The organism is Brevibacterium sp. ZH18, assembly GCF_022748595.1.
Taxonomy (GTDB): Bacteria; Actinomycetota; Actinomycetes; order Actinomycetales; family Brevibacteriaceae; genus Brevibacterium.
Genome location: NZ_JALDSX010000013.1, coordinates 1 through 85,274, shown reverse-complemented (window position 1 = coordinate 85,274; position 85,274 = coordinate 1). Strand labels below are relative to the sequence as shown.

65 protein-coding genes and 1 riboswitch are annotated in these 85,274 nt (G+C 63.8%); of the genes, 44 read left to right on the top strand and 21 right to left on the bottom strand.

All coding sequences use genetic code 11. From position 1 onward, the window contains the following. Positions 1–45: 45 nt before the first annotated feature. Together MPN20_RS07365 and MPN20_RS07360 are read right to left on the bottom strand one after the other, a co-directional pair. Positions 46–1,194 (bottom strand): acyl-CoA dehydrogenase family protein, encoded by a 1,149-nt coding sequence (locus tag MPN20_RS07365; protein ID WP_242780853.1) that lies wholly within the window; start codon positions 1,192–1,194, stop codon positions 46–48. Between the two features lie 109 nt (positions 1,195–1,303). Beyond that, positions 1,304–2,497 (bottom strand): acyl-CoA dehydrogenase family protein, encoded by a 1,194-nt coding sequence (locus MPN20_RS07360; protein WP_242780852.1) that lies wholly within the window; start codon positions 2,495–2,497, stop codon positions 1,304–1,306. 717 nt (positions 2,498–3,214) lie between these two features. Here MPN20_RS07360 and MPN20_RS07355 point away from each other — a divergent pair. From MPN20_RS07355 to MPN20_RS07315, 9 genes are all read left to right on the top strand, one after another. Further along, positions 3,215–5,830 (top strand): LuxR family transcriptional regulator, encoded by a 2,616-nt coding sequence (locus MPN20_RS07355; RefSeq protein WP_242780851.1) that lies wholly within the window; start codon positions 3,215–3,217, stop codon positions 5,828–5,830. Then, positions 5,827–8,484: a LuxR C-terminal-related transcriptional regulator gene (locus tag MPN20_RS07350; protein ID WP_242780850.1), complete on the top strand. Its 2,658-nt coding sequence runs from the start codon at positions 5,827–5,829 to the stop codon at positions 8,482–8,484. Before MPN20_RS07355 ends, MPN20_RS07350 begins: the two co-directional genes overlap by 4 nt. Before the next feature lie 285 nt (positions 8,485–8,769). Next, complete coding sequence (locus MPN20_RS07345) at positions 8,770–9,852, top strand: ATP-grasp domain-containing protein (protein WP_242780849.1); 1,083 nt, start codon at positions 8,770–8,772, stop codon at positions 9,850–9,852. A gap of 71 nt (positions 9,853–9,923) precedes the next feature. Beyond that, on the top strand, positions 9,924–11,168 hold the full coding sequence (locus MPN20_RS07340; protein ID WP_242780848.1) for a hypothetical protein: 1,245 nt from the start codon (positions 9,924–9,926) through the stop codon (positions 11,166–11,168). A 241-nt stretch (positions 11,169–11,409) separates the two neighbouring features. Beyond that, on the top strand, positions 11,410–14,094 hold the full coding sequence (locus MPN20_RS07335) for a helix-turn-helix transcriptional regulator (protein WP_242780847.1): 2,685 nt from the start codon (positions 11,410–11,412) through the stop codon (positions 14,092–14,094). A 213-nt stretch (positions 14,095–14,307) separates the two neighbouring features. Beyond that, the gene (locus tag MPN20_RS07330; protein ID WP_242780846.1) at positions 14,308–15,405 is read left to right on the top strand and encodes a sugar transferase; all 1,098 of its coding nucleotides are present in this window, start codon (positions 14,308–14,310) and stop codon (positions 15,403–15,405) included. Positions 15,406–15,437: 32 nt separating this feature from the next. Next, entirely contained in the window at positions 15,438–16,025 is a 588-nt protein-coding gene (locus tag MPN20_RS07325; RefSeq protein ID WP_242780845.1) for a low molecular weight phosphatase family protein, read from the top strand. Positions 16,026–16,227: 202 nt separating this feature from the next. Next, complete coding sequence (locus MPN20_RS07320; protein WP_242780844.1) at positions 16,228–17,817, top strand: polysaccharide biosynthesis tyrosine autokinase; 1,590 nt, start codon at positions 16,228–16,230, stop codon at positions 17,815–17,817. Continuing rightward, positions 17,814–18,455, top strand: a complete 642-nt coding sequence (locus MPN20_RS07315) for a hypothetical protein (protein ID WP_242780843.1) — start codon at positions 17,814–17,816, stop codon at positions 18,453–18,455. The genes MPN20_RS07320 and MPN20_RS07315 overlap by 4 nt, the downstream gene beginning before the upstream one ends. A 49-nt stretch (positions 18,456–18,504) precedes the next feature. Here MPN20_RS07315 and MPN20_RS07310 read toward each other — a convergent pair whose 3' ends face one another. After that, positions 18,505–19,752: a hypothetical protein gene (locus tag MPN20_RS07310; protein ID WP_242780842.1), complete on the bottom strand. Its 1,248-nt coding sequence runs from the start codon at positions 19,750–19,752 to the stop codon at positions 18,505–18,507. Positions 19,753–20,042: 290 nt separating this feature from the next. Here MPN20_RS07310 and MPN20_RS07305 point away from each other — a divergent pair, with 290 nt between their 5' ends. Together MPN20_RS07305 and MPN20_RS07300 are read left to right on the top strand one after the other, a co-directional pair. Then, the gene (locus MPN20_RS07305) at positions 20,043–21,503 is read left to right on the top strand and encodes a polysaccharide biosynthesis tyrosine autokinase (protein WP_242780841.1); all 1,461 of its coding nucleotides are present in this window, start codon (positions 20,043–20,045) and stop codon (positions 21,501–21,503) included. After that, positions 21,500–22,594, top strand: coding sequence for an EpsG family protein (locus MPN20_RS07300; protein ID WP_242780840.1), 1,095 nt, complete (start codon positions 21,500–21,502; stop codon positions 22,592–22,594). The genes MPN20_RS07305 and MPN20_RS07300 overlap by 4 nt, the downstream gene beginning before the upstream one ends. Before the next feature lie 13 nt (positions 22,595–22,607). Here MPN20_RS07300 and MPN20_RS07295 read toward each other — a convergent pair whose 3' ends face one another. Continuing rightward, positions 22,608–23,654 carry a glycosyltransferase family A protein gene (locus tag MPN20_RS07295; RefSeq protein WP_242780839.1) on the bottom strand — a complete coding sequence of 349 codons (1,047 nt, stop codon included), beginning with the start codon at positions 23,652–23,654 and terminating at the stop codon, positions 22,608–22,610. Continuing rightward, positions 23,644–24,714 (bottom strand): glycosyltransferase, encoded by a 1,071-nt coding sequence (locus tag MPN20_RS07290; RefSeq protein ID WP_242780838.1) that lies wholly within the window; start codon positions 24,712–24,714, stop codon positions 23,644–23,646. Before MPN20_RS07290 ends, MPN20_RS07295 begins: the two co-directional genes overlap by 11 nt. Positions 24,715–25,035: 321 nt before the next feature. On the opposite strand from MPN20_RS07290, the gene MPN20_RS07285 reads away from it, so the two are divergent. The 4 genes from MPN20_RS07285 to MPN20_RS07270 are packed head-to-tail and all read left to right on the top strand — an operon-like array spanning position 25,036 to position 31,320. Continuing rightward, complete coding sequence (locus MPN20_RS07285) at positions 25,036–26,943, top strand: SDR family NAD(P)-dependent oxidoreductase (protein ID WP_242780837.1); 1,908 nt, start codon at positions 25,036–25,038, stop codon at positions 26,941–26,943. After that, positions 26,940–28,073: an aminotransferase class I/II-fold pyridoxal phosphate-dependent enzyme gene (locus MPN20_RS07280; RefSeq protein ID WP_242780836.1), complete on the top strand. Its 1,134-nt coding sequence runs from the start codon at positions 26,940–26,942 to the stop codon at positions 28,071–28,073. The genes MPN20_RS07285 and MPN20_RS07280 overlap by 4 nt, the downstream gene beginning before the upstream one ends. Continuing rightward, on the top strand, positions 28,070–29,059 hold the full coding sequence (locus MPN20_RS07275; RefSeq protein ID WP_242780835.1) for an LCP family protein: 990 nt from the start codon (positions 28,070–28,072) through the stop codon (positions 29,057–29,059). The genes MPN20_RS07280 and MPN20_RS07275 overlap by 4 nt, the downstream gene beginning before the upstream one ends. Next, positions 29,056–31,320: a helix-turn-helix transcriptional regulator gene (locus tag MPN20_RS07270; RefSeq protein ID WP_242780834.1), complete on the top strand. Its 2,265-nt coding sequence runs from the start codon at positions 29,056–29,058 to the stop codon at positions 31,318–31,320. The genes MPN20_RS07275 and MPN20_RS07270 overlap by 4 nt, the downstream gene beginning before the upstream one ends. A 151-nt stretch (positions 31,321–31,471) precedes the next feature. Here MPN20_RS07270 and MPN20_RS07265 read toward each other — a convergent pair whose 3' ends face one another. Both MPN20_RS07265 and MPN20_RS07260 read right to left on the bottom strand, forming a co-directional pair. Further along, the gene (locus MPN20_RS07265; RefSeq protein ID WP_242780833.1) at positions 31,472–33,226 is read right to left on the bottom strand and encodes an FAD/NAD(P)-binding protein; all 1,755 of its coding nucleotides are present in this window, start codon (positions 33,224–33,226) and stop codon (positions 31,472–31,474) included. Between the two features lie 125 nt (positions 33,227–33,351). Next, positions 33,352–34,674: an MFS transporter gene (locus MPN20_RS07260; RefSeq protein WP_242780832.1), complete on the bottom strand. Its 1,323-nt coding sequence runs from the start codon at positions 34,672–34,674 to the stop codon at positions 33,352–33,354. A gap of 275 nt (positions 34,675–34,949) precedes the next feature. On the opposite strand from MPN20_RS07260, the gene fbaA reads away from it, so the two are divergent. Then, entirely contained in the window at positions 34,950–35,972 is a 1,023-nt protein-coding gene (fbaA, locus tag MPN20_RS07255) for a class II fructose-bisphosphate aldolase (protein ID WP_242780831.1), read from the top strand. 97 nt (positions 35,973–36,069) lie between these two features. Here the strand turns inward: fbaA and MPN20_RS07250 are convergent, their stop codons facing one another. Continuing rightward, a complete protein-coding gene (locus tag MPN20_RS07250) occupies positions 36,070–37,608 on the bottom strand; it encodes an alanine/glycine:cation symporter family protein (RefSeq protein WP_242780856.1) in 1,539 nt (512 codons plus the stop codon). A gap of 359 nt (positions 37,609–37,967) precedes the next feature. Between MPN20_RS07250 and MPN20_RS07245 the strand changes: the two genes are divergently transcribed. From MPN20_RS07245 to MPN20_RS07230, 4 genes are all read left to right on the top strand, one after another. Beyond that, positions 37,968–39,599: an ABC transporter substrate-binding protein gene (locus MPN20_RS07245; RefSeq protein WP_242780830.1), complete on the top strand. Its 1,632-nt coding sequence runs from the start codon at positions 37,968–37,970 to the stop codon at positions 39,597–39,599. Positions 39,600–39,910: 311 nt separating this feature from the next. Further along, positions 39,911–41,002 (top strand): ABC transporter permease, encoded by a 1,092-nt coding sequence (locus MPN20_RS07240; RefSeq protein WP_242780829.1) that lies wholly within the window; start codon positions 39,911–39,913, stop codon positions 41,000–41,002. After that, complete coding sequence (locus MPN20_RS07235; RefSeq protein ID WP_242780828.1) at positions 41,002–42,105, top strand: ABC transporter permease; 1,104 nt, start codon at positions 41,002–41,004, stop codon at positions 42,103–42,105. Before MPN20_RS07240 ends, MPN20_RS07235 begins: the two co-directional genes overlap by 1 nt. After that, positions 42,105–43,898, top strand: a complete 1,794-nt coding sequence (locus tag MPN20_RS07230; protein ID WP_242780827.1) for an ABC transporter ATP-binding protein — start codon at positions 42,105–42,107, stop codon at positions 43,896–43,898. The genes MPN20_RS07235 and MPN20_RS07230 overlap by 1 nt, the downstream gene beginning before the upstream one ends. 237 nt (positions 43,899–44,135) lie before the next feature. On the opposite strand, the gene MPN20_RS07225 is transcribed toward MPN20_RS07230, so the two are convergent. After that, a complete protein-coding gene (locus MPN20_RS07225; protein ID WP_242780826.1) occupies positions 44,136–44,798 on the bottom strand; it encodes a TetR/AcrR family transcriptional regulator in 663 nt (220 codons plus the stop codon). 244 nt (positions 44,799–45,042) lie between these two features. On the opposite strand from MPN20_RS07225, the gene MPN20_RS07220 reads away from it, so the two are divergent. Together MPN20_RS07220 and MPN20_RS07215 are read left to right on the top strand one after the other, a co-directional pair. Then, a complete protein-coding gene (locus tag MPN20_RS07220; RefSeq protein ID WP_242780825.1) occupies positions 45,043–45,624 on the top strand; it encodes an NAD(P)H-dependent oxidoreductase in 582 nt (193 codons plus the stop codon). Between the two features lie 174 nt (positions 45,625–45,798). Next, positions 45,799–46,560, top strand: a complete 762-nt coding sequence (locus tag MPN20_RS07215; RefSeq protein ID WP_242780824.1) for an SDR family NAD(P)-dependent oxidoreductase — start codon at positions 45,799–45,801, stop codon at positions 46,558–46,560. 165 nt (positions 46,561–46,725) lie between these two features. Here MPN20_RS07215 and MPN20_RS07210 read toward each other — a convergent pair whose 3' ends face one another. Further along, on the bottom strand, positions 46,726–47,403 hold the full coding sequence (locus MPN20_RS07210; protein ID WP_242780823.1) for a response regulator transcription factor: 678 nt from the start codon (positions 47,401–47,403) through the stop codon (positions 46,726–46,728). Next, positions 47,400–48,791 (bottom strand): histidine kinase, encoded by a 1,392-nt coding sequence (locus tag MPN20_RS07205; RefSeq protein ID WP_242780822.1) that lies wholly within the window; start codon positions 48,789–48,791, stop codon positions 47,400–47,402. The genes MPN20_RS07210 and MPN20_RS07205 overlap by 4 nt, the downstream gene beginning before the upstream one ends. A gap of 16 nt (positions 48,792–48,807) precedes the next feature. On the opposite strand from MPN20_RS07205, the gene MPN20_RS07200 reads away from it, so the two are divergent. Further along, positions 48,808–48,990 (top strand): hypothetical protein, encoded by a 183-nt coding sequence (locus MPN20_RS07200; RefSeq protein WP_242780821.1) that lies wholly within the window; start codon positions 48,808–48,810, stop codon positions 48,988–48,990. 24 nt (positions 48,991–49,014) lie between these two features. Here the strand turns inward: MPN20_RS07200 and MPN20_RS07195 are convergent, their stop codons facing one another. From MPN20_RS07195 to MPN20_RS07185, 3 genes are all read right to left on the bottom strand, one after another. Further along, complete coding sequence (locus MPN20_RS07195) at positions 49,015–49,785, bottom strand: hypothetical protein (protein WP_242780820.1); 771 nt, start codon at positions 49,783–49,785, stop codon at positions 49,015–49,017. A gap of 91 nt (positions 49,786–49,876) precedes the next feature. Continuing rightward, the gene (locus MPN20_RS07190) at positions 49,877–52,021 is read right to left on the bottom strand and encodes a sensor histidine kinase (RefSeq protein ID WP_242780819.1); all 2,145 of its coding nucleotides are present in this window, start codon (positions 52,019–52,021) and stop codon (positions 49,877–49,879) included. Next, positions 52,018–52,923, bottom strand: coding sequence for a hypothetical protein (locus MPN20_RS07185; protein ID WP_242780818.1), 906 nt, complete (start codon positions 52,921–52,923; stop codon positions 52,018–52,020). Before MPN20_RS07185 ends, MPN20_RS07190 begins: the two co-directional genes overlap by 4 nt. Positions 52,924–53,091: 168 nt before the next feature. Here MPN20_RS07185 and MPN20_RS07180 point away from each other — a divergent pair, with 168 nt between their 5' ends. Continuing rightward, positions 53,092–53,811, top strand: a complete 720-nt coding sequence (locus MPN20_RS07180) for a response regulator transcription factor (protein ID WP_278189723.1) — start codon at positions 53,092–53,094, stop codon at positions 53,809–53,811. On the opposite strand, the gene MPN20_RS07175 is transcribed toward MPN20_RS07180, so the two are convergent. Then, on the bottom strand, positions 53,785–54,825 hold the full coding sequence (locus MPN20_RS07175; protein WP_242780817.1) for a nitronate monooxygenase: 1,041 nt from the start codon (positions 54,823–54,825) through the stop codon (positions 53,785–53,787). The two genes, MPN20_RS07180 and MPN20_RS07175, sit on opposite strands and share 27 nt — an antisense overlap. A 254-nt stretch (positions 54,826–55,079) precedes the next feature. On the opposite strand from MPN20_RS07175, the gene MPN20_RS07170 reads away from it, so the two are divergent. The 7 genes from MPN20_RS07170 (at position 55,080) to MPN20_RS07140 (ending at position 63,068) form a co-directional block, all read left to right on the top strand. Continuing rightward, positions 55,080–56,666: an acyltransferase gene (locus MPN20_RS07170; RefSeq protein ID WP_242780816.1), complete on the top strand. Its 1,587-nt coding sequence runs from the start codon at positions 55,080–55,082 to the stop codon at positions 56,664–56,666. Between the two features lie 141 nt (positions 56,667–56,807). Then, positions 56,808–58,064 (top strand): aminotransferase class I/II-fold pyridoxal phosphate-dependent enzyme, encoded by a 1,257-nt coding sequence (locus tag MPN20_RS07165; protein WP_242780815.1) that lies wholly within the window; start codon positions 56,808–56,810, stop codon positions 58,062–58,064. A gap of 112 nt (positions 58,065–58,176) precedes the next feature. Then, a complete protein-coding gene (locus tag MPN20_RS07160) occupies positions 58,177–59,946 on the top strand; it encodes a sensor histidine kinase (RefSeq protein ID WP_242780814.1) in 1,770 nt (589 codons plus the stop codon). Next, the gene (locus MPN20_RS07155) at positions 59,934–60,578 is read left to right on the top strand and encodes a response regulator transcription factor (RefSeq protein WP_242780813.1); all 645 of its coding nucleotides are present in this window, start codon (positions 59,934–59,936) and stop codon (positions 60,576–60,578) included. Before MPN20_RS07160 ends, MPN20_RS07155 begins: the two co-directional genes overlap by 13 nt. 1 nt (position 60,579) lies before the next feature. Continuing rightward, positions 60,580–61,563: a DUF4097 domain-containing protein gene (locus tag MPN20_RS07150; protein WP_242780812.1), complete on the top strand. Its 984-nt coding sequence runs from the start codon at positions 60,580–60,582 to the stop codon at positions 61,561–61,563. A gap of 89 nt (positions 61,564–61,652) precedes the next feature. After that, positions 61,653–62,468, top strand: coding sequence for an SDR family oxidoreductase (locus MPN20_RS07145; protein ID WP_242780811.1), 816 nt, complete (start codon positions 61,653–61,655; stop codon positions 62,466–62,468). A gap of 60 nt (positions 62,469–62,528) precedes the next feature. After that, positions 62,529–63,068 (top strand): YetF domain-containing protein, encoded by a 540-nt coding sequence (locus tag MPN20_RS07140; RefSeq protein WP_242780810.1) that lies wholly within the window; start codon positions 62,529–62,531, stop codon positions 63,066–63,068. Between the two features lie 3 nt (positions 63,069–63,071). Here the strand turns inward: MPN20_RS07140 and MPN20_RS07135 are convergent, their stop codons facing one another. Next, positions 63,072–64,016, bottom strand: coding sequence for an amidohydrolase family protein (locus MPN20_RS07135; RefSeq protein WP_242780809.1), 945 nt, complete (start codon positions 64,014–64,016; stop codon positions 63,072–63,074). 66 nt (positions 64,017–64,082) lie between these two features. Here MPN20_RS07135 and MPN20_RS07130 point away from each other — a divergent pair, with 66 nt between their 5' ends. From MPN20_RS07130 to MPN20_RS07120, 3 genes are all read left to right on the top strand, one after another. Next, positions 64,083–64,883, top strand: a complete 801-nt coding sequence (locus MPN20_RS07130; RefSeq protein ID WP_242780808.1) for a DUF402 domain-containing protein — start codon at positions 64,083–64,085, stop codon at positions 64,881–64,883. A 93-nt stretch (positions 64,884–64,976) separates the two neighbouring features. After that, positions 64,977–65,999 carry an NADP-dependent oxidoreductase gene (locus tag MPN20_RS07125; protein ID WP_242780807.1) on the top strand — a complete coding sequence of 341 codons (1,023 nt, stop codon included), beginning with the start codon at positions 64,977–64,979 and terminating at the stop codon, positions 65,997–65,999. A gap of 107 nt (positions 66,000–66,106) precedes the next feature. Further along, positions 66,107–66,424, top strand: coding sequence for a substrate-binding domain-containing protein (locus MPN20_RS07120; RefSeq protein WP_347566806.1), 318 nt, complete (start codon positions 66,107–66,109; stop codon positions 66,422–66,424). Positions 66,425–66,495: 71 nt separating this feature from the next. Here the strand turns inward: MPN20_RS07120 and MPN20_RS07115 are convergent, their stop codons facing one another. After that, on the bottom strand, positions 66,496–67,497 hold the full coding sequence (locus MPN20_RS07115; protein WP_242780806.1) for an asparaginase domain-containing protein: 1,002 nt from the start codon (positions 67,495–67,497) through the stop codon (positions 66,496–66,498). Positions 67,498–67,546: 49 nt separating this feature from the next. On the opposite strand from MPN20_RS07115, the gene MPN20_RS07110 reads away from it, so the two are divergent. The 7 genes from MPN20_RS07110 to poxB all read left to right on the top strand — a co-directional run bounded on the left by MPN20_RS07110 (position 67,547) and on the right by poxB (position 78,080). After that, positions 67,547–67,957: an MmcQ/YjbR family DNA-binding protein gene (locus MPN20_RS07110; protein WP_242780805.1), complete on the top strand. Its 411-nt coding sequence runs from the start codon at positions 67,547–67,549 to the stop codon at positions 67,955–67,957. Positions 67,958–68,002: 45 nt separating this feature from the next. After that, positions 68,003–69,466 (top strand): DUF3375 domain-containing protein, encoded by a 1,464-nt coding sequence (locus tag MPN20_RS07105; protein WP_242780804.1) that lies wholly within the window; start codon positions 68,003–68,005, stop codon positions 69,464–69,466. After that, the gene (locus tag MPN20_RS07100) at positions 69,463–70,209 is read left to right on the top strand and encodes a DUF4194 domain-containing protein (RefSeq protein WP_242780803.1); all 747 of its coding nucleotides are present in this window, start codon (positions 69,463–69,465) and stop codon (positions 70,207–70,209) included. The genes MPN20_RS07105 and MPN20_RS07100 overlap by 4 nt, the downstream gene beginning before the upstream one ends. Continuing rightward, entirely contained in the window at positions 70,206–73,670 is a 3,465-nt protein-coding gene (locus MPN20_RS07095; protein ID WP_242780802.1) for an ATP-binding protein, read from the top strand. The genes MPN20_RS07100 and MPN20_RS07095 overlap by 4 nt, the downstream gene beginning before the upstream one ends. Before the next feature lie 72 nt (positions 73,671–73,742). Next, positions 73,743–75,047 carry a Wadjet anti-phage system protein JetD domain-containing protein gene (locus tag MPN20_RS07090; RefSeq protein WP_242780801.1) on the top strand — a complete coding sequence of 435 codons (1,305 nt, stop codon included), beginning with the start codon at positions 73,743–73,745 and terminating at the stop codon, positions 75,045–75,047. Next, positions 75,044–76,207: an MFS transporter gene (locus MPN20_RS07085; protein ID WP_242780800.1), complete on the top strand. Its 1,164-nt coding sequence runs from the start codon at positions 75,044–75,046 to the stop codon at positions 76,205–76,207. Before MPN20_RS07090 ends, MPN20_RS07085 begins: the two co-directional genes overlap by 4 nt. Before the next feature lie 157 nt (positions 76,208–76,364). After that, positions 76,365–78,080 carry a ubiquinone-dependent pyruvate dehydrogenase gene (poxB, locus tag MPN20_RS07080; RefSeq protein ID WP_242780799.1) on the top strand — a complete coding sequence of 572 codons (1,716 nt, stop codon included), beginning with the start codon at positions 76,365–76,367 and terminating at the stop codon, positions 78,078–78,080. 74 nt (positions 78,081–78,154) lie between these two features. Here the strand turns inward: poxB and ribH are convergent, their stop codons facing one another. The 4 genes from ribH to ribD all read right to left on the bottom strand — a co-directional run bounded on the left by ribH (position 78,155) and on the right by ribD (position 82,106). Beyond that, positions 78,155–78,625, bottom strand: a complete 471-nt coding sequence (gene ribH, locus MPN20_RS07075; protein ID WP_242780798.1) for a 6,7-dimethyl-8-ribityllumazine synthase — start codon at positions 78,623–78,625, stop codon at positions 78,155–78,157. Between the two features lie 146 nt (positions 78,626–78,771). Further along, positions 78,772–80,184, bottom strand: a complete 1,413-nt coding sequence (ribA, locus tag MPN20_RS07070) for a GTP cyclohydrolase II (protein WP_242780797.1) — start codon at positions 80,182–80,184, stop codon at positions 78,772–78,774. Next, entirely contained in the window at positions 80,177–80,953 is a 777-nt protein-coding gene (locus MPN20_RS07065) for a riboflavin synthase (protein WP_242780796.1), read from the bottom strand. Before MPN20_RS07065 ends, ribA begins: the two co-directional genes overlap by 8 nt. A gap of 106 nt (positions 80,954–81,059) precedes the next feature. Then, complete coding sequence (gene ribD / locus MPN20_RS07060) at positions 81,060–82,106, bottom strand: bifunctional diaminohydroxyphosphoribosylaminopyrimidine deaminase/5-amino-6-(5-phosphoribosylamino)uracil reductase RibD (RefSeq protein ID WP_242780795.1); 1,047 nt, start codon at positions 82,104–82,106, stop codon at positions 81,060–81,062. A gap of 112 nt (positions 82,107–82,218) precedes the next feature. After that, positions 82,219–82,347, bottom strand: a riboswitch (FMN riboswitch). 134 nt (positions 82,348–82,481) lie between these two features. Here ribD and MPN20_RS07055 point away from each other — a divergent pair. The 3 genes from MPN20_RS07055 to MPN20_RS07045 all read left to right on the top strand — a co-directional run bounded on the left by MPN20_RS07055 (position 82,482) and on the right by MPN20_RS07045 (position 85,223). Beyond that, positions 82,482–82,958, top strand: coding sequence for a MarR family transcriptional regulator (locus tag MPN20_RS07055; RefSeq protein ID WP_242780794.1), 477 nt, complete (start codon positions 82,482–82,484; stop codon positions 82,956–82,958). Between the two features lie 104 nt (positions 82,959–83,062). Further along, positions 83,063–84,373, top strand: coding sequence for an MFS transporter (locus tag MPN20_RS07050; RefSeq protein WP_242780793.1), 1,311 nt, complete (start codon positions 83,063–83,065; stop codon positions 84,371–84,373). Positions 84,374–84,662: 289 nt separating this feature from the next. Then, entirely contained in the window at positions 84,663–85,223 is a 561-nt protein-coding gene (locus tag MPN20_RS07045) for a DUF805 domain-containing protein (RefSeq protein WP_242780792.1), read from the top strand. Positions 85,224–85,274 lie beyond the last annotated feature (51 nt).

The window sequence follows — 85,274 nt, the reverse complement described above, 5'->3', positions numbered from 1 at the left end:
TCGGCGCTTGGGTGAGCGAAGCAGTGCTTCGTCAGCCGGCTTTCCTCAGCTGAGGTCGGCGGCGTGCGGTTCGATGAGGCCGCCGATCTCGCCGAGCTCGGCAGTCAGCGAATCGACATCGTCGAACGTGCGTGAGATGACCGTCAGGCGCTTCGCGTAGTGCCCGATCGGGTACTCCATCGTCATGCCGATGCCGCCGTGCATCTGGATCGACTCCTGGCTGATGTTGCGTGCCGTCTGGTCGATGATGATCTTCGCGGCGATGACATCGCGGTGGCGGTCCTTCTCGGAGCCGACCTCCTCGGAGGTGACCGCAAGGCGCGAGTACAGCGCCATGCTGCGGGCGTACTCGAGTTCGGCGTAGAGATCGGCAGCCCGGTGCTGCAGGGCCTGATTCGTGCCGATCGGAGCACCGAACTGCTCGCGGGTCTTCAAGTACTCGGCTGTCATCGTCAGCGAGGCTTCCATCGCGCCCACGGCCTCGGCCATGATCGCGGCGTTGGCGGTGTCGAGCACCTCGGCGACGACGGCGTGCGCGTCGGCAGAGTCGAGTCGCTGAGCGGCTGCGCCCTCGAAGCGGACGCTGGCGCTGCCCAGGCCGTCAGCCTGACGGTGGGCGGCGCGGCTGACGCCGTCGGCGTCGGCGGCGACGAGGAACAGGCCCAGGCTGCCGTTCTCGGTGGCCGTGACGATGAAGTGATCGGCGACGTCGCCGCCGAGCACGCTGTTCTTCTCACCGGTCAGGGTCACCGTTCCGTCAGCACCCGCCGAGGCGGTGGTGGACGGGGCGTCGACCGCGTAGCGCAGTCCGGGCTCGAGTGCGGCAAATGCGAGGAAGGTCCTGCCTTCGCAGACTGCAGGCAGGATCTCCTGCTTCTGCTCCTCATTGCCGGCCGCGAGGACCGCATTCGCGCCGAGCACGGCGGTGGCGAGGAACGGTTCGAGCACGAGTGCCCGACCGAAGGCCTCAAGGACCACAGCCACCTCGGCGAAGGTCATTTCCGCTCCGCCGTAGGATTCGGGCACGGCCAGACCGAGCAGGCCCATCTCTGCGAACTGGTTCCACTGGTCGCGGGAGATGCCCTCATCGCTGTGGAGGATCGCTTCGCGCGTCGCGGTGTCGTATTCGGTGCGGAGGTATTTGGTCAGCGTGGAGGCGAGCTCCTGCTGAATGTCGTTGAGTTCCAGATCCATTTCGTCCTCTTCCTAAGTGTCCTGAAGTTCGTGCGAACTCATCGTCGCGACCGGGCGAATGCGTCGTCGTTGCGACTGCCCGTCGTGGGAGGTGAGTTCAGCTGTCGCCTCAGAGACCAAGCAGTGCCTTGGAGATGATGCCCCGCTGCACCTCGGACGAACCGCCGTAAATGGTGACCTTGCGGGTATTGAAGTATGCAGGCAGAGCGTCGACGGCTCCGAGTGGGAGGTCGGAGAGTCCTTCGCCCTGGACGCGGTCCGTGACGAAGTCGAGACCCTGCGGTCCGAGAACGTCGACGAGGAGTTCGCTGATGTCCTCCTGCAGCTGTGAGCCCTTGAGCTTGAGCACAGAAGAGCGTGGGTCCGGCTTGTCCGATCCGGCTGCCTGCGTCGAGAGGATCCGCAGCTGCGTCATCTCGAGTGCGGTGAGCTCAGCTTCGATGCGAGTCAGGCGAGCGGAGAACAGCGGATCGTCGAGCAGCGTGCCCCGTGCGGTCTTCGTGACCGCGGCGTAGGCCTTGGCGCGAGCCACGTTGACCTTCGAACCGCCGATGCGGGCGATGCCGGTGCGCTCGTTGCCGAGGAGGAACTTCGCATAGGTCCAGCCCTTGTTCTCTTCGCCGACGAGATTCTCGACAGGGACCTCGACGTTGTCGAAGAACACTTCGTTGACCTCGTGTCCGCCGTCGATGAGCTGGATCGGGCGGACGGTGACCCCGGGCGTCTTCATGTCGATGAGCAGGAAGGAGATGCCCGCCTGCTTCTTCACGTTCGGATCGGTCCGGACGAGGTTGAACATCCAATCGCCGTACTGGCCCAGAGTCGTCCACGTCTTCTGGCCGTTGACGATGTATTTGTCGCCCTCGCGGACTGCAGTGGTCTTCAGCGAGGCGAGGTCCGAGCCGGCGTTGGGTTCGGAGAAGCCCTGGGACCACCAGATGTCGATGTTCGCTGTGGCTGGAAGGAAACGCTCTTTGATCTCCTGACTGCCGAAGGTCGCGATGACCGGGCCGACCATCGAAGTGTTGAAGGGCAGAGGCTGCGGGACGCAGGCCAGCTGCATCTCTTCGAGCCAGATGTGACGCTGGACCGGAGTCCAGTCCTGGCCGCCCCATTCGACGGGCCAGTTGGGAACGGCATAGCCGTTCTTGTTGAGGATCTGCTGCGAGGTGACCATGTCCTCTTTGCTCAGCTCCTGGCCTGTGGCGACCTTGAAGCGGAGCTCCTCAGGGATCTCGTTGCGGTAGAAGTGGCGCATCTGGTGCGCGAACTCGCGCTCCTCAGCGCTCAGAAGGGTGTCCATGAGAACTCCTTATTGATCGTTCGGTAACTTAACTCCATAGTACGGTTCGGTGTTCACGGTCACAAGTAGTCGCGGGCAAGTGTCGGCAGGGACAGTCGGTCATGGGGTTAGGGCGATGCTGCAATGTCGATGCGCATTGGGGTTTTGATCGCCCGAGAAGAAGGCCGACATTCGATCGGATCCGGCGGAAGGCGTGCCTGGGAGGGGATCCGCGGAAGGTGTGCCTAGGAGGGGATCCGCGCGCCTGGAATGTGAAAAGCCTGAAGTATTACCGTTTTGTGACAATCGGTCACCAGGAATGTTACAAATCCTTAACATTGCCCTGCTGGGCCTGTGTCCTGCCGTGAATCGGATCTAATATCAGAACAGTACCCCTCCATCAATCGGCAGCGATTGGATAAGCAAAAACAACAGATATTGTCGCATAATCGAGCGATTCCTCCACTGCGCGCTCGATATGCTCATTTTGAGAGAAGTGAACGGGATGGATATCGTGTCCCAAAGTTGTCGCGCATTCACAGGCGAATTGTGTGAGTCTCTCCTCGAGGTCGGTGGCCGTTTGCGCCATCGGGAGTTTCGTCCCCGGGTGCGGAACAGTCGAATTGCCTCTGGACCTGCATCTGCGGCTGTGGTGGGGGAATTCGCGCGCCGCTGCGGATCCGCTCCGGTCCGGTCGGCTGGTCGGGGAACGAAGTCCGAGCAAGCGGGCACGCCGCAGTGAAATCGGAAACAGCTCCGCTTCAGTCCGCACGAGCCGCGCAGGGCGGCAATCAGACAAAGATCACAGAGATCGCCCGAAGCCTCGCGGATCCTGACGTCTGCGGTGTGCTTGTCATCGGTGCGTCCGGCATGGGAAAGACCACGGTCATCAACGGTGTCGCCGCGACCGTCGATCCCGACGTGCCCGTCTTCCGCTTCCGCGGCTCAAGCCTGATCGCTTCCCGGAAACTGGGCATCTTCGAGGTTCTGCTTTCCAGCGAAGCCGAGCAGACCTCTGAGATCGCGTCGGGTGGTGCGGCACTGTCCATCATCAGTCGCATTTTCGATCGCGGGCACACTCCGGTTGTGGTCATCGACAATGCAGATCGAGTCGATGAACAGTCTCTGTCGATCGTCTCTCAGCTGACTGCCGCTGGACGGATCAAACTGGTGGCCGCGGCCGAAACGATCAGGCCTCCGGTCGATCTGCTGGCGGCGCTGTGGACCGCCGGCAGAGTCGTGCGCACGGATCTTGAGGGGATGGACGAGGCAGCCATCGCCGCCATCGCCCGGGAAACGGGGCACAAGCTCGACGATAGGACGATTGCCGCCTATAGGAAGAAGTCGCAGGGCAACCCCCGGATGCTGAGGAATCTCATCGTCGGCAGGACAGCGAGCGCCGGTTCCCGGCGCGGAGCCGACCATCGTGCACTGTGGAATGTGGTGCCGGTTCAGAAGAGGATCCTTGAACTGATCGCCATGGCCGGGGCACTGCCGTACGAAGCATTGCAGACCATGTGTGAGCCGGAGCTTCTCGACAATCTGGAAGAACGCGGAATCATCAGCATCACCAGAGGCAGGCACGCCGAGGTGTCGGTGGTCGAACCTGCGGTCGCTCAGAGCCTGCGTGACGGCGTTCGGCCATCGCAGAGTCTGCAGCTGCTCAGGGACATCACTCCGATTCTGGAGACGATTCCCCTTGTGGGGGCTGCGCTGTTCGGGCGGGTGAGATGGACGCAGGACTGGGGAGTCCCAGTTGACTCAGACAAGGTTCTCGGTGCCGCGATGTGGGCGAATGAGCGGGGAGACTTCGTCGCCGCGATCGACCTGCTGCGTAGCTCGAACTCTGAGGACCCCGAGATCCACCTCGAATTGGCGCGGGCGGAACGCGGCAGAGGAGACACGGTCGAGGCAGAGCTGATCGTCGATGGTCTGGTCTCCTCACCCCGGGCGGGGGAGGAGAGCGACCGATATCTCTCCCGCTTGGCGTGCCTCGAACTGAGATTGACCGACCCGCGCGAGCCGCACACTCTGCGCACCGAGTGGGTTCGCGACCGATTGCAGAACGTCGTCGACACAGGCCGCTTGGATGTCACCCGGGCTCAGTTCGACGTGCGCGGAGGGCGTTTGGAAGAGGGACGGAAGTTGTCTGAGAAGGTCTTCCGCAATCGCGACTGTCTGCCCCGTCACCGACAGCGTGCCTGCTCGCTTCTGGGAAAAATCGAAATCATGTACGGCCGCATCGAGCGGGGACTCGAGTACCTGACTCAGGCCGAGATGATGTTCGACCTGCCGGATACGACCAGCTTCGAAGTGGAGGACTCTGCGCCGCAGATCTTCATCGGCCGCTATCTGGCCGGAGACTGGGAACGTGCTCGCACGACATTGCAGCGACTGACTCCCCTGCGCGCTGATTCGGCCATTGCCGCAGCTCTCGTCGATTTGTGGACCGGGCACATCGCACGAGCGCAGCAGACTCTCGTCACGGTCAAGTCGAACGGTCCCGAGCGTGGCGACGACCATGCTCTCATGCAGGCAGCCCTCCACCTGGCCGAAGGGCTGCAGCAGATGCGAGAGACGTCGACTCGGCGTCCTGCGACAGCGGTGCCCGAGGATCGGGTTGCCCGAGCTCGCAAGGGCGAACGGACAGGGCGCAGTTCGGCCGATGGTGACTTGGAGTCGATTCGTGGTGTTCCGCGCGCCGATTACGACTGGTGCTCGGAATATCTTGCTGATCTGCTCGAACTCGAGGCCCAGGCGCTGGGCGGCCCTGCAGGGATCGCCGACCAGATGCACCGCCTCGGTGCCGAGGCTGCGGGGCGGGGAGCCCATACTCTGGCCGCCTATGCCTGGATGGAGGCGAGCCGACACGGCAGTTCAGCGGCGCAGTTGGACCTGCGCAGCGCTGCAGAGAACATCGATGGCGATCTCGGGCGTCTGGCATCAGCGGTTGCCGAAGCCTGCCTCGGCGATGACTATGCGGCGGTGATCGCCGCCGCAGATGAAGCACTGAGCTTCGGCGCTGTCGTGATGTGCGCTGATCTGGCACGCTCAGCGCGTTCCAGGGCTGTGCAGAACCGGGATTCGGCTGCCGTCAGACAAGCGCGAATGCTGCTGGACTCGAGTCTGCGCGCGATCACTTTCGATGCCGGTGGTGCGGATCTGTGGGGGATGCTCTCCGCGATTGAGAAGCAGCTGGTGGCCGGTGTGGCCGAGGGCGCAAGCAACTCCGAGCTCGGAGCTCGGCTGCATCTTTCGGTGCGGACAGTGGAGTGGCACCTCGGCCGTCTCTATCGACGTCTGCACGTCAGCGACCGTCACGAACTCAATCAGATCGCACGGAGTCTGGCATGACTCGGCAACGGCCATTTGGACCCCCACCGCTCTTCGGCCGTGCGGACCAGCTTCGGATCATTGAGGAATCGCTGACTGATTCGTCCATGGTCGGCATCCTCATTGAGGGAGATGTCGGCATGGGGAAGACGCGATTGGCGAAGGAGGTGCATGGGCGCCGAGGCGGGAAGGAGCACTGGCTGCGTGCCGACCGGGTGCTCAGCCAGATTCCATTCGGCGTCTTCGGGATGATCGTCGACCTCGACGAACCGGGTGGCCTGCAGAGGCGAGTCATATCGGCGATGACCGGGGATGCCAAGGTGCCGACTGTATTCGTCGACGATGCGCACTTCCTCGACGAATACAGTCTCCGCATGCTCACTCAGCTCGCTGCCGCCAGCACGATCAGATTGGTGGCGACGACCCGCCACTCCGCCGGTGATGAAGTCTGGCCGTTCGCCGACCTGGTCGACGAGCAGGTGCTTGCGCAGATGATGCTCGAGCCGCTCGCCCCAGAGGATCTGCGGACTGCGGTGGAGCGCAGTTTCGGAGGGATCGCCGCACAGGGAGCCATCGACATCATCGATTTCCATTCGGGACGCAATCCAGGCAAGCTGCTGGAGCTCCTCGAATACTGCCGAAGGAAGAATCGCCTGCTGTCACGGAAGGGCGTCCTGGTGCTCGACGGACTCGACATCGATTTCGACGTCCGGGCACGGGACTTCGCACGCGTCGACCTCGACCAGTATTCGACGGAGGAGAAGGAAGCTCTTGAGCTGGTCGTCATGGCCGGTGAGATCGACATCGATCTGATGATGTCGATCGGACTCGGGCCAGCAGCCGACCACCTCGTCGACGTGGGTGAGCTGCGCATCCTGGGAGATACCGCTCGGGTCTACGTCGCACGTGAACACCATGCGTCGGAGACGCTGCGATACAGCGCCCCGATCGGGCGCAGCCGGAAGTGGTACGGCATAGTCCGCGACTATCCGGACCATCCCGGTCCGCGGTCTCGGATGCTCAGGACGGAATGGGCACTGGGATGTGGAGTTGCCGTAGACGAACGGCAGGTCATCGATGCTGCGATGACCGCAATCGACTCAGCTGACTGGCATCGAGCTCTGCGAATCATGTCCGATGTTCCGACTGATCGGCTGAGCGCGCCGGAGCTGTACGAATTGGCGTGCCTCTATTGCAATGTCGGACAGGTGGCGCTGGGTCTCGATCTGCTTGCTCACTGTCTGCACAAGGCACGCTGCCGGGGGCTCGTCGTCACCGCAGCAGTGCTCTGGGCCAACCGGCAGATCACACGCCGGTCAGTGGCACTCGAAGCCGCCGACTTCACGGCGGCCCTCGACAGGCTGACCGCACCCGAGCGCGACTGCTGCATCGATGAGAACTGTCACCTGAACGGAAAGGGCGTCGATCAGAAGGCGGCGAAGAGATGTCCTGCTGAAGCTCTCGACGACGCGACAGCGAGAACTCTGCTGGAGACGGTCGAATCCGTTGTCAGCACTCACGGTCAGCAGGACAGGGAGCGGCTGCGCCAACAGGCTCTCGATGTTGCTCTGCCGGGTGTGTACCGGATGGCGGCGGCACTCCTCTGCGGGGCCCTCGAACTGGAGCAGGGGCAGGTCGGGCACGCGGATGAGATTCTCTCCCTGGTGAGACGCGAACTCTCCACTCTGGGGATGGGGACCATGGTCATCAGGATGCTCGAAGCTCGGGTGCTGATGGAGCACGGCGACTTGACGGCCGCTCGGCGGTCACTGCAGCTGCCGCAGTCGAGCGATATCGCCCATATCGCTTCTCAAAGTGGGACCAGCGACATGATGGAGGCAGAGATCGCTTTGCTCGAGGGCAACCTGGACGCGGCCCTACGCTCGGCTCGAGCCGGTGTCGAGGCTCTCGATCACTGGAAGCAGTTCTCCCTACTCGGCTCGGCGCTGGGTGTGGCGCAGTACGTGGCCACGCTCAGCGGTGAGACGGACATGGCAGAGGACTTCGACGCCAGGTTCGACGATGTCGTGCTCTCCGGCTCGCACATCGAACCTAGACGGGCACTGGTGTTCACCCTCATCTCCCGGTGGCTGCGGACCTCCGATCCGGAATCCGAGAGGCAGCTGCGGCAGATGCTTGACGATGCGGATCGGAACCAGGCATACGGTCTGAGCGCACAGATCCGCTATCTGCTGTTTCGCCACCTCGGGGAAGTCGATGTTGACGAGATGCGTCGCATCGCCGCATTGGGTGAGGGGCCGGCATTCCGAATTCTCGGAGCAGTGGGGGAGGCGCTGTGGGCAAAGGACGCAGAGGCGCTGCTGAGGATCGCTGATGCCGAACGCTCGTCCGCCCCGGATGTCGCTGCCAGATGTGTGCAGATGGCCAAGGACCGACTTCACCACCGCGGCAGCGTACCCTTCTCGCCCGGATCATACGACCAGACCGTCGAGCTGACGGAACGGGAGCGAGAGATCTGCGGTCTTCTGGTCAAAGGAATGTCGAATGCGGAGATAGCTGACGTGCTCGGAGCGGCGGTGAGGACAGTGGAAGGGCATGCTTACCGGTTGTATCGAAAGCTCGGAGTCACCCGTCGTCATCAGGTCGCCGAGGCTCTGGCGCGGCTGAATATCGAAGCTGTCGGTGCCGCGAAGCAGGAGTCCGAGAACCTCTAGTCTCACACCGTCTATGAGTTCGGGCGGATGCGGGCGGAGCAGGACCGATCGAAGCGGTTCGCAAACTGTTTTCGGGAAACCGCAAAGATATCGGATCCCACTCATGGGGCGGGTGTAGTGAAACTACTATGAGGGGCATCGGGATGAAATTCAGTGACTTCTGAAATCGAACTGAATACGTCATTCCGAGTGGATATTCGTGTCATTGCGGCAGCTGTGCATTTCGGTGCGGGGTAATTGTCCGATAATCCCGGGGTAACGGGACGCCGAATTTAGGAGGGCGACATGAGCGCTGAATCTGTGACGATTGTGATCGGCTCCGCGGGCCGACGTCTCTATCTCATTGATTGGTTTCGTGCCGCATTCGACACGCTCGGTCTCAACGGGCGAATCATCGTCGCTGAGAACGACCCCTCGAGTGCTGCTGCGTCCTATGGTGATGAGACCCGACTGCTGCCGAGATACACCGACCCAGGCTACGGCGAAGAGATACTCAGCCTGGTTGACGACGTCGAGCCGAGGCTCTTCCTCTCAGCGAACGACTATGAGTTGATGCAACTCCATGTGAACACCGGAATCGCGGATTCGCTGCGTGACCGCGGGGTCTTCGTTCCCGGGGTGTCTGCCGCATGGCAGGTCGGCTGTGCCGACAAACTCCGGATGGCGCAGATGCTCGAAGCTGTTGCCGTTCCGACGCCGAAGACGGTGAGGGGGAGCGATCTGGGCAGCCTTCTCGCAGATGTGGGAGAGAGCGACGAATTCGTGGTGAAGCACCGCTTCGGCAGTCGTTCCTCCGGATTGGCGGTGGCGACCCGGAGCACGGTCGACGAGGCTGTGGCGAATTCTGCGAGAAGTGTTCCATGGCGTGCTGATCGTACAGATCCTCGGGACGACGTCGTCGTCCAGCCGAAGATGCCGGGCAGCGAATACGGCGTGGACATCGTCTCGAGCCTGTTGGACCCCGGCCCGCTCACGGGGGTGTTCGCGCGCCGCAAGCTGCGGATGCGCGCCGGTGAGACGGACAAGGCCGTCACAGTCGACCCCGGACCGTTCCGAGAAGCCTCGGGAACGATCGCCCGTGCCGCCGGGCTGTCTGGGCTCATCGATGTCGACATGTTCCTCGATGATCAGGGCCGGGCCTCGGTGATCGATATCAATCCTCGATTCGGCGGCGGGTATCCATTCGTGCATCTGGCAGGAGCTGACGTTCCGCTTTACTACATGGGCCAGATCTTCGGAATCCCGGTGGACGAGGGGTGGAATCGATACGAGTCGGGCGTCATCTCGGCGAAGTATCAGGAAACTCGCGTGACAGCTCGCGGGTCCCGGGAGGGCAACGACTCTTCCACCTCAGTTGAACACACATAGGCGGTGGGCGAGCGCGGTGGCACAGCAGTGTCGTCGACTGCAGCGTCCGAACTCGCACTGGAAAGGCAGTAATGAACTCCATAGAACATCCTCGGATCACTGGTCCGCCGACACCGGCCTTCGTCATCGATGAATCGGCGCTCAACCTTCTGGTCAATCGATTCCAGAATGCCTTGGCGAAACATTGGCCTCATTCCGTCATGTCGTATTCCGTGAAGACAAACCCACTGCCTTGGCTGCTGACCTATATGAAACGACAGGGAGTCTGGGCCGAAGTCGTCTCGGACTCTGAATACAGGCTGGTGCGGGCACTCGGCTTCGCGCCGGAGCAGATCGTGTACAACGGTCCAGTCAAGAGCCGTGCAGTCCTTCGGGCCGCACTGCGCAACGGTTCACTGACCAACCTCGACTCCAAACGAGAGATCAGGTGGGCTGCGGAGCTGGCCCAGGAGGACTCTAGTCTGGATGTGCGTGTCGGGCTCAGAGTCAATTGGGACCTCGAAGCACTGTGCCCGGGCGAAAGCACCGTGATCGGTGCCGATAGTCGGTTCGGCTTCGACTTCGACAATGGCGATCTCGAGGCAGCGATCGTGGAACTGTCTGCTGCAGGTGCGACTGTCGTCGGCCTTCACATGCATCGGAATTCCCAGACGAAGAGTCTGCAGGTGTATCGAGCGGCCGCCGGAGTCGCCGCCAAGATCATCGCGAAGCTCGATCTCGACCTGGACTGGATCGATATCGGCGGCGGCTTCTTCGGGAGTCTCAATGACACGACGGGGTTCGACGACTACATCTCCTGCATTCATGCCGAACTCGCTGCGGTCGTCGACGTCGGTCGCACTCAGCTGGTCATCGAACCAGGGGGCTCGGTGATCGCCAATCCGGTGGAATTTCATGCGCAAGTGCTCGATACCAAGGACATCGGGCGACAGCGCTTCGTCATCACCGATACCAGCAGGACCGACATCGATCCTCTCTTCCGAAAGAAGGCCGTCTACGACATCGACACCGAGGCGGCTCTGGGAACGAGTCATCCTGAGCAGGTGATCGCCGGCTTCACCTGTATGGAGGACGACCGGCTGATGGTGTTGAAGGACTCGCCGAAGCTCGTCGAGGGGGACCGGATCGTCTTCAGACGAGTGGGGGCGTACACCATGTCGTACGGCTCGTCGTTCATCGAGTTTCCGCCTGCCGTCTATGTCCTCCATGAGAATCAGCTGACGCTTGTGCGTCGCGCGGGTGACGTCGAGGATTACCTTCAGGGCAATCTGTGGGCAGACGGGCAACTGCCGCCGACAGCCGCTTCGCCCGCATAGTCTGCGGCAGCGAAATCGCGTCCTCTGACGCTGGTGAGAGCGTGATGACGTCAGCTGAATTCGACTGAGTAGCGGAACCAGTGCTGTCTTCGTCGTGACTGAGTACTGACTGGAATATGTCCGGGCATGACCACCTGTCTGAGTGCTCTCGGTGACGGAATCATGAGGGCATGGACAACAACAGGCCGCTGCGCACGCAGCTGAGGAACGACGATGATTCAGGCGCTGGGCGGAACTCATCATGCAGGCACTGATTCGTCGCGCCGAGCTTGATCAGCTGTGCAACCTTCTCGATCGTCACAGTGCGGCTGCGGTCATCAGCCCACCGGGTCTGGGTGGTGATGAGATCCTCAAGGCGTTGGAAGCCGAGTCGACCGTGCCGGTCATCCGAGTTCCCAACGGCCAGACGGAATTTGCGCGGACCTATACGGGCTTGGAGATCGTTCTCGCCTCGCTGCGCTCCCTCGAACTCGGGAACTTCGAATCGACGGAGCTGGAGAGCCGGCTGAAATCGGAGAAGTCCGACGACCCGGACTCGGTTCGCGTGATTGCGGACGAGGTCACGAGGCTGATCGGCAGCATGGAATCGGAACAGGGAGTTCTGGTCATCGTCCCGGGAGCCGATGCGATGGACCAGCCCTCGCAGTTCGTCCTCGGTCACATGCTGCGACGCATGGCGGGAAGTAGTCTGAAGATCGCGGTCTCGACCGGTGCGCTGTCCCCGACGAGTCTGCTGGCCGGTGTTCCGTGCGTGGAGCTGCGACACCTGAGCGACAGCCGGATGCTCGAGCTGGCGGACGAGCTGACTTCTGGACGGGTAGCCGCGGGGGTCGCCGCTGTGGCAGTGCGGACCGCCTCGGGGCGACCGTCGGCTCTGCGTCAGCTGCTCGAACGCCTGCCTACTAACCAGATGGAAGGATCGCAGGCGCTGGACCTGCCGTTGCGTTTGGGGCCGAATGCTGACGGGATGGTCTCGGTCGCGAAGAACGACCTCGGCGATGAGGCCGAAGTGCTGCTGGGCCTCATGTCATTGGCGCCGCTGTCCCCACGGCCCGCCGTTCTCGGAGCGTCTCGGGAAGCACAGGAATGGTTCTCGGAGCTTGAAGCCCGGGGCACCGTCGAGAAGGACGGTGTGTACTGCCGCTTCTCGGAGGAGTTGGCTCGGGTCTGCACACATCGGACGCTGAGTGTTGACGAGCGCTTGGCCGGTCACTCGCTTCTCGCGCAGCGGTGCGAGGAGAGCTACCCCGAACTCAACCGTTGGCATCGGTCCTTCATCGATGCCACGGAGGAGACTCCGCGTCAGCTTCTCGCCGATGCCTGCGCACTGGTTTCGGAAGGACTGGACTGGGCCGGAATCGAGTTCGCGGAACGAGCTCTCGCACTCAGCATGGAGCTCGGACCGATCTCCACGCTTCTGAATGATCTCGCCGCGCGTCTGATCGACCTCGGGCAGATCGACTTCGCACTGCGCTACCTCGCCTATGCTGCTCGAAGCGCGGACGTGAGAGTCCTCGTCCGAGCTCGTACGCTGCGTGTGTGGGCCGAATTCCTTGTCCAGCAGTCCGTCCCCCTGCGTCTGCGCAATCAGTGGAGCCGCAGCGAAGTGACCACGGCGCCCGCCGAGGTGGCCCATCTGCAATTGGTCATCGCCCTGTGCCATGCGCTGAGGAGGGAAACGGCCGAGGCGCACGAACTGTTGGACAACGCGAGCAGTCTGCGCGCTCACTTCGACGATCGATCCACGCGGCTGTACCGCTCTCTGGACGTTCTGCTCGAATGCGGGCGAGGTCATGACGAGCGTGCGGTAGAGGACTTCAGGGCGCTCGATGCGGCCGAAGACTCAGATCCGGTCTGCCTGCTCCTGCTCTCAATAGGGCTGATGGCAGCTGAGAACTACGACTCGGCTCTCGCGACGCTGGACTGCCTGGACACATGTGGGGCGCGGGAGACCATCTGGGACACACAGGCCAGGTACGTGCGCGCCGAGATCGCGATTCGCCGGGGCGATATCGGCCTGGCCATCGCGCTCATCGATAAATTCGCGTCCTCGGCCGTATCCGGTGGACTGATCCGCCGAGATCGTCAGCTGCTGCTGCAGTGCTGGAGCCTCCTTGCCCAGGGACGGGCCAGTGATGCGGAGACTGTCGAAGCAGCGCTGACGGCGCACGCCGTAGCATCCCAGAACCTCAGTCTTGTGGCCGAACTCAATGCGATCCAGGGGAACTATCTGCTGCGTATGGGTCTTCCCGCCGAGGCGGTGCGCCACCTGCATCGTTGCGAAGAGTTGGCCTCGGGTGAGCTCAACCCCAATGTCATTCGCTTCGAGCCGGATCTCATCGAGGCTCTGATCGCGACAGGGCGGCGAGAGCACGCAGGAATGCTGGTCCGGGTGTTCCACGGCAGAGTCGAGAGAGCGCCGTCTCGCTGGGCGGAACTGGCGCTCGAGCGGTCTCGTATCCTCCTGCTTCCCGATGGTGCGGGGATCGAAGCCATGGGCAGGCTGCTCGGTTCGTGGCGTCCGGGTGACTCTCAGTTCGACAAGGGTGTAACCCTGCTGGTGATGGCCCGACGGCTGGCAGATTCTGGTGCCCATGCAGGGGCCGCCGAGCGGGCCCGTCTGGCGGTGGGGATATTCCGTGAAGTCGGTTCCGACCACCTGGCAGACGCCGCCCGGCCAGAACATGCAGAGACTCATGTGGAGCCGGTGTGCAACGGCCTGCTTGACCGATTGAGCGCGGACGAACGAGCGGTCGTCGATCTGGTGCGCGAAGGGCTGAAGAATCGGGAGATCGCACTGCGGATATTCGTCTCGCTGCGCACTGTGGAACTCCGGCTGACCTCTGTGTACCGCAAGTTGGACGTCACCTCGCGAACTGGGCTCATCGCTCGGTTGGCGAATGGTTCCGGACTCCCCGTGGCCTGAACACGAAGGAGGCCGCAGAAACTCAACGGTCTCCCGCAAGCCTGCAGCAGGACGAGAGGCAGCAGCGCCGTGCATGCCTAGCCTGAGAACCAGAAGAGAGTGAGGAGCGCGTCACCATGTTGACTGACGAAACGAGCTTCAGCAGTGAACCATGCAGCCAGGGTCCCGGCACTGTCGCGATCAGAACCGTCCTACTTGACCGGGAGCAGTGAGATGACCGGATACCACGTCGTCAAAAGGGTGCTTGATTTTCTCAGCGCTCTGGTTGCACTGGTCGTCCTCTCGCCGGTCCTCATCGTCATCTGCATCCTGATCCTTCTCTTTCTCGGTGCGCCGATCTTCTTCCACCAGGAGAGAGTGACGAAAGGCGAACGGATCTTCCGGCTGTGGAAATTTCGCAGTATGCGCAACGTCGATCCTGAGCGGGGATTCGTCTCCGATGGCCAGAGGATGACTCGTTTCGGCCGACTGCTGCGGTCGAGCAGCTTGGACGAACTGCCAAGCCTGTGGAACGTGCTGCGCGGCGACATGAGCCTGATCGGTCCGCGGCCACTGCCCATCCGCTATCTGCCCCACTACTTGGACGAGCAGCGCCGTCGGCATGAGGTGCGCGGAGGGCTGAGTGGAATGGCGCAGGTCAACGGACGTAACCGCGTGCGTTGGGATGACAGATTCGATCTTGACGTCGAATATGTGGATGCAGTGAGCTTCGGTCTCGACCTGCGCATACTCATTAGCACAATTGCGATTGTGCTCCGCGCTGATGGAATCAGCCAGGAAGGCGAAGTGACAGCTGACAATTTCGGCGGCACATTGAAATCGGAACTGCTGGTGTTCGACCAGAGGTCCCGGACCGAGACCATCACTACATGGGCGGTGAGCAGCACTGCCGGACACGAGATCGGATGCTGCGAGATATCAGTCTTGAGCGCCGAATCGCTCCTGCTCCGATTCGACGACTGCTCAGCAGCCGCACCGGACATCGAAGTCCGACGAGAGGTCGTGAGACTGCTGACGAATCGGTCACGGGCGACCGAGGCCGACTTCGCTGTGTGTGCGCTGCGCGCTGACAGCGCGGATCGTTCAGTACTGACAGAGGTCGGATTCCAGGAGATCGCGGACCCAGAGGAACAGCTGAAATTCGGACATACACCGGAGGTCGACTCCATCCTCGCGGTCTGCAGGCTGTGGCCGGACGAGGCCGTCAACGCTGCCTGGCCCCGTCTCATCCCACGTGACCACGCGCCGGCCGAGGTGCGCCGGAGCATTCCGGCGGTATCCGGGTTCCCGAGGGCGGATGCAGGCAGATGACGAGAGCGGCAGTGAATGGGGACTGGGCGGTGATGCCCACAGACTTTCGGATACTCGTCGTCGGCAGGGACAATGTCTGCCGTTCTCCTCTGGCGAAAAGGATGCTCCAGCACGATCTCGACACCGAAGCTCCAGGTGAGTTCACTGTGTGCAGTGCCGGAACTCAGGCCGCCTCTGGGCGTCCGGCCGCAGTGGAGGTGCTGCGACTGGCGTCGCGCCGGGGACTTCGCCTGCATGGATTCGTCGCCAGTCAGCTTGATGAGGCGATGATCTCTGAAGCCGATCTCATCCTGGTCATGGACAGGGAGCTCAGACGCGAGGTCGTGGGTGTGAGTCCGAGGGCACTTCGGAACACGTTCACCCTGCGCGAGTTCGCCCGTATCCTTCCCACCGTGCGGCCCGAGGCGCGGGCGACGCGGACCGGGAGGTGGCAGTCGCTTGTCGCCCTTGCCCCCCGTTATCGAACTCCTCCGGAGGGAGACGGGAGCGGTGATGACGTCGTCGACCCGCGAAATCGGTCGGCACGGGCGTATGAACGGATGAGTACACAGATAGTCTCCGCCATTGAGACGATTCGCGCATGGGACGTGCAGGGATGCACTCCCGCCAGCAGTCGCTGAGGGCGGGGTTCTGTCCGAATAGTCCCGGATGAGCCTGGAGCGGCAGCAGCCTCCGCAGGGTCATTGTGGGACCAGCATCCGCAGGGTCATTGCGGGACGCCGCAAGCTCCGGAATGAGACTGACCGCCCTGATTCCGCCGACAGTACAGTTGGAGCCAAACATCACCGCCGCTGTTCGCACTTCAACCTGATTGGACCTGAGATGAGCATCATCGACTTCATGCGGATAGTGCGGAAGAACGCCGCACTGCTGATCGTGATGGTATTGGCAGGTGGTATCGGCGGTGTGGGTGTGTTCATGATGCTCCCTGACGAGTACACCTCGCAGACCGAGCTGTTCGTGTCCACGGTCGAGGCCTCGAATCCGGATCAGAAGCAGATCGCGTCGGCCTTCGTCCAGGAACGGCTGAGGACCTATGTTGATCTGGCCGACTCCCGACTCGTGCTTGAGCCGGTCATTCGGGATTTGGGACTGAAGCTCAGTCCCGAGAAGCTGGCTGAGTTTGTGTCAGCCTCGTCCGACCATGGAACCGTGCTGCTCACAATCAGCGGGACTTCCACAACGCCAGGCGGTGCAGCTCGACTGTCCGAGGCAGTGGCGAACAACCTCACCACAACGATCACCGATCTCGAATCCCGTCATGGCAAGGCGCAGTCGGGCATTCGTCTGGCTGTAGCCAACGACGCGAGCGTTCCGACGGCGACCAGTGGACCTGTCAGGTGGGTCTGCGCTGCGATCGGCGCCTTGCTGGGAGCGGCGCTGGGCATTGCAATTGCGCTGTTCCGATCTGCGGTGGACTCCAAGGTCCGAGATATCGCCGATGTTCGTGAAGTCACCTCGGCGCCGATTCTTGCCTCGGTGCCAGTGAGGAGCGAGTCCGAGACCCGGCCTGAGGTGACGGCGACCAATCAAGACTCCCCATATGCGGAGGCGATTCGGCGCATGCGGACCAACTTGCGATTCGCTCGAGTCGAGGACTCGAACAATGTCATTGTGGTCACGTCATCGGTTCCTGCCGAGGGAAAGACCTCGACAAGTGTGCAGCTTGCAATTTCGTTGGCGCAGTCAGGGCAGAGAGTGGCCTTGGTCGATGTCGACCTGCGCCAGCCTGCTGTGGCGGACAAACTCGGACTGGAGAACTCCGCGGGGCTGACGACAGCCTTAGTAGGTGCCGCGGACGTCCATGATCTGCTGCAGCCGTGGGGACAGGACGAACTCTATGTGCTGACGGCAGGTGAGAGAGTCTCCAACCCTGTGGAGCTCATCGATTCGAGGTCGATGTCTGCACTCATGACGGTTCTTCGCAATGACTTCGACACAGTCATTCTCGACTGTCCGCCGGTGCTGCCGGTCGCGGACGGACTGCTGTTGGCGAAGACAGCTGGACGGATCATCCACGTCATCGCTGTGAATGAGATCTCGCACAATGAGTTGGAAGAAGCTCTGAAAGACCTGTCCGTAGTCGATACTCCGATCAGTCTCGTCATCAACAAAGTCCCATTGGGACATGCGGACCTGACCGGATATTCGAAGACGTATGCGCCAGCAACGTCAGCGGCCGCCTTGTCTCCTGAACCCGGTCGCGGAGCGACGCTGAGCGGGGAGCACACAGTCCTCGACGAACACGCGGAGCCGGCTGGCTGGCTGGTGGGAGAGCTCAGTGCCGAGAACTCGACACGCTCACCGCGGGTCTGGCCGGGAGCTCGCACTCGGGCGGTCTCGCCGCGAGTTCGAGGATCGGCCGATGCAGCCACGAGGTCCGGGGCCAGAGGACGGGCCGCCGACAAGTGACGACCAAGGGTGAGCCGCCGTCTGAATCGTTCATCCGGTCCGCCGGGGACGGACGAGGCGATGAATACAGAATTCTCGTGGTCTGCACCGGAAACCTCTTCCGTTCACCGCTTGCCGCCGGTCTGCTGCAGCAGGGGTTCGACGAAGTCGCTCCTGGACGATTCATCCTCGACAGTGCGGGTACAGCGGGAGTGAGCGGAGCAGGTGCGACGAACGATGTGCGGTCCCTGGCGAGGGATTGGGGAATCGACCTCAGTGAGTTTCGCGCCAAACGACTGCAGAGCTCCGACATCGTCAACGCGGATCTGGTGATCGGCATGGAGCGGTGGCATCGGAGCCAGGTGGTGACGCTCGACCCGCGTGCGCTCAGACGAACCTTCACCCTGCGCGAATTCGCACGGATCATTCATCCACTTTCGCCGACCGGCGAATCTTCCTCCCGGCAGCGCTGGGAGAACCTGGTCTCACTGGCACAGCGTTCCCGCATGCCGCCTTCCGACGGGCCGGAGTTCGACGATGTGGTCGATCCGCATGAAGATTGGGATGCAATCAGCCAGTTGATGATCGACCAGATGCTCCCGAGCGTCTACGAGATGGTCGACTGGGAGTACCAGCACGGACCCCTCGAACGAGCCTGATGCCGCGTTCCGGACCATCCGGAGGTGGGGCTGGGCCGACGCGCCCTCGTTAGGACGCAGACGCGACAGTCGGTGCGCTGCGGCGAGGTCGAGAACAGGTGAACTCACCTACCAGGCGTGTCAGTGACCCGATGAATACCGCAAGACATCCTGCTTCCACAGCAGCCATTCCGGCCATGCCTGCGATTCCGCCGCCTGCGAGGACTGCAATGATCGCGGTGCCGCCGACGAAGAAGGTCGCCCAATAGCGGTTGAGGACAAGCAGATTCGCGGAAGCCAGATAGGTCGGGAGGGTGCAGAGGGCTGCGAGGGAGAGGTAGAGCACTGATTGCCGGGAGAGGACGAAATCCGCACCGTAGACGGCGGACAGCAGCCATGGCCCGATGAATAGTGCGAGGACGACGAAGGGAATGAGACTGGTCAAGGCGATCAGGCACATCCGCTTCACCCTGCGCCGCAGCACCAACGGGCCTTCGGTCTCGCGGACAGTGCGAAAAGCCGGCAGGACGACGGTTTCGATGGATGCGCCGACCAGATTGGCGAAGACGACAAGGTACGCGGCCGAAGCGTAGAGCCCGACGTCGCCGGGTGATCCGAACCAGGCCACCACAGCCAGCGGAACATAGGACAGCAGGGAATAGACGCCCTGCATCAGGGACATCGGGATCCCCGCGGAGACGAGTGTTCGGACCTCGGAGCGCACCGACGTCCGTGAGGCAATGTCGGCATTGGTCTCTGGCGGTTCGGCGGAGGCGACCCAGATCGTGACCATGGTGCCGGTGGAAGACACGACGGCCGCGGACCACAGTGCGGTGATGATCGATCCGGTCATGAGCATCACCACGGTGACCGTGATTGCGCTGACGGTGGCCATGCCGATGAGGATGAGACCGAAGGCGAAGAGACGCTCGGTCTTCTGCAGCCGCGCATAGAACAGGTCGCCGACAGAATCACTGACCTTGATCAGCAGCAGTGGCAATGCAAGTGCAGTGTGGATCTGGGCAGGTCCGAAGATGACCAGCCCGATGATGATGACGACGGACAGGCCGACCGTGGCCAGGCGACATCCGAGATAGATGCGCCAGCGAACTGTCCTCTGCAACGTGACGAAGAGGTTGCGCAGTCCCAGCTGCGAGGCGATGAAGACAGGTGTCATCATCGCAATCAGCGTGGAGTAGTGGCCGACAGCGACTGGTCCACTCTGCTGGGCGAACAGCCACACCAAATACCACTGGGCGCCGGCAACCGCGATATTGCCCAAAGTGACCAGGGCGAAAGCGGATCGAGAATTGTGCAACGGCGTTTTCCTCCTCGATGATGAGCTCGGCCCCGGACGATCAGGACCAGTTTCCAGTATGGTCCTCGGCAGCTGCCGGACAGCTGGCTTCCGAGTCGGATTGCGGCTGTTCTTCGGACATGTGCGGCATTCCGTGCATCCCACGCGGGTAACCGTAGTCAGTGCCAGCTGGGGATCCTTCCTGAGGCGAGTCTCACTAGTCTGAGAAGGTGAGTACGAGTCCTGGACATCGAGCCGAACTTCGATGTTGTCTTACGCTGGTTCGCCGGCCCGACTGAAGCTGATGTCTGATGAAAATCCAGCAATTTCTGTACCTTCTCCGCCGCCACATAGTGCTGCTCATCGTCACAATGGTGGCCGGTGGGCTGGCAGGCTTCGGGGCCTCGGTTCTGTTCCCGCCATCGTATACAGCACGTACCGAGCTGTTCGTGTCGGTGCCCACCTCGGGTGATCCCTACGAAATGCGGATGGCATCGGACTTCATCAAGGAGCGCATTCAGACCTACGTGGGCATGGTCGGAAGCGAATCCGTGCTCGAGCCTGTGGTCTCCGAACTTGAACTCGACACCACCGCAGAAGATCTCGCCGGGCAGGTCGAAGCCTTCAGTGACCCGGAGACGGTGCTCATCACGGTCCAGGCTCGGGCCGCGGACGCCGATGGTGCGGCGCGGCTTTCGACTGCTGTTGCCCGCAGTCTCACGGAGAGGATCGGACGGCTCGAGAACCCGGGGAAGACCGACTCGGCGGCGATCGACCTGATCGAAGCGAACGCGGCGGTGGCGCCGACGAAGTCGGACGGCCTGCCTCAAGTGGGCTTCGTGCTCATCGGAGCGCTGCTCGGACTGGCAGTCGGCACCGCCATCGCGGTTGTGCGGGGGATGTTCGACAGTGTTGTACGGACAAAGGACGATCTGGCGGCCATCACCTCGGCGCCGTTGATGGCGGCAGTGCCCGAGGACCGCAGCATCGTCCACGAGTCCACCAGGGACGGTCCCGCAATCGCGGGTGTCCGTGGTGAGTCGATTCTTCGGCTGCGGACGAATCTCCGCTTTGCCCACGTCGACGACGACAGCTCCGTCCTACTTGTGACTTCGGCGCAGCAGGGGGAGGGCAAGACCACGCTCAGCGTCGACCTGGCGATCGCCAGCGCTCGTGCGGGTCAGCGCGTGGTCCTCGTCGACGCCGATCTGCGGAGACCGAATGTCTCCTCGCGACTGGGGCTGGAGAATGCTGTCGGTCTCACGACAGCCTTGGTCGGCGGTCTCGACCTCAGCGATCTGCTGCAGTCCTGGGGCGAGCACGATCTCAGCGTGCTTGCTGCCGGAGAGATTCCACCCAATCCCACTGAGCTGCTCGAGACCCGCGCGATGGCTGAATTGGTGTCCGAGCTCGCAGGCAGGTTCGATCTCGTCATTCTCGATGGTCCTCCGCTGCTGCCCGTGGCAGACAGCCTCGTTCTCTCACGACTGGCCAGCAGGACCATTCTTGTTGCCGGCGCCGGGCGGGTGAAGGCCCGCGCCGTCGCGGAATCCGTCCGTGCCCTGGACGAGCTGGGTGCACCGATAGGTCTGGTTCTCAACAGGTCCGAACTGTCCTCGGCAGAGGTCGACCGGAACCGGACGTACGGAATCGACTCCGCGCAGCCGGGGGTCCATTTGATCTCAGCCGATGTCGCCTCCGGAACGGCGACGGGTCTTCCGACAGGCCCGATGCCACTGATCCGCGACGACGGCGACACTGCTCGATCATGATCGCCATCTGGTTCGGGCTGACGACTGTCTGGGTTCTCATGCTCGTGCTGAGCTGGAGGGTCCCACAGCTGCGTCATTGGAGCAATGCTCTGCTTCCGCTGATCTCTCTGGTCCTGATCAACACCATTGTTGCGGCTCTGGGGAACTACGACGTCTCCGACAAGGCGATCTACTCGACGGAGTTCCAGATCCTCAGCTTCGCGCCCACCGACGAAGTCTTCTACACCTACGACAGCGAAGGCCGAGAACCCGCTTTCCTCGTGCTCGGATGGCTCATCGGTCTCTTCACCCATGACCCGAAGGTCTACTTCTTCGTCGTTGCACTGCTGGGTTCGATCATGCTCGCCCTTGCCCTGCTCTGGCTGCTGCGGTCGACATGGCAGGTGACCGTCGTCTACTACGTCACCTTCTGCTTCGGGTTCTTCACCGGGTATTCGAGCTACCTGCTGAGACAGGGACTCTCGTTGCTGTTCATCCTGCTCGCTGTAGTCTCGATCTGCCGGCAGACTCGACTGTGGCAGACACTCGTGTGGCTGGCTATTGCGACTCTCTTCCACTGGTCGGCAATACCTGCAGCGCTGCTGCTCCTCGGCGTCCGCTTCCTGCCGAAAGCCTCCACTCCCTTCCTCATCGGCGTGTGGGGGGTGTTCTCTCTGCTGTTCCTCACAGGACTCAACGCGACCCTGCTGTCCCCGTTCGCCGCTGGCTCAGAAGAGCTCGAAACCTACACCGACCCTGAGAATGCCGACCTGTACACGGGCGGAACGAACAGATTGGACTTCTGGATACTCGGCCTCTGCGTCTTGGTGATGGGCTATGTCGTGCTGCGGACGATCGATGCGCTTCCAGAGTGGTACCGGCAGCTGTTCCACGCCTTCATCATTCTCAATACGTACTATCTGGGACTGGGATTCGTCTATTACAGCGACAGAGTGGCCGCCTATTCCTGGTCGATAGTGCCCTTGATCGTGACCATCCCGGTGCTCTGTCTGAAAGGGTGGCGACAGGGTCTGGGGAGTGTAGCGCTCATGGTCGCCTTCCTCGGGTGGAGTCAGTACATCGGTGCGATGGACAAACTGCTGAACACCTGAGGCCCACGCCGGTTCAGCTCTTCGTCGACCTTCGATTCGCCGCGGCGAGAAGTCCGGTGAGGAAGAACAGGGTACGGTAGCCGATCAGATTGTAGATGGCACCGAACACCCACGGAACGGTTCTCAGGCCACGGAGGTCCACGTGTGCAGCCGAGCTCCGATACCGTTCGGCAGCGGCCAATTTCTCCCGCATGGGCAGTGGGCAGTCTCGATGATGGAGGTCTCTGGTCGAGGACACCGCATTCTTGGCGCGGATGTATCCGGCCGCGCCAAGCAGGCCGGACGAGTCTAGGTCGGAAGCGAGCTGTTGGAGTGAGTCATTGACGAGCATCAGCTCATCATGTTTGCCGGAAATGAAACGTTTGGTCACTGAACCGGAATTGTCGCGCCGGTAGTAGTAGCCCAGCAGGGAGAGATGGCAGCCTGTTGCGGCGGCTCGAACGAAGTCGAGATTGAAGAGCAGGTCCTCGCCGAGGTGGATCCCGACCGGGAATCGCGCGCCTGAACGGGCCACGGCTGCGGAACTGTAGGCCTTGTTCCACACAGTGTTGAACGATTCGTCTATGATGCTCGGCCCCAGATAGGCGGAGTCGAGGACTGGTCGAGGACCGGTGCGTCGGATCTGCTCGGCCTCACACCTGTGCCGGGCGAGGAGCGCGGCGTCGCGGGCATCGGCGATGGAGGTGGGGTCGCTGCCGGTCTCGAAGGTGACCACGTCGACGGCGGACCCGGTGCACCCTGCGACGGCTTCGAGAAGGCAGGAGCTGAGCAGCTCGTCGTCGGCGTCGACGAACATGATCCATTCGCCGCGTGCCTCGGCGAGCGCGGCATTGCGTGCTGCTGAAGCGCCTTCATGGTTGGTCAGCAGGCGAATGATCCGCGGATCTCGAGAGCTGAAGTCAGCGAGGATCGACGGCGTGCCATCGGTGGAACCGTCATCGACGACGATGAGTTCGAGGTTCTCATGGCATTGGGCGAGTACTGACCGCAGACAGCCCGGCAAGTACTTCTCGCCGTTGTGGACGGGGACGATGACGGAGATCAGAGCATCATTCGACATGGGGATCTGTCTGCGCTGTGGGAGTCGTCGAAGCGACGTCGATGAAGGTGGGCAGGAACTGTCGAATCCCAGTGGCTGCATGTGAGTAGTCGAGGACAGCCCGGTCGAAGACCAGAGGTTCGCGCAGACGCCCCGAATCCCAATCCGCAACGATCCGTGCCGCCAGTCCGGGTGAGTCGCCGTCGGCTGTCAGCTGCGCCAGAGGGATGTCGCGGACTCCCTTGACATCGAAGGCGTAGCTGCGTCGTCCGATCGACAGGCTCTCCAACATGACTCGTGGCAGGCCTTCCCACTGCGCGGTGTGCAGCAGGGCATGGCTCCTCGAGAGCGCAGCGGCTGCGTCTCCGGGGCCCTCGGCGGTGACGATACCCGCCAGGCCGCGGTCCGCGATCTCAGCCCGGATCTGCGTGCGGAAAGTCCCCTCTCCGAGCATCTCGAGGTGGAAGTCGGTCCCTCGCCGGTACAGTTCGGAAGCTGTGTCCAGCGCCAGGTGCGGGCGTTTGCGAGTGGAGAACTCACCGATCCAGCACAGTCGAAGCGGGCCGTCGGGCAGCTCCCGGATGGGGTAGTCGGCCAAATCGAGGCCGACGCCTGCGGGCAGATGCAGATGACGGCTGCCGTCGAGGTGTCGGGCAAACCAGCGCCGGTCGTCCGAGTTGAGTGAGATGACGCCGGCGGTGCGCGGAAGAAGCATGCGCTCGATGACCGGCCATATCCGATCCCCGATCGAATGGGCCTCGTTCCAGTGCAGCCCGTGGCAGAAGTAGACGACGGGTGCTCTGGTTCCGGCCAGTCGCACCAGCGCCGAGGCAGTCGCCGAGTTCGTGACGATGACATCCAGATCTTCGCGGTCCGACCAATGCCTCAGACCTGCCAGGGCTCGGACCATTCTCGGGTCGGGACGTCGGGAGAGCCCAGGAATCACTGTCGCCTGGGCCGAAACCATAGGAGTCCCGGCGCCGAAGCTGACAGTGTGTCCACGAGACCGCCATGATTCCGCGATCTCGATGAAGAAGGAATCCAGCATCCCACCGGTGCTGGCCAATAAACCGATTCTCATTCTGCGTCACCGCCCTTATCGCTGCACTCGTCGACTATCTCAGAATAGGAGAGCGACTCATCTCGATTCGCCGAAAGCACCCCAGGCTACGGACATCCGCAGACTCCATGCGGTTGACCGTCGACGGCGGCGACGAGGGAGGGTTGAGCCTCCGAGAGGCGACGGGGGAGCGTTTCGAGCACGATTCCCAGCTCACTCCGGGTGACTGAGTATCGGGGCCAGTGATGACCTGATCGTGACAGAGTAGTGACACGCGGCTGTCCGGAGGTAACCCCCTAGTGGCTGTGAGATGCCTGGAGAATCCTAGGGCATGTGAAAACAATGAATGAACTCTCAGCCCCCTTGCCGCCCGCCGGTGACACTCCTCGTCGTCGGCCCTACTCCAGTGCTCTCGGCCTGGCTTGTCTCGACGGGACAGCCCTCGTCATCTCGTGGTTCCTCGTCGTCTCCCTGTTCGGGCGGGTCTGGGGCGGGGAGTTCCTCCTCCTGCTGCCGGCCTTGGTCATCGGCCAGCTCGGACTGGGTTACCTGCTGTCGCTGTACCGGAATCGGTATCAGCTCGGCTCAGACCGCGAACTGCGCAATCAGGGCCTGGTCGCTGCCGTCCTCTTCACAGGGACTGCCGTGATGGGCGCAGTGCCGGAATACCGGGAGGACATCCCCTGGCTGCTTCTCGCACTGCTCTTCGCCCAGGCTCTGATGGTCTTCGTCAGGCAGGTCGTCCGAGTCCTCCAACAGCTTCGACTCGTCCCCGTGGCGGGAGAACCGGTCGTCATCGTCGGTGCCGGCGATCTCGGTGCCTCCCTTGTCGCTCAGATGATGGCGGATCCGCTCAGCCCCTACCGTCCCGTGGCCATCATCGACGATGACCTGACCAAGGCCAGGCAGCTGATCCATGGTGTTCCGGTCCGTGGCACCACCGCCTCCGTCGCCGAGGTGGTCGCCGCTTCGCATGCCGCCGGAGTCATCGTCGGCATCGCCGCTGCACCTGCGCAGGTATTCGCCTCGCTGGTCCAGCGCCTTGAACCGGAGACGACCTGGGTGCGGGCTGTGCCTTCTCCGTTGGACATGCTCTCATCTGATATCGGACTCTCCGACATCCGTGACCTCGATGTCACCGATCTCATCGGCAGACCCGCAATCGAACCTGAGAGCGATCAGATCTCTCATCTCGTCGAAGGGCGCACCGTCCTCGTCACCGGAGCCGGCGGCTCCATCGGCTCCGAGCTGTGTCGGATCATCTCGCGGCACGGTCCGAGCCGACTGATCATGCTCGACCGCGATGAGTCGGAGCTGCACTCACTGTGTATGAGCCTCGAAGGCCGAGCGCTGATGGATTCTCCTGACCTCGTCCTCGCCGATATCCGTGACTCCCAGGCTCTGGACCGCGCCTTCGCCACGCACAAACCAGACATCGTCATCCACGCTGCGGCGCTCAAACATCTCCCGATGCTCGAAAGCTATCCCGCCGAGGGGTGGAAGACCAATGTGCACGGATCCTTGAACGTGCTGCGCGCGGCGCAGAAGCACGGTGTCGGCAGATTCGTCAATATCTCCACGGATAAGGCGGCGAATCCCAGCAGCGAACTGGGACGGTCGAAGTTCGTCGCGGAGCGCTTCACCGCGCACTTCGCCGCGGAGACGGGACTTCCATATGTCTCGGTGCGCTTCGGCAATGTGCTCGGTTCGCGCGGATCGGTGCTCATCTCCTTCGCCGAGCAGATCCGCCGCGGCGGACCGCTGACCGTGACACATCCGGACGTCACACGGTTCTTCATGACCATTCCCGAAGCCTGCCTGCTGGTGCTGCGGGCGGCGGCGCTGGGCGGCAGCGGCCAGACGCAGGTGCTCGACATGGGGCAACCCGTGCGCATCGTCGATCTGGCGAAACGAGTGATGGCACTGACCGGGCGGTCCTGTCCTATCGTCTACACCGGTCTGCGCGCGGGGGAGAAGCTGCACGAAGAGCTCTTCTCTCCTGATGAGCTTGAGCGCACCTCCGCCAACGGTGTGTCGTGGACGGTTGAGGTCTCACCACTGGACCCGACTGCAGTTCCCGTCCCCAGCGCCTCGCTTGCAAACATTCGGGACTGCTACGTAGAGACTGTGGAGGGCATCGACGCTGCGGCGCCGATCGCCGCAGCTCCCGCTGAAATGCCCGAAGCGGAAGTGATCGAGCTGGGACAGACACCTGTCGGGCTCGACCTGGCCGGGATGGGAAGGGCATGATGGCGATGCGTATTCCCCTGTGCATCCCATCTGTCGGAGCGAAGGAAGAGGCAGCGGTGCTCACCGCACTGCGCTCAGGCTGGGTGGCTCCGGCCGGTCCGCAGCTCGATGAGTTCGAATCCTGGTTGGCCGACATCACCGGCCGCTCTCACGCAGTGGCAGTGAGTTCGGGAACTGCAGCCCTGCATCTTTCCTTGCTGGTGCAGGGGATCGGGCTCGGGGATCGTGTGGCGGTGTCGACACTGACTTTCGCCGCGACGGTCAATGCCCTGCACTACGTCGGGGCTGAACCGGTGTTCATCGACTGCGATGAGTCGGGTCTGATGGATGTTGCGGTACTCGAAGCCGCATGCGCCGACTCCCTCGCCTCGTCACGTCCGATCCGGGCGGTGGTGCCCGTCGATCTCTATGGACGCCCTGCCGACTACCTGCGAATCGGGCAGATCGCTTCGATCTACGGGGCCGTGGTCATCTCAGATGCGGCTGAGTCGTTGGGCGCCAGCCTGGAAGGGGAGCCGGCGGGTTCATTCGGCGCCGTGGCCGCACTGTCCTTCAACGGCAACAAGATCATCACCACCTCTTCAGGCGGCGCGGTGCTCTGCTCTGATTCCGAGACTGCCGACCGCGTCCGTTATCTCTCGACCCAGGCGCGGCAGCCGGTAGTCCACTATGAACACACCGAAGTCGGATACAACTATCGTTTGTCCAACCTCCTCGCAGCGCTCGGTCTGGCTCAGCTCGAGAGACTCGATGAGATTGTGGCTGTCAAACGCTCCCATCACCGGGCCTATGACGAGACCTTGAGCGGATACAACGGCATGCAGGTTCTCGACGCCGGTGACGGCAACTGCTGGATGAGTGTGCTCGTCGTCGACCCCGAATCAGGCACTGATGCCTGGTCGCTGAGCGAGTCCCTGCTGCGGCGTGGAGTTGAGACTCGACCGGTGTTCAAACCGATGCACCTGCAGCCCGTGCACGAGGGCTGCGATCGGCGCTACATCACAGGCCGCGCAGAGGAACTGTTCCAAACCGGACTTGCGCTGCCTTCGAGCACTGATCTGCAACCAGAAGACAGGAACCAAGTGGTTGCGGAGATCGCAGCCCTCGTCGAAGAGGCAGTCGGAGTATGAAGAAGCAGACGATCATCATCGGGACGGGCCTCATAGTCGTCGTCCTCCTCCTCTTCGGCGCAGGTGTGGGCGCGTACACGGGGTACTTGGGGTTGGTCTGGGACGCCGGGACCGCGAAGTCGGACGACCCTGCTCTGGCGAAACAGCTGCAATCATCGAAGCAGGGCGCGAAGGATGAAGGGCCGACTGCAACAGACATTCTCTTCCTCGGCACCGACGCTGCAGAACCCGCTGCAACCAGTGCAGCTTCCACCGGATTCACCACCGATCTGATCATGGTCGCTCATATTCCTGCGGATCGCAGCGGAGTCCAACTCGTGTCCATCCCGAATGACACCTGGGTACGTGTGTCCGGCCATGGCCACAACACCATCGAGACTTCTGCTGCGGTCGGCGGTCTGCCCCTGGCTGTGCGGACCGTCTCAGAGTTCCTTGACATCACCATTGACCATGTAGCGGTCGTCGATCTCGCGGGACTCAGCGATCTGACCGACCTCGTCGGTGGGGTGGAGGTCAATTCGTCAACGGCATTCGAATCCGGTGGCCATGATTTCACGGTCGGGCTCAATGCGCTGGATGGCGCAGCTGCGCTCGCTTTCGTTCAGGAGCGCTCGGCGTTCCCTGACGGTGACTTGCAGCGGATCCGCAATCAGCAGGAATTTCTCCGTGCGATGGGTTCCCAGGTGATGTCGGCAGACTACGAGCTCAATCCGCTGAAGATGTCTGAACTGGTCCGAGCGCTCAGTCCTTTCCTCACCGTGGATTCCGGGCTCAACGCCAGCACGCTGGTGACACTGGCGTCCGAGCTCAAGGGGATCAGCGCAGACGATTTCGACTTCGTCGCTGCACCGACTGAGAACTCTGGTGTCCCTGACGACGGAACGCGCCTCATCGCCGATCGGGGCGGTCTGGAGAGGCTGAAGCAGGCGATTGCCGATGATTCCGTCTCCGACTACGCCTTCGAAGCGGAAGACCGACGCCGATGATCGATCAAGCTGCGAAGAAGCTCACTGCAGCTGAGCTGCAGGCCGAGTTCGATCTCGATGAAAGCGAAGCACGGCTCATCCACGCTGCCAGCGGGGGCTGGGCACCTTTTGCCGATGCTGCTGTGGCGGCAGTTCAGACGACCGGTCGCAGTCTGGACGAGCTGCTGGGGTCGGCGGGGTTGGCTGACTTCGTCGTCTCGCAGACTGACGATTTCTCGCTCCCACTGTCCCGGTCCGATCAGCATGCACTCGAGGTCCTCTCGCTCCTCGACGGATTCGACGAAGGCGTTGCACAGGTCGCTTTCGATGTCGCGGCCGAGCATTGGATGGAACCCGCCTGGGCAGATGGTCCGACCGTACTGCTGCGACTGCAGATCGCCGGCGCGGTGATGGCTGGGCCGGAGGAATCGCCCTGGTCCGTTCCTCTGCTCATCGCTGCCTGGGCACGGAAGAGTCTGGTACAGGAAGGGCTCGAGGGCGTCGCCGCGGCAGTCGAGAGGTCATTGGCCGAAGCATTCACCGCACAGCTTGAACTTGCGAGCACTCCCGAATCGCTGCTGGTAGACAATGCCCTGGTGTTAGCGCGGAGGGCGCGTGCCTGGGAACTGCTCGACCGCATCTTCCTCGCCTGCGGATATCCTATGTTCTACCGTTACCATCGGTCGAGCGTGGCGGCGTTCGCCCAGCTGCCGGCACAGGCACTGCGGACTATTCCTGAGCTTGAGGAGGTCACTACGGTGGCCACCATGGTGCAGGAAGCGATGCTCGGCGCCGAGACCGACGCTGAAGCGACCTTGGGTGAGCGGGCGCGGGAGCAGGTTGCCCGATTCACTGCACCAGGTGCGCTGCGTCGCGAACTGGGGGCAGCGGACGACACGGTCGGGCATCCGACCGGGCGGACGGTGCCGCAGGATGCAGGGGCACCATCGCGCTTTCACACGGTGATGAGTGAAATGGCCGGGCTCGGGGAGACTGGCCGACACCACGATGCAGCTGAGGCAGGTGCCAGCTGGGTATCCAGCGGAGTGGTGCGACGTCCGCGGCGCATCGTTCGCCTGCACGCGTCGATTCACAGTGTGCTCGCCTGCGAACCGGGGCGCGCACTGGCGCTGCTGAGATCGATCGAGGACGAGGTGAAGGAAGACAGCGTGGTCGGGGACTTCCTCGGTCCGGCCGTCATGGCCTGGACGGCGCTGGCCGCGTACCTTGCCGGTGACTACGAGCGTGCTGACGCAATGATCGTCGAATTCGCTCGACTCGATGTTCCGCCGTTCGTGCAGGAGCAGAGCTTCCGGCCGGCCGCACTCGTGGTGGAGGCATATCGCAGCCTCGACAAGTTGGATCTGAGCGCGGCGGAGGAGACGATGCGCAGAATGCGCAACTATCCGGAGATGGGAGATCTGAGTTACCACGTGCCGATCATCGAAGGCCTTCTCTCGCAGCTGGTGGCGCCTTCGCGGTCGACTCTGCTTCGGTCAGAGGAGTCGATCGACATGCATGCGAATGGAGTCGGAGTCACCGGAGGTGCTGCAGAGATGCTTGTGGCTTCGCGCATCAGCATGCTGATCAGCCTCGGTCAGCTGCATCGAGCGGAAGTGCTGCTGGAGACGCTGACGGGCCTCTCGGGGATGAGCCAGGTGCTGTTTGCGCGCAGCGAGCTGGTGGCCGGGCGCAACGATGCCGCGGTCCGCATCGCCGAGGCGCAGTACTACGAGAACCACGTCGACACCCGAAACCGAGCCGAACTGACTGGGATCAAAGCCGCGGCGCTGTTGCGGGTCGGAGATCGTGAGGCGGCGCACTTGGCATTTCTGGAGCTGTTGGAGCTCTCCGTCCTGTTGGGAACCGTGCTGCCGATCGTGCGGCTTCCCTTGGTCGAACGGCAGGAGCTCTTGCGCATGAGTGCCGAGGAGCCGATTCTGCGCAAGGTTGCAGAGGTGCTCGCCCCCTCGTCGCATTCGGTGGGTCGAGCTTCCTTCGGCAGCGAATCCCTCGCTTCCTGCATGGACAGATTGAGCAGCCTCGGTGGGGCAGTCGTCGGGTTAGTCGACTTTCCGGTGTTGGGGCACCGTGAGATGACACTGCTCGAAAAGCTCGATCAAGGGGCAAGCGTCGCCGAGATGGCCCGGGACCTGCTGCTGGTCCAGGGAACGGTGAAGAACAATCTCTCGTCCCTCTATCAGAAGCTCGGAGTCAACGGACGTGAAGCCGCTGTGGCGCGTGCTCGTGTGCTGGGCTACCTCGGCTCAGTGAGGTCCTAGGCCGTGTGAGGTCGCGACGGCGGAATGGGACCAGTCCGATGGTCGGCAGCGTTGCCGCCTCGGCTTGCTCACTGCGGGTGTCAATGCCACAGGCATTGACCGGCCGAGGGCCAGTTGGGTGTGCGCTGCCCGCCAGGTGAGAACGGCGAATTCAGGGAGTGAGGAGGCGCTGTCTCATCGAGCGTCTGCTGATGGTTTCGGTGACCAGGCTCTGGGCCACCGCGCCCGCGAGCTGGATGATGCGGGCCACGCTCTCGATATGCCAATAGGCAGAGGCGCCATGATGGTGTCCGGCGATCAGCGGTCCGAGGACGAAGATGCCCGGAGCCGCCTGGAATTTCTCGTCCAGGGCGAGTCCTGTCCTCGACGCTGAGGCGTGGACGGTTCCCGTGCCGAGCAGCTGCCGCAGCAGCGGGGAGCGGGTGTCCGTCACGCGTTCGAAACCGGTTCCATTGACGATCACGGCGTAGCCGTGAGCCGGGAGGTTCGAAGGGTCGTCGTGGGGGACGCCGTCGCTCGGGGTGGACGCTGAACCGGGAAGCTGATCCACAGTGGCGAACAGCAGATCGTCATGGATGCGCGCTTCGCGAAACCGTCCGGGGATGCAGGTGATGGTGCCGTCCGCGATGCCGTCGGTGAGGAAGTCGAGGGAATCGCCGCCGGCCCGGCGCAGCAGATCGGAGATGGCGACTCCGTGGTCGGTGGCCATCGAGAACAGCTCGAAATCGTCCATGTACCGCAGAGATGAGCCGACGGCAGTGATCAGAGCCGCAATCGTCGAGTTGACGTTTCCGCGGTTGAGCGCCGAGGTGAGTTCTGCGCGCACCGCTGCATGCAGGTCCCGGGCGCGTAGGGGAGTTCCTGCCTCCGCGGCCGCGAACAGGCTGTCGAGGACCGGGGTCGAGGCCTGCTCATCCGGGAGGTCATGGTGCCAGTAGTGAGGGCGCCCTCGTGAGGAGAGGATGACGAGTCGGGCGCCGGTGTCTTGCCGGAGCCTGTGCGAGGCGAGCAGGAACTCGAGGGCATCGGCATTCCCTCCGATCAGCAGTATCGTTCGCTTCTCGACCGGCAGGGACTTCAGTCTCGCTCTGATCCTCGCGATGACATGCTCGATCTCAGGCGTGTGGATATCGGCCACGAGGCCGACGTCGAGGAGGGAATCGACAGCGGCAAGGCTTGAGTGCGCGGTGGCTGGGCGGGCGTTGATCGGAGCCCCTGGGGCCCGCGGGGCATCAACTGGGGCTTCAACCGGGGCATCGTGCACAGTGAGACTTCGCACCGGGGGCGAGCCGATGGCCAGCAGCACGGAATGAGCGTGGACCTCGAACTGAACCTCACCGTCACTGCTGCGCTCACGTAGAGTGGCACCACCATGGCCGTCGCGGATCACCTCATTGACATCGGCATGAAGGAAGTCGACTTCGACGACCCCTCGGGCCGCTTCGACGGTGCGCTCGACCAGCTCCGAGAGATACTGACCATAGAGCCTGCGCGGAAGATAGAGCTCGTCCCACCGTCCGTCGCGCACCTCGTTCTCATGGCGGAGGATCCAGTCTCGTTCCATGGCCCAGGCCAGAGGCGAGTCGGGAGCTCGACCGTCCCTCGCCCAGTCGAGCATCTCCTCTCGTCTCTCCTCCAGCCAACCGATGAATTCGCTGCGTTCGCGGTCGGGAAGGAAACTCTCCAGTGCCGAGATCAGCAGAGAAGACCGGCCGGAACGGTGACCATAGGGGATGCCTGAGTGGAACTGCTGATCGCGATCGATCACGGCGATGCGGATCATGTCATCGGCTGAAGACTTTCGCTCGGTCAGCAGTGCGAGGATCTGCAGCAGCCCATGAGTGCCCGAGGCTCCTGAGCCGAGGACTGCGATGTCCAGGTCCAGTGTTGGGGGATTTCTCGTCATTGGGAATGCTTTCGTCGAAACGGCACACGATGTTCTCAGGATAGATCGTCCTGGGGTCATCCGATGATGACGAATTCATCTCAGTTCGGTACGTTTCGGTCTGCCTGCCGTCCGCAGCCTTATTCTCAAGGCTCTTCGACCTGCGCCTGCATCGAATGACGAGGTGCATCGGGTTTGACCGGGACGATGAGGAACAACCCGACGAGTAGGACGAGGAGGATCCCCAGAACACCGGCGCGCTGGAAGCCGAAGATCGTGATCGAGAGTGCGAACATCGCCGGTCCCAGGAAACTGACCGCGCGGCCGGTTGTGGCGTAGAGGCCGAAGTTCTCGCCGGCGCGTTCGGGCGGGGTGATCCGGGCGAGGAACGACCGGCTCGACGCCTGAACGGGCCCGACGCAGAAGCTGAGGACGAGCGCGCAGACCCAGAAGACCGTCGGGTTTCCGCTGAAGAGGATCGGCATCCCGCCCAGGAGGATGATGATGAGACCGGCGATGATCACGGGCTTCGGGCCGAGGCGGTCATCGAAATAGCCGGCGATCATCGCGCCCGTGCCGGCAGCGACGTTCGCGGCGACTCCCAACACGATGATCTGGGAAGCGGAGAAGCCGTAGCTGCCTGCGGCGAGGACCCCAGCGAAGGCGAAGATCGCGGCCAGCCCATCGCGGAACACCGCCGAGGCGATGAAGAAGCGCAGCGTCTGATGCTCCTCCTTCCACATCCGCACGAGGCGGCGCACGAGCGCCGCATAGTCGGAGACGAAGGCTCGGATCGGATGTCCGTCGGAAGGAGTCGCTGCCTTGGCACTGGGCGCGGTGAACAGCACCGGAAGGGCGAAGATCGCGAACCACACCGCTGAGAGCACGGCGACGACACGGAAGCGCATGCCGCCCTCGTCCCCGGCGCCGAAGAGCCCCACCTCGGGGGAGATGACGAGGACGAGCAGGAGGACGAGGAGGACCAGTCCGCCGGCATAGCCCATGCCCCAGCCGAAGCCGGACACCTTCCCGACATTGTCCGGCCGGGTGATGCGGACCATGAGGCCGTTGTAGGACACTTCGGCGAATTCGAAGAACACACTGCCCATGGCGATGAGGAGGAGCCCCAGCCACAGGTATTCGGGGGAGTCGCGGACGAAGAAGAGGCCGAACATCGTGAGAATGACGATTCCGGTGTGGACACCGAGCCAGAGCTTATGACGACCGCCGGAGTCGGCCCGAGTACCGGCAGCTGGTGCTACGAGAGCGATGATGAGGCCGGCGGCAGCAGTCGACCAGCCCAGAGCCGAGGAGCCTGCCTCCTCAGTGGCCGCCACGCTCTTCGTCAGATAGGGGGCGAAGACGAAGGTGATGATGACGGCGTTGAAGGACGCCGACCCCCAGTCCCAGAGGGCCCAGCTGAGTATTCTCGAACGGGACCCAGCGGCCGGTCTCGGATTCGTCTGCATGACGCCACTGTACTGAATCTGCAGGTGTTCGAGGTGAACGGACGGCCACCTCGGCGAGCACAGGGGCCCGGCGGTGCGAGCGTAAGGGATCTTGCAGGTGCGAGCGTAAGGGATCTTGCAGGTGCGAGCGTAAGGGATCTCGCAGGTGAGAACGGAAGGAATCCGGCCAGTGAGAATTTGGTGTGTACGGCGGGGAGTGCTTCTGCCGCCCGCTGGAGACCGAGTAACCTGGGAGCAACCGAAAGCGCATCACCCCGAACGACCAAGGAGCCCATATGCCCATTGCAAGCCCCGAAGTGTATGCCGAGATGATCGACCGGGCGAAGTCTGAGGGCTTCGCCTATCCGGCGATCAACTGCACCTCCTCGCAGACGATCAATGCAGCCATCCGCGGTTTCGCCGAGGCCGGTTCCGATGGAATCGTGCAGATCTCCACCGGCGGTGCCGAGTACATCTCCGGCCCGACGATCAAGGACCGTGTGCGCGGGGCGATTGCGTTCTCCGTCTTCGCCGCCGAGGTGGCCAAGAGCTACGACGTCAACATCGCCCTGCACACCGACCACGCCCCGAAGAAAGAGGTCGAGGAGTGGGTCAAGCCGCTGCTCGCGCTCTCGACCGAACGCGTGAAGAACGGCGGCGAGCCCTACTTCCAGTCGCACATGTGGGACGGTTCCGCGGTTCCCCTCGATGAGAACCTGATCCTCGCCGAGGAGCTGCTCGAGCTCTCGACGGCCGCGCACTCGATCCTCGAGATCGAGGTCGGCGTCGTCGGCGGCGAAGAGGACGGTGTCGAGAACGAGATCAACGACAAGCTCTACACCTCGGTCGCCGACGGTCTGGCCACGGCAAAGGCATTGGGCACCGGCGAGAAGGGCCGCTATCTCACGGCGCTGACCTTCGGCAACGTCCACGGCGTGTACAAGCCGGGCAATGTGAAGCTGCGTCCCGAGCTTCTCGGTGAGATCCAGACCGACGTCGGTGCGAAGGTCGGCAAGGACAAGCCCTTCGACCTCGTCTTCCACGGTGGCTCGGGTTCGAGCGCCGAAGAGATCGCCGAGGCGGTCCGCCATGGTGTCGTGAAGATGAACATCGACACGGACACCCAGTACGCCTTCACCCGTCCCGTCGTCGAGCACATGTTGCGTAACTACGACGGAGTGCTCAAGATCGACGGCGAGGTGGGCAACAAGAAGCTCTACGATCCGCGCGCCTACGGCAAGGCAGCTGAGGCCGGCATGGCCGATCGCATCGTCGAAGCCTGCCGGAACCTCGGCTCCGCGGGAACCAAGCTCACGTGAGCTGAAGCACCACCGCAGAACGACACGAGGTCCGGGACGCCATTGTCCCGGACCTCGCTGTGTATTCAGTTGTGTATAGCTGGTGCCTGGCGAGTACTCAGCCCTTCCGCACCTCGACGCCTGATTCGAGGCGAGCGAGTCGCTTGGTCCAGAACTCCGCATTTCGGATGTTCAGGCTCTCCGGATCGAACACCGGGTCCAGGCCCTGCTTGGTCTGACGTTCGAAGTCCTTGAGGAGCTTGAACGCAGGCTGCTGCAGGATGAGGATCGCAATGATGTTCAGCCATGCCATGAGCCCGACACCGATGTCGCCGAGTGCCCAGGCGCTGCCCGCAGTCGACATCGCACCGACGGCGACGGCGATCAGGATGACCAGCTGGAGGACTCGTTTGCCGACGGCGACGACGGCAGGGTTCTTGGCCTTGCCCAGCAGGTACACCAGGTTCGTCTCCGCCATGTAGTAGTAGGCGACGATCGTGGTCAGAGCGAAGAGGAAGATCGAGATCGCGATGAAACCCGCGCCGAAGCCGGACATCATCGTGTCGAGACCGGCCTGCGGCCATTTCTCACCAGGAGTTGCGGCGATCGCCTCGGCCATCTGTCCTCGGCCGGTGCCGATGATGGTTTCACCGTCGGCGTCGAAGACCTTGTACATACCGGTCGAGAGGATCATGAACGCGGTCGCCGAGCAGACGAAGAGAGTGTCGATGTAGACCGAGCCGGCCTGGACGAGACCCTGCTTCGACGGGTGCGAGACCTCGGCGGCAGCAGCCGCGTGAGGACCTGTTCCCTGTCCGGCTTCGTTCGAGTAGATTCCGCGCTGGACGCCCCACTGGACGGCCATGCCGAGAATTCCGCCGAAGGCAGCTTCCTGACCGGCGTCGACGCCGAAGGCCGACTTGAAGACGAGCTCGAGGACAGGAATGATCTGGTCGGCATTGAAGACCGTGACAGCGATCGCGGCGATGATGTAGATGATGGCCATGAAGGGCACTGCCAGAGAGGCGAAGTTGGCGATGCGCTTGACGCCGCCGACGACGATGAAGGCCATGATGATGACGAGGATGATTGCAGTGCCCCAGGTCGGGAGATTCCATGCGTTCTCCACGGCACCGGAGATGGCGTTGGACTGGATGCCCGGAAGCATGAAGCTCATCGCGATAACGGTGACGAACGCGAAGACCATGCCGTAGACCTTGAACAGGCCCTTGGCCTTGGTGTGACGGTAGGCCTTCTCGATGTAGTAGGCCGGGCCACCGCGGTACTCGCCGGTCTTGGGGTCCTGATCCTTGAACACCTGGCCGAGGGTGGATTCGACGTAGGAGGTGGAGGCACCCAGCAGCGCGGAGATCCACATCCACACAATGGCGCCGGGACCGCCGAAGCCGATGGCGGTGGCGACGCCGGCGATGTTGCCGACGCCCACGCGTCCGGCCAGGGACATGGCCAGCGCCTGGAATGAGGACACGCCTTCATCCGAGCTCTTGCCGCGGAACATCTGAGTGAAGATCGCCTTGATCTGACGGATCTGCACTGCTCGGGAACGGATGGTGAAGTAGACACCGGCACCAAGACACAGGTACACGAGCGCCGACGACCAGATGATGCCGTTGAGCCAGTCGAGGACTGCGGACACGGTTCTCCAATCATTGGGAGGGACGGGGTTGGGTTTGTCTTCGGAAGTGACGGTGCGGATTTCGGTCGAAACGTCGAGCTGAAGCCTCTGACTGAAATCGAGAAAAAGCTGTGCCTTCTCTGTGATTGACCTCATAAGTCAATCTGATTGTGACTTGTGACGCAAATCCAGTGCGGCTGGGCCCCTGGATCCAGGCGGGAACCGTGATCGAGGCGCGCGGTGCCGAGGTTGCAAAGTGATTGCAGAGTGAAGCGGATCATATGATGCAGTTCACTATTTGGGACAGAATCCGTAAGATGTGGTGCGGATCTCTCCGGCAAAGACGACGCGGAGAGCACAATTGACAAGACAGGAACACAATGAAACGTCGAACTGGTGCAAAGGCAGTGGCGATCGCCGCTGCCGGCGCGTTGCTTCTCTCGGCATGCTCGACCTCGAAGACTGACAGCGGAGACGGTGGGGGCGGTGGGTCCCTGACAGTGGGCACCACGGACAAAGTGGTCGCCCTCGATCCCGCTGCGGCCTATGACAACGGCAGCTCGCTCGTCGAGCAGCAGGTCTACCCGTACATCCTGGCGTACAAGCCGGGTACGGCAGAGCTCAACCCCTCCATCGCGGAGTCGGCGGATTTCTCTTCACCGACGAAGTACGAGGTCAAGCTCAAGAAGGGTCTGAAGTACGCCAACGGGAACGACCTCACATCCTCGGATGTGAAGTTCTCCTTCGATCGTCAGCTGAAGATCCAGGATCCGAACGGGCCGTCGTCTCTCCTCGGCGGGCTGAAGTCCGTGGAGACGCCGGATGACCAGACCGTGATCTTCAACCTCAAGCGCGAGAACGACCAGACCTGGCCGGGAGTACTGGCCAGCGCGGTCGGACCGATCGTCGACGAGGATGTATTCTCCCTCGACTCGGTGACGAAGGATCAGGACATCGTCGACGGCAAGGCCTTTGCCGGCCCCTACACGATCGACGGATTCAAGTTCAATGAACTCATCACCTACAAGGCCAACAAGGACTATCAGGGCTTTGTGGAGCCGGCGAAGACCGACACCGTGCAGATGAAGTACTACTCGGACGCCAACAACATGAAACTCGATGTGCAGGAAGGCACGATCGACGTGGCGTGGCGCTCGCTGTCGGCTACGGATATCGAGGACCTCGAAGGCAACAAGGACCTCAAGGTCCACAAGGGCCCGGGCGGTGAGATCCGCTACATCGTGTACAACCTGGACACGATGCCCTTCGGCGCGAAGACCGACGATGCCGATGAGAAGAAGTCACTGGCAGTGCGCCAGGCGATGGCCGATTCCGTTGACCGTCAGGCGATCGCCTCACAGGTCTACAAGGACACCTTCACTCCGCTGTACTCGCATGTTCCCGACGGTCTGCCGGGTGCCGACGAGCCGCTGAAGTCGGAATACGGCGACGGGCAGGGCGCACCAGATGTCGACAAAGCCAAGAAGGCGCTGAAGGATGCTGGCGTGAAGACCCCGGTCGAGCTCAACCTCCAATACAACCCTGACCACTACGGCCCGTCGTCCGGCGACGAGTACGCCTTGGTCAAGGATCAGCTGGACAAGACCGGCCTGTTCAAGGTCAATCTGCAGTCGACCGAGTGGGTCCAGTACTCCAAGGATCGCACCGCCGACGTCTACCCGATGTACCAGCTGGGATGGTTCCCTGACTACTCGGATGCCGACAACTACCTCGTGCCGTTCTTCTACGACACGGATGAGACTCCGAGCTTCCTGGCCAATCACTACCGGGACAAGACGATGAATAAGGAGCTCAACGCTCAGTCTTCCATCGCCGATGAGGGCAAACGCGCAGATGCGCTGAAGAAGATCCAGGGTCAGCTGGCCGACGAGCTTCCGACCCTGCCGCTGCTTCAGGGCAACCAGATCGCGGTCTCGGGCAAGGACGTCAAGGGTGTCGACGACACTCTCGACCCCGCGTTCCAGTTCCGTCTGGCAGTGCTGAGCAAGTGATCCCCGGTCACCAGTGCGACTGCGACGCACCCGCGCCGCAGTGCACGTGAGCACGTACCCGGCACCACCTCGGCGATCATCGACCTGACCGCCGTCACGAGGTGCAGGTGAGCCGCCCGGCCCACCTGCACCTCGTGGTGCGTGCGCGTGCGCCACAGCACTGAAGCACCACAGCGCCGCAGCACTGAAACACCACAGCGCCACAGCGCCGAAGCAAGCACCACAGCGCCGACGTCGACACAATCCGCGTTCGCCGCGAACCACGTCGCCCGACGACACAACCGTGATCAGACGAAAGCACGAAGGAACACATGTCTGCAGCCATCAGCGAACCAGGGGCAGAAGCCGCCGAGACCTCGGTCGCGGTGAAGAAGCCCTCGGGAGGTGGATTGGGGCGCTACGTCCTCATCCGATTCCTCCTGATCATTCCGACCATCTTCATCCTGACCACACTGGTCTTCTTCCTCATGCGGATCACCGGTGACCCGATCACCGCCGCACTCGGCGGACGCCTGACCCAGGGTCAGCTTGCCGAACGCATCCACGCGGCCGGCTACGACCGGCCGATCCTCGTCCAGTACTTCGAGTACTTGGGCAACCTGCTCCACGGCGACTTCGGCACCGCGGTCTCCGACGGCCAGCCCGTATCGAGCATCCTCCTCAACTACGGAACCGCGACCGTCGAGCTCGTCTTCTACGCCCTCATCGTCGCGTTCGTCCTCGGCATCCCGCTGGGCATGCTCGCTGCCTACCACCGTGACAAGGCGCCCGACGCTGCGCTGCGCATCCTCGCAATCCTCGGCTACGCGACTCCCGTGTTCTTCGCGGGCATGATCCTCAAGCTCATCTTCGGCGTCTTCCTGCCGATCCTGCCTGTGGCTGGTCGCGGCACCACGCAGACCGAATACGTCATGTCCGGGGTGGTCGCACCCACCCGGTTCTACATCATCGATGCGATCCGAATCGGCAACTTCGAGGTCCTCGGCGATGTGCTCGCCCACGCGGTCCTGCCCGCGATCGCCCTCGGCGTGCTCACCGCAGGAGTCTTCCTCCGCCTCGTGCGCACGAATCTCATCGGCACGCTCGGCCAGCAGTACATCGACTCCGGCCGATCGCGCGGCATCTCCGAATTTCGCCTGGTCACCAAGCACGCTTACCGGCCGGCGCTGATCCCGATCATCACGGTCATGGGCATGCAGATCGCCCTCATGCTCGCCGGCGCCGTGCTCACGGAGACGACGTTCGAATGGAAGGGGCTCGGCTTCAAACTCGCCGAGTACCTCACAGCCCGCGACTTCGTGGCCGTCCAGGGAATCGTCGTGTTCCTCGCCATCATCGTCGCGCTGACCAACTTCCTCGTCGACGTCATCGCCGCCTTCATCGACCCCCGAGTGAGGTACTGATGTCCAATCAAGACAACACATCGCAGGCTCCTGACGAGAGCTCGCCAGCTCCGGATGCCAACCACAGCTTCGCCGAGGCGGCCCCCGGTTCCGGTGTCCCCGCCATCGCATTCGATGACAAGGCCAAAAAGTCCTGGTTCTCCCGGCTGCCGATCGTCTCGCACCTGCGTCAGTCGGTCGGACTGCAGCGGGGCATGCTCATCACGGGGCTCGTCCTGTGCGGCATCGTCCTCATCTGCGCGATCTTCGCTCCGCTCATCGCCCCCTACGGCTACAGCCAGCTGGGCACGGACGAAGGCAACTTCGGCGCGAAGCTGCCACCGGGAGGAACCCACATCTGGGGTACGACCGTCGGCGGCTACGACGTCTTCTCCCGTGTGGTCTGGGGCGCCCAGACCGCTGTGTCCGTCATCGTCGTAGCCGTGGTCATGTCGATCTTCATCGGTGTCATCCTCGGCCTCGTCTCGGGATATCTGGGCGGCTGGCTCGACCGGATCCTCGTCGTCATCGCCGATGCCGTCTATGCCTTCCCGACTCTGCTGCTCGCGCTGGTCATGTCCATTGCGATCTCCGGCGGACAGTCGAGTTCGTGGGGCGGCATCGCCGCTGCGGCATTCTCGATCACCGTGGTCTTCATCCCGCAGTACTTCCGCGTCGTGCGCGCCGAGACCCTGCGGCTCAAGGCCGAGCCCTTCGTGGAATCGGCGATCGTCCTCGGCGCCTCGAAGACGCGCATCATCTCGAAGCACATCTTCCGCAACGCCACCCGGACGCTGCCGCTGATCTTCACGCTCAACTCCTCCGAGGCGATTCTGACCTTGGCCGGACTGGGGTTCCTGGGGTTCGGAATCGAACCCACCTCGGCGGCGGAATGGGGTTACGACCTCAACAAGGCGCTGCCTGACGTCACCAGCGGCGTGTGGTGGACCGCGGTCTTCCCCGGCCTGGCCATCGTACTCACGGTGCTGGGCATCACCTTGGTCGGCGAATCGATGAACGACCTCAACGATCCGCGGCTGCGAGTGCGCCGGAAGGCGAAGACGAAAGCAGTGAAGCCTGCTGCGACAACCGCAAGCGCCACTGCGAAGGTGGAGGCCAAGTGATGAGTGAGAACGTGAACACTGCGAACACAGCCAAGTCCATCCTCGACGTCGAGAGCCTCAACGTCACCTTCTCCACCGACGGCGGCGACGTGCACGCCGTCAAGGACGTATCCCTGTCGGTGACTCCCGGCGAAGTGCTCGCGATCGTGGGCGAATCCGGATCGGGCAAGACCGTGACCGCGCGCTCCATCCTCGGGCTCCTGCCGGAGACGGCGCAGCGCTCCGGTGCGATCGTCCTGTCCGGTCAGGATGTGCTGAGCGTATCCGCCGAGGCGCTTCGCCATATGCGCGGGTCCGACGTGTCGATGGTGTTCCAGGAACCCTCGACCGCGCTCAACCCGGTCTTCACCGTGGGGTGGCAGATCGCCGAGGGGCTGCGCGCCCATGACCGGAAGGCGAGTAAGGCCGAGCTCAAAGCGAAGGTCGTCGCAGCGATGAAGCAGGTCGGGATCCCGGATGCGGAGAACCGCTTCGACTACTACCCGCACCAGTTCTCGGGCGGGCAGAAGCAGCGCATCGTCATCGCCATGGCGTTGGCGCTGGGCGCGAAGCTCATCGTCGCCGACGAACCGACGACGGCACTTGACGTCACCGTGCAGGCTGAGATCCTCGACCTGCTGCGGGATCTGCGCGACGAAACCGGAACCGCGATCGTGCTCATTACCCACAACATGGGCGTCGTCGCCGACCTCGCCGACCGAGTGGCCGTGATGTATCGCGGCGACCTCATTGAGGTGTCCTCGGTCGAACAGCTCTTCAGTGATCCGCAGGAGCAGTACACGCGTGACCTGCTCGGCGCCGTGCCCCGACTGGGGTCGACCGTCGCCGGCAGCAGGAAGGAAGCAGCAGCCTCGGCGGTTGCCACCGAGGTCGAACGTCAGCGTTTCGGTGCCTCTTCGGGTGGAACCGGCAGCACCCCGGCGGGGGAGACCCCATCGGGTGCGGAGTCGCGTGATGAGCGGGAGTCGATCGTTGTCGCTCGCAACCTCGACATCGTCTATCCCGGTGGCATCGGGCGTCCGGACTTCCAGGCCGTGACCTCGGTGAGCTTCGACATCCGCGCTGGTGAAGTCTACGGGTTGGTGGGCGAATCGGGTTCGGGCAAGACGACGATCGGGCGTGCGATCGCGGGCCTGACGAGGGCCAGCGGGGGCAGCCTCAGTGTGCTCGGACACGAGATGGTGGGATTCAAGGAGCGCGCGTTCTCGCCGGTCCGCCGCCGCATCGGGTTCGTGTTCCAGGACCCGGCCGCGTCGTTCAACCCGCACCTGACGATCGGCGAATGCATCGCCGAACCGTTCGCGATCCACCGGCGCGACATGAGCTCGCGGGATCGGTCGCACCGGGTGCTCGAGCTGCTCGACTCCGTGCAGCTGCCGAGCGTCTATGCGGCGAGGTATCCGCACGAGCTCTCAGGCGGTCAGCGACAGAGGGCCTCGCTGGCGCGCGGGCTCGCGCTCGATCCCGAGCTGCTCATCGCCGACGAGCCGACCTCGGCGCTCGACGTCTCGGTTCAGGCCAAGGTGCTCGAGCTGTTCGTCGAGCTGCAGAATCGCTTCGACTTCGCGGCCCTTTTCATCAGCCATGATCTGGCCGTCGTCGACATGCTCTCGGACCGCATCGGAGTCCTCTTCCACGGTGAGCTGCTGGAGGAGGGAACCGGTGAGCAGGTGCTCGGGTCGCCAAGCAATGACTACACGAAGCGGCTCATCGCGTCTCTGCCCGTGCCGGACCCGGCGGAGCAGGCGCAGCGCCGGGAACTGGCCCGCAGTCTGCGCACCAGCGCCGGCTGAGCCTGCTGAGCCGGCTGAGCCGGGGCCCGCGTTGTGCTGGCAACCTTGCGGCCGCTGAGCAACCCGTAGAGGGGTAGCTCAGCGCCCGTAAGGTTGCTGAGATAGCGGCCAACAGTGTGTGCAGAGCGGTTGGTGGCCAGGTAGCTCCGGGTACGGTCCGCCGCGCCCAGCTCCTCGGCCCGCCGCCTCCGGGCGCCGTCTGCGGCCCGCGGCCAGGCAGTTCTGGGTGCGGCCCGGTCAGTTCTTGTTGTCGGCGATGAAATCGAGCATGCCGGCCTGGTTCACGGGCAGCGCCAGCAGGCGGTCGAGCTCTTCGCTGCTCGGATCGATGCCGAGGATGCGCAGCGAGTATTGCGTGAAGTCGCGTTCGATGTCGTCCGGTGTCAGGTCACCAGTGGGGCGATACCAGAGGGAGAGCGAGTTGCAGATCGAGTGGATCGCGCGAGTCACGAGCGTGGCGCTGTTGACGCGGAAGGTTCCGGCATCGATGCCTGACTGGACGATTTCGCCCATGATTTCGCGGGCCTCTCGCTGCAGATCCTTGACTCGGCCCGCGTTGTCACCGGTCATGCGTTCGGTGTCGCGCAGCAGCACGGTGGAGACTGAGACGTTCTCCATGCGGTATCGGGCGAGGTAGCGCACGGCTACGACCAGCTGCTCGGTCGGGTCGTCGCCCACCTCGGCGATGACGGCACGACTGTGGTCGATGTACCAGGTGTAGGCGGTGTGGACGAGCTCGTACAGGGCTTCCTGCTTGGACGGGAAGTAGTAGTAGAGTGCCGAGAGGCTCAGCCCGGCGGCCTGAGCGATGTCGCGGATGGAGGCACCGTCGAAGCCCTTGGACGCAAAGGTGTCCCGAGCTGAGCGGAGAATGTTGTTGCGGCCGTTGGTGGATCGCACGGTGCGTGTACTCCTAGGCGTTTGCAGATCGAACAATCTTTCACTTGCCCACCGAGAATACCCTACGTAAGGCCGATCGGACGGGAAACTCGCTCGGATGATGTGACGAGGAACGCATTTCTGTCTGGAATGATTGACGGTTCAACGATGTTTGGCCAGAGTAGATCGCACCGCATTCTGGTCGACACTCCGTCTGCCGAGTGCTCGCGTGCGATGGACATCTGACATCGAACTGAGGACGCACATGCTCAACATCGCCATCATTCCCGGAACCTCTCGCCCGCAGGCGCTCAACCCCCAGATCGTCTCCTGGGTCAACGAGCAGCTGTCCGGTCGCGACGACGTCCGCGCTGAGGTCGTCGACTTCGGCGACTTCGATCTGCCCCTGCTCGACGAGGTCATCCCGGCTGGCGCGAACATGTACCAGAACGCACACACCAAGGCCTGGGGCGCGAAGCTCGCCGAGTTCGACGCCTTCATCTTCGTCACTCCGGAGTACAACCACTCGATCTCCGGCTCGCTGAAGAACGCCCTCGACTTCGTCGCCACAGAGTTCAACCACAAGGTTGCCGGCATCGTGAACTACGGCGCTGACAAGGGCGTGCGTGCCGCAGAGCACCTGCGCCACATCCTCGCGAACTACAAGCTCGCCGTGGTGCGCGACCAGGCTTCGTTCTCCATCTTCACCGATGTCGCCGACGGCCAGTTCGCTCCGACCGAGGTCTCCGCTGCCCCGTTCGCCTCGATGGTCGCTGACATCGTGAGCTGGGGCGAAGCACTGAAGTCCGTGCGCGAAGACGCAGCCGCCGAAGAGCAGGCTGCCTGATCCGCTGACACATTCGAAGCCCGTCGGACCGCTTGTCCGGCGGGCTTCGTCATGCCCGGGATTCCCCCTCGCCGAGGCGGTCACCACGTCCCGTTCCCGAGGTGACCTCGCCCACAGTGCTGAGTTAGAGTCGAACCAACTCAAACGTTCACTCAAATGATGCGAAGGACTCTTATGGATCTCACGAACACAGTCGCCCTCGTCACGGGCGGTGCCTCCGGACTCGGCCGCGCGACCACCGAACGCCTCCTGTCCGCCGGTGCGCAGGTCGTCATGGTCGACCTCAACGCCGAGGTGGGACAGCAGGTCGCGGCAGAGCTCGGCGACAAGGCCCACTTCGTCACCGCAGACGTCACGAACGAGGAGCAGGTCCAGGCGGCCGTCGAGACGGCGACCGGCCTCGGCGAGCTGCGCGTCGTCGTCAACTGCGCCGGAGTCGCAACTCCCGGCAAACTTGTGTCGCGGAAGGGCCCGCTGCCACTCGACGCCTTCTCGAAGGTGCTCAACATCAATGTCGTAGGCACGGTCAACGTGTGCCGCCTCGCCGCCGCAGCGATGCAGGCGCAGGAGGCCGTGGGCGAAGAGCGCGGCGTCATCGTCAACACCGCATCGGTTGCGGCCTTCGATGGCCAGATCGGCCAGATCGCCTACTCCGCGTCCAAGGGCGCCATCGCCTCGGTGACCCTGCCGATGGCCCGTGAACTCGCATCCTCGCAGATCCGTGTGGTCACGATCGCGCCGGGAATTTTCGAGACTCCGATGATGGCGGGTCTGCCCGAAGAGGCGCAGGCATCGCTGGCGAAGTCGATTCCGCATCCCTCCCGTTTGGGCAAGCCCGCCGAGTACGCGCAGCTCGTCGAGTCGATCGTTGCGAACCCGATGCTCAACGGCGAGACCATCCGCCTCGACGGCGCCATCCGCATGGCACCGAAATGATCTTCGCACCGAAATGATCTGAAACGCTCAGCGGGCGTCGCGTTCGGAGGACTGTGTGCTCCCGGATGCGGCGCCCGTTGTCGTCCCGCCGCGTCCCGCCGCGTCCCGCCGCGGCCCAGCGCGGCCCAGCGCGGATCAGTGCGGCTCAGCGCGGATCAGTGCGGCTCAGCGGGGTTCGCGGGACTCGTTGACGAGGATCGCCAGCTGCACGCGAGTGTTCACGTCGAGCTTGAAGAATATCCGCGCCAGGTGCGTCTTCACCGTTGCGGTTGAGACGAACAGCGCCCGCGCGACCTGCGCATTCGTCATGCCCTGAGCAACCGCCTCGGCGATCTCCCGCTCCCGCGTCGTCAGCGGCTCCAGGGGATCGGGAACCGTCGGGCCACGAGCGGGACCCGTTGCCGATGTGCTGTTCCCGACGAGGCCGGAGCGTTGCCCGAGCAGCGATTCGACGGCACTGGGTGAGAGCGTCCGCGTGCCTCCTGCCGCGGCACGGACTGCAAGGATGAGGTCGTCGGGAGGGGTGTCCTTGAGGATGTAGCCGGCGGCCCCGGCGCGCAGTGCCTGCAGCACGAACTCATCGGTGCCGAAGGCGGTGAGGATGAGGACCTCGGGATGGGGATCGGCCGCCATGAGGATCTCGGTCGCCTTGAGACCGTCCATGACGGGCATCCGAATGTCCATGAGCACGAGGTCTGGAGCCAACTCCTGGCACAGGTCGACGGCTTCGGAACCGTTGGCCGCCTCGGCGATGATCTCGATGTCCTCCGCCGCGCCGAGGAGGAGGCGCAGGCCCGAGCGCATGAGCGATTCGTCGTCGGCGATGATGGCCCGGATCGTCATGCTCGCTCCTCGGCTGGGTCCTGGATGGGGATGCGCGCGCTCAACTCGAACCGCGGGAAGTGCGTCACTGTGAGATCGCCGCCCATGGCTTCCATCCGCTCCCGCAGGCCCAGCAGTCCAAGTCCCGAGCCGGCAATGTACTGGGTGCGTGCCGGTGCGATCGACTGTTCGTCGTCGGCAGGTCGAGCCTCGCCGAGGCGGTTCGTCGGGTAGTCGTTGGACGCGTGCATCGTGATGAACCTCGTCACCTGCCCGTCGAGGTCGCCGGCGATCATGATCGACAGCGTCTTTCCGGGGGCATGCTTGACGGCGTTCGTCATCGCCTCTTGGACGAAGCGGTAGATGGTGGTTCTCTCAAGCGCGCCGAGCGAGTGGAGGGCCCGCGCGTTCACGGGTTCGACGTAGGTCAGCACGGCCGTGCCCGAGCGTTCAGCGACGAGGCGGTCGATGTCGGGATCGACGACCGTTCCCTGGTCATCGCCGCGCAACATCGTCAGCACCTCTCTCAGTTCGGCCCCGGAGCGTCGTGCGCTGGCGGCGATGAGCCGGGCGCTTTCATGCACAGCATCAGGCTCCAGATCGTTGCGCACTGACAGGGCCCCCGCATACATGGCGATGACGCTGAGGTGGTGGGACAGGGAGTCGTGCATGTCGCGGGCGATGCCGCGGCGCACCTCGGCGATGGCCCGGTCCTGGCGCGAGCGATCACGCAGCAGCGTCTGCGCGGCCGTGTCGATGAGGCCCTGCTCGCGCGCGCCGCGGATGACGCCGATGACGACGAGCACGGCGAAGGCCGTGCCGCTGACGAGGAAGACCGGGAGTTCGAATTCGCCGACGGCATACGGAGTGATGATGTAGGCCAGGGACTGGGAGGCCATCGCTGCGAGGATGGTCGCGAAGCTCAGCAGCCAGCTCTGTCGGGCGGCGAGCGTGATGACGAGGATCGATGCTGCGGCCACACCGAAGAAGCTGATCGTGCCGGCGAGGATGCCGACGATCCCGACGGTGATGGGGATCCACCCGCCGGTTCGGCGCTGCAGCGATTCGACGGAGCCCTCGTGGGTCAGGAACTCCTCTCCGCCTCTGCCCGTGCTGGTGAGGAACTCCCGCAGCCGCTCTGCGGCGAGGACCTTGGGGCGCAGGGTGTGATGGCCGATGGTCCGTCCGTCAAATGACAATGTGATCGGCAGGCACACGAGAGCGATGATTCCGAAGATGATGTGGACGAACAGCTCGGCACGGAGTGCGCTCTCTGCGGTGCCGGCGCCCTCGACGTCCGGCCATTGCTGGCCGACCCCGATGACGAGGATGAGCAGGCCGAGGACCAGAGAGACTCCGGTCCAGACAGCGGCACGGCCGAAGAGTCGGCGACGGAGAGGTAAGGGCACACCTGAAGATTACCGTTTGCGCACCGCAGGCGTCGTCGCCCGAAAGGATGACAAAGTCCGCTCCGATGACCGATGGTGCAGCCCGATCCTCGTCGTCCTCCTCGTCAGTGTGCTCACCTTGTTCACGGGCGCCGATCTCAACGCCACAAGCACACGACTGACCGATGTCATCGCATCGATCGCCGATAGCCGTCGGTGAGAGGAGCCTTCGCAGGAGTCAGGCTCAGTGGGAGTCAGGCAGTGTCTTCAGATAGTGGTCGACGAATTCATCGGGCGTGAGATCGGCCAGGCGGGCGGCTTCCTCGATGCGGCGGATCGAGTGCACGGACAGCTCGGAAACCGTTTCCCCCGACAGCCTCGATTCCGCTGCGCCCGGATCCAGCTGCGGCTCCACTGCCGCGGATTCGGGCCTCAGCAGCAGCGAGGAGACAGGAACGACGACGACTCCCAGCGCCGCGAGAATCCAGACGATTCCGCTCAGCCGAGTCAGCCACTCGTATTCCCATGCAGGCTCCCACCAGATGGAGATCAACGACAGCGCGCAGCCGAGAGCGATGAGACAGAGGGTGATCGTCAGTGCGATCCTGACCGTCCACGACCGGTTCGAGACCAACAGCAGAATGAGCGAAGCGACGGAGGTGCAGGCGGAGAGAAGGCAGGCCGTGACGAGCAGCTTCCAAGGGAGGTCAACGTCGTAGGGCTCTGCCCAGACAAACCAGAGCGCAAGCGCCAGAGCGAGGACGGCCAGTCCGATCGTGATGATGCCGAACGGCTGGCCGCGCCTGCCGATCAGCGTCGCCCCGCAGAATGTTGCAACGCTGAAGACTCCCGTCAGCGCCGTCGTGGCGAGGACTTGGTACGCGATCTCCGACTGGATATCACCGAGGAGGACGATAATCCCGCCCAGCGCCGCGAGACTGAAGGTCACGACGATCGCTATGACGATCGTGCGTCGGAATCTGCGGGTCAGCGCAGTTGGGGCTTCTTGTGCCATCGGGGAGCCGATCCTTCCTAAGGATTGTCTGGGTGGCACAATCAGTATCTCATCGGACCGGCAGGAAGCCCCTCACGCGGTGGTCAACGTATCACGCGGTGGGCAGCGTGGCCCTGACCTCGAAACCACCGTCGGCAGTCGGACCCACATGCAGTGTCCCGCCGAGGGCTTCGACCCTCTCACGCATGCCTTTGAGACCGAATCCACCGCCGAGGTGGCCGGCAGCGGGATTGTCCCGATCCCGCCCGGCGTGGTCCGATTGGTGCCGATCCACCTGGTCCTGGCCTGGCGCCCCGTTGATCACGAAAACCTGCAGCTGCGGGCCATCAGCGTGCACGGACACCTTCACCGATGCGCCGGGAGCATGGCGCAGCGCATTCGACAGGGCTTCCTGGGTGATGCGGAAGGCGGTCAGACCGGTCGTAGCAGTGAGTGCCAGCGGCTCCGACGGGAACTCGAGTTCAACCTCGGCGCCCGACCCGCGAGTGGCATCGACCAGGTCAGGAATGTCGTCGAGAGTCGGCTGCGGTGCCAGATCTGCATCGCGCCCGCCGCGCAGAATCGCGAGGAGCCCGCGCATCTCATTCAGTGCCTGACGGGCCGAGCCGGCGATCGCATCGAACTCGTCGACGCTGCGCTCCTCAAGCTCGGGCAACCGGTACTTCGCGGTCGTCGCCTGGACGCTGATGACGGACATGCTGTGCGCGACGACGTCGTGGAGCTCCTGCGCGATCCGGTTGCGCTCCTCGAGTTCCTGACGCTTCGCCAACTCCTCTGCGCTGAGCTGGCGCTCGGTGGCCAGCTGAGTGCGACCGCGGATCCACAGATTGCCGATGACCGCGATGGCTGAGATCCCAGCTGTGAGCGAAACGGTCGTGATGACATTGGCCAGCGCCCCCGACAACCCTCCCGCATGGGGCATCGTCAGACTCAGCCCGCCGAGAACCGTGGACAGCGACCACAGGATGACGAGATGGAGCCAACTGTGACGCAGGCCGATGATGAGGTGGAGGAAGATCAGCGCCAGGATCGACGTCGCCGTCCATGGCCACACCAGTCCGAGAGAGTCCGCGGTGAGGATGATTCCGGCCACGGCCGAGACCAACCCGACGATGATGGCGGCGACCGGCTTGCGCACGGCGAGCACCAGGGCACCGCTCTGCACGAGGACGACGAGCATCGCGATGATCGACGGGGAGTCGTAGAGCACTGTGGTGACAGGCCATCCGACCGCGAGCAGGACGACGCCGACGAAGATGCTGACCAGCCAGAACCATCCCTCGCCGGCGGCGTGCTTGATGAAGGAGCCGGCGTCTGTCTTCGGGTCTGAAGGTGATCCCGCGGAGGCTGCCAGTGACGCAGAGGACCCGAACACGGGCAGGGTCGCCGAGGCGGTGCCGTCCGGATCGTGGCCCGTTTCGTCACCGGCTCGTGCTTTTCCCACCGAAGCAGCCGGTTCCGCCGAGGCGGCCTCGTCGTGACCGGGTGCCAACCCTGCCGTGATCGCCGCGATCTCCAACCGAGCCATGGCATGGAGGGCGAAGGGGAAGGTGATGAGGAGGATGAGTCCTGCAACGAACTGGAAGGTCGCCTCGGCGCCGAACCCCAGATTCACTATCGACGAGTCGTTCCACCACGCCGCGATGAAGGTGATGAGATCGGTGTTGCGGTTGGGGAGGAATCGTCCCCAGAAGAAGTAGGTCATTCCACCCACAGCGCCGAAGAACCACGGGACCACTACGGAGAAGGTGAAGAGCCGGATCGGCAGGGCGAAGACGGCTTCGAACAGCAGGTCGAGCCACCGGCGACCCTCGGACATGGCACCGATCCATCCGCGGAGCCCGCCTGAACGGGGACGGCGGACCACCTCGGCGATGGGAGCTCCCCACTGCCGGGCCCGGGCCCGGGAGAGGTTTGCGAACCCGGTCGCCACGTAGAGCGTCAGCGGCAGGAGCAGGACGCCGATCCAGATGATGAGGGTGGCGATCGAGACCGAGAACAGAGCGATGAGTACGGGGAAGGCGATGAGGGAGATGAACATGCCCGGCAGAACGAGGACGGTGTCGCGTCCCAAGTTGTGCCACAGACGTGACCACCACGACCGTTCGGGCGCGGAGGACGTCGCCTGCTGTGGGGCGGTCCGGGGCGGAGCCGTCGGGTATGGGGGCACGTTCTCAGGGTACGTGTCCGTGTGTGACGGTGCACCCGGAGTCGGGATTTCTGTTGTCTGATTCATGATCGAACTCCTTGCTTGTTGAGGTGGTTCTGCAGGCTTGCGGAGGGCGTCTCCGAGGTTGCGGCAGTGCGGCTGTTGAGGCTGCGGGGGTGGAACTTCGAGAGCATCCACACTCCGGTGATCCCACCGGCACCGGCGAGGACGAGGAGGAGGACGGCACCCGGTGTCAGCCCCGTGTACTCGCCGAAGAGAGCGCCGCCGATGATGACGGCGACGATCGGGTCGATGACGGTCAGGCCGGCCAGAACTGTTTCCGCGGGTCCGGAGGCGTAGGCCGTCTGGACGAGCCAGAATCCCACCGCCGAGGCGAGAGCCACAGCTGCGAGCACCCACCACCACTTCCCATCCGGACCGTCGAACCCGGGCAGGCCCGTGGTCACGACTGTGCGTGCCAGGACGTGAGTGGCCGCGGCGACCGTGCCGAAGATGAGGCCGGTCATGATCACCCGCGGAATGTGCCCGGCGGTGCTGAAGACGAACAGGGCGCCGAAGACGCTGAGGGCGACGAGGACAGAGAGCAGGGTGGTGATCGAGGACTCGGTGGTGACGAGCTCGTGGGTGAACCTCGCCGAGGTGGAGACGAAGGCGAAAACACCGAAGAGCGTCACACCGATGCTGATGAGCAGCGGGGCGTTCAGGTGGAGGCCGAAGTACCGGCGGCCGATGAAGGCTGCGAAGACGAGGGAGAGCGCGCCGATGGGCTGGACGATGGCGACGGGGCCCAGGCCGAGTGCGACGACGTTGAGGACGGTCACCATGCCCATCAGTCCCAGGCCCGTGAACCAGGTGGCCTGCCGTCTGCGGCCGGGGCTCATGGTGGCGACGGCGTACTGCTGGAAGTGGGTGCCGAGCGCCAAGCAGAAGGCGGCGGCGATGGCGAGGACTATCGCGGTGATGATCATGGTGTGCACGCTAAGGACCCGGTCTGCCGGTGCACATCATACGAAGGAGTGAACGTGTGTGGCCGCGGATGATACCTAAGAGTGAAAACCGTGGTTCGCAGGCCTCGAGCGCCGAGGTGGTGCGGCTTGTGCGTGTCGTGTCGGGTCCCGTTCGGGTAGCGTGAGGGCATGCCAGAATCAGGAGCGTCGCAATCGCCGGTGGGACAGAGCGTTCCCCCGCCTCTGTCCGAGACGATCCGGGTCGCGATCGTTGACGATCAGGCTATGGTCCGCCAAGGCTTCGGCGCACTCCTCGATGCGCAGTCAGATATGACTGTGGTCGGCAGCGCCGAGGACGGTTCGCAGGTCGTCGACCTCGTGCGCCGGACCGATCCCGACATCATCCTGATGGATATCCGGATGCCCACACTCAACGGCCTCGACGCGACTCGCGCGGTCTTCTCGATGCCGGGCGACCACCCGAAGGTCATCATGCTCACGACCTTCGACGCCGATGAATACGTCTTCTCCGCCCTGCGCGCGGGAGCGAGCGGGTTCCTGCTCAAGGACGCCACCGCCGAGGACATGATCACGGCGGTCCGGGTCGTCGCCGAAGGGCAGTCGCTGCTGGCGCCGTCGGTGACCCGCCGGCTCATCGCCGAATACGTCAGCGGGCCCAAGGTCGCTAAGGACACGGCTGTGCTCGGGCAGCTCACCGACCGTGAGATCGACGTCATGACGCTGGTGGCGAAGGGGCACACCAACGCCGAGGTGGCCGACCACTTGTTCCTCGCCGAACAGACTGTGAAGACGCACGTCTCCCGGGTCTTGTCGAAGCTGGGACTGCGCGATCGCGCCCAGATCGTCGTCGCCGCCTACGAATCAGGCCTGATCGTCGCCGGCAGCTGAGCCGAGCTCCTTGACGATCGTCTCCGCTGATCCTGTCTGCGCACCGCGATAGCCGGTGCCGGCCCACAGGTGCAGGTTCTGCGGATCGCCGGCTTTCTTCGCTGCGCCGCGGAATTCCTTCGTCAGATGATGCACCGCCGGATAGGCATCAACAGCCACCGAGTCGAATTTCCGCACGAAGTCATTGACCAGTGCACGTGCAGGGCGTCCGGTGAACGCCCTGGTCAGCTGTGTCTCGTTGAACTCCTCGGACTGCAGCGCGGCCCGGTGAGTCGGAGCAGTGCCTGCCTCATCGCTCAGCAGCAGAAGGGTGCCGACGACCACGGCGCTCGCCCCTGCCTGCAGGAGAGCCTCGACCGTTTCAACCCCGTCGACTCCGCCGCCGGCAGCGATGGGGAGGTCCACCTCGGCGAGGACTTCTCTGAGGAGGTCGACCGTGGCACGGTCCTCGATCTGCCGTGTCGGATCGGCGGTTCCCGAATGCCCGCCGGCGCGAGGACCCTGAACGATGAGCGCGTCGACGCCGCGCTCCGCAGCGGTGCGGGCCTCGGCGGGGGTGGTCACGGTCGCCGCGACCTGAGTGCCGACGGAATGGAGACGGTCGACCACCTCGGCGGTGGAGATATTGAACGTCATCGACACCAAGGGCACCGGATTGTCGACGAGGTAGTCGACCTTGTCGGTGTAATGATCGTCGTCATCGACGGGTTCAGGGTTGAGCCTCAGCCCGCGCTCGGTGGCTACGGGTTCGAGGGCAGCGACGAAACCGGCGAAGGCCTCGCGGTCGACGGGTACCGGATTCGGAGCGAAGAGATTGACGCCGAAGTTATCGGTCGTCTCCCGCATGCGATCGATGAGCGGGGCCAGCGCCTCGGCGGTGAGATACCCGCCGGCGACGAAGGGAAACCCGCCGGCTCGGGCGACAGCAGCGCAGAGCTCGGGCGTTGTCGTTCCGCCAGCCATTGGAGCCCCGATGATGGGCAGGTCGGTGGTCTCGAAGGCGATCGTCGTCATCGTTTCGTTCTCCTTGCTTGTGCCTCGTGGATCAAGCGGGTCTCTGAGTGGGTGATGTTCTCGTTGCCATTCTTGCACTCCGGTGCGAGTCGACATGACGCGAAGCGGCACGGTATCGGGAGCGGGCCGCGACGACTCACCCGCAGGTAGTGCTCGGGCGGGTTGAGGTCGGAACTCTGAGGTGATGTGGAGGAGGCAGCCCGGTCCCTAACTTCGGTTGAGTCGAACACTTTCGAACCGTTGAAGGAACTGAAATGTCTCTCACTCTCGCCGCACCGCCCGCACCGCCCGCACCGCCCGCACCGCCTGCGGCGCTCATGCCAGCACCGCCCGTCACACGCACGCGCCAGCTTCCCATCCCACCTGCAGGGAGCACTCCAACACCACCCGAGTCCACTCGCCCACACCGGGACGCGGCTCTCGACTTCGTCCGCTTCGCCTGCCTCATCGTCGTGGTCGCGCTCCACTCGATGATGAGCAGCGCCGAGCTCGGTGTCCGCGGCGAGGTGGTGCCGACCGTTGCCCTCTCCGGTTCGCTCGGCTTCACGATCGCCTCATGGTTCTACCAGATCATGCCGCTCTTCTTTGCGATCGGCGGCTACGCGGCGCTGAGCCAGTGGCGACGGACGCAGGCCAAGGGTGGGACCTGGGCCGACTATCTCAGCGTGCGCCTGCGTCGGCTCGTCGCACCGGTCACTGTCCTCATCATCCTCGCGGGGCTCGGCGTCGAGATCGCCTCCGAACTCGGCGCATCACCTGAGCTCATCGCCGAGGCCGGCCGGCGCATCGGCCAGCCGCTGTGGTTCCTCGCCGTCTACGTCGGCCTGACATCATTGGTTCCGCTGGCTGCACGATTCCACGCACGCGCGCCGAGGCGGACCGTCCTGGCGCTCGCCGGTGCCGTTGCGGTGGTGGATACGGTGGTCGCGATCAGCGGGGTGACGGGACTTGGATACCTCAACTTCCTTCTCGTCTGGCCTCTCATCCAGCAGTTCGGGTTCTTCTTCCACGACGCCATGCATCGTCCAGTGCGCTCGGGCTTACTCTGGACGGTCGCCGTGCTGGCCGTGACGGTTCTCGGCGGACTGGTCGCACTCGGCGTCCACAGCCCGAACATGCTCGTCAACCTCAACCCGCCCACCGGTGCGCTCGTGCTCTTGGGATTGGCGCAGATTGCTCTTCTGCGGCTGGGCCATGCCTGGTTGAGTTCCCTGGTGGCAGGTGGACGGGCGCGCTCCGTTGTCGAGCGTGACACCCAGGCGCGGATCTGGGATCGGCTGATCGCGTGGGGAAACAAGTACGGGATGCACGTCTACCTGTGGCATATGAGCGTCGTCATCACCCTCATCGGTGTCCAGGGCGGGCTGGCATCTTTGCTTGCCGCAGCGCCACACGGCACGGGTCTTGGTCTCAGCACCGTCATCTTGCCCCCGGTCGAGTCGGCCTGGTGGTGGATGAATCGGCCGGTATGGCTGATCCTGGTCTTCGCCGCATCTGCTGGAGTCGCCGTCCTGGCGGCGAAGGCGGACGTGCCGAAGAATGAGACATTGGTGAAATTCGTCCGGACCATCACCGAAGGAATCCGCGCGGCTGGCGGAGTCATTCTGCCATTGAGCCAGCGACCACGTCACGGTGCCGGACAGCGACCTCACCCGAGGAATCGTCAGCTCCACCGCGCGATCCTGGCAGTCGGACTGGCCGTCATCGGTATCGCAATCGCGCTTCTGGCCGGGATCGCGCCATTCATCTGGGCCGCAGCTGCCGCAGTGCTCCTCCTGGGCTCGCTGGTCATCGCGGCCGAGCTGCCAGGCGTCGACGGTCCTTCGCGACTTCGACCGTGACGAAAAAAGTCGATGAAAGTCGTAAACATGACGGGCGGTGACATTCCGGGTCACATGCGATGACGACCAGGCCTGACTCCGCCCAGACTGGTGGAACTTCGACCACATTGTCGGGGTCCATCAGTGAAGGAAGGAACCGCCGTGAGCCACACCGAACGCGTGCACACCGCTCAGCCTGGCATTTCGACCCGCTCGGTGCATTCGGGAGCCGATCCCGAATCGCACACAGGCTCGGTCGTCGCCCCGATCTTCCAGACCTCGACCTTCATGATGGACACTCCCGGACAGACTCGTGCCGGCTTCGACTACGCGCGCACGGGCACTCCGAATCGCAGCGACCTCGAAGACGTGCTGTGCGAATTGGAGAACGCATCGTTCGCCGCGGCAGTGAACTCGGGCACTTCGGCGGAGGTCGCAGTGTTCTCCGCGCTGCTGGGCCCTGGCGATGAGATCATCATCCCGCGCGACATCTACGGCGGCACCTACCGACTGCTGAAGAATGAGTATGAGCGCTGGGGTGTGCGCGTCCGCACGGTCGATCTCACCGACACCGAGGCACTGGCCGCGGTGATCTCGGAGAAGACCGCGATCGTGTGGGTCGAGACCCCGAGCAACCCGGGCCTCGACATCGTCGACATTGCGGAGACCGCGAAGCTGGCTCACGCCGCGAATGCGATCCTCGCCGTCGATTCGACCTTCGCGACGCCCATTCTGCAGCGCCCGATCGATCTCGGCGCGGACGTCGTCATCCATTCGACGACGAAGTTCATCAATGGCCACTCCGACGTCATCGGCGGCGCTGTCCTCGCCGGTGACGGCACGACGTGTGCCCGTGCCGCCGAGGTTGTCGATCGTCTCCAGAGTCACCTGGCATCCGTGGGGCTGGGCATCGCCCCGTTCGACGCCTGGCTGACCCGACGCGGCATCAAGACCCTGCCGTTGCGGATGGCCAAACACTGCGAGAACGCGCAGGCCGTGGCCGAATGGCTGCAGACACGCCCCGAGATCGCCGAGGTCTATTACCCTGGCCTGCCCAGTCACCCCGGTCATGAGATCGCGAAGAAGCAGATGAGCGGCTTCGGGGGAGTCGTGTCGCTGCGCACCGACACCGAGGCCAGAGCATTGTCGTTGGTCTCGAACACGAAGCTCATCACCTTGGCCGAATCGCTCGGCGGCGTGGAGTCCCTCATTGATCACCCGGCCACGATGACGCACCTGTCTGTTGCGGACTGCGAGCTCAGTGTCTCCGGAAGCTTCATCCGCCTGTCGCTGGGCATCGAGGACATCGACGACATCCTCGCTGACCTCGATGCGGCCCTCGCGGCGACTGCCGGTGCCGCCAGGGTCGAGGCGGATCGTCCGCTCGAAACGTCGGTCGACGCACGGGTCTACGCGTAGAGCTCGCACCGAAAGCCTCTCGAGCCGATCACGGCAGCGTGGGGAAAACCCGATGTCGGGTCGGAGGTCTTCGTGCTGTTGGCTGCTCAACGACTCCCGTAGCGTTATTGCTATGAGTGAGAAGACCCCCGAGAGCCCACAGGATTCGGAGCCGAACGGCACCGATCCGGTGGAAACTCCTATCCCCGACGACCACAGGCCCATCAGCGCCGAGGCGATCGTCAACGCACCGCCGACCCGCGAGCAGCCGCCAGCTCAGAACTCTGACCAGGCGTACGCACAAGCATTTTCCCAGGCCAATCCCCAGGTCCGATCCGGACAGGCAAACACCGACAGCGCTCAGCAGCACCCCTCGAATCCCGGAAACGCGTATCCCCGAAGCCCCCAGCAGGGCAGTCAGCCGCAAGCCTGGTCGCACCAGCCCGGTTACTCTCACCCGGTCAACTCCCACCAGTCCGGTTTCGCCTATTCGAACCCGATGCCCGGCACGGTCCCTAACGGATCGATGCCCGGGGGAGCACCACCTCGGCGGAAGAAGCCGGGACCGGAGAGCGTCGCCTATGCACCCGTGACCGGAGCGATGCCTCTGTCGGATTCAGAGGCGACCGAGGTTCCGGCGGACGGTCCGATCGAATGGCCGCACAGCCGAACCGGATTCGTCGGAGTCGCCAACCTGGTGCTCTCGGCCGTCCTCGCCGTGATCTGGGCCTGGATCCCGCTCGGCCTCCTGTTCACAGGAATCGGCGGAATCTTCGCGCTCGGCCTCGGAGTGCTTGCTCTCGTCATCTGGATCCTGGTCCAGCAGGGAGCGAACATCGTCGAACGATATCGTGCCGAACTCATCTACGGCGACCGGATCCCCGTGCCGAAGATCGCTCGCAGCACCCGCCCATCCGGCTTCGGCCGCTTCCTCCACAATCAGTGGCTGACCGTGAAATCCGGATTGTTCTGGCGCTCGACTGCCCATCACTACATCAAGATGCTGCTCGGTGCGGTCGTCGTCGGCGGCACCGTGGCGGGAATCTGCGGTTCCATCTTCGGCATCTTCGGCGCGATCAACCCCGACGGCATCTCCGCAGGCTTCTTCGCCGCTTCTGCCACCGGCCTGGGCCGCGTCGGCATCGTCATCGGCGCTGTCATCATCCTGGCCAGCTCCCTGGCGATCCTATGGTTCGCCCCGTACCTCGACCGTGCCCTCGATCGCAGCCTTCTGACGCCGCCCCGGACCGCGGCACTGCAGGCTGAGGTCACCGAACTCGACCGAGCCCGCATGGCCGGGATCGATGCAGCCGCAGCAGAACGGCTGCGCATCGAACGCGACCTGCATGACGGAGCCCAGCCCCGCCTCGTCGCCCTGAGCATGACCTTGGGTATGGCGAAATCGAAGATCGACACGGATCCCGAACGAGCGAAGGAACTTGTCTCCGAGGCCCATACCGAGGCGAAGGGAATCGTCAACGAACTGCGCCAGCTGGCCCGTGGAATCCACCCGGCCGTGCTCACCGACCGTGGTCTCGATGCAGCCGTCTCCGCCCTGGCCGGGCGCTCGACGATCCCCGTCGAAGTCGACGTCCGACTCGAAGGACGCATCGAACGGGAAGCCGAGGCTGTCGCCTACTTCGTCGTCGCCGAATGCCTGACCAACATCGCGAAGCATTCGGGTGCTGCCCACGCCCGGGTTTTCGTCGCCCCGATCGAAGGCGGAGTCCAGATCGTTGTCACCGACAACGGCCGGGGCGGGGCACGGATCGACCGTTCGGGACGCCATACAGGCATCGCCGGTCTGGTCGATCGCGTTGAAGCCGCTCGTGGGACACTGAACCTGACCAGCCCCGCTGGTGGGCCAACTACTGTCGTTGTGGAGGTGCCATGCGCATCGTAATTGCCGAAGACTCTGCCATCCTGCGAGCCGGACTCGAGAGGCTTCTGGTCGATGCCGGCCACGACGTCACCGCCGCAGTCCCGGACGCCAACGAACTCCTCGCAACGGTGCACAACAACCCGCCGGACCTCGCCGTCATCGACGTGCGCATGCCGCCGACGTACACCGACGAGGGCATCCGGGCCGCAGTTCTCATCCGCAAGCAGAACCCGGACGTCAAAGTCCTCGTCTTCAGCCAATACGTCGAAGAGCAGTACGCGTCAGAACTCATCGCGGAGAACACCGGTGGATTCGGCTACCTCCTCAAGGATCGGGTCGCCGACGTCGAGGACTTCCTCGCAGCAGTCGATGAGGTCGCCTCGGGCGGAACGGTCCTCGACCCTGAGGTCGTCGCCCAGATCCTCGTGCGCACCCGCAAGAAGGATGGGCTCTCCACCCTGAGCCCGCGCGAACTCGAAGTCCTCCAGCTCATGGCCGAAGGCAAGTCGAACGCTGCGATCGCCCGCACCCTCTACCTCAGCGCCGGAGCTGTCGAGAAGCACATCAGCTCGGTGTTCACCAAGTTCGGTCTCACCGCGGACACTTCGGACAACCGACGCGTCCTCGCCGTCCTCACATTCCTCGGAGCCTAGAATGCCTGCCACAGTCCACGTCAGCCCATCCGCGCGAACCAGCTTGCGCGCGATCATCGTCATTGCTGCGGTCGTCGCCCTCCTCGTCCCCATCACCATCAGCGTCGCACACGGGGCGTCACGCCTGAACTATGCGAATTACGAACACAGCGAACCGCTGTCGGCGGGGATGAAGAACCTCAGCTTGGCCCTCGACACGAGTGCTGAGGTCGTGATCAAGACTTCTGACGTGGGCGAACCGACCGTGACGTTGGCCGGAACCGCACCGCGTGACAAGACTCCGAAGCTCGATGTTCGAGAGACCGGCGACTCCTCAGAAGTCTCCGTCGACGGTCAGCACAACTTCGAGAACGCCCGGGTCGAGGTCGCACTTCCTGCGCAGCTTGCAAAGGGACTCAAGCTCGACCTGGCCGGTGGCTTCGGGACACTGAACATCACCGGTGACTACAAGGAGATCATCGCGAAGACCGATGGCGGATCCGTCGACGTCGACGCCACAGCCGATCGCCTCCAGACGTCGACGGACTACGGCGAGACGAGCCTGACCGGCACCTTCGGGACCATTGAGTCAAAGACAAAGGTCGGCACCATCGACGGGACGGATCTCAGGGTTCGCGATCATGTCGATGCCGTCACCTCTGCCGGCTCGATCGACCTCGACCTCTCCAACGATATGGTCCCGGTCGCGGGCATCGTGGCCAAAACCGATACAGGCACGATTGACCTCAGCCTCCCGCGCCTGAAGCTGGCGCAGGAGAACATGGCCGCCGAGGCGACCGCTTCCAAATCCGGCGACGAGAAGTCCGGTGACGCGAAGGATCTGTTCTACCGGATCAACGCGAACTCACAGCAGGGCAGCGTCGATCTGGCGCAGGAGCTGAAGAAGTACGACGCGTCGAAGAGCGCGGCGGACGCCAAGGGGAAGACGGTCATTCCGGTCTCCGTGAGTGCGGACACCGGAGCGATCACGATCGAGCAGAACTAGACTGTCTCGTGACGGTGTCCGTCGGTTCGACCCGCGACGGGCCCTGCGCTCGAATGTGTGCCGATTCGTCGGCACTGAGGGGATGAGACATGCAGATCACCGTTTACGGCGCCACCGGGACCTTCGGGCACCACCTCGTCGCGCATCTGCGCAGCAGAGGGCACTCGGTCATCGCCGCCCACCGCGGGATCGGCGTCGACACCTACAACGGGGAAGGCATCACCGAGGCGGCTGAAGGCAGCGACGTCCTCGTCGACTGCGTTAACCGTATGACGAACAACCGGCACAAAGCACTCGACTTCTTCTCCCGCAGTTCCCGCTCGATCGCTATGGCAGCTGCTGAGAATCCGGGTGCGGCCATGGTGTGCCTGTCCATTGCGTTCAGGCCCGAGGTCACTCGGTCGAAACTCCTCGGCTATTACCAGGGCAAAGAACTGCAGGAGAGGGTCTACCGGCGGCTCGTGCCCAGCGACCAGCTGCTCGTCTTCCGGTCCGCGCAGTGGTTCGAACTTGCCCAGTCCATGACCATCGCCGCAGGCCCTCTCGCCTTCGTTCCGAAGATGGTCGTGCGCGCGCTCGCCGCTGACGAAGCGGCACGGATGATGGCCGAGGCCATCGACTCCGGTGAGCGGGGAACCGTCGAGGTCGCCGGCCCCGAGATCAGCGACATGCCGTCGATTGCGGCCGCCATCCTCGGTGCTGGTGCTGGCACTGCCGGTCGCGATGGTGCGGTCCGTGATGCGCGCGATTCTGAGGTCAGTGATGGGGTGGGGCGCGGCAGACGGCGCCGAGTCCCGACGGTCATTCCGGTCCCCATCCCCGGTCCGATGTCCCGGGACGGTCTCATCCCTGATTCGCCGAGGCTCTCCGGCGTCACGCTCGACGAGTGGCTGCGCACGCGCTGAGTTCGGCGCACCACCTCGGTGGAGGATGAAGTTGTAGGATCCACTGGGGGAGGAGACAGCATGGAGTGGACTGAGTTCGGACTCGACGGCTATGACGCGGTGAGGATCATCATCTCCTGCGTCGTGTTCTACGTGGGGATCATCGTCCTCGTGCGTGTGTTCGGCCAGCGCGCTCTGGCCAGCCTCTCGAGCTTCGACCTCGCTGCGATCATCGCGCTGGGTGCGATCATCGGCCGCTCGATCCTCGGCAACACACCGACCCTGGTCTCCGGGGTCCTGGCACTGGCCACCATGCTCGTACTGCAGGCGCTGACCGGGCGATTGCGCAGGTTCGGTCGAATCGAAGGAATCGTCAACAGTCCAGCCATCGTGCTCATGGCCGGTGACGAGCTGCTGCTCGACAACCTCGCCCGGGCCCACGTCGATCGAGCCGAAGTGATCTCGAAGCTGCGCATGTCAGGGATCCGTCAGTACCGCGAAGTCGCGTGCGTCATCCTCGAGCCCACTGGGCAGATCAGCGTGACAAAACGCGGCCTGCCGCTCGACGAGGAGCTTCTGCGCGGCGTCATCGGCGCCGATCGCATCCCCCGCGAGGGCTGAACCTCAGTCGTCGAGGCCGAGCAGCCTCGCGCCGTTGTGCCACAGCACCGAGGCCATCCAGTCATCGCCGAGGCCCAGTTCGGCGAGCCCTGAGATCTGCCTGGCATAGGGGTAGGGAATGTTGGGGAAGTCGGAGCCCAGGACGATCTTGTTCTGCAGACCGACCAAGCGCTCACGATAAGCGCGATCCACCTCGGCGGGGGAGTTGAGGAACCCGGTCGCGTACATCGTCGTGTCCAGGTGGACTCCGCTGTAGTCCTCGGCCAAGCTGGCGAACTCGTTGTACTCGGGCATGCCCATATGGGCGATGACGAACCGGAGTGTGGGGAAGCGTTCGAGGACATTCGCGACGGCCTCGGGGCCGGTGTAGGTGCCGGGCAGCGGCCTCGACCCGGCGTGGATGACGATGGGAACCTGCGCCTCGGCCAGTGCCGCCCACGCCGGGTCGAGGACACGGTCGTCGGGGGAGAATCCGCCCACCTGGACGTGGATCTTGAACAGTCGGGCACCGGCGTCCAGAGCTGCGGGGACGTAGTCGGCGGCCTCCGGTTCGGCATAGAGTGTGGCGCAGTGGATGACGTCGTCGTGGGCGGCGGCGAACTCGGCGTTCCAGTCGTTGAGCCAGGCGGCCATCCCCGGTCGGTGCGGGTAGGTCAGGGCCGGGATTGCGCGTACGCCGAGGTCACGGACGATCTGCAGCCGGGTGTCGGTGTCGAAGCGGTAGTGGATCGGCCAGGGCTGACCGTAGTTCGACTCGGCGTCATCGAAGTAGGCCCAGACTTTGTCGAGGACGTTCTGCGGCAGGAAGTGGATGTGGATGTCTGCGAGTCCGGGAATGCCGAGCGCTTCGAGGTAGTCCGGGACGTCCGCATCGGTGCGGGGCGGGGCGACGCTGTGTGGGTCTGCAGGCGTCGAAGGTCGGGGAGCTGCCGCGTCGAAGTTGTCCATCACCCCAGCTTAGGGCGTGTGGCACATCCTCAGGTGATGCCCACATCGGAAGCCTAGACTGCCCTCATGGAATTCACCGATCCGTACGAGATCGACGTCCCACCCGGCACTCGCGGCGTAGGGAAGGGGCCGTTCTGGTCGCCGGGGTCAACCGTGACCTGGTCGTTCAGACGATTCGACTTCGACCGCGACCGCGCCGAGGTGCGCCGACCCATGAGCGTCATCGAGGACGGTCCCGACGGCGCCGTCCTGTGGATGGCCGGAGGAACCGAGACCACCGACACGAGGATCGTCGGCTGGGAGGATCACAATCCCCACGACGTTCCGCTCAAAGTCCCTTTCCGCCCCCTCGCCGAGGCGCCGCGGCGGATCATGGCACCCGGTCATTGGCGTGGGCTCGGGGTGCTCAAGATCGTTCCCGCCCATGTGCCGTTCTCCGTGTGGGTGCTGCTCAAACCCGGTGAGGCAGGTTCGGTCCGGGCCGAGTGGTACGTCAACCTCGAGGCGACACATCAGTGCACGGCTGACGCCCTCTACACGAGCGATCACATCCTCGACATCACATTCCCCGAGGCGGCCGGTCTGGTGCCGGGCGAACAGTTCGACCCGTCGGGGGCCGTGTTCAAAGACGTCGACGAGCTGGCAGCGGCTGCCAACTACGAAGCCTGGCCCCAGGCGTGGTCCGAGACGATCCGAGGCAATGGATCGGAACTGCTCGACCACCTCGGCGAGTTCACCGGGGCATTCGACCTAAAGTGGGAGGTGAAGGCTCGGGAACTCGCGGCAGAACCGTCAGTTTCTGATACTTCGCGAAATCAGGAACATCATCGTGTTCGAAGTGGTTGCTACAACAAGGACTGGATCTAGGCACTGCCGCTTCGGCCGCCAGTGGTTCAGTCCTCTAGACGCGCAACGACCGTGCACAGACAGTGCGCGGCGTCGAAGAAAGGAAGCATCTCGATGACGACCAACCACAGGATCCTCCTCAATTCCCGCCCCGTGGGAGAGCCCACAGCTGAGAACTACCTCCTCGAGGAAGCTCCGGTTCAGACACCGCAGGACGGTGAGGTTCTGCTCCGGACTCTGTACCTCTCACTCGATCCGTACATGCGTGGTCGGATGTCCGATGCGAAGTCCTATGCGAAGCCGGTCGAGGTCGGCGATGTCATGGTCGGTGCCACGGTCTCCGAGGTCGTCGAGTCGAACTCGTCTGACTTCTCCACCGGCGACACTGTCCTCGGCTACGGCGGATGGCAGGAGTTCTCCGTCGAGAAGGCCGCGCACCTGCGCCGCATCGATCCGGAGGTCGCCCCAGTCAGCACCGCTCTTGGTGTGCTGGGCATGCCGGGCTTCACCGCCTATGCAGGTCTCTTGGAGATCGGCCGTCCGCAGCCCGGCGAGACCGTGGCAGTCGCTGCGGCAACCGGTCCCGTCGGCTCCGTCGTCGGTCAGATCGCGAAGATCAAGGGCGCGAAGGCCGTCGGCATCGCCGGTGGACCCGAGAAGGTCGGCCACCTGAAGGAGCTCGGCTTCGACGTCGCGCTCGACCACCGGACGGGTAACCTCAAGAACGAACTCAAAGAATCGGTGCCACAGGGCATCGACGTCTACTTCGAGAACGTCGGCGGAGACGTGTTCAAGGCAGTGCTGCCACGCCTGAACACCTACGCACGCGTGCCCGTCTGTGGACTCGTCGCTAACTACAACCTCACCGAGCTGCCTGAAGGCCCGGACCGTTCGGGTGCGCTCATGGGCAACATTCTGAGCCGCTCACTCAACGTTCGCGGCTTCATCCAGACCGAGTTCGTCGAGAAGCACCACGAGGCTTTCCTGTCCGACATGAGCGGATGGGTCAAGGAAGGAAAGGTTCGCTACCGCGAGGACATCCGTCCGGGCCTGGACAAGGCTCCCGAGTACTTCAACGATCTGCTCGCCGGTCGCAACTTCGGCAAGATGGTCGTGGCCGTCGGCGCACAGAGCTGAGCGCTTCGCCTTCAGCTTCACTTCAGCAACCCTTCTGTCACCCAGCTACCCCACGACGGGTTGCTCCGTGACAGAAGGGTTGCTGAGCGCGCGATGTCAGCGCCGACGTGCAGCCGCCTCGACCAGTTCAGCGCCCGGACGCGGTGTTCTGCGCCAACGACTTGCTGGCCGTGGGTTTCATGCAGGCCGTCATCATGTTCACTGGCCTGCGGGTGCCGGAGGATCTGGCGATCATCGGCTACGACGATATTGACTACGCGTTCTCGACGATCGTTCCGCTGACATCAGTGCGGCAGCCGGCGGATTTGCTAGGACGCACCGCAGTCGAGTCATTGCTGGCGGAGAACGAATCGGGGGCGCAGTCTCATCGGGATGAGAAATTCACCCCTGAGCTCATTGTTCGGCAGTCGACACGGACAGTGTGAAACTGCGAACTGCCTTCGGCGAAGCGCTCGCGCATCCAGTTCGACGTCTGAAGCTCACGTGAGAATGGTGCTCATGCAAACGCCGCGAACACCTCGGCGGGGTCAAGACCGAAGCTCAGAGCCAAGGTCAGTACGATCCGCGCCTTGCGTGCGTCGAGGATCCCAGCCGGGATGAGACCGGACTCGAGCAGTCCGATCTCACCGCCGGGGTAGCCGTACGTGCTGGTCAAGCTCGCACCGGAGCCGGGGCGTGAGGCCAGGACGACGGGCATAGCCTCGCCGAGGCGGGTCACCGTCGGCACCAGATGCTCGGGAACATGCCCGCCGCCGACTCCCGCGATCACCGCACCGGTGAACCCTGAGCCGATGATCTGAGTCAGCGTTTCCTCGGGTTCGCCCATCCCCACCTCGGCGAGGGCGACCTTGGCCAACGACTCCGGACGGGGACGACCTGCGAACGGGGAGGTGCTGCCACCAATCGCAGAAGCTGGAGCGTGGGGAAGCCGGACCGTGTCCTCGCTGATCCAGCCGATCGCGCCGAGGACGGGGCCGGATGAGAACGCGGCAGTCGACGACACGTGAGACTTGCGGACGAAGCGCGGATCATGGATTTCGTCGTTGAAGACCAGAGTCGACGGCAGCCCTGTGGCCTGGGGTGACAGTGCGGTCAATGCAGCGGAGCGAACATTTGCCGGACCGTCGGCGCCGGGCAGGGTGGGGTTGCGCATGGCTCCGGTGGCAGCGATATGAACACCCGAATCGTTGAGGAGCCAGAGGCCGAAGGCGCTCTCCTCGAGAGTGTCGGTGCCCTGAGTGAGGACAATGCCGTCAGCTTCCGTGGTGCGGGCGAGTTCGACGACGTCGAGGAGCATCTCCAGGGTGACGTTCGCGCTCGAGACCTGAGCGACCTGAGTGAAGTCGGCCTGCAGATCAGGCCAGACCTCATTGAGTCCAGCGGCTGCTGCGATCTCAGCCCCGCTCAGAGCGGGGGTGACTCCGCCGTTGCCGTCGGCAGTCGATGCAATGGTTCCGCCGAGTGCGGCAAATACAAGATGTGGGGAGGTCTCAGACATAGTCACGATTCTATCGGCCCGTGTCATGGCCTTTTGCTAGTCTCCAATCATGGATCCCGACACGGTGCTCACTCTCGCCCACGAGCAGGCGATCCAGTACCCGTCTGTCGAGATCAGCTATCCCTTCGGGCATGAGTACGCGGTGTACAAGGTCCGGGACAAAATGTTCATGATGCATTTTGAGCTGCGGGGAGCCCCGAGCCTCAACCTCAAGATCGACCCGCTCGACAGCGAGGTCCTGCGCGACGCCTACGACGAGATCACCCCCGGCTATCACATGAACAAGCTGCACTGGATCACGGTGAGCGGAGCGGGTGACGAAAATACTGCGGGCAATACCCTCGACGCGGAGCTTCTCCACGACCTCGTCCTCGAGTCCTACTGCCTGGTCGTCGCGAAGATGCCCAAGCGCGACCGCCCCGTCGACCCTGCGACGTTCGGAGGTCGATCCGACGACTGACCCGGAAATTGGCAACAGGGACCGCTGGCGCAGAGAATAGAGTTCATGTCAGCCCTCAGCTCAGCGCTCGCCTATAAGCGACTGCTCGAAACGAATGCCACTCTGCGCATGCTGCGGGCAGACCACCTCCCGGTCATGGCCGCGACCCTGGGTGCTCACCTGGGTAAGCCCGGTACCAGGGTGTCCACGGACGACCTGCACGAATCGATTGATTCGGACCTTGAAGAGCTGCGCGATCACTTCGACCTGTCCGCTCGCACGGCGAAGGCCTACTGTGACGACTGGCGCCGGGCGGAGATCCTTGTTCGTCGACCGGCCACCTCGGCGCGAGGGGAGACCTACGAGCTCTCGGCAGCCGGATTCGACGCCATCCGCATGCTCGAACAGCTGCGCACCCCGCCTCAGACCGCGACCGAATCACGCCTGGTCAGCCTCGCCCAGTCCGTGCGGCAGCTGGCCATCGACACCGATCCGGACAGCTCCCGGCGGTTGGCCTCCCTGCGTGCCGAACGTGATCGCATCGACGCGGAGATTGCCCGCGTTCGCCGGGGCGACCCGCGATCACTCGTCCTCGACCGACGCCGAGCCAACGAACGCGTCGGCGACATCCTCCAACAGGCGCAGGGTCTGCCCGCCGACTTCGCCCGTGTGCGTGCCCGCTTCGAAGACCTCAACCAAGAACTGCGGATTTCGATCCTCGCTGCCGAGGATTCACAGTCTCAAGTCCTCGACGAAGTCTTCCGCGGCGTCGACCTCATCGAATCCTCCGACGAAGGCCGGACGTTCTCTGCCTTCTCAGCACTCGTGCGTGATCCGGAGCAGTCAGCGACCTTCGACGAGGACATCGCGGCCATCCTCGACCGCGACTTCTCCGCGACCCTGACGCCTGAGACCCGCCGGTCCCTGCGCACCCTGATGCGGCAGATGAAGGACGGATCGCGCGAGGTCTCGGACATCCTCTCCGAATTCGCGCGCGGCCTGCGTCGCTACGTCCACTCCCATGAATTCCAACGCGACCGCGTCATGCGCACCCTCATCCAGGATGCTCTGGCAGCCGCGGCACCCGTCGCGCGGGTCCGCAGACCCTACGACGACCTCGGTGTGGAACTCGAACTCTCGAGTATCGCGCTGGGCAGCGTCGGCGAGGTCGTCCTCCACGATCCAGCCGAATTCGATGCGGGAGCCGAACTCGGTGAGGCCAGCGAGACCGAGGTCGATTTCGCGGAGCTCATCGCCGTCGCCCGTGAGTCCGAGATCGACTTCTCCGAACTGACCGAGAACGTCAACGACGCCATGGCCGGGACCGATCAGGTCTCCGTCGCCGAGGTGCTCGACCAGTTCCCCGCCACGCAGGGTCTGGCGAGCGTCGTCGGCCTCCTGTCCCTGGCCAGCACCTATGGCAAGGTGGATCCCGACTCCCGCGACCGCCTCGTCTGGTCCGGAATCGACGGGATCGGCCGCAGCGCCACGATCCGCCGTCACTACTTCACCGAAGGCATCACACTATGACCGACTCCGCCGACATGACCACCGCTCTCGACTCCGCGGACACCGGCTACAACGCCAGCGGGCTCTGGGCTGGTGACACCGGTTCGCTGGGGGAGCGCACTCGCCGTGTCATGCTCGAACTGCTCAAGGGCCCGTACGTTTCCGGCGGCCAGAGTCCTCAGCTGTGGGCGGCTCTCGTCGCCGACGAATCGATCGTGCGCTCACGCCTGCACGACCTCTTCCTCGACCTCGTCATCGACAAGGTCGACGAATTCGCGTTCACCCGCAAGGTCGTCACCGATGAGATCGACGTCCCCGCCGCCGTCCGCAGCGAACGCCTGACCTTCCTTGACACGGCGATGCTCCTCGTCCTCCGACAGCTGCTCCTGGCCGCCCCCGGTGAACGGCGCGTGATCATCGATCGCGAGGAGGTCTACGAACGACTCGCGATCTATCGCACCGGTGACGAATCGACCTTCCAGCGCAACCTCAACGGCGCGTGGAATCGGATGAGCAACCGTCTGCGTGTGCTCCACAGCGCAGGCGAGGACCGCTTTGAGATCTCCCCGATGGTCCGGTTCCTCATCGACGAAGACCAGGTGCGCGAGCTCATCGACGTCTACGAACGCATCGCCTCTGGGGAGGCGAAGGGCTCCATCGCCGAGGCTGAGCTCGGCACCGACAACACCGACGGCACCGACAACACCGACGATTCCGGCACCGACGATTCCGGCACCGACAACTCTAAGGAGGACGAGGCATGACCGAGGCGCTCTTCCCTCTCGATGCCGCGCTGATCGCGGATCAGGCTCGTGCCCGCGGTGCGAACCGTCCCGACGTCGGCAGTCAGTGGCGTCTCTCGGAGATTCAGATCGCGAACTGGGGCACCTTCGATGCCGACATCCACCGCATCCCGATCTCCCACAAAGGCCACCTCATCACCGGTCCCTCCGGTTCGGGCAAGTCCTCACTTCTCGACGGCATCGCCGCAGTCCTGACTCCGGACAAGTGGCTGCGATTCAACGTCGCCGCGCAGACTGCCGGCAGCCGAGTCGACCAACGCAGCCTCGTCAGCTACGTCCGTGGAGCGTGGACCCGGACGACGGATTCCGACGAGGACCGGGTCGTGAGCAAATACCTGCGCCCGCGTGCCACCTGGAGCGGCATCATCCTGCGCTACGACAACGGCACCGACCGCCCACTGTCGCTGGCCAGGCTCTTCTTCGTCAAAGGCTCGGGCACGAGGACCACCGACCTCAGCGACGTCTGTGTCCTCGAACGAGCTGGCCTCGACCTCGCCGACCTGCAGCAGTACGCGCTCACCGGGCTTGAGACACGCAAGCTCAAAGCTGACCATCCCGAGGCTCTGATCACCTCGAACGGTGCTCATGGCAAGTTCTACGCCCGGATGCGCAAAGTCTTCGGCATGGCCAGCGAATCGGCACTCCAGCTGCTGCACAAGACGCAGTCGGCCAAGAGCCTCGACAGCCTCGATCGACTCTTCCGTGATCACATGCTCGAACCACCGGTGACCTTCGATCTCGCCGAAACTGCCGTCAGCCAGTTCGGCGACCTCAAGGACGCCCACGACCACGTCGTCGAACTGCGGCGTCAGCGCGACCACCTCCTGCAGCTGCGTGAAGCGTCGAACCGGTACGACTCGGCGCACGAGTCCGCGGCGAAGGCCATCGCTCTCAACGATGCCCTGCTGCCCTTCCAGAAACGGCGTGAACTCGACCTTCTGCGCTCTGACGTGTCAACGCAGAGTCGTCAGCTGGTCGAACTCGAAGTCGCCGCCGACCGAGCGAAGAAGGACTTCGACGTAGCGGTCGACGAATACGATCTCGCTCGCCGGGCGACGCTGGAACTCGGCGGCTCGGAGGCCGAACACCTGCAGCAGCGCATCGGCACTGCGGAAACTGAACGTCGAGCGGTCGCGGACCGGTGGGCCAGCCTCGAACGACAGCTCGAGCAGGCAGGCGTGGAGCACGCCCCCGCCTCGGCGGCGGAATTCGCCGAACTCCAAGCCCAGATCGCGGCGACACTCGACGACGAGACCAAGGACTCCGGGCCCAGCCATGCCGATCACGATCGGTTCTCGAAAGCCCGCCAACACGTGCGGGAACTCGAAGCCGAGATCGATTCCCTGCGCCGCTCGGGATCGACGGTTCCGGGCAACCTTCTCCAGATCCGCAGCGAGCTGGCCGAAGGCATTGGGCTGAGTGAGAAGGCACTGCCATTCGCCGCCGAGCTCATCGAGGTCGACCCTGCGCATGCTGAGTGGACCGGGGCCATCGAACGCGTCCTGCGGCCGTTGGCGCTGACAGTCCTCGTGCGCAGCGAGAATCTCAGCACCGTGCGCTCCTGGGCCGACGCCCACCGGATCAAGGGCCGATTGGTCTTCGAGGAGATCCCCGCCCAGCCGGCGAAGCCGCGACCCGTCAACAGCGAGAAGTCGCTGGTCAACAAGGTCAACGTGGCCGAATCGGGCTTCGGAGACTGGGTGCGCTCTACCCTGTCCGAACGCTTTGACTTCGCCTGTGTCGAGGCCCCCGACGAACTCGACGACCATCCGCGGGCTGTCACGCTCAAGGGGCAGATCAAGACATCCCGAACTCGGTATGAGAAGGACGACAGGCGCCGCATCGACGATCGCAGCCAGTGGGTCCTCGGTAATCGGGAGAACAAACTCGAAGCCCTCATCGACGCTCTCAAAGTTGCGCAGTCGGAATTGGCCGAAGCCCAGTCGGTCGTCGAAACGGCGACCGCAGAATCCGCACGAGCCCACCGACGCAAGGGCATCCTCGCCGGCATACGCGAGCAGTCCTGGCGCGACGTCGATCGCGAAGGCGCGCAGGAGAAGATCGCGAACCTCGAGAAGTCGCTGCGCGAACTCGAGGATGCTGACGGTGACCTGCAGCAGGCGATCGGTGCTGAACGCGAAGCGCGTGCGGTGAAGGAGTCCGCCGAGGCGACCGCTCGTGAATCCGACTATGCGCTGCGCCGCGCGAACGAGGTGATCACCGCCTTGCGCGCCAGCGTCACCCGCCTCGAGGACGACGTAGCTGCAGGCCGCATCGCCGAGGTGGAGCCGGGCATCGCCGAACAGCTCGAGTCCCGGTTCCGCAAGGTCCAACGCAGCATCACACGCGAGTCCCTGCCGGAGATCGGTCAGCAGGTTTCGCAGGCACTGCAAGCTGAGAAGGATCGTGCCCAGTCGGCATCGAGCGAGTCGGGTCAGGCGGTGACCCGGTTGGCTGCGGAGTTCAAGGCTGCCTGGTCGTCGGTCGCTTCCGACCTCACAGCCGATGTCGCTGATCGGCGCGACTTCATCGCGATGCTTGACGAAATCCTGGCCCACGGTCTACCCGATCATGAGGATCGGTTCCGGGATCTGCTGCGGCAGCGTTCGCGCGATCTCATCGGCGAACTCCTCAACGAGATCCACGCGGCCCCACGGGAGATCGAGGACAGGGTCGCGCCGATCAACTCCTCGCTGCTGCGGTCCCAGTTCGACGAGGACCGCTACCTCCGGCTCAAGGTCAAGACCCGCCGGTCTGAGACCGTCAACGTCTTCATCGCCGATCTGCGAAAGGTCGCCGGCGGCAGCTGGGGCGAGGAGGACATGGAGACCGCGGAGGAGAAGTACGGCACCCTTGCCGAGGTGATGCGCAGGTTCTCCTCGAGCGAGCACGTCGACAAGGTGTGGAAGAACCAGTGCCTCGATACGAGGCTGCACGTGTCCTTCCTGGCTGAGGAGATCGACGATCATGGTCGGGCGCATGCGACCTATGATTCGGGTGCGGCGATGTCTGGTGGCCAGCAGCAGAAACTCGTGATCTTCTGTCTCGCGGCGGCTCTGCGCTATCAGCTGGCTGATCCGGACGAGGCGATATCGAAGTACGGCACGATCATCCTCGACGAGGCCTTCGATAAAGCCGACACCCGGTACACGCGGATGGCGCTCGACATCTTCATCGAGTTCGGCTTCCACATGGTCCTCGCGACTCCGCAGAAACTGCTGCAGACCATCGAACCCTATGTCGGCGCAGCCACCTCAATCGAGAATCCCAGCCGCCAGAAGACTGTCGCTGCGACGATGGTGTGGGAGACCGAAGACGGCGGCACGGCCGGCGCCGAGGCCGTCGAGACTGCCGCCTCCGGCAGCTCCGACGAGGAGGCCGACAGTGCCGCTGATCAGAAGGGCACCGGTGACGATGAGTGACCGGGCGGGGTTCCATGACTGACGTGGTGGAGTTGCGATGACTGCTCAGGCGAGTGCTCAGGCGAGATTGCGATGACGATGCTCACCGTCGCCGAGGCGCGAGCGAAGGCTCGTACCCGCCTGAAATCGTCGTTGGCTGCGTGGGCGACGGGTGTCGTGTTCACTGAGCCGATTACGACAGATCCGGGGGAGACCGAGCCCGGTCCCACCTCGGCAGCGGTCGAGATTGCGCTCCATCCGCCCACGGAGAAGCAGGTGCTCGCCGACCAGGAGGCGGCCGCGGACTGGGCCTCCAGTTGGCGCACCATCGCGCCGCCTGCCGTCGGATACGGCCCTGCAGCCGCAGCTGACCGGCAAACGCTCAACTGCCCAGCCATCGATTGGGCCGAACGTTCGTGGGCGCGAGTCGGGAAGCAGCAGATTCCGTTGCGCCTGAGGTTGCACACGCCGGAGGTCGTGGCGAACTTCGTCGGCGGTGATGAGGCCCGGCAGTGGCGTCAACTGCGCAGACGATCCGAGACGCTGAGGTCACGGTTCGGCGATAGGGACACGGTCGCCTCGGCGATCAGGGCTCATGCCAAACGAATCCAGGGACTCAGCGAGGACGAGTTCGAGACCCTCGTCGACGTCACCGAATGGCTGCGGGAGCACCCTGTGGGATCAATGCGACCGCGACAGCTGCCGATCCGCGGTGTCGATTCGAAATGGTTCGAGACGTACCGGTCGCTGGTCACAGCGCTGCTGGCAGCAGTAGGTCACCCTGAAGCGGTCGACATACTCGGCACCGAACGCCGCGCGAGGATTCGCATCCTCGACCCGGAACTCCTGCCGGCAGGGTGGGGCGCCGGCAGTCTAAGGGACATCACTGCGCCGGTGAGCCAGGTGAGCGATCTGGCGATCAGACCGGACTTTGTATTCGTCTTCGAGAATCTCGAATCGGTCCTCGCGATGCCGACGTGGGCCAGTGCCGTCGCCGTGCACGGATCGGGGTACTCGGTCGACATTGTGGCCCGTCTCAGGTGGATCCATGATGCGCGGGTGGTCTACTGGGGTGACCTCGACTCGCACGGCTTCGCGATTCTGGCCCGTCTGCGGGCGCACCTGCCAAGTGTCGAATCAGTGCTTATGGATGAGGCGACCCTGGTCGGCCACGAAGACCTGTGGGTCACTGAGCCGAAGCCTCATACCGGGACATTCGCCCACTTGACCGGTGCCGAGGAACGGGCGTTGGCGAGGATCCGGGCTGAAGGCAACGTTCGACTCGAGCAGGAGCGCATCCCCTGGACAACGGCGCTGGCCGCACTGAGCGATTCGGTACGAAAGGCAACGACAGCCTCGGCGGGGGAGCCGACGAATCCCGACAGTTGGCACGGGTGACCGACCGTCCGCGCGGGGGACTGGCTGCTATGTGCATCGCCGAGCTGGCCAGCTGGGGTCTGCTCTACTATTCGCTGCCGGTAGCGGTGACGCCGATCTCGGCGGATATGGGGTGGAGCCACACCACGGTGACTGCGGCGCTGTCCGTCGGTCTCATCGTCTCCGCGCTCGCCGGAGTCCGGGTCGGGAAGCTGCTCGACGCGCACGGGCCCAGAATGCTCATGAGCATCGGCACTCTCATCGGCATCGCGGCGCTGCTGCTCGTGGCGGCAGCACCGAACCTCGTCGTCTTCTTCCTCGCGTGGGTGCTGGCCGGATTCGCCCAGGCCGCCACTCTCTATCCACCGGCCTTCGCCGTCGTCACCCGCTGGTACGGGGCCGAGCGAACCAAACCGCTGACGACCATCACCTTGGTCGGCGGCCTCGCCTCGACGGTGTTCGCCCCGATCATCGCCTGGCTCATCGACACGTGGGGCTGGCGACCGACCTATGTCATCCTGGCCGGCATCCTGGCTGCGACGGCGCTGCCCATGCACTGGTTCTTCCTCAACCGCGGGTGGACCGATGAGATGTCGCAGAACTCGGCGGTCCCTTCGCGTGCCGAGCTCCGTAGCATCACCCGGTCGCCGAAGTTCATCATCCTCCAGATTGCCGTCGCGCTGGCGACGTTCACCCTCTTTGCGGTCACGATCAACATCATTCCGCTCATCATCGAGCGTGGAGCCGAGTACTCGCTCGCTGCGATCGCCCTGGGTCTCGTCGGCTTCGGGCAGGTTGCAGGTCGATTCTTCTATCCGGCCCTTGAACGGGGCACGAGTTCGCGGACTCGGACCGTGCTGCTGCTCGGAGCCGGTGCGATCGGGCTGTGGCTGCTTGCCTTCGTATCGGGTCCGATCTGGCTGCTCATCGGCATCGCGATGATCACCGGCGGTGTCCGCGGGTGCATCACGCTGCTGCAGGCGACGGCCGTGGCAGACCGCTGGGGAACGGCGAACTTCGGTGCGATCAACGGAGTATTCGTCGCTCCCATCACCGCTGGCACTGCTTTGGCCCCGGTTGCCGGCCCGGCGCTGGCCGGAATCGTCGGCGGCTACCCGATGATGGCGATCGTCATGGCCGTCCTGCTCTCCGGGGCGACGGTGCTGTCGGCGAAGACGTGAGGTGTGATGCGACATGAGAGACATCCGTTCTGCATTTCCCGAGGCGCTGCGGTGTCGCCGTTTTCACACCGCCGGACGGTCGAGCCCGGGTCTAGACTGAAAACGTGGCACATACCTGTGCCCTGCATTCTCCTCGTGTTTCAACGGAAGGAATTCTATGCCCACCGTCGCCAGAAACATCGTCGATACGCTCGTGGCGAGCGGAGTCAAGCGGGTCTACGGGATCCCGGGAGATTCGCTCAACGGCTTCACCGACGCACTGCGCGTCAATCCTCAGCTCGAATGGGTCCATGTCCGCCACGAAGAGGCGGCATCCTTCGCCGCCAGCGGTGAGGCCGCACTGACCGGTGAGCTCGCCGTCTGCGCAGGCAGCTGCGGACCCGGAAACCTCCACCTCATCAACGGACTCTACGACGCCCAGCGCTCCCGGGTGCCGGTGCTCGCGATCGCCGCTCACATCCCCAGCGATGAGATCGGCTCGAACTACTTCCAGGAGACCCACCCGACGGAGCTGTTCCGCGAATGCAGCGTCTACGTCGAACACGTCGCCACCAAGGAGCAGATGCCGCGCCTGCTGCGCATCGCCATGCGCGAGGCCGTCGAGAAGCGCGGCGTCGCTGTTCTCGTCATCCCCGGTGACGTCGGTTTGGCTGAGATCGATGCCGCCGCCGAGGTGGTCCGGTCCTATGCGCCGCGCGTGATCCCCGCCGAATCCCAGGTCGAAGCCGCCGCGAAGGCGCTCAACCAGAGTAAGAAGGTCACGATCCTCGCGGGCGCCGGCACCGAGGGAGCTCACGACGAGCTCATCGCCATCGCCGATAAGCTTCAGGCCCCGATCGTGCATTCGCTGCGCGGCAAGGAATTCATCGAGTACGACAATCCGTACGACGTGGGCATGACCGGTCTGCTCGGATTCTCCTCGGGCTATCACGCGCTCAAGGGCTGTGACACTCTGCTCATGCTCGGCACCGACCTGCCCTACCAGCAGTTCTACCCTGAGGATGCAACGGTCATCCAGGCCGATGTCCGCGGTTCTCAGATCGGTCGTCGCACGAAGGTCGACATCGGGCTCGTGGGCACGGTGGCGGACACTGTCGATGCACTGCTGCCTCTGATCAAGCCAGGCCGCAGCAGCGCCCACTTGAAGACGATGACCAAGCATTATGCGAAGACTCGCAAGGATCTCGATGAGCTTGCAACCCCGTCGAAGCGGACGATCCACCCGCAGTACCTGACCCGACTCCTCGACGAGATGGCCGATGACGACGCTGTGTTCATCCCGGATGTCGGCTCACCGGTCGTGTGGGCCGCGAGGTATCTGACCATGAACGGCAAGCGCCGACTCATCGGTTCCTTCAGTCACGGGTCGATGGCCAACGCTCTTTCGCAGAGCGTCGGTGTGCAGGCCTCTCACCCGGATCGGCAGGTCATCGCCATGGCCGGCGACGGTGGACTGGCCATGATGCTGGGCGAACTCATCACCCTGAAGCAGAACAAGCTGCCGGCAAAGGCCGTCGTCTACAACAACTCCTCGCTGAACTTCGTGGAGCTGGAGATGAAGGCAGCTGGCTTCGTCACCTTCGGAACTGACCTGGTGAACCCCGACTTCTCCACCATCGCCGAGGCGGTGGGGATCAAGGGATTCCGCGTCGAGAAGTCGAGGGACCTGCCGAAGGTCGTGCGTGAGTTCCTCGCCCACGACGGACCTGCAGTCCTCGATGTCGTCACCGAGCGCCAGGAGCTGTCGATGCCGCCGACGATCACTGCAGAGCAGGCCAAGGGCTTCGCCCTCTACGCAGTTCGCACGGTTCTTTCCGGCAAGGGCGATGAACTCGTCGACTTGGCACGCACGAACATCCGCCAGCTGTTCTGAGGTTGAGCGACTGCCTCAAAGCATCGGCCGCCGTCCGACGGGTTTCTGCTCGTCGGACGGCGGCTGCTTTTCGCTTATGAAATGGGGTAGTCCGCCAGTGCCTGCGCGGTGACCAGCGCCGCAGTCATCGCTTCGTGCCCTTTGTCCTCCTGCGAGCCCTCGAGCCCAGCGCGGTCGAGTCCCTGCTGCTCGTTGTCGCAGGTCAGCACGCCGAAGCCGACAGGTTTGCGGGTATCGATTGCGACTCGGTTCAGACCGTCGGTGGCGGCCTGGCACACGTAGTCGAAGTGCGGGGTGCCACCGCGGACGACGACGCCGAGCGCCACGACCGCGTCGAAGTGCGGTGCCAATCGAGCGGCGGCCACGGGGAGCTCGAAGCTGCCCGGGACGCGCATCAGGGTGGCGTCTGCTTCTGCTTCATCTGCGGCTCGCTGGGCTCCGGCGACTAGCCCGTCCATGATCTGGGTGTGCCAGGATGCGGCGATGATGGCGACTCGGGTTCCGGCCGCGGAAACGCTGAGATCGGGTGCTCCGACATGTGCCATGAGTATGTCCTCTCGTAGTGATGCTGCGTCAGCTATGGGTGCTGCGTCAGTGGGTGTTCTGTGCTGCCAGGCAGTCCGTCGCCGGGCAACCCGCTGCTGGTCAGATGTGTTGCGCGACGGGGCGACAATTTCAAGACCGTCCGATATCAGGCAGCGCCGTGCGCGTCCTCCGGTATCGAATCAGGGGCATCGTGGCCGCCGACGAATTCGGCCGCTCGGCCTTCGTTCGCAGCAGCGCCGGTGACCGAGGGCAACGTGAGCGTGTGGTGCATGCGTTCGCGCTTGGTGTTGAGGTAGTTCGTGTTCTCCGGACGTGCCGGGATCTCGAGTGGGATGACGGCCTCGATCGTGATTCCCAGAGCTTCGAGCGCGTGAACCTTCTCCGGGTTGTTCGTCATCAGCCGGATCTGAGTCATCCCGACCGATGTCAGGATCTCTGCGGCCGCGCGGTAGTCGCGGTCATCGTCGTGGAAGCCGAGCTGGAGGTTCGCGTCGACGGTGTCGAGTCCCAGATCCTGCAATGCGTAGGCGCGCAGTTTGTTGCTCAGGCCGATGCCCCGGCCTTCATGCCCGGTCAGGTAGATGACTGCTCCGCCCTCGTCGGAAATCCGCTTCAGCGCCAGCTCCAGCTGTTCGCCGCAGTCGCACCGATGTGAGCCAAAGACGTCCCCGGTCAGGCACTCGGAATGCACTCGAACCAGCGGAGCCGGTGTGTGACTCGAGCCCTCGCCACCACCCACCTCGGAGAACACGCCGAGGTGGTCGTGGCCGTCGATCGTGAATGCACGGGAAGTGAAGCTCCCGTACTTCGTCGGCAGCGGCACTTCGGCCGATGCCTGTGCGGCGGCATCCGCCGACGCTTCGATCGGAGTGGACCGAGCTTCCTCGTTATCTGTCAGCCGAGTACTCGGCTCCGTACGGCTGCCACGATCGATCTCATTGAGGTAGTCGATGAGCTGCTCGATTGAGACCATGACGAGCTCATGCGCATCGGAGAAGTCGCGGAGGGAATCGAAGCGCATCATCGAACCATCGTCATGGACCACTTCGCCGATCATCGCGACCGGCTGGGCACCGGCGAGTCGGGCGAATTCGACGCCCGCCTCGGTGTGCCCGGGACGTTCACGGACTCCACCGGACTTCGCGATGAGCGGGAAGACGTGTCCCGGGCGCGTGATCGATGCAGGATCTGGAACAGAGGCGGCCAGGACGCGACCGGTTAGCGCACGTTCGGCGGCGCTGATGCCTGTGGTCACGCCGACAGCGTCGCAGCTGATCGTGTAGGCGGTGCCCTTGGGGTCCTCGTTCGCCGAGACCATGGGTGGGAGCTTGAGCGCCTCGGCGCGGTCAGCCTCCATCGGAGCGCAGATGACTCCGGACGTGTAGCGGACGAAGACACCCATGGTGTCCGCGCCGGCGAACTCTGCGGCCATGATGAGGTCGCCCTCGTTCTCCCGGTCCTCGTCATCGACGACGACGATAGGCTGACCCGCAGCGAAGGCTGCGACCGCCTCGTCGATCGTGTCGAGCCGAGCAGTCGTCGGTGTGGTTTCAGGCATTGTCGGCTCCTTGTCGGGGGCTGTTGTCAGCAGATGAGTTGAAGATGACCGCCGGCTCGGGGCTGGCGTCGGAGTTTCGGAAGGAGAGCAGTCGGGCCGTGTACTTCGCGAGCACATCGACCTCGACGTTCACCGGGTCGCCGGGGGAGATGTCGCCGAACGTCGTGTGAGTCAATGTGGCTGGGATGAGCCCGACCTCGACCCAGGCGCTGGGTTCGTCGGGCTCGGATACGGCGGTCAGAGTCAGGGACACTCCGTTGAGGGCGATGGAGCCCTTGACCGCGGTGTAGGGTGCGAGGCGGTTGGGGATGCCGATCCGCAACGTTGACCATTCGTCGTGGTCGTCCCTGGTCAGCAGTTCGCCGCAGCCGTCGACATGTCCTTGGACGACGTGTCCGTCGAGGCGGCCGCCGGCGGGTGTGCAGCGCTCCAGGTTGACTCGATCGCCGGTACGCAGGGCCCCGAGGCCGGTCAGCCGGAGGGTCTCGCCCATGACTTCGGCAGTGAAGAGTCCACGACCGCCTGTGGTCCCAACCTCGGGCGCAGAGGCCCCGGAGGCAAGGGTCCCGACGGCGGCGGGAGCGCCGACCGTGCCGGCAGATCCTGCTGTCTCCCGGATCGAGGTCAGGCAGATGCCGTTGACGGCTAGTGAACCGCCGAGTCCGAGGTCCGCGACGAGGTCCTTCGCGTCGATGGTGATGACGGCTGAGTCATCCTTACGCTCGATGGACTCGACGGTGCCGAGCTCTTCGATGATTCCGGTGAACATGTGCCCTCCGCTGGTGCTGGTGCTGGTTCTGGTGCTGATGGTGGCTCTGGTGTCGTGGCTGATGGAGTGATGTGAGCGATGAGTCCGCAGTCGGCCGTTCCGGCGCTCATCCCGGCCCCGCCTCGGTGACGAAATGCAGCAGCACATCGGGTCCCAGTTGGGAGACGGCAGGCTCGCCGGTCTCGTCGGGGACCAGCGAAATCGCCTCGCTCAGGGTTGACATGCCCAGACCCTCCACACTCGAGCGGCCGGGGCCGATGAGCATCGGGGCCTGATAGCAGAAGACCTCATCGACGAGGTCGGCCGCGAAGACGGCGCCGAGCACGCTCGGTCCGCCTTCGACGAGAACGTGGCGCACTCCGCGAGCGTAGAGCTCGGACAGTGCTGCGCCGACGTCATGGGTACGCAGGTGCATGGTGTCGGGATTGAGCGCGAGGAACGACTCCGGTGGCAGAGATGTCATGCCGAGGACGACCGGTACCGGCTGTGTCTCGAGGGGTTCGCCGTCGGGGCCTCGGGCGTTGAGCCGAGGGTCGTCGGCCAGAGCGGTGCCGGTGCCGACGAGAATCGCGTCGACGCGTGATCGCACCAAGTGGGCATGCTCGCGTGAGGCCGCCGAGGTGATCCATTGGCTGGTCCCGTCCGCAGCGGCGACCTTGCCGTCGAGGCTCTGCGCAAACTTTGCGGTCACGAACGGACGGCCAGCGTCGACGGCGGCGCGCCACCGAGCGTTGAGGGCCAGGGACTCACCGCGGCCCAGTCCCGAGCGGACCCGAACCCCCGCCTCGGCGAGGATATATTCGCCGCCCGAGGCGACGCCGTTGGAATCCGAGAGTGCGAACACGACATCGGGGATGCCTGCGTCGATGATCGCCTGAGTGCACGGACCGGTCCGGCCGCGGTGGGCGCAGGGTTCCAAGGTCACGAGCAGGGTGGAGGTGGCGAGGTCGACGTTGCGGTCGATGGCCGTGGTGATGGCATCCACCTCGGCGTGGGGGCTGCCGGCTCCGGCATGATGGCCGACGACGATCTGACCATCGTGAGTCAGGATTGCGGCACCCACCAGCGGATTTGCTCCGCGGTAACCTTCGCGTGCAGCGTTCAGCGTAGCTGACATCGCGGTGGATTCGAGCTCTGTGAAACCCGCGTCCATGAAAAACCTCCCGAGCAGATGCCGGGAGGGAGGATATTGCGGGTGCAACTATCAGGGCGGGCGAACGCCGATGCCAGTGCAGTGAATGCACTGAATCACGGCGACCGTGGCCGCCATGTTCCTCCCATCCAGACTCTTACTGTCGGTCTCGGAATTTCACCGAGTCAACCACCTGCACGAATGCAGTCGGCTCGCGGACTATCACCGCCGGTACGGATTTTCACCGTCCCCGGAACACGTTGACCACAGATTAGCACGCCCTTCGCCGAGGCGACCATGACGTCCGTCACATGAGAAACGCAGGTGCCTTGCCGCACAACGCATCCGATTCGAGAGCGCTTGCGTACTTATATAATCAAGGTATATAACTTAGTTATGGATGATGTTGATTCGGCCGAGATCGTGTCGGGGCTCGTTGTGGTCTCCTCGCGCCTGGCCAGAGCCTTTCGGCGTGTGATCGGCAACGAGAGTCAGCTGGTCACGCTGCGTGCGCTCGCTGTCGTCGAGCAGTATCAGCCTGTTCGCGTGGGGCATTTCGCGCAGGGCTACCTGTGCTCGCAGCCGGCAGCGACCAAACTGCTCGCTCGGCTTGAGGGTGAGGGACTGGTCGTTCGTGAGGCCAGCGCGACCGACAGGCGTGCATCCCAGTTCTCGCTGACCGATGCGGGGCGGGCGAAGCTCGCTGAGAACCGCGGGATCATGATCGGCCAGATGGAGCCGTACTTCGAGTCGCTGTCGGCCGATGAGCGGGTCAGTGTCCACCGGGCGCTCGGTCTGGTCGCCCAATATCTGCAGGAGCAGCATCCGGTGGATGTCGACGAGGCCCCTGAAGACGAGAGCCCCACCAACTGACGCTGCCGCGGCACGTTTTGTCGCCGGCCGGAGCGCTCTGACCGACGACGCCACATGAACACAGCAATGACGAAATTTCGACGAAAGGGTGCGAAGGCACAGCAATGAGCACGACACCAGATAATGAAACACAGCCTCCAGAGGGAGGCAACGCGGAAGCATCTATTCTGCGTCAACCACGAGCAGTCTGGGCAGTGGCATTCGCCGCGGTCATCGCATTCATGGGCATCGGTTTGGTTGACCCGATTCTGCCTGCGATCTCCGCGGATCTCCACGCGTCGCCGGCGCAGTCGATGCTGCTATTCACCAGCTACCTGTTCATCACAGGCGGCATGATGTTCTTCACCAGCTTCGTGTCCTCGCGCATCGGTGCGAAGACCACCCTGCTCATCGGGCTCATCCTCATCGTTGCGTTCTCCGCCATGGCCGGCCTCTCCGGCAGCGTCGATCAGATCATCGGCTTCCGTGCTGGGTGGGGTCTGGGCAATGCGCTGTTCATCTCCACGGCTCTGTCGACGATCGTCGGTGCCGCTTCGGGCGGTGCTGAGAAGGCGATCATCCTCTATGAGGCGGCTCTGGGCGTCGGTATCGCGACCGGCCCACTGCTGGGCGGTCTGCTCGGCGGCATCTCATGGCGTGGGCCCTTCTTCGGCACCGCTGTCCTCATGGCCATCGGATTCATCGCCATCGTGATCCTTCTGCCCGGAAAGAACTCCGGCAGCGGTGTGCACACCTCGCCCGAGCCGATCAAGCTCAGCGCGACTTTCCGTGCGCTGGCTCGTCCCGGTGTTGCTGTCCTGGGCGTCTCCGCTCTGCTGTACAATTTCGGCTTCTTCATTCTGCTGGCCTACAGCCCGTTCCCCGTCGAGGCGGCTGCTGAGAAGATGGGCATCGAGAACTTCGGCGCCATGGGTCTCGGCTATGTGTTCTTCGGCTGGGGCATGTGCGTAGCGATCACCTCGGTGTTCGGCGCGCCGCTCCTGACCAAGCGCCTGGGTCGGCGCCGCAGCCTGGTCATCACCTTGATCGCACTGGCAGTTCTGCTGTTCGTGATGGCGTTCCTCGTCGAGTCGTTCGTGGGAATCATCGTCTGCGTCATTGCGGCCGGACTGATCTTGGGTGTACTCAACACCGTCTTCACCGAGTCGGCGATGGAAGTCAGTGACCTGCCTCGTCCCGTTGCCTCGGGAACGTATTCAGGCGTGCGCTTCATCGGCGGCGCCGTGGCTCCGATCGTCGCCGGTTCGGTCTCCGAATCGATCAGTGCCGGTGCACCGTACTTCTTCGGTGCAGGTGTGGTGCTCCTGGCGGTCGTCGTCATCGCCCTTGGGTGGAAGGCTCTGCGCCGGGTCGACGGTCACATCGACGAAGCGCCCGTCGACGAGGCGTACGCCCTGACCGGGGGCGACGCCTGACCTGAACGAGGGTTGGAGTACCTCATCTGAGGCGAGCTCTGTTTGGCGCCCGAGAAGTCGAACTTCTCGGGCGTCGTTCATGTCCTGGGGGTGAGAGTTGAGCAAGGGGAGGGGTCAGGGTTGAGCAAGGGGAGGGGGCTCGTCGGTGGAGATTGTGGCGCATACCACGTATTCATCCGACGTTCCAGATCTGGAACGTGATGGATGAGGGATTCACAGGGATTGTGTAGCACAATTGGTATTGCACTTCGGTGCGAAGACGAATATTCTCCCTAACACGAAGGTCACCATGTCCTACGACGTGAACAACGCTTATCCCGCAGGCCCCGGTGCCAATGGTCCAGCTACCCCTGGCTACGGTGCTCAGATCCGTGGAGCAGCCAGCCCTGAGGATCTCTCGCTTCCTCTCTACGGTGCGTCTTTCGGCCAGGCCGTCAAGCGCTACTTCAAGAAGTACGCTACGTTCTCGGGCCGCGCATCGCGCAGCGAGTACTGGTGGGTGGCGCTGTTCGGCTTCCTGATCCAGCTCATTCCACTTGTGCTGATCATCGTCGGCGTGGCGATGTCGGCAGGTTCCGCGGCCGCAGCCGATCCCTATGATCCAGCTGCAATGCAGGCTGCGAGTTCAGGCGCAGGTTCGATCGTAGGACTGATCGGCACCGTTCTCATGGGCCTCCTCGGGCTCGCCATGATTGTGCCGACACTGGCACTCACGTGGCGTCGTCTGCACGACGGGAATTTCGCCGGACCGTTCTTCTTCCTCACCTTCATCCCGACGGTCGGTTCGATCATCCTGCTTGTTCTGACGCTCCTGCCCTCGAAGCCTGAGGGCCAGCGCTTCGACGTCTGAGTTCGACGCGTATCGCTCTGGAGCTGCCGCCTGCTGATCATCAGCAGGCGG

What these genes read in the sequence shown, in the direction of transcription:
- MPN20_RS07195 (WP_242780820.1), bottom strand. Translation starts at nt 49,785, where the DNA reads ATGGCACAAGAAGCCCCAACTGCGCTGACCCGCAGATTCCGACGCACG.
- MPN20_RS07115 (WP_242780806.1), bottom strand. Translation starts at nt 67,497, where the DNA reads ATGTCTGAGACCTCCCCACATCTTGTATTTGCCGCACTCGGCGGAACC.
- MPN20_RS07295 (WP_242780839.1), bottom strand. Translation starts at nt 23,654, where the DNA reads ATGTCGAATGATGCTCTGATCTCCGTCATCGTCCCCGTCCACAACGGC.
- MPN20_RS07145 (WP_242780811.1), top strand. Translation starts at nt 61,653, where the DNA reads ATGCAGATCACCGTTTACGGCGCCACCGGGACCTTCGGGCACCACCTC.
- ribD (WP_242780795.1), bottom strand. Translation starts at nt 82,106, where the DNA reads ATGGACGCGGGTTTCACAGAGCTCGAATCCACCGCGATGTCAGCTACG.
- MPN20_RS07350 (WP_242780850.1), top strand. Translation starts at nt 5,827, where the DNA reads ATGACTCGGCAACGGCCATTTGGACCCCCACCGCTCTTCGGCCGTGCG.
- ribA (WP_242780797.1), bottom strand. Translation starts at nt 80,184, where the DNA reads ATGCCTGAAACCACACCGACGACTGCTCGGCTCGACACGATCGACGAG.
- MPN20_RS07235 (WP_242780828.1), top strand. Translation starts at nt 41,002, where the DNA reads ATGTCCAATCAAGACAACACATCGCAGGCTCCTGACGAGAGCTCGCCA.
- MPN20_RS07095 (WP_242780802.1), top strand. Translation starts at nt 70,206, where the DNA reads ATGACCGAGGCGCTCTTCCCTCTCGATGCCGCGCTGATCGCGGATCAG.
- MPN20_RS07330 (WP_242780846.1), top strand. Translation starts at nt 14,308, where the DNA reads ATGACCGGATACCACGTCGTCAAAAGGGTGCTTGATTTTCTCAGCGCT.
- MPN20_RS07100 (WP_242780803.1), top strand. Translation starts at nt 69,463, where the DNA reads ATGACCGACTCCGCCGACATGACCACCGCTCTCGACTCCGCGGACACC.
- MPN20_RS07275 (WP_242780835.1), top strand. Translation starts at nt 28,070, where the DNA reads ATGAAGAAGCAGACGATCATCATCGGGACGGGCCTCATAGTCGTCGTC.
- MPN20_RS07290 (WP_242780838.1), bottom strand. Translation starts at nt 24,714, where the DNA reads ATGAGAATCGGTTTATTGGCCAGCACCGGTGGGATGCTGGATTCCTTC.
- MPN20_RS07230 (WP_242780827.1), top strand. Translation starts at nt 42,105, where the DNA reads ATGAGTGAGAACGTGAACACTGCGAACACAGCCAAGTCCATCCTCGAC.
- poxB (WP_242780799.1), top strand. Translation starts at nt 76,365, where the DNA reads ATGCCCACCGTCGCCAGAAACATCGTCGATACGCTCGTGGCGAGCGGA.
- MPN20_RS07280 (WP_242780836.1), top strand. Translation starts at nt 26,940, where the DNA reads ATGATGGCGATGCGTATTCCCCTGTGCATCCCATCTGTCGGAGCGAAG.
- MPN20_RS07055 (WP_242780794.1), top strand. Translation starts at nt 82,482, where the DNA reads ATGGATGATGTTGATTCGGCCGAGATCGTGTCGGGGCTCGTTGTGGTC.
- MPN20_RS07320 (WP_242780844.1), top strand. Translation starts at nt 16,228, where the DNA reads ATGAGCATCATCGACTTCATGCGGATAGTGCGGAAGAACGCCGCACTG.
- MPN20_RS07175 (WP_242780817.1), bottom strand. Translation starts at nt 54,825, where the DNA reads ATGACGACGATCGCCTTCGAGACCACCGACCTGCCCATCATCGGGGCT.
- MPN20_RS07190 (WP_242780819.1), bottom strand. Translation starts at nt 52,021, where the DNA reads ATGAATCAGACAACAGAAATCCCGACTCCGGGTGCACCGTCACACACG.
- MPN20_RS07130 (WP_242780808.1), top strand. Translation starts at nt 64,083, where the DNA reads ATGGAATTCACCGATCCGTACGAGATCGACGTCCCACCCGGCACTCGC.
- MPN20_RS07260 (WP_242780832.1), bottom strand. Translation starts at nt 34,674, where the DNA reads ATGCAGACGAATCCGAGACCGGCCGCTGGGTCCCGTTCGAGAATACTC.
- MPN20_RS07215 (WP_242780824.1), top strand. Translation starts at nt 45,799, where the DNA reads ATGGATCTCACGAACACAGTCGCCCTCGTCACGGGCGGTGCCTCCGGA.
- MPN20_RS07065 (WP_242780796.1), bottom strand. Translation starts at nt 80,953, where the DNA reads ATGTTCACCGGAATCATCGAAGAGCTCGGCACCGTCGAGTCCATCGAG.
- MPN20_RS07335 (WP_242780847.1), top strand. Translation starts at nt 11,410, where the DNA reads ATGCAGGCACTGATTCGTCGCGCCGAGCTTGATCAGCTGTGCAACCTT.
- MPN20_RS07180 (WP_278189723.1), top strand. Translation starts at nt 53,092, where the DNA reads ATGCCAGAATCAGGAGCGTCGCAATCGCCGGTGGGACAGAGCGTTCCC.
- MPN20_RS07240 (WP_242780829.1), top strand. Translation starts at nt 39,911, where the DNA reads ATGTCTGCAGCCATCAGCGAACCAGGGGCAGAAGCCGCCGAGACCTCG.
- MPN20_RS07365 (WP_242780853.1), bottom strand. Translation starts at nt 1,194, where the DNA reads ATGGATCTGGAACTCAACGACATTCAGCAGGAGCTCGCCTCCACGCTG.
- MPN20_RS07135 (WP_242780809.1), bottom strand. Translation starts at nt 64,016, where the DNA reads ATGGACAACTTCGACGCGGCAGCTCCCCGACCTTCGACGCCTGCAGAC.
- MPN20_RS07210 (WP_242780823.1), bottom strand. Translation starts at nt 47,403, where the DNA reads ATGACGATCCGGGCCATCATCGCCGACGACGAATCGCTCATGCGCTCG.
- MPN20_RS07125 (WP_242780807.1), top strand. Translation starts at nt 64,977, where the DNA reads ATGACGACCAACCACAGGATCCTCCTCAATTCCCGCCCCGTGGGAGAG.
- MPN20_RS07160 (WP_242780814.1), top strand. Translation starts at nt 58,177, where the DNA reads ATGAGTGAGAAGACCCCCGAGAGCCCACAGGATTCGGAGCCGAACGGC.
- MPN20_RS07340 (WP_242780848.1), top strand. Translation starts at nt 9,924, where the DNA reads ATGAACTCCATAGAACATCCTCGGATCACTGGTCCGCCGACACCGGCC.
- MPN20_RS07220 (WP_242780825.1), top strand. Translation starts at nt 45,043, where the DNA reads ATGCTCAACATCGCCATCATTCCCGGAACCTCTCGCCCGCAGGCGCTC.
- fbaA (WP_242780831.1), top strand. Translation starts at nt 34,950, where the DNA reads ATGCCCATTGCAAGCCCCGAAGTGTATGCCGAGATGATCGACCGGGCG.
- MPN20_RS07155 (WP_242780813.1), top strand. Translation starts at nt 59,934, where the DNA reads ATGCGCATCGTAATTGCCGAAGACTCTGCCATCCTGCGAGCCGGACTC.
- MPN20_RS07360 (WP_242780852.1), bottom strand. Translation starts at nt 2,497, where the DNA reads ATGGACACCCTTCTGAGCGCTGAGGAGCGCGAGTTCGCGCACCAGATG.
- MPN20_RS07050 (WP_242780793.1), top strand. Translation starts at nt 83,063, where the DNA reads ATGAGCACGACACCAGATAATGAAACACAGCCTCCAGAGGGAGGCAAC.
- MPN20_RS07170 (WP_242780816.1), top strand. Translation starts at nt 55,080, where the DNA reads ATGTCTCTCACTCTCGCCGCACCGCCCGCACCGCCCGCACCGCCCGCA.
- MPN20_RS07090 (WP_242780801.1), top strand. Translation starts at nt 73,743, where the DNA reads ATGACGATGCTCACCGTCGCCGAGGCGCGAGCGAAGGCTCGTACCCGC.
- MPN20_RS07325 (WP_242780845.1), top strand. Translation starts at nt 15,438, where the DNA reads ATGCCCACAGACTTTCGGATACTCGTCGTCGGCAGGGACAATGTCTGC.
- MPN20_RS07245 (WP_242780830.1), top strand. Translation starts at nt 37,968, where the DNA reads ATGAAACGTCGAACTGGTGCAAAGGCAGTGGCGATCGCCGCTGCCGGC.
- MPN20_RS07345 (WP_242780849.1), top strand. Translation starts at nt 8,770, where the DNA reads ATGAGCGCTGAATCTGTGACGATTGTGATCGGCTCCGCGGGCCGACGT.
- MPN20_RS07150 (WP_242780812.1), top strand. Translation starts at nt 60,580, where the DNA reads ATGCCTGCCACAGTCCACGTCAGCCCATCCGCGCGAACCAGCTTGCGC.
- ribH (WP_242780798.1), bottom strand. Translation starts at nt 78,625, where the DNA reads ATGGCACATGTCGGAGCACCCGATCTCAGCGTTTCCGCGGCCGGAACC.
- MPN20_RS07305 (WP_242780841.1), top strand. Translation starts at nt 20,043, where the DNA reads ATGAAAATCCAGCAATTTCTGTACCTTCTCCGCCGCCACATAGTGCTG.
- MPN20_RS07140 (WP_242780810.1), top strand. Translation starts at nt 62,529, where the DNA reads ATGGAGTGGACTGAGTTCGGACTCGACGGCTATGACGCGGTGAGGATC.
- MPN20_RS07270 (WP_242780834.1), top strand. Translation starts at nt 29,056, where the DNA reads ATGATCGATCAAGCTGCGAAGAAGCTCACTGCAGCTGAGCTGCAGGCC.
- MPN20_RS07265 (WP_242780833.1), bottom strand. Translation starts at nt 33,226, where the DNA reads ATGACGAGAAATCCCCCAACACTGGACCTGGACATCGCAGTCCTCGGC.
- MPN20_RS07045 (WP_242780792.1), top strand. Translation starts at nt 84,663, where the DNA reads ATGTCCTACGACGTGAACAACGCTTATCCCGCAGGCCCCGGTGCCAAT.
- MPN20_RS07105 (WP_242780804.1), top strand. Translation starts at nt 68,003, where the DNA reads ATGTCAGCCCTCAGCTCAGCGCTCGCCTATAAGCGACTGCTCGAAACG.
- MPN20_RS07300 (WP_242780840.1), top strand. Translation starts at nt 21,500, where the DNA reads ATGATCGCCATCTGGTTCGGGCTGACGACTGTCTGGGTTCTCATGCTC.
- MPN20_RS07185 (WP_242780818.1), bottom strand. Translation starts at nt 52,923, where the DNA reads ATGATCATCACCGCGATAGTCCTCGCCATCGCCGCCGCCTTCTGCTTG.
- MPN20_RS07285 (WP_242780837.1), top strand. Translation starts at nt 25,036, where the DNA reads ATGAATGAACTCTCAGCCCCCTTGCCGCCCGCCGGTGACACTCCTCGT.
- MPN20_RS07110 (WP_242780805.1), top strand. Translation starts at nt 67,547, where the DNA reads ATGGATCCCGACACGGTGCTCACTCTCGCCCACGAGCAGGCGATCCAG.